Source organism: Paracoccus sp. NSM, from assembly GCF_052379855.1.
Lineage (GTDB): Bacteria > Pseudomonadota > Alphaproteobacteria > Rhodobacterales > Rhodobacteraceae > Paracoccus.
In genome coordinates this window covers 111,094-224,478 of sequence record NZ_JBQTCG010000005.1, presented here as the reverse complement: position 1 = coordinate 224,478, position 113,385 = coordinate 111,094, and the positions used below count along the sequence as shown (strand labels likewise).

General features: G+C 67.7%; 100 protein-coding genes, 1 tRNA gene, 1 other RNA gene and 1 pseudogene (2 of these 103 cut by a window edge). 37 read left to right on the top strand and 66 right to left on the bottom strand.

Going from position 1 to position 113,385, the window contains the following annotated elements; translation table 11 throughout:
- The 8 genes in view from ACTZWU_RS10790 to coaBC are tightly spaced (at most 60 nt apart) and all read right to left on the bottom strand, a layout consistent with a single transcriptional unit that may run on beyond the window.
- Nucleotides 1-956: the 5' portion of a cysteine desulfurase gene (locus ACTZWU_RS10790; protein WP_444737354.1), read on the bottom strand. Its footprint begins 256 nt before the window's first position; only the first 956 of its 1,212 coding nucleotides appear in the window; its start codon is at nt 954-956; the stop codon falls past the left edge of the window.
- The gene (locus ACTZWU_RS10785; protein ID WP_444737353.1) at nt 953-1,543 is read right to left on the bottom strand and encodes a Yip1 family protein; all 591 of its coding nucleotides are present in this window, start codon (nt 1,541-1,543) and stop codon (nt 953-955) included. Before ACTZWU_RS10785 ends, ACTZWU_RS10790 begins: the two co-directional genes overlap by 4 nt.
- Nucleotides 1,540-2,040, bottom strand: a complete 501-nt coding sequence (locus ACTZWU_RS10780) for a hypothetical protein (protein WP_444737352.1) — start codon at nt 2,038-2,040, stop codon at nt 1,540-1,542. The genes ACTZWU_RS10785 and ACTZWU_RS10780 overlap by 4 nt, the downstream gene beginning before the upstream one ends.
- Complete coding sequence (locus ACTZWU_RS10775) at nt 2,037-3,362, bottom strand: SufB/SufD family protein (RefSeq protein ID WP_444737351.1); 1,326 nt, start codon at nt 3,360-3,362, stop codon at nt 2,037-2,039. Before ACTZWU_RS10775 ends, ACTZWU_RS10780 begins: the two co-directional genes overlap by 4 nt.
- Nucleotides 3,362-4,117, bottom strand: coding sequence for a Fe-S cluster assembly ATPase SufC (gene sufC / locus ACTZWU_RS10770; RefSeq protein WP_444737350.1), 756 nt, complete (start codon nt 4,115-4,117; stop codon nt 3,362-3,364). Before sufC ends, ACTZWU_RS10775 begins: the two co-directional genes overlap by 1 nt.
- 60 nt (nt 4,118-4,177) lie before the next feature.
- Complete coding sequence (sufB, locus tag ACTZWU_RS10765; protein ID WP_444737349.1) at nt 4,178-5,698, bottom strand: Fe-S cluster assembly protein SufB; 1,521 nt, start codon at nt 5,696-5,698, stop codon at nt 4,178-4,180.
- Nucleotides 5,699-5,728: 30 nt separating this feature from the next.
- Nucleotides 5,729-6,769, bottom strand: a complete 1,041-nt coding sequence (locus tag ACTZWU_RS10760) for a cysteine desulfurase family protein (RefSeq protein WP_444737348.1) — start codon at nt 6,767-6,769, stop codon at nt 5,729-5,731.
- A complete protein-coding gene (gene coaBC, locus ACTZWU_RS10755; RefSeq protein ID WP_444737347.1) occupies nt 6,766-7,995 on the bottom strand; it encodes a bifunctional phosphopantothenoylcysteine decarboxylase/phosphopantothenate--cysteine ligase CoaBC in 1,230 nt (409 codons plus the stop codon). The genes ACTZWU_RS10760 and coaBC overlap by 4 nt, the downstream gene beginning before the upstream one ends.
- Nucleotides 7,996-8,131: 136 nt before the next feature.
- Between coaBC and ACTZWU_RS10750 the strand changes: the two genes are divergently transcribed.
- Both ACTZWU_RS10750 and ACTZWU_RS10745 read left to right on the top strand, forming a co-directional pair.
- Nucleotides 8,132-9,646: a YifB family Mg chelatase-like AAA ATPase gene (locus tag ACTZWU_RS10750; RefSeq protein ID WP_444737346.1), complete on the top strand. Its 1,515-nt coding sequence runs from the start codon at nt 8,132-8,134 to the stop codon at nt 9,644-9,646.
- 42 nt (nt 9,647-9,688) lie between these two features.
- Nucleotides 9,689-10,204, top strand: coding sequence for a GNAT family N-acetyltransferase (locus tag ACTZWU_RS10745; RefSeq protein ID WP_444737345.1), 516 nt, complete (start codon nt 9,689-9,691; stop codon nt 10,202-10,204).
- An 80-nt stretch (nt 10,205-10,284) separates the two neighbouring features.
- On the opposite strand, the gene ACTZWU_RS10740 is transcribed toward ACTZWU_RS10745, so the two are convergent.
- The 4 genes from ACTZWU_RS10740 to ACTZWU_RS10725 form a co-directional block, all read right to left on the bottom strand.
- Complete coding sequence (locus tag ACTZWU_RS10740; protein ID WP_119887522.1) at nt 10,285-10,491, bottom strand: cold-shock protein; 207 nt, start codon at nt 10,489-10,491, stop codon at nt 10,285-10,287.
- 174 nt (nt 10,492-10,665) lie between these two features.
- Nucleotides 10,666-11,781, bottom strand: a complete 1,116-nt coding sequence (locus ACTZWU_RS10735; RefSeq protein ID WP_444737344.1) for a glycosyltransferase family 8 protein — start codon at nt 11,779-11,781, stop codon at nt 10,666-10,668.
- 63 nt (nt 11,782-11,844) lie between these two features.
- Nucleotides 11,845-11,919 (bottom strand) — tRNA-Thr (locus ACTZWU_RS10730).
- Nucleotides 11,910-13,631 (bottom strand): ABC transporter permease, encoded by a 1,722-nt coding sequence (locus ACTZWU_RS10725; protein ID WP_444737343.1) that lies wholly within the window; start codon nt 13,629-13,631, stop codon nt 11,910-11,912. The genes ACTZWU_RS10730 and ACTZWU_RS10725 overlap by 10 nt, the downstream gene beginning before the upstream one ends.
- 112 nt (nt 13,632-13,743) lie before the next feature.
- Here ACTZWU_RS10725 and ACTZWU_RS10720 point away from each other — a divergent pair, with 112 nt between their 5' ends.
- Entirely contained in the window at nt 13,744-14,619 is an 876-nt protein-coding gene (locus ACTZWU_RS10720; RefSeq protein ID WP_444737342.1) for a hypothetical protein, read from the top strand.
- Nucleotides 14,620-14,676: 57 nt separating this feature from the next.
- Here ACTZWU_RS10720 and ACTZWU_RS10715 read toward each other — a convergent pair whose 3' ends face one another.
- Nucleotides 14,677-14,928, bottom strand: coding sequence for a DUF2312 domain-containing protein (locus tag ACTZWU_RS10715; protein ID WP_022706819.1), 252 nt, complete (start codon nt 14,926-14,928; stop codon nt 14,677-14,679).
- A gap of 105 nt (nt 14,929-15,033) precedes the next feature.
- On the opposite strand from ACTZWU_RS10715, the gene ACTZWU_RS10710 reads away from it, so the two are divergent.
- From ACTZWU_RS10710 to ACTZWU_RS10655, 12 genes are all read left to right on the top strand, one after another.
- Nucleotides 15,034-15,261, top strand: coding sequence for a hypothetical protein (locus ACTZWU_RS10710; RefSeq protein WP_444737341.1), 228 nt, complete (start codon nt 15,034-15,036; stop codon nt 15,259-15,261).
- A gap of 74 nt (nt 15,262-15,335) precedes the next feature.
- Entirely contained in the window at nt 15,336-15,758 is a 423-nt protein-coding gene (locus tag ACTZWU_RS10705) for a YeeE/YedE family protein (RefSeq protein WP_444737340.1), read from the top strand.
- 2 nt (nt 15,759-15,760) lie between these two features.
- Nucleotides 15,761-16,195: a DUF6691 family protein gene (locus ACTZWU_RS10700; RefSeq protein ID WP_444737368.1), complete on the top strand. Its 435-nt coding sequence runs from the start codon at nt 15,761-15,763 to the stop codon at nt 16,193-16,195.
- Nucleotides 16,192-16,641, top strand: a complete 450-nt coding sequence (gene dtd, locus ACTZWU_RS10695; protein WP_444737339.1) for a D-aminoacyl-tRNA deacylase — start codon at nt 16,192-16,194, stop codon at nt 16,639-16,641. Before ACTZWU_RS10700 ends, dtd begins: the two co-directional genes overlap by 4 nt.
- Before the next feature lie 235 nt (nt 16,642-16,876).
- Entirely contained in the window at nt 16,877-18,277 is a 1,401-nt protein-coding gene (locus ACTZWU_RS10690) for a DEAD/DEAH box helicase (protein WP_444737338.1), read from the top strand.
- 102 nt (nt 18,278-18,379) lie between these two features.
- Nucleotides 18,380-19,012, top strand: coding sequence for a thymidine kinase (locus tag ACTZWU_RS10685; RefSeq protein WP_444737337.1), 633 nt, complete (start codon nt 18,380-18,382; stop codon nt 19,010-19,012).
- Between the two features lie 39 nt (nt 19,013-19,051).
- Nucleotides 19,052-20,194: a D-alanyl-D-alanine carboxypeptidase family protein gene (locus tag ACTZWU_RS10680; RefSeq protein ID WP_444737336.1), complete on the top strand. Its 1,143-nt coding sequence runs from the start codon at nt 19,052-19,054 to the stop codon at nt 20,192-20,194.
- A complete protein-coding gene (gene tmk, locus ACTZWU_RS10675; RefSeq protein WP_444737335.1) occupies nt 20,194-20,790 on the top strand; it encodes a dTMP kinase in 597 nt (198 codons plus the stop codon). The genes ACTZWU_RS10680 and tmk overlap by 1 nt, the downstream gene beginning before the upstream one ends.
- The gene (locus ACTZWU_RS10670) at nt 20,787-21,890 is read left to right on the top strand and encodes a DNA polymerase III subunit delta' (protein ID WP_444737334.1); all 1,104 of its coding nucleotides are present in this window, start codon (nt 20,787-20,789) and stop codon (nt 21,888-21,890) included. Before tmk ends, ACTZWU_RS10670 begins: the two co-directional genes overlap by 4 nt.
- Before the next feature lie 14 nt (nt 21,891-21,904).
- A complete protein-coding gene (locus ACTZWU_RS10665) occupies nt 21,905-22,702 on the top strand; it encodes a TatD family hydrolase (RefSeq protein ID WP_444737333.1) in 798 nt (265 codons plus the stop codon).
- Nucleotides 22,699-23,526: an MBL fold metallo-hydrolase gene (locus ACTZWU_RS10660; RefSeq protein WP_444737332.1), complete on the top strand. Its 828-nt coding sequence runs from the start codon at nt 22,699-22,701 to the stop codon at nt 23,524-23,526. Before ACTZWU_RS10665 ends, ACTZWU_RS10660 begins: the two co-directional genes overlap by 4 nt.
- On the top strand, nt 23,523-24,467 hold the full coding sequence (locus tag ACTZWU_RS10655; protein WP_444737331.1) for an AEC family transporter: 945 nt from the start codon (nt 23,523-23,525) through the stop codon (nt 24,465-24,467). Before ACTZWU_RS10660 ends, ACTZWU_RS10655 begins: the two co-directional genes overlap by 4 nt.
- Before the next feature lie 7 nt (nt 24,468-24,474).
- Here the strand turns inward: ACTZWU_RS10655 and ACTZWU_RS10650 are convergent, their stop codons facing one another.
- The 12 genes and pseudogenes from ACTZWU_RS10650 to ACTZWU_RS10595 all read right to left on the bottom strand — a co-directional run bounded on the left by ACTZWU_RS10650 (nt 24,475) and on the right by ACTZWU_RS10595 (nt 40,198).
- Nucleotides 24,475-25,035, bottom strand: a complete 561-nt coding sequence (locus tag ACTZWU_RS10650) for a hemerythrin domain-containing protein (protein ID WP_444737330.1) — start codon at nt 25,033-25,035, stop codon at nt 24,475-24,477.
- Nucleotides 25,032-25,982, bottom strand: a complete 951-nt coding sequence (locus ACTZWU_RS10645) for an ABC transporter permease (protein WP_444737329.1) — start codon at nt 25,980-25,982, stop codon at nt 25,032-25,034. The genes ACTZWU_RS10650 and ACTZWU_RS10645 overlap by 4 nt, the downstream gene beginning before the upstream one ends.
- A gap of 3 nt (nt 25,983-25,985) precedes the next feature.
- Nucleotides 25,986-27,275, bottom strand: a complete 1,290-nt coding sequence (locus ACTZWU_RS10640; RefSeq protein ID WP_444737328.1) for an ABC transporter permease — start codon at nt 27,273-27,275, stop codon at nt 25,986-25,988.
- 73 nt (nt 27,276-27,348) lie between these two features.
- The gene (locus ACTZWU_RS10635; protein ID WP_444737327.1) at nt 27,349-28,428 is read right to left on the bottom strand and encodes an ABC transporter substrate-binding protein; all 1,080 of its coding nucleotides are present in this window, start codon (nt 28,426-28,428) and stop codon (nt 27,349-27,351) included.
- 85 nt (nt 28,429-28,513) lie between these two features.
- Entirely contained in the window at nt 28,514-29,617 is a 1,104-nt protein-coding gene (locus tag ACTZWU_RS10630) for an ABC transporter ATP-binding protein (protein WP_444737326.1), read from the bottom strand.
- Nucleotides 29,618-29,865: 248 nt separating this feature from the next.
- Nucleotides 29,866-31,578 (bottom strand): annotated as a pseudogene (locus ACTZWU_RS10625) (DEAD/DEAH box helicase); the annotation flags it as partial.
- 163 nt (nt 31,579-31,741) lie between these two features.
- The gene (locus tag ACTZWU_RS10620; RefSeq protein ID WP_444737325.1) at nt 31,742-34,033 is read right to left on the bottom strand and encodes an FdhF/YdeP family oxidoreductase; all 2,292 of its coding nucleotides are present in this window, start codon (nt 34,031-34,033) and stop codon (nt 31,742-31,744) included.
- A gap of 63 nt (nt 34,034-34,096) precedes the next feature.
- On the bottom strand, nt 34,097-36,289 hold the full coding sequence (locus ACTZWU_RS10615) for a glycoside hydrolase family 2 protein (RefSeq protein ID WP_444737324.1): 2,193 nt from the start codon (nt 36,287-36,289) through the stop codon (nt 34,097-34,099).
- A gap of 8 nt (nt 36,290-36,297) precedes the next feature.
- Nucleotides 36,298-37,446: a galactonate dehydratase gene (gene dgoD / locus ACTZWU_RS10610; RefSeq protein ID WP_444737323.1), complete on the bottom strand. Its 1,149-nt coding sequence runs from the start codon at nt 37,444-37,446 to the stop codon at nt 36,298-36,300.
- A 1-nt stretch (nt 37,447) separates the two neighbouring features.
- On the bottom strand, nt 37,448-38,350 hold the full coding sequence (locus tag ACTZWU_RS10605; RefSeq protein ID WP_444737322.1) for a Gfo/Idh/MocA family protein: 903 nt from the start codon (nt 38,348-38,350) through the stop codon (nt 37,448-37,450).
- On the bottom strand, nt 38,347-39,402 hold the full coding sequence (locus ACTZWU_RS10600; RefSeq protein ID WP_444737321.1) for an ABC transporter ATP-binding protein: 1,056 nt from the start codon (nt 39,400-39,402) through the stop codon (nt 38,347-38,349). Before ACTZWU_RS10600 ends, ACTZWU_RS10605 begins: the two co-directional genes overlap by 4 nt.
- A gap of 7 nt (nt 39,403-39,409) precedes the next feature.
- Nucleotides 39,410-40,198: an IclR family transcriptional regulator gene (locus ACTZWU_RS10595; protein WP_444737367.1), complete on the bottom strand. Its 789-nt coding sequence runs from the start codon at nt 40,196-40,198 to the stop codon at nt 39,410-39,412.
- A 105-nt stretch (nt 40,199-40,303) separates the two neighbouring features.
- Between ACTZWU_RS10595 and ACTZWU_RS10590 the strand changes: the two genes are divergently transcribed.
- The 7 genes from ACTZWU_RS10590 to ACTZWU_RS10560 all read left to right on the top strand — a co-directional run bounded on the left by ACTZWU_RS10590 (nt 40,304) and on the right by ACTZWU_RS10560 (nt 47,767).
- A complete protein-coding gene (locus tag ACTZWU_RS10590) occupies nt 40,304-41,545 on the top strand; it encodes an ABC transporter substrate-binding protein (RefSeq protein ID WP_444737320.1) in 1,242 nt (413 codons plus the stop codon).
- A 72-nt stretch (nt 41,546-41,617) separates the two neighbouring features.
- A complete protein-coding gene (locus ACTZWU_RS10585) occupies nt 41,618-42,535 on the top strand; it encodes a carbohydrate ABC transporter permease (RefSeq protein WP_444737319.1) in 918 nt (305 codons plus the stop codon).
- A gap of 4 nt (nt 42,536-42,539) precedes the next feature.
- Nucleotides 42,540-43,385 carry a carbohydrate ABC transporter permease gene (locus ACTZWU_RS10580; protein WP_444737318.1) on the top strand — a complete coding sequence of 282 codons (846 nt, stop codon included), beginning with the start codon at nt 42,540-42,542 and terminating at the stop codon, nt 43,383-43,385.
- Nucleotides 43,382-45,424, top strand: a complete 2,043-nt coding sequence (locus tag ACTZWU_RS10575; protein ID WP_444737317.1) for an alpha-galactosidase — start codon at nt 43,382-43,384, stop codon at nt 45,422-45,424. Before ACTZWU_RS10580 ends, ACTZWU_RS10575 begins: the two co-directional genes overlap by 4 nt.
- The gene (locus ACTZWU_RS10570; protein WP_444737316.1) at nt 45,421-46,308 is read left to right on the top strand and encodes a 2-dehydro-3-deoxygalactonokinase; all 888 of its coding nucleotides are present in this window, start codon (nt 45,421-45,423) and stop codon (nt 46,306-46,308) included. Before ACTZWU_RS10575 ends, ACTZWU_RS10570 begins: the two co-directional genes overlap by 4 nt.
- Complete coding sequence (locus tag ACTZWU_RS10565) at nt 46,305-46,925, top strand: 2-dehydro-3-deoxy-6-phosphogalactonate aldolase (protein ID WP_444737315.1); 621 nt, start codon at nt 46,305-46,307, stop codon at nt 46,923-46,925. Before ACTZWU_RS10570 ends, ACTZWU_RS10565 begins: the two co-directional genes overlap by 4 nt.
- Complete coding sequence (locus tag ACTZWU_RS10560) at nt 46,922-47,767, top strand: SMP-30/gluconolactonase/LRE family protein (protein WP_444737314.1); 846 nt, start codon at nt 46,922-46,924, stop codon at nt 47,765-47,767. The genes ACTZWU_RS10565 and ACTZWU_RS10560 overlap by 4 nt, the downstream gene beginning before the upstream one ends.
- A 116-nt stretch (nt 47,768-47,883) precedes the next feature.
- On the opposite strand, the gene ACTZWU_RS10555 is transcribed toward ACTZWU_RS10560, so the two are convergent.
- Complete coding sequence (locus ACTZWU_RS10555) at nt 47,884-48,114, bottom strand: SMc00767 family acetate metabolism repressor (protein WP_304615332.1); 231 nt, start codon at nt 48,112-48,114, stop codon at nt 47,884-47,886.
- Between the two features lie 78 nt (nt 48,115-48,192).
- The gene (locus tag ACTZWU_RS10550; RefSeq protein WP_444737313.1) at nt 48,193-49,812 is read right to left on the bottom strand and encodes an isocitrate lyase; all 1,620 of its coding nucleotides are present in this window, start codon (nt 49,810-49,812) and stop codon (nt 48,193-48,195) included.
- Nucleotides 49,813-50,126: 314 nt separating this feature from the next.
- Here ACTZWU_RS10550 and ACTZWU_RS10545 point away from each other — a divergent pair, with 314 nt between their 5' ends.
- Nucleotides 50,127-51,581 carry a helix-turn-helix domain-containing protein gene (locus tag ACTZWU_RS10545; protein ID WP_444737312.1) on the top strand — a complete coding sequence of 485 codons (1,455 nt, stop codon included), beginning with the start codon at nt 50,127-50,129 and terminating at the stop codon, nt 51,579-51,581.
- Here the strand turns inward: ACTZWU_RS10545 and ACTZWU_RS10540 are convergent.
- The 20 genes from ACTZWU_RS10540 to ehuR form a co-directional block, all read right to left on the bottom strand.
- Nucleotides 51,578-52,213: a phosphoribosylanthranilate isomerase gene (locus ACTZWU_RS10540; protein WP_444737311.1), complete on the bottom strand. Its 636-nt coding sequence runs from the start codon at nt 52,211-52,213 to the stop codon at nt 51,578-51,580. The two genes, ACTZWU_RS10545 and ACTZWU_RS10540, sit on opposite strands and share 4 nt — an antisense overlap.
- On the bottom strand, nt 52,213-52,611 hold the full coding sequence (locus ACTZWU_RS10535) for a LapA family protein (protein ID WP_444737310.1): 399 nt from the start codon (nt 52,609-52,611) through the stop codon (nt 52,213-52,215). Before ACTZWU_RS10535 ends, ACTZWU_RS10540 begins: the two co-directional genes overlap by 1 nt.
- A gap of 55 nt (nt 52,612-52,666) precedes the next feature.
- On the bottom strand, nt 52,667-52,951 hold the full coding sequence (gene ihfB / locus ACTZWU_RS10530) for an integration host factor subunit beta (protein ID WP_304615327.1): 285 nt from the start codon (nt 52,949-52,951) through the stop codon (nt 52,667-52,669).
- Nucleotides 52,952-53,147: 196 nt separating this feature from the next.
- The gene (gene rpsA, locus ACTZWU_RS10525) at nt 53,148-54,824 is read right to left on the bottom strand and encodes a 30S ribosomal protein S1 (RefSeq protein WP_444737309.1); all 1,677 of its coding nucleotides are present in this window, start codon (nt 54,822-54,824) and stop codon (nt 53,148-53,150) included.
- Nucleotides 54,825-55,019: 195 nt separating this feature from the next.
- Nucleotides 55,020-55,220, bottom strand: coding sequence for a formate dehydrogenase subunit delta (locus ACTZWU_RS10520; protein ID WP_444737308.1), 201 nt, complete (start codon nt 55,218-55,220; stop codon nt 55,020-55,022).
- Complete coding sequence (gene fdhD / locus ACTZWU_RS10515) at nt 55,210-56,073, bottom strand: formate dehydrogenase accessory sulfurtransferase FdhD (protein WP_444737366.1); 864 nt, start codon at nt 56,071-56,073, stop codon at nt 55,210-55,212. The genes ACTZWU_RS10520 and fdhD overlap by 11 nt, the downstream gene beginning before the upstream one ends.
- A gap of 10 nt (nt 56,074-56,083) precedes the next feature.
- The gene (gene fdhF / locus ACTZWU_RS10510; protein WP_444737307.1) at nt 56,084-59,038 is read right to left on the bottom strand and encodes a formate dehydrogenase subunit alpha; all 2,955 of its coding nucleotides are present in this window, start codon (nt 59,036-59,038) and stop codon (nt 56,084-56,086) included.
- Nucleotides 59,035-60,552, bottom strand: coding sequence for a formate dehydrogenase beta subunit (locus tag ACTZWU_RS10505; RefSeq protein ID WP_444737306.1), 1,518 nt, complete (start codon nt 60,550-60,552; stop codon nt 59,035-59,037). The genes fdhF and ACTZWU_RS10505 overlap by 4 nt, the downstream gene beginning before the upstream one ends.
- On the bottom strand, nt 60,549-61,031 hold the full coding sequence (locus ACTZWU_RS10500) for a formate dehydrogenase subunit gamma (RefSeq protein ID WP_444737305.1): 483 nt from the start codon (nt 61,029-61,031) through the stop codon (nt 60,549-60,551). The genes ACTZWU_RS10505 and ACTZWU_RS10500 overlap by 4 nt, the downstream gene beginning before the upstream one ends.
- 90 nt (nt 61,032-61,121) lie before the next feature.
- Nucleotides 61,122-61,994 (bottom strand): LysR family transcriptional regulator, encoded by an 873-nt coding sequence (locus ACTZWU_RS10495; RefSeq protein ID WP_444737304.1) that lies wholly within the window; start codon nt 61,992-61,994, stop codon nt 61,122-61,124.
- Between the two features lie 143 nt (nt 61,995-62,137).
- On the bottom strand, nt 62,138-63,124 hold the full coding sequence (doeB, locus tag ACTZWU_RS10490; protein WP_444737303.1) for a N(2)-acetyl-L-2,4-diaminobutanoate deacetylase DoeB: 987 nt from the start codon (nt 63,122-63,124) through the stop codon (nt 62,138-62,140).
- Nucleotides 63,121-64,317, bottom strand: coding sequence for an ectoine hydrolase DoeA (doeA, locus tag ACTZWU_RS10485; protein ID WP_444737302.1), 1,197 nt, complete (start codon nt 64,315-64,317; stop codon nt 63,121-63,123). Before doeA ends, doeB begins: the two co-directional genes overlap by 4 nt.
- Entirely contained in the window at nt 64,318-65,277 is a 960-nt protein-coding gene (locus ACTZWU_RS10480) for a cyclodeaminase (RefSeq protein WP_444737301.1), read from the bottom strand.
- On the bottom strand, nt 65,274-66,221 hold the full coding sequence (eutB, locus tag ACTZWU_RS10475) for a hydroxyectoine utilization dehydratase EutB (RefSeq protein ID WP_444737300.1): 948 nt from the start codon (nt 66,219-66,221) through the stop codon (nt 65,274-65,276). The genes ACTZWU_RS10480 and eutB overlap by 4 nt, the downstream gene beginning before the upstream one ends.
- Nucleotides 66,215-66,919 (bottom strand): maleate cis-trans isomerase family protein, encoded by a 705-nt coding sequence (locus ACTZWU_RS10470; RefSeq protein ID WP_444737299.1) that lies wholly within the window; start codon nt 66,917-66,919, stop codon nt 66,215-66,217. The genes eutB and ACTZWU_RS10470 overlap by 7 nt, the downstream gene beginning before the upstream one ends.
- Nucleotides 66,920-66,932: 13 nt before the next feature.
- The gene (locus ACTZWU_RS10465; protein ID WP_444737298.1) at nt 66,933-67,373 is read right to left on the bottom strand and encodes a universal stress protein; all 441 of its coding nucleotides are present in this window, start codon (nt 67,371-67,373) and stop codon (nt 66,933-66,935) included.
- Nucleotides 67,374-67,377: 4 nt separating this feature from the next.
- Nucleotides 67,378-68,661, bottom strand: a complete 1,284-nt coding sequence (locus tag ACTZWU_RS10460; protein WP_444737297.1) for a TRAP transporter large permease — start codon at nt 68,659-68,661, stop codon at nt 67,378-67,380.
- 3 nt (nt 68,662-68,664) lie between these two features.
- Entirely contained in the window at nt 68,665-69,327 is a 663-nt protein-coding gene (locus tag ACTZWU_RS10455) for a TRAP transporter small permease (protein WP_444737296.1), read from the bottom strand.
- Between the two features lie 66 nt (nt 69,328-69,393).
- Entirely contained in the window at nt 69,394-70,401 is a 1,008-nt protein-coding gene (locus tag ACTZWU_RS10450) for a TRAP transporter substrate-binding protein (protein WP_444737295.1), read from the bottom strand.
- A 199-nt stretch (nt 70,402-70,600) separates the two neighbouring features.
- Nucleotides 70,601-72,028 (bottom strand): MocR-like ectoine utilization transcription factor EhuR, encoded by a 1,428-nt coding sequence (ehuR, locus tag ACTZWU_RS10445; RefSeq protein WP_444737294.1) that lies wholly within the window; start codon nt 72,026-72,028, stop codon nt 70,601-70,603.
- Here ehuR and ACTZWU_RS10440 point away from each other — a divergent pair.
- From ACTZWU_RS10440 to ACTZWU_RS10430, 3 genes are all read left to right on the top strand, one after another.
- A complete protein-coding gene (locus ACTZWU_RS10440) occupies nt 72,027-72,512 on the top strand; it encodes an Lrp/AsnC family transcriptional regulator (protein WP_444737293.1) in 486 nt (161 codons plus the stop codon). The genes ehuR and ACTZWU_RS10440 overlap by 2 nt on opposite strands.
- A gap of 114 nt (nt 72,513-72,626) precedes the next feature.
- A complete protein-coding gene (locus ACTZWU_RS10435; RefSeq protein ID WP_444737292.1) occupies nt 72,627-74,084 on the top strand; it encodes an NAD-dependent succinate-semialdehyde dehydrogenase in 1,458 nt (485 codons plus the stop codon).
- Nucleotides 74,085-74,095: 11 nt separating this feature from the next.
- Nucleotides 74,096-75,466, top strand: coding sequence for an aspartate aminotransferase family protein (locus ACTZWU_RS10430; RefSeq protein WP_444737291.1), 1,371 nt, complete (start codon nt 74,096-74,098; stop codon nt 75,464-75,466).
- Between the two features lie 78 nt (nt 75,467-75,544).
- Here the strand turns inward: ACTZWU_RS10430 and ACTZWU_RS10425 are convergent, their stop codons facing one another.
- The 9 genes from ACTZWU_RS10425 to gatC all read right to left on the bottom strand — a co-directional run bounded on the left by ACTZWU_RS10425 (nt 75,545) and on the right by gatC (nt 82,480).
- Nucleotides 75,545-76,102, bottom strand: a complete 558-nt coding sequence (locus tag ACTZWU_RS10425) for a nucleotidyltransferase family protein (RefSeq protein WP_444737290.1) — start codon at nt 76,100-76,102, stop codon at nt 75,545-75,547.
- Nucleotides 76,095-78,374: a xanthine dehydrogenase family protein molybdopterin-binding subunit gene (locus tag ACTZWU_RS10420; protein ID WP_444737289.1), complete on the bottom strand. Its 2,280-nt coding sequence runs from the start codon at nt 78,372-78,374 to the stop codon at nt 76,095-76,097. The genes ACTZWU_RS10425 and ACTZWU_RS10420 overlap by 8 nt, the downstream gene beginning before the upstream one ends.
- Nucleotides 78,374-78,832 carry a (2Fe-2S)-binding protein gene (locus ACTZWU_RS10415; RefSeq protein ID WP_444737288.1) on the bottom strand — a complete coding sequence of 153 codons (459 nt, stop codon included), beginning with the start codon at nt 78,830-78,832 and terminating at the stop codon, nt 78,374-78,376. Before ACTZWU_RS10415 ends, ACTZWU_RS10420 begins: the two co-directional genes overlap by 1 nt.
- A 173-nt stretch (nt 78,833-79,005) precedes the next feature.
- Complete coding sequence (rpmG, locus tag ACTZWU_RS10410; protein ID WP_022707377.1) at nt 79,006-79,173, bottom strand: 50S ribosomal protein L33; 168 nt, start codon at nt 79,171-79,173, stop codon at nt 79,006-79,008.
- A gap of 152 nt (nt 79,174-79,325) precedes the next feature.
- Nucleotides 79,326-79,702, bottom strand: an RNA gene (rnpB, locus tag ACTZWU_RS10405) — RNase P RNA component class A.
- 49 nt (nt 79,703-79,751) lie between these two features.
- Nucleotides 79,752-80,477 (bottom strand): N-acetylmuramoyl-L-alanine amidase, encoded by a 726-nt coding sequence (locus tag ACTZWU_RS10400; protein WP_444737365.1) that lies wholly within the window; start codon nt 80,475-80,477, stop codon nt 79,752-79,754.
- Nucleotides 80,474-80,683 (bottom strand): hypothetical protein, encoded by a 210-nt coding sequence (locus ACTZWU_RS10395; protein ID WP_444737369.1) that lies wholly within the window; start codon nt 80,681-80,683, stop codon nt 80,474-80,476. The genes ACTZWU_RS10400 and ACTZWU_RS10395 overlap by 4 nt, the downstream gene beginning before the upstream one ends.
- Before the next feature lie 28 nt (nt 80,684-80,711).
- Nucleotides 80,712-82,196, bottom strand: a complete 1,485-nt coding sequence (gatA, locus tag ACTZWU_RS10390) for an Asp-tRNA(Asn)/Glu-tRNA(Gln) amidotransferase subunit GatA (protein ID WP_444737287.1) — start codon at nt 82,194-82,196, stop codon at nt 80,712-80,714.
- Complete coding sequence (gatC, locus tag ACTZWU_RS10385) at nt 82,193-82,480, bottom strand: Asp-tRNA(Asn)/Glu-tRNA(Gln) amidotransferase subunit GatC (RefSeq protein ID WP_304615303.1); 288 nt, start codon at nt 82,478-82,480, stop codon at nt 82,193-82,195. The genes gatA and gatC overlap by 4 nt, the downstream gene beginning before the upstream one ends.
- A 125-nt stretch (nt 82,481-82,605) precedes the next feature.
- Here gatC and ACTZWU_RS10380 point away from each other — a divergent pair, with 125 nt between their 5' ends.
- Nucleotides 82,606-83,256: a ceramidase domain-containing protein gene (locus tag ACTZWU_RS10380; protein WP_444737286.1), complete on the top strand. Its 651-nt coding sequence runs from the start codon at nt 82,606-82,608 to the stop codon at nt 83,254-83,256.
- An 8-nt stretch (nt 83,257-83,264) separates the two neighbouring features.
- Here ACTZWU_RS10380 and gshB read toward each other — a convergent pair whose 3' ends face one another.
- The 3 genes from gshB to rsmI all read right to left on the bottom strand — a co-directional run bounded on the left by gshB (nt 83,265) and on the right by rsmI (nt 85,630).
- Nucleotides 83,265-84,224: a glutathione synthase gene (gene gshB / locus ACTZWU_RS10375; protein WP_444737285.1), complete on the bottom strand. Its 960-nt coding sequence runs from the start codon at nt 84,222-84,224 to the stop codon at nt 83,265-83,267.
- Between the two features lie 67 nt (nt 84,225-84,291).
- Nucleotides 84,292-84,708 (bottom strand): YraN family protein, encoded by a 417-nt coding sequence (locus ACTZWU_RS10370; protein WP_444737284.1) that lies wholly within the window; start codon nt 84,706-84,708, stop codon nt 84,292-84,294.
- Complete coding sequence (rsmI, locus tag ACTZWU_RS10365; RefSeq protein ID WP_444737364.1) at nt 84,698-85,630, bottom strand: 16S rRNA (cytidine(1402)-2'-O)-methyltransferase; 933 nt, start codon at nt 85,628-85,630, stop codon at nt 84,698-84,700. Before rsmI ends, ACTZWU_RS10370 begins: the two co-directional genes overlap by 11 nt.
- Before the next feature lie 118 nt (nt 85,631-85,748).
- Here rsmI and ACTZWU_RS10360 point away from each other — a divergent pair, with 118 nt between their 5' ends.
- From ACTZWU_RS10360 to murJ, 3 genes are read left to right on the top strand one after another with little or no spacing between them, the layout of a single operon-like run.
- A complete protein-coding gene (locus ACTZWU_RS10360) occupies nt 85,749-86,957 on the top strand; it encodes a penicillin-binding protein activator (protein WP_444737283.1) in 1,209 nt (402 codons plus the stop codon).
- Nucleotides 86,958-86,979: 22 nt separating this feature from the next.
- Nucleotides 86,980-89,736 (top strand): [protein-PII] uridylyltransferase, encoded by a 2,757-nt coding sequence (locus ACTZWU_RS10355; RefSeq protein ID WP_444737282.1) that lies wholly within the window; start codon nt 86,980-86,982, stop codon nt 89,734-89,736.
- A 4-nt stretch (nt 89,737-89,740) separates the two neighbouring features.
- Entirely contained in the window at nt 89,741-91,264 is a 1,524-nt protein-coding gene (gene murJ, locus ACTZWU_RS10350) for a murein biosynthesis integral membrane protein MurJ (RefSeq protein ID WP_444737281.1), read from the top strand.
- Here the strand turns inward: murJ and ACTZWU_RS10345 are convergent.
- Entirely contained in the window at nt 91,261-91,968 is a 708-nt protein-coding gene (locus ACTZWU_RS10345) for a rhomboid family intramembrane serine protease (RefSeq protein ID WP_444737280.1), read from the bottom strand. The two genes, murJ and ACTZWU_RS10345, sit on opposite strands and share 4 nt — an antisense overlap.
- 76 nt (nt 91,969-92,044) lie before the next feature.
- Here ACTZWU_RS10345 and trpS point away from each other — a divergent pair, with 76 nt between their 5' ends.
- The 7 genes from trpS (at nt 92,045) to ACTZWU_RS10310 (ending at nt 106,731) form a co-directional block, all read left to right on the top strand.
- The gene (gene trpS, locus ACTZWU_RS10340) at nt 92,045-93,079 is read left to right on the top strand and encodes a tryptophan--tRNA ligase (protein ID WP_444737279.1); all 1,035 of its coding nucleotides are present in this window, start codon (nt 92,045-92,047) and stop codon (nt 93,077-93,079) included.
- A 452-nt stretch (nt 93,080-93,531) separates the two neighbouring features.
- On the top strand, nt 93,532-94,902 hold the full coding sequence (locus tag ACTZWU_RS10335; protein WP_444737278.1) for a Hint domain-containing protein: 1,371 nt from the start codon (nt 93,532-93,534) through the stop codon (nt 94,900-94,902).
- A gap of 379 nt (nt 94,903-95,281) precedes the next feature.
- Nucleotides 95,282-96,652, top strand: a complete 1,371-nt coding sequence (locus ACTZWU_RS10330) for a Hint domain-containing protein (RefSeq protein WP_444737277.1) — start codon at nt 95,282-95,284, stop codon at nt 96,650-96,652.
- Nucleotides 96,653-96,714: 62 nt separating this feature from the next.
- Entirely contained in the window at nt 96,715-97,233 is a 519-nt protein-coding gene (locus ACTZWU_RS10325; protein ID WP_444737276.1) for a hypothetical protein, read from the top strand.
- Nucleotides 97,234-97,280: 47 nt separating this feature from the next.
- On the top strand, nt 97,281-104,210 hold the full coding sequence (locus ACTZWU_RS10320; RefSeq protein ID WP_444737275.1) for an SDR family NAD(P)-dependent oxidoreductase: 6,930 nt from the start codon (nt 97,281-97,283) through the stop codon (nt 104,208-104,210).
- Nucleotides 104,207-105,460 carry a peptide deformylase gene (locus tag ACTZWU_RS10315; RefSeq protein WP_444737274.1) on the top strand — a complete coding sequence of 418 codons (1,254 nt, stop codon included), beginning with the start codon at nt 104,207-104,209 and terminating at the stop codon, nt 105,458-105,460. The genes ACTZWU_RS10320 and ACTZWU_RS10315 overlap by 4 nt, the downstream gene beginning before the upstream one ends.
- Complete coding sequence (locus tag ACTZWU_RS10310) at nt 105,457-106,731, top strand: glycosyltransferase (protein ID WP_444737273.1); 1,275 nt, start codon at nt 105,457-105,459, stop codon at nt 106,729-106,731. Before ACTZWU_RS10315 ends, ACTZWU_RS10310 begins: the two co-directional genes overlap by 4 nt.
- On the opposite strand, the gene ACTZWU_RS10305 is transcribed toward ACTZWU_RS10310, so the two are convergent.
- The 6 genes from ACTZWU_RS10305 to ACTZWU_RS10280 form a co-directional block, all read right to left on the bottom strand.
- Nucleotides 106,728-107,009 (bottom strand): DUF6525 family protein, encoded by a 282-nt coding sequence (locus ACTZWU_RS10305; RefSeq protein ID WP_444737272.1) that lies wholly within the window; start codon nt 107,007-107,009, stop codon nt 106,728-106,730. The genes ACTZWU_RS10310 and ACTZWU_RS10305 overlap by 4 nt on opposite strands.
- 98 nt (nt 107,010-107,107) lie before the next feature.
- A complete protein-coding gene (locus tag ACTZWU_RS10300; RefSeq protein WP_444737271.1) occupies nt 107,108-110,422 on the bottom strand; it encodes an error-prone DNA polymerase in 3,315 nt (1,104 codons plus the stop codon).
- Complete coding sequence (locus ACTZWU_RS10295; protein ID WP_444737270.1) at nt 110,419-111,804, bottom strand: Y-family DNA polymerase; 1,386 nt, start codon at nt 111,802-111,804, stop codon at nt 110,419-110,421. Before ACTZWU_RS10295 ends, ACTZWU_RS10300 begins: the two co-directional genes overlap by 4 nt.
- Before the next feature lie 7 nt (nt 111,805-111,811).
- The gene (locus ACTZWU_RS10290) at nt 111,812-112,411 is read right to left on the bottom strand and encodes an ImuA family protein (protein ID WP_444737363.1); all 600 of its coding nucleotides are present in this window, start codon (nt 112,409-112,411) and stop codon (nt 111,812-111,814) included.
- Nucleotides 112,412-112,486: 75 nt separating this feature from the next.
- On the bottom strand, nt 112,487-112,987 hold the full coding sequence (locus ACTZWU_RS10285; protein ID WP_444737269.1) for a PaaI family thioesterase: 501 nt from the start codon (nt 112,985-112,987) through the stop codon (nt 112,487-112,489).
- A gap of 1 nt (nt 112,988) precedes the next feature.
- Nucleotides 112,989-113,385 carry the 3' portion of a PaaI family thioesterase gene (locus ACTZWU_RS10280; protein ID WP_444737268.1) on the bottom strand. It continues 47 nt past the right edge of the window, so 397 of the gene's 444 nt are visible here — the last part of the coding sequence; its start codon lies off the right edge, out of view; it ends in the stop codon at nt 112,989-112,991.

Here is a 113,385-nt window from a genome sequence, read left to right as displayed (position 1 = left end):
AGCCAGTTCAGGCTGCGCAGCCGGTCGCGGGCATAGTCGCGCAGGGCGCGTTCATGGGCGGCGATGTTCTCCATCCCCAGATCCATCAGATATTCCAACGCGACGCCCAGACCGATCTGGTTGACGATGCCGGGCGTGCCCGCCTCGAAGCGCAGCGGGCCGTCATTATAGGTGACGGCGTCGCGGGCCACGGTGCGGATCATGTCGCCCCCGCCAAGGAAGGGGCGCATCTGGGCCTGACGCTCGCGCCGGACCCAGATCGCGCCGGACCCCGAGGGGCCGTAAAGCTTGTGGCCGGTGATGCAGTAGAAATCCGCGCCAAGCGTCGAAAGGTCCACCGGCAGATGGACCGAGGCCTGGCTGCCATCGACGACCAGCGCCAGGTCGGTCCCGGCCCGGATTCCCGCGATATCGACGACCGTGCCGGTGACGTTCGACATATGCGTGACGGCGATCATCTTCGTGCGGGGCGTGATGGCGGCCAGCACCTTTTCGGGCGGCAGGCTGCCATCGGCCTCGGGCTCGACCCAGTTCAGCACCACGCCCTGACGTTCGCGCAGGAAATGCCACGGCACGATATTGGCGTGATGCTCAAGCAACGAGATCAGGATCTCGTCGCCCGGCTGCAGGTTCGGCGCAGCCCAGCCATAGCTGACCATGTTCAGCGCCTCGGTCGAGCCCGAGGTAAAGATCACCTCATCCTCGTGGGGCGCGTTCAGGAAGCGCGCGATGATCGCGCGGACGCGTTCGTAATTGTCGGTCGCCAGGTTCGACAGGTAATGCAGGCCCCGGTGGACATTGGCGTATTCGCCCTCGTAGGCGCGGGTGATCGCGTCGATCACGCAGCGGGGCTTCTGCGCGCTGGCACCATTGTCCAGGTAGACTAGCGGGCGGCCATTGACCTGCCGCGACAGGATCGGGAAATCGGCGCGGACAGCATCGACATCAAAGCTCATTGCGGCATCTCCGGCAGGATTCCCAGGGCGACGGCAAAGAAGGACAGAACGAAGCCAAGCGCCAGAAGCGTGGCGAACATGACCAACAGGATCTTGGGCGCGCTGATGAAGCCGTGCAACGCCTTGGTGAATTGCACGGTCAGCCACAGGAACAGCGCGATGGACAGGATGCCGATGATCGCGGCAAAGGGCGGCAGAATCACCGACAGCACGACCTGCACGGCCTGGACCATCAGCAGGATCGCCTCGATCCAGACGGCCAGAAGCAGCGCATCCTCGAACCGGCCATGGCCACCGAACATGCGTCCGACAGAGGCCATCAGCGACGCGCCCACGACCACGGCGGCGAATTGCAGCCCCGCCAGGACCAGCGGCTGCTGACCGGCCAGAAGCCCGCCCTGAGTCTGCTCACCACCGCCATAGATCTGCATCGAGACCCAGGCCAGCAGCCCCGAGACCGACACCGCCAAAGCCAGCGCCATCCAGCGCACGGACATCGGCCAGCCCTGCGCCATCAGCCAATGGGCCGCCTGCTCCGGCTCTCGGAAAGTCAGCCGGATCAGGGCCTTGAAGTCGTCAGAACTCATCGATCACGCCTTGCCAGCGCCGAAATCCCGGCGCCCCAGATGAAGAAAAAGCCGAAACCTGCCACCACATCGGTGGTGGTAAGCGCCGGGCCCTCGCCGATGAAGCCGCCGACCAGCCCCCGCAGCAACATCGCCGGCGCCACCGCCAGCAACGCCCAGAACAATGCCAGCCGCGAGGCCTCGGGCGCAAGCCGCCAGGGCGTCGCGCGGCTGAACAGCGCAACCAGTCCCGCCACCGCATAGGCCAGAAGCGGCATCATGAACATCACGGCCATCAGCGCCCCGCCCATCCGCGCTTCGAAGGGGCGCGAGGGGTCAAGCGCGGCTGCACGGGCATGAATCGGCGCCTGCGCCAGCAGCATGAAGACCATCGCCAGCATCAGAACGACCAGCATTACGCGATCAGGCATGCCTTGCAGGCCCCGCACCACCCGGCGCGGCGCCCACCAGCTTTGCACCACGCGGCCCGCCATGCCCTGCCGGGCCGCAGGGCTCATGCGCGGCTGCGTCCGGTCAGCCATGCGTCGAGACGCTCGTTGATCTCGTCGCGCAGGCCCTCATCCTCGACCTCTTGCAGGGCATCGGCCAGGAAGGACAGGACCAGGAACACGATCGCCCGGTCATGCGGCACCCCGCGAGAGCGCAGGTAGAACAGCGCATCCTCGTCGATCGCGCCCGTGGTCGAGCCATGCGAGCATTTCACGTCGTCGGCATAGATCTCAAGCTCGGGCTTGGCCAGGAACTGGCTGGCCTCGTCCAGAAGAAGCGCCTGGCTGATCTGGTAGCCGTCGGTCTTCTGCGCGCCCGGCTTGACCAGGATCTTGCCCTGAAAGACGCCGGTGGCGCCGTTTTTCAGCACTTTCTTGAAGACCTGACGGCTTTCGCCGCGCAGCGCGCCATGGGTGACAAAGACCGTGTCGTCGTGATGGAACGGGCCTTCATCGCCATCGCCCAGAACGGCGGCGGCGACATGGGCCACCGCATCGTCGCCGACCATGTCGATGACCGATTCCTGCCGCATCGTGGTGCCGTTCACGGCCAGCGCAAAGCTTTTCAGCACGGCATCCGAAGCCACCCGTGCGAACAGGTGCGACAGCCCGACCTTGGCGTCATTGGCGCGCTTGGCGGTGATGTGGTGCAGCGTGGCGCCGGGCGCCAGATCGACCTCGAGAACACCGTTCGAGCGCGCGCCGACGCTGCCGGTCTCCAGCAGGGTCAACTCGGCTCCTTCCTCGACGCGCACGACATGGTGCCACATCGCATCGGCTTTATCCGAGGCCCGGCGGTGCAGCACATGGACAGGCTTTGCAGGCTTTCCCGTCACGCGGATCAGCAGCCCATCGCGGGCGGCGGCGGTGTTCAGCGCGGCAAAGGGGCGGCGCACAGGCGACTGGCCCGCAGCCTCCAGCGAGCCGAAGAGGCCCTCGGCCCATTCCGCGCCCGAGGGGTTGGCCAGCGTCGTGATCTCGATTCCGTCCAGCGCCAGATCGTCAGAGGCGGCGGCATCGAAGACGCCATCCACGAAAACCAGCGTCAGCTTGTCGCGCGAGGCGAAAAGCGGCGAATCCGGCCCATCCACACGCGCGACCGCGGCGGGTTCCGGCGCGTTGAACGGGCGCGGGTCGGTATAGCGCCAGTATTCGTCGCGCGGCCCCGGCAGGCCCATCGCGCGCAGCCGCGCCAGCGCATCGGCGCGCGCGGCGGCAAAGGCGCCCGTCGGCAGGTCCAGCGCGGCAAGGCGCTGGTCCAGCGCGTCAGGCGCCTTGGCGGTGCCGCTGACCTGCGGCACCTGCATGTCCTTGACGGCGATATCCGACATCAGCCCGCCTCCGCCAGCAGGTCGCCGTAACCGTTTTCCTCGACCTCGAGCGCCAGTTCCGGGCCGCCCGATTTCACGATGCGACCATTCGCCATGATATGCACCACGTCCGGCTGGATGTGGTTCAGCAGGCGCTGGTAATGGGTGATGACCAGAAAGCTGCGGCCCGCATCGCGCAGGGCGTTCACGCCTTCGCTGACCAGACGCATCGCATCCACGTCGAGACCCGAGTCGGTCTCGTCCATGATGCACATGCGCGGCTCCAGCATGGCCATCTGAAGGATCTCGTTGCGCTTTTTCTCGCCGCCCGAGAAGCCGACATTGACCGGACGCTTCAGCATTTCAGGGCTGATCTGCAACTCGGCGGCCTTGGCGCGCACGACCTTGAGGAACTCGCCCGACGACAGTTCGGCCTCGCCGCGCGCCTTGCGCTGCGCGTTCACGGCGGTCCGCAGAAAGGTCATATTGCCGACGCCGGGGATCTCGACCGGATACTGGAAGGCCAGGAACAGACCGGCGGCGGCGCGCTCCTCGGGCTCCATGTCCAGCAGGCTCTCGCCGTCCAGCATCGCCTCGCCCTCGGTCACCTCGTAGCCGTCGCGGCCCGAGAGGACATAGGACAGGGTGGACTTGCCCGAGCCATTCGGCCCCATGATCGCATGGACCTGACCGGCGGGAACCTCAAGCGTCAGCCCTTTCAGGATCTGCTTGTCCTCTTCCTCAAGTTTCACATGCAGGTTGTTGATTTTCAGCATCTTTTCCTCAAACGGCGAGGGCGCCACCAAGGGCGCCGAATTGGGTATGGGCACGGGCGGTCAGCCCACCGAACCTTCCAGCGAGATGGCGACGAGGCTCTGCGCCTCCATGGCGAATTCCATCGGCAGCGCCTGAAGCACTTCGCGGCAGAAACCGTTCACGACGAGCGCGACGGCCTCTTCCTCGTCCATCCCGCGCGAGCGGCAGTAGAACAGCTGGTCGTCATCGACCTTGCTGGTCGTCGCCTCATGCTCGACCCGGCTCGAGGTGTTCTTGACCTCGATATAGGGCACGGTATGGGCGCCGCATTTGTCGCCGATCAGCAGGCTGTCGCATTGGGTATAGTTGCGGCTGTTCGTGGCGCGCGGATGCATCGTCACCAGACCGCGATAGGTGTTCTGCGCCTGCCCCGCCGAAATCCCTTTGGAAACAATGCGAGAGCGGGTGTTCTTGCCAAGATGGATCATCTTGGTCCCGGTATCGGCCTGCTGGTGATTGTTCGCGATGGCGATAGAATAGAACTCGCCCTGCGATTCATTGCCGCGCAGGATGCAGGAGGGGTATTTCCAGGTGATCGCCGATCCGGTTTCCACCTGCGTCCACATCACCTTGGCGCGGTCGCCGCGGCAATCGGCGCGTTTGGTGACGAAGTTGTAGATGCCGCCCTTGCCCTCCTCGTCGCCGGGGAACCAGTTCTGGACGGTCGAATATTTCACCTCGGCATCTTCCAGCACGACGATTTCCACGACCGCCGCATGAAGCTGGTTCGTGTCGCGCTTGGGCGCGGTGCAGCCCTCGAGGTAGCTGACATAGCTGCCCTTGTCGGCAATGATCAGCGTGCGCTCGAACTGGCCGGTATTCTCGGCGTTGATGCGGAAATAGGTGGACAGCTCCATCGGGCAGCGCACGCCTTCGGGGATGTAGACGAAGCTGCCATCCGAAAAGACCGCGCTGTTCAGCGTGGCAAAGTAATTGTCGGTGACCGGAACGACGCTGCCCAGATATTTCTTCACCAGTTCCGGATGCTCGCGGATCGCCTCGCTGATGGAACAGAAGATGACGCCGGCCTTGGCCAGTTCGTCCTTGAAGGTTGTGCCGACGCTGACGCTGTCAAAGACCGCGTCCACGGCGACCTTGCGCCCTTCGACGGGGGCGGCCTCGGCGCCCTCGACGCCCGCCAGGATCATCTGCTCGCGCAGCGGGATGCCCAGTTTCTCGTAGGTGGCCAAGAGCTTGGGATCAACCTCGTCCAGCGACTTGGGCTTGACCTCCATGCTTTTCGGGCGGGCGTAGTAATACTGGTCCTGATAGTCGATCTCAGGGTAGTTCAGCATCGCCCAACGCGGCTCGGTCATGGTGAGCCAACGCCGATAGGCGGCCAGGCGCCATTCGGTCATCCATTCCGGTTCGTTGTTCTTTTCCGAGATCAGACGGACGATATCCTCGTTCACGCCCTTGGGGGCGTATTCCATCTCGATCTCGGTGTCCCAGCCGTATTTGTAGCTGCCCATGTTCTGCACGGTCTCGACCGTTTCACGGTCTACGCCCTCGCGCACGTCAAGATCGGTGGTTCCCGTCATCCTGTTTCCTTCCTGCGGCTGGCGCCTTGGCTAGCCATTCCTGTCGCGCCAGCGTGAATACGCGTTTTCCCAGGCATCCGCAAATCGGTTCATCTGATCCTCGTCCAAAGCCGGACTTATGGACAGACGGATGGCCGATTGCGATTGCTGATCGTCAAAGCCCATCGCCTGCAGGGTGCCGCTGGCCCGCACCTTGCCGGACGAACAGGCCGAGCCCGCCGAGATGGCAAAGCCCGCAAGATCCATCTGCATCACCTGCGTCTCACCCTTCCAGCGCGATGTAAGAAGGCAGGTCGTGTTCGGCAAGCGCCGCGCCGCCTTTCCGGCGATGGAAATTTCGGGAAAACGGTCGGTCAGACGCGCCTCCAGCCTGTCGCGGCGAGCGGCGACCTCGTCCCAGAGCCCCGCCTCCAGATCGGCCTGCGCGGCGCGGGCGGCGGCGGCGAAGCCCAGAATGCCGATCAGGTTCTCAGTCCCGGCGCGGCGGCCCTGTTCCTGACCGCCACCTTTCAGGATCGCTTCCAGATCGGTTCCCTTGCGGATCACCAGCGCGCCAATCCCCTTCGGGCCGCCCAGCTTGTGCGCGCTGACGAAGCCCGCCGTGAGGCCCAGCCAGTTGAAGGCCAGGGGGATCTTGCCGAAAGCCTGCGTCAGATCGCTGGCCGCAAGCCCGTCAGGCAGGCGCTGGATCACGCCGGTCTCGCTGTTGGCCATTTGCAGCGTGGCGCGCGCGGGGTCCGGCACGGTGACGATGCCGTCGTGATCGACGGGCAGGCAGGGGTCGCACCAGGCGCGCACCGCGTCATGTTCGACCGGCGCGCAGGCAAGGCCGCGCCCCGCCAGAATCAGCGCCGCCGCCTCGGTCGCGCCCGAGGTGAAGACCAGATCCGCCCCGTCCGCGCCAAGCGCCGAGGCGATGTCCTCCCGCGCGCGTTCCATCGCCATCTTGGCGGCGCGGCCCTCGGCATGGACGGATGAGGGGTTGCCCACCAGATCCATTGCCCGCAGCATCGCCTCGCGCGCCTCGGAGCGCAGGGGCGTGGTGGCGTTCCAGTCCAGATAGGCCCTCATGCCAGCGCATCCGCGATGCGGGCGGCAAGGCGCGCGGCGACGGCCTCCTTGGCCATGCGCGGCCAGTCCTCGGCCCCCTCGGCGGTGATCAGCGTCACGGCATTCTCGGCCCCGCCCATGATGCCGGTGGCGGGGCGCACGTCATTGGCGACGATCCAGTCGCAACCCTTGCGCGCGCGCTTGGCCGTCGCATGGGCGATCACGTCATCGGTCTCGGCGGCGAAGCCCACGACAAGGCGCGGGCGCTGCGGGGCCTGACTGATCCAGGCAAGGATATCCGGGTTCTCGGCCATCTCCAGCGCCGGGGGGCGGCCCGTGCCGTCCTTCTTCATCTTGCTGTCGCTGCCGTTCACGACCCGCCAATCCGCGACCGCCGCCGCCATCACGGCCGCATCGGCGGGCAGCGCGGCCTCGACCGCGTCGCGCATCTGCCGGGCGGTCTCGACGGCGATGACCTCGACGCCGGCCGGGGGCGCGACCTGCGCGGGGCCGGTGACAAAGCTCACCCGCGCGCCCAGATCGCGCAGCGCCGCCGCGATCGCCGCGCCCTGAGCGCCGGATGAGCGGTTGGCGATATAGCGCACCGGGTCGATCGGCTCATGCGTCGGCCCCGAGGTCACGACCACATGCCGCCCCGCCAGCGGGCCGCGCGGCACCTGTGCCTCGGGCAGAAGCCGCAGGGGCACGGGCGCCAGCGCCGCACGGATCGCGTCAAGGATCGCCTCGGGCTCGGCCATGCGGCCGGGGCCGTATTCGCCGCAGGCCATCTCGCCCTCGTCGGGGCCGACCAGCGCGATGCCGTCGCCGCGCAGCGTCGCCAGATTGCGCTGCGTCGCCGGGTGCTGCCACATGCGGACATTCATGGCGGGCGCGATCAGCACCGGCTTGTCGGTCGCCAGCAGCAACGTCGAGGCCAGATCATTGGCCAGCCCCGCCGCCATCTTGGCCATCAGATCGGCGGTGGCGGGCGCCACGACCACCAGATCGGCCCGGCGCGACAGCTGGATATGGCCGATCTCTGCCTCGGCGGCCATGTCGAACAGGGCCTGATGCACGGCTTCTCCGGCCAGCACCGACAGCGACAGGGGGGTGACGAACTCGGCCCCCGCGCCGGTCAGGACCGGCGTGACATGCGCGCCCTCGGCCCGGATCAGGCGGATCAGCGCCGGGATCTTGGTGGCGGAAATCCCGCCGCCCACGATCAGAAGTATGCGTTTTCCCAGCATGTCGCCCCCTTTGCCCGCCCGATGATCGCCGGCCCGCCACAGATAGCCCCGCCCGCCCCCGCCCGCAAGAAAGCCCGCCGTTAACCTGTCCTTAACGCCACGCCCGTTAACCATGCCCCAAAGGTCAGGAGCCCGCATGATCGCCATCGCCTATTCGGTCGCCTTCGAGGGGATAGAGCCCCGTCTGGTCGAGGTGCAATGCTCGATCACCGCCGGAATGCCGGGCTTCGCCATCGTGGGCCTGCCCGACAAGGCCGTCAGCGAGGCGCGCGAACGGGTGCGCGCGGCCTTTGGCGCGCTGGCCATCGCGCTGCCCAACAAGCGCGTGACCGTGAACCTGTCGCCCGCCGATCTGCCCAAGGAGGGCTCGCATTTCGACCTGCCCATCGCGCTGGCGGTGCTGGCGGCCCTCCAGATCATCCCGCAGGAGGAACTGGCCCGCTGCCTTGCGCTTGGCGAACTGGCGCTGGACGGGCGGCTGGTCGCGGTGACGGGCGCCCTGCCCGCCGCCCTTGCGGCCTCCGAAGATGACCGCTCGCTGATCTGCCCCCGCGCCTGCGGCCCCGAGGCCGCCTGGATCGAGGCCGTCACGGTCCTGGCCCCCGCCCATCTGCGCGAGGTGATCGACCACCTGACCGACCGCAGGCCCATACCCCCTGCCGCGCCGGGCCGCGTGATCGCCGAAGAGGACGGCCTCTGCCTGTCGCAGGTCAGGGGTCAGGAACGCGCCCGCCGCGCGCTGGAAATCGCGGCAGCGGGGCGGCATCACCTGATGATGATCGGCCCGCCCGGCGCGGGCAAGTCGATGCTGGCCAAGCGCCTGCCCGGCCTGATGCCGCCCCTGACCGCGCGCGAGGCGTTGGAGACCTCGATGATCCAGTCGCTGGCCGGCACCCTGCCCGAGGGGGGCATCTCGCGCCGCGCCCCCTTTCAGGAACCCCATCACACCGCATCGCAGGCCGCGATCATCGGCGGCGGACGCGGCGCCCGGCCCGGCCAGATCAGTCTTGCGCATAACGGCGTGCTGTTTCTGGACGAGATGCCCGAATTCCCGCGCCACGTCCTCGACACGCTGCGCCAGCCCATCGAGACGGGCGAGGTCGTCGTGGCCCGCGCCAATGCCCATATCCGCTATCCCTGCCGCTTCCTGCTGGTGGCGGCGGCCAATCCCTGCCGCTGCGGCCAGATGGCGGATGCGGCCCGCGCCTGCCCCCGCGCGCCTGCCTGCGGGGCGGATTACCTGTCGCGGATCTCGGGGCCGATGACGGACCGGTTCGACCTGAGGATCGAGGTGCCGCCCGTGGCGCTGGACGATCTGCAACGCCCCTCGGACGGCGAGACAAGCGCTACGGTCGCCGCCCGCGTGGCCGAGGCACGCGCCCTGCAGGACAGGCGCTACCGCGATCACCCCTCGGTGCGGGTCAATGCGGATGCGCCGCCCGACCTTCTGGACCTTGTCGCCGCACCCGACGCCGAGGGCCGCGCCCTGATCCAGCGTGCCGCCGACCGTCTGGGCCTGACCGCGCGCGGCTATCACCGCATCCTGCGCACCGCGCGCAGCATCGCCGATCTGGATGGCAGCGACCGCGTCCACAGCGCCTATCTGGCCGAGGCGATCAGCTACCGCCTGCCCTCGCTGCCAGGCGGCTGAAGACGGCTTGATCGCGGCGGGCATCGACCCGAGGATGGGCGCATGAGCCCGATCCCGACCCTAGGCACCGCCCGGACGATCCTGCGCCCCATGCGGGCCGGGGATTGGCCGGATTATCACCGGCTGATGCGGTCGGATCGTGCCGTCTTCATGGGCGGCCCCTTCGACCTGAAAACCGCTTGGGGCATGTTCTGCGCCGATCACGCGCAATGGGATCTGTTCGGCTGCGGGGCGCTGATGATCGAGGACCGCGCAAGCGGCCGCGTTCTGGGGCAGGTCGGCATCAATGACGGCCCGCTTTTCCCCGAACGCGAACTGGGCTGGTTCCTCTATCCCGAGGCCGAGGGCCGGGGCATCGCCTTCGAGGCCGCATCCGCCCTGCGGGATTGGGCCCGCGATGTCCTGCGATGCGCAACGCTTGTCAGCTATCTGGACCCGGCGAATATCCGCTCGGCGCGGCTGGCGGAACGACTGGGGGCCGTGCCCGACCCGCTGGCTGCACGGCCCGACCCGACGGATCTGGTCTATCGCCATTTCGGCCAGGCCACGCGCCCCTGACCGAAAACCCCGCGCAGACCGCGGAAACGAAAAAAGCCGCCCCGAGGGGCGGCCTTCTCCGTTTCCGAAACCGGAAGCGATCAGACGAACTGGACGTTCGTCGCCGATTCGCGGCCGTCGCGGCCACGCTCCAGCTCGTAGGTCACTTTCTGGCCGTCGGCCGGGGCCGAGAGGCCCGCGCGCTCAAGAGCCGAAATGTGCAGGAACACGTCCTGACGGCCGCCTTCCGGTTGGATGAAGCCGAAGCCTTTGGTGCTGTTGAACCATTTCACGGTGCCGTTGGCCATCGTGAGATCTCCTGTCTTGGTTGCCACCCACAGAATGCAGTGGCTTGGCCCAGTCATTTAGCAAAGCAGACTGAAGGCAGAAGCAGACAGGATGCAGAGAAGATAACGAAGCCTCATCAAACTAGGGTTTGAGGGGGGCGAATGCAAGGGCGCTTTGCAGATCGCGCAGGAATTCTATTGCCTGGTCGCGTCCTGCGCCACGAGACCCAGCCGGTCCAGCAATTTGCGGGTCGAGGCGTCCGCCAGGGGCGCGATGCGCCGATGGACCAGCGTCCTTTCGCTGAACGCCCACCAGCGGCGGTAATGCGGCAGGAAAGCGGCCCTCATCCGGTGCGTCTTGCCCAGAGGCAGGATTCCGTCCGGTCGGGCGGCGGCCTGGTCGCGGATCAGCTGTTCCTGCGCCGCATCGGGGCGAAAGGCAAAGGGCTTGGGCACATGGCCCGCGAAATGCACGATCGCGGGCTCGGCCTTGATCCGCCCCGCGCCCGGAAAGCCGAAGCGGAAATTGTAGCGGTCATGGGCGGGCGCGAAGGCGCTGCCGAAGGTCAGAGAGAAAAGCCCCTGATCCCCGAAGGACAGGCCCTGCTGCTGCGCCCAGGTCGCGGTCCTGACGTAATGGTCAAGATCGATCCCCTCGTCGCGGAACCTGCGCAGGTTCAGCACCATCGCGCCGCTGTTGATCAGCCCGAGCGAGACGCGGCGGATCACCTCGGGGTCGGTCCCCGCCTCAGAGGCTTCGCGCGCCGGGCCGATCGAGATCGGGGGCTGGGCGCGGGCCAGGAATTCATGGCAGGCCAGAACGTAGCGATCGCCCAGATCGTGGTTCAGGAAGGGGCGCAGATCATCCAGAACCATCGTGTCGAGCGCGTCGAGATAGATCACCCGGTCCAGATCGGCGGGCAGGTATTCATGCGCGACGAACCACAGGAAGCGCTCGCAATCGGGCTTGCCCCCAAGCGTCTTGAGCGCCACGAGCGCCTCGGTCCGCTCGACCCGGATCGGGCGCAGGCGGACATTGGGCAGCTTGTCGCAAAAGCGCGCCATGCGGTTCATGATCGGGTCGGCGACATCCAGGTGGAAGAACCAGAAATTGATCCTCTGCCCCGGATGGGCGTCCGACAGCGACCGGATCAGGATCTGCGTGATCCCCGAATTCTTGCCGCCGCAGGACGTCATGACATCCAGCACCTCGCCCCCGTTGGCGGCGCGGGCAAGCCGGTATCGGGCCACCCGGTCGGCCAAGGCAAGCCGCACCCTCGAGAGCGTTCGTCCGAAGGGAATGCGCGTCATGACTTGCCTGCCTGCTGGTCGGTTCGGTCAGGGCGCCGTTCGGGCAGTCCGCTGACAGGGGGCTGGTGCCGGCTGAGGGATTTGAACCCCCGACCCCCTGATTACAAATCAGACGCTCTACCACTGAGCTAAGCCGGCGCGGTTTCCGCGATAGCGTGCCTGCCGGGTTTCTGCAAGCCAAGGTTGGTGCGCGCCAGCAGGATCACCGCAAGAATGCCCACCATCATCACCAGCAGACCCGCAGGCGCGGCATTGCCCAGATCCTCGAGGCTGGCGCGTTCATGGGTGCGGGTGGCCAGGGTCTCGAAGTTGAAGGGCCGCAGCAGCAGCGTGGCGGGCAATTCCTTGACGCAATCGACAAAGACCAGCAGCAGCGCCGCCCCGACCGAGCCACGCATCAGCGGCAGGAACACGTCGCGCAAGACCCCCGCATGATTGCGGCCAAGCGAGCGCGCCGCCATCGGCAGCGAGGGCGGCACCCGCGTGAAGGCGGCGTCGATCGCGCCCTGCCCGATGGCGAAGAAGCGCACGATATAGGCCAGCACGATGGCCGCGCCGGTGCCGGTGATCAGCAGGCCCGGATCGGTGCCGGTCAGCGACAGGACGGCATCCGCGAAGCGGTGATCCAGCGCCGCCATCGGGATCAGGATGCCCACTGCCAGCACCGCGCCGGGCGCGGCATAGCCCACCGTCGTCACCGGCAGCAGCAGGCGCGGCAGGCGCCGCCCCGACAGTCGCACGCCATAGACCATGACCATGGCCAGCCCCACCGTCAGCAGTGCCGCGACCCCGCCCAGACTGACCGTGTTCCAGGCCGCGCGGGCAAGGCCGGGCGTCACCCAGCCCTGCGGATAGGCCACGGCATAGGTCAGGATCACGCCCACCGGCAGCACGAAGCCCAGAAGGAACGGAAACAGGCAGGCCGCCGTCGCGGCCCATGCCGCCACGCCCCGCAGGCGCTGCGGCGTGATCGGGCGCGGCTGGCGGGCGCTTTGGTGATAGCGGGCGCGGCGGCGGCCAAGACGCTCCCACAGACCCAGGATGATGACGATGGCCAGGATCACGCAAGCGATCTGGGCCGCGCCTCCGGCATTGCGCCGTTCCAGCCAGGTGGTGAAGATGCCGGTGTTCAGGGTCTGCACGCCGAAATAGCTGACCACGCCGTAATCGGCCACGGCCTCCATCATCGCGATGGCCGAACCTGCCACGATGGCCGGGCGCGCGAGCGGCAGGCCCACACGGCGAAAGAGCGCCCAAGGTCCGGTGCCAAGCGCGCGGGCAACCTCGTAGGCGCTGCCCGATTGTTCGTTCAGGGCGGCGCGGGTCAGCAGATAGACATAGGGGTAAAGCGCCGCGCCAAGGACGACGATCGCCGCCTCGATCGAGCGGATGCGGGGGAACCAGTAATCGCGCGCGCTTTCCCAACCGAACCAGCCGCGCAGCGCGGTCTGGACCGGCCCGGAATAATCGAGGAAATCGGCCAGTGCATAGGCGCCGATATAGGCCGGCACCGCCAGGGGCAGCAGCAGCAGCCATTGCAGCCAGCGCCGTCCGGGAAAGTGATACATGCAGACAAGCCACGCGGCCCCCGCCCCCATCGCCGCCGCCAGCGCGCCGGTGCCAAGCGTCAGGATCACCGTATTGGCGAAATAGCGCGGCATCACCGTGGACATCAGCTGCGGCCAGATGTTCCCGGTGGGATTGGCCGCCATCCAGACCACCGCCGCGACCGGGGCGAGGACCAGCGCCGCGATCAGCGCCGAGGCCAGCGACCAGCCGCGGCCACCGCCCTCTCTCAGCCCCTGCTCGCTGCCTTTGGCCGTCCCGGCCCCGATGCTGGATGTCGTCATGCGCCCGTCGTTAACGCAAAGCCGTTTGACTGTCCACGAAGGACGGCTAGATTGCACGGCGCCGCGCCCGGTCGGGCAGCGGGCCAACGACAAGACGGGACAGGACGGCATCATGCAGATCGCCTATCACATCGGGGTGCATTGCACCGACGGTGACCGGATGCTGAAGACCTTGCTGAACAACCGCAACTGGTTGCTGCGCGAGGGGACCGAAGTGATCACGCCGAACCGCCACCGCGCCGTTCTGGACGAGGCGCTCGAGGCGCTGCACGGCGGCACCGCCACGCCCGAGATGGAACAGATCATGCTGGACGCGCTGGTCGAAAGCGACAATCCGTCGCGACTGGTGATGTCCAGCGCCACCTTCATGGGGGCGCCGGGGCGGGTCTGCGGACAGGGCGGGCTTTATCCGCAGATGGGGGCGCGGATCTCGGCACTGCGCAAGCTGTTCCCCTCGGCGGAATGCGAATTCTTCGTGGCGATCCGCAACCCCGCCACGCTGCTGACCGAAGTGCTGCCGCATTTCGCAGGCGGCGGCTACCACGAGCTGGTACAGGGCTGTCGCCCCGAGGAACTGCGCTGGCGCGATCCGCTTCTGTCGCTGCTGCGGGCGGCCTCGGGCTGCCGCGTGGTGATCTGGTGCCACGAGGACGTGCCGCTGATCTGGCCCGAGCTGGTGCGCCTTCTGGGCCATATCCCGCAGGACGTGCCGCTATCGGGGGCGCTGGTCTACATGTACGACCTGCTGGGCGATGCGGGGATCGCGCGCCTGCGCGACGCCGTGGCCGGGCAAGAGAACCTGGACATCACGCGCCGCCGCGACATCTATGCCCGCGTGCTTGAGAAATACGCCCTGCCCGGCATGCTGGATCAGGCGATCGACCTGCCCGGCTGGACGCAAGAGGTCGTGGACGAGGTCACCGACCTCTACCGTGCCGACGCCGCCATGATCGCCGCGCAACCCGGCGTGGAATTCGTGCTGCCCTGACGGCCCGGGCGGACGCCCGTCGGACTAGGGGCGCGCCGCCGGGCGCGCCCTTGCGCGTCACGCCATCCCGAGCGCGCTCTTGTACATTTCCAGGATCGCCTCTTCCTCGGCGATGTCGTCGCGGTGGCGTTTGCGCAGGGCGACGATCTTCTTCATCACCTTGGTGTCGTAGCCGCGGGCCTTGGCCTCGGCCATGACCTCTTTCTGACGCTCGCTGATGTCCTTCTTCTCGGCTTCGAGCTGCTCGAATTGTTCGATGAACTGGCGCAATTCGTCGGCGGCGACGCCGTAAGCCTGATCGTCCTGCATGGCGGTCTTTCCCTTCTCGCGTTTTGCCCGACCTGTTAGGCCGTCTTGCCGCGCGGTGCAATCGCCGCTAGGGCAGGCATCGGAAAACTGCCGGGGAATGCTGTCATGGGCCTTTACGACTGGATCATCTGGGCGGGTGCCGCCCTGACCCTGCTGGGGCTTGTCGGGATCGTCTGGTGTATCCTGACCGTCACCCGCGCCCGCCGCGCCGGGGCCGATGACGAGGCGCTGCGCGCCCGCATGAAGACCGTGCTGGCGGTCAACATGGGGGCGCTGGCGGCATCCTGCATCGGGCTGATGGTCGTTGTCATCGCGATCATGCTCAAGCCCTGACGCGGACTTCGCGGTCTTGACATATTCTCGTTTCGGAATACATCTTCACCGAACCTTTACTGAGGAGCGTGCGGATGGAACCCGACTGGATCATGGGCCTGATCGGCGGATTGATGATCGGAGGCGCTGCGGCGCTGTATCTTCTGGGCAATGGCCGGATCATGGGGGCCAGCGGGCTTCTGGGCGGGCTGATCGACGGCACGGGCCGCGCGAACCGGGCCGAACGCGTGGTCTTTCTGGCGGCGCTGGTGCTGGTGCCGGCGCTGATGGTCGCGGCGGGTCTGGGCGCGGCCTCGGAACCGGTGGCGGGAACGGGGGTGCTGATCCTTGCGGGCCTGCTGGTCGGCTTCGGCACGCGACTGGGCAATGGCTGCACCTCGGGGCACGGGGTCTGCGGCATTTCGCGCCTGTCCTGGCGCGGCATCGCGGCCACGGCGGTCTATCTGGCGACGGGCGTTCTGGCCGTCATCATCGCACGCATGATCGGGTGGGCATGACCATGACACGATTGCTGATCGCCGCGCTTTCGGGCGGATTGTTCGGGGCCGGGCTGCTGGTCTCGGGGATGACGGACCCGGCCAAAGTCCGGGGATGGCTGGACATCTTCGGCGCATGGGACCCGACGCTGGCCTTCGTTCTGGGCGGCGCGGTGGTGCCGATGTTCTTCGTCTGGCGCCTTGCCGCGCGCAAGCCCGCCGCGCTGACCGGCGCGCCGATGCCCGCCCTGCCGCCGCAAAAGCTGGACGGCCGCCTGATCGCGGGCGCGGCCCTGTTCGGGCTTGGCTGGGGTCTGGCGGGTCTCTGCCCCGGCCCGGCCATCGCCTCGCTGGCGACCGGAGGGACGCCCGCGCTGACCTTCATGGCGGCGATGGTCGCGGGGATGGCTTTGTTCGGCCTGTGGAACAACCGCCAGCCGCGCGCGGCGCTGGCATGAGGCTGCTGCTGCAGCGCGTGACCGAGGCCTCGGTCTCGGTCGAGGGGCAGTTGGTCGGCCGGACCGGCCCCGGCCTTCTGGCGCTGGTCTGCGCGATGCAGGGCGATGACGAGGCCGTGGCCGAACGCATGGCCGCCCGCATGGCGAAACTGCGGATCTTCCGCGACGAGGCCGGGCGGATGAACCGCGCGATCACCGATATCGGCGGCGGCGTACTGGCGGTCAGCCAGTTCACGCTGGCCGCCGATACGCGCAGCGGCAACCGGCCCGGCTTTTCCTCGGCCGCCGCCCCCGAGGATGGCCGCCGCCTCTATGAGCATTTCGTCACCGCCCTGCGCCAGCTGGGCCTGCCGGTCGAGACCGGCATCTTCGGCGCCGAGATGCAGGTGTCGCTGATCAATGACGGGCCGGTGACGATCTGGCTGGACAGCGCCGAGCGCGCTTGACTTTCGCGCCGTTCTGCACCATCTGCAACCTGTCGCCCCCTGCTGCCGCGTGAGCAGCCACAGCCGGCCCCTTCGGCCTACCTGTCCCGGGCGCGACACCCATCCGTTTCCCATTCACGCGGGGAGGCAGCGGGCATACTCGTATTTCGCCCGCACCCCTGCAATAGGCCGCACCTGATGCGCGGCCCCTGCCTCGTGCGCCCGATACGGGGGGCGGCGGGGATGAAAGACGATCATGGAACAGAAGACCAATACCCGCCGCCGCCATCCGCGCGGCCCCAATGCCGCCCCCACCGCCCATGGCGGCCGCCGCGCCGTGCCGAATGTGCAATCGCCCGCACTGGCCGCGAACGAGGGGCGCCGCGCCCCCGCCCGTGACCCGCTGCCCACCGGTCCCTTTGCCGATATGGGCATCGACCACCGCATCAACGCCAATATCGCCGCAATGGGCCTGACCCAGCCGACCCCGATCCAGCGCGAGGGCATCCCCGCGGTCGTCGCGGGCCGCGACGTGCTGGGCCTGGCGCAGACCGGCACCGGCAAGACGGCGGCCTTCGGCCTGCCGATGCTGACGCGGCTGATCAAATACGGCAAGAAACCGGACCCGCGCACCTGCCGGGCGCTGATCCTTGCCCCCACCCGCGAACTGGCCACCCAGATCGCCACCAATATCGACGCCTATGCCGAAGGCACCCCGATCCGCAGCTTCCGCGTGGTCGGCGGCGCCTCGATCAACGTCCAGACCGAGCGGATGTCGCGCGGCGTGGATGTGCTGATCGCCACGCCGGGCCGCCTGATGGACCTGATCGAACGCCGCGCGGTCGATCTGTCGGCAACCACCTATCTGGTGCTGGACGAGGCCGACCAGATGCTGGACATCGGCTTCATCCACACGTTGCGCAAGATCGCCAAGATGCTGCCGCGCGAACGCCAGACGCTGCTGTTCTCGGCCACCATGCCCAAGCTGATGGAGGAACTGGCCGACACCTATCTGACCGATCCCGTCCGCGTCGCCGTGAACCCTCCGGGTCAGGCCGCCCGCAAGATCGAGCAGGGCGTCCACTTCACCGGTCAGGGCGACAAGGCGACGCTGCTGGCGGAATACCTGTCCAAGCATACGGGCGAATTGGCGATGGTCTTCGGCCGCACCAAGCATGGCTGCGAAAAGCTGGCCAAGCTGCTGGAGAAATGGGGCTTCCCCGTCGCCGCGATCCACGGCAACAAAAGCCAGGGCCAGCGCGAGCGCGCGCTGGAGGCCTTCCGCAAGGGCGAGACGCAGGTTCTGGTCGCCACCGACGTGGCGGCGCGGGGTCTGGACATTCCCGAGGTGGCGCATGTCTATAACTACGACCTGCCCAACGTCCCCGAGAACTATGTCCACCGCATCGGCCGCACCGCGCGGGCGGGTCGTGACGGCCGCGCCGTCGCCTTCTGCGCGCCCGCCGAGATGGGCGAATTGCGCGCCATCGAAAAGGCGATGAAGGCTGCCATCCCGGTCATCGGCGGCGAGCCCTGGGCCTATGCGGCGGCCCCCGCCGCCAAGGGTCCGCGCCCGCAATCGCGGGGCCGTGCGCCCATGGGCGGCGGCGCGAAACCCTCGCGCAAGCCCGCGGGCGGCGCCAAGCGTCGGGGCTGATCCCCACGCCAACGACACCGGAAAAGCCGCAGGCCCGCCCTGCGGCTTTTCTTCTGCCGCGCGGGGCCTTGAGGCGGCGACGGGGCGCGGCTATCTGGCGTCATGGCCAAGCTCTATTTCCACTATTCCACGATGAACGCGGGCAAGAGCACGATGCTGTTGCAGGCCGCGCATAATTACCGCGAACGCGGAATGGCGGTCCTGCTGTTGTCGGCGGCCTTCGACGACCGGGCGGGCGCGGGGCGCATCGCCAGCCGCATCGGCATCGCGGCAGAGTCGGTGGTCTTTTCCCAGCAGACTGACCTTTTCGACCTGATCGCGCGCACCGGCACGGGCTGCGCCTGCATCTTCGTCGATGAGGCGCAATTCCTGACCCACGAACAGGTCTGGCAACTTGCGCGCGTGGCCGATGATCTGGGCCAGCCGGTGATGTGCTACGGGCTGCGCGTCGATTTCCGGGGCGAGCTGTTCCCCGGCTCGGCCGCACTGCTGGCCCTGGCCGATGACATGCGCGAGGTCCGCACGATCTGTTATTGCGGGCGCAAGGCGACGATGGTCGTGCGGCAGGACGCGGCGGGCCGGGTCATCACCGAGGGCGCGCAGGTGCAGGTCGGCGGGAACGAGACCTATGTCTCGCTCTGCCGCCGCCACTGGCGCGAGGCGGTGGGCCAGCACCAGCCCGATCACAATAGCGCCCCGCAGGGTCTGGCCGCGTTGCGGGATGCCGGGGCATGATGTAACCATCGCGGCAAAGAAGTCAGAGGAACCTACCCCATGCGCGCATTCCTTCTGTGGTTCGCTGCCGCCCTGTCGCTTGCCGCGCCTGCGCGCGCCTTCGACACGACCGCGACCTCGGCCTGGGTCTATGATGTGACCAGCGGCACCGTGCTGATGGAGAAGAATGCCGACGTGGCGATCCCGCCCGCCTCGATGTCCAAGCTGATGACGCTCTACATGCTGTATGAGGCGCTGGAGGATGGCCGCGTGCAGATGGATACGCGCCTGCCGGTGTCCACTCGCGCGCGGCAGATGGGCGGCTCGACCATGTTCCTCAATGAACTGGACCGCCCGACGGTCGAGGAACTGATCAAGGGCATCATCGTGCTGTCGGGCAATGATGCCTGCGTCGTTGTGGCCGAGGGCCTTGCCGGGACCGAGGAAGCCTTTGCCCGCCAGATGACCGAACGCGGCCGCCAGATCGGGCTGACGCATTCGGTCTTCAAGAACTCGACCGGCTGGCCCGCCGAGGGCCACGTCATGTCGGCCGAGGATATGGGCCTTGTCGCGCTGCGGATCATCGAGAAGTTCCCGCAATATTACAGCGATTTCTCCCTGACCGAATTCCGCTTTGACGATCGCGCGCCCGCCAACCGCTACAACCGCAACCCGATCCTGCGTCAGGGCATCGGCGACGGCCTCAAGACCGGCCACACGCAAGAGGCCGGTTACGGTCTGGTGGGCTCGGCCGCGCAGGACGGGCGCCGGATCATCTTCGTCGTCTCGGGCCTGCAAACCGACCGCGCCCGCGCCGAGGAATCCGAGCGGATCGTGAACTGGGCCTTCCGTCAGTTCACCATGCAGACGCTGGTCCCCGCAGGCGAGACCGTGACCGAGGCACCCGTCTGGCTGGGCACCGCCAGCCGCGTCGGCCTGACGACCGAGAACGGCGTCAACGTGCTGATCCCCGCCGGCGCGCAGGATCAGGTCAAGGTCGAGATCGTCTATGACAGCCCCATCCCCGCGCCCATCGCCAAGGGCGACCCCGTGGGCCGTCTGGTCGTCACCATCCCCGGCGCGCGCGAGGCCGTGACGCCCCTGATCGCCACCGCCGACATCCCCGAGGCGGGCTTCATGGGCCGCATCAAGGGCGCCGTGATGCAGTTGGGGCAGCGCGCCATCGCCGCCACCGGCATCTGATGCTGGTCAGCTTCGAGGGCATTGACGGCTGCGGCAAGTCCACGCAGGCCCGCCTGCTGGCCGAGGCCCTGCGCGCCGAGGGCCGCGAGGTCGTGCTGACGCGCGAGCCCGGCGGCAGCCCCGGCGCCGAAGAGATCCGCCGCCTTCTGGTCGAGGGTGCGGGCGAACGCTGGTCGCCGGAAACGGAATGCCTGCTTTTCACCGCCGCCCGCCGCGATCACCTTGAACGCACGATCCGCCCCGCGCTGGACAGGGGCGCGACCGTCATCACCGACCGCTTCGCCGACAGCACCCGCGTCTATCAGGGCGCCGCGCGCGGCGATCTGCGCGCGATGGTGGACCGGCTGCACGCGCTGATGATCGGGCTTGAACCCGACCGCAGCTTTGTCATCGACATCGACCCGGCCACCGGCCTTGCGCGCGGCAATGCGCGCGGCGGCACCGAGGACCGGTTCGAAAGCCTCGGCCTCGCCTTTCAGGAACGCCTGGCGCAGGGCTTCCGCGCGCTGGCCGCCGAATATCCCGGCCGCGTTCGCCTGATCGACGGCAGCGGCACACCGGGCGATGTCGCCGCCCGCGTCCGGGCCGCGCTGTGAAGACCGCGCCCGAGGATATCCCCGAAGCCGATCGCGTGCCCGGCGCCCCCCATCCGCGCGAGGCGCGCCGCGTGCTGGGCCATGACGCGGCCTTGAGCGATTTCGTCTCGGCGGCGCGGGGCGGGCGGCTGCACCATGCCTGGCTGCTGACCGGTCCGCGCGGGGTCGGAAAGGCGACGTTGGCCTGGTCCATCGCCAAATGGGTCCTGTCGGGAATGGCGTCGGACGATCTGAGCGCGGACCCCGACACCCCCGAGACACGCCGCATCATGGCCATGTCCGAACCCCGACTGGCGCTGATCCGGCGCCCCTGGGACGACAAGGCCGGGCGCCTTTCGGCGCAGATCACCGTGGACGAGATCCGCCGCCTTCTGTCCTTCTTTCACATGAGCGCGGCCGAGGGCGGCTATCGCGTGGCGATCATCGACGCCGCCGACGACATGAACATCGCCGCCGCCAATGCCCTGCTGAAAGTGCTGGAGGAACCGCCCGCGCAGACGCTGATCCTTCTGGTGGCGCATCAGCCTGCGGGTCTCTTGCCGACGATCCGCTCGCGTTGCCGGACGCTGCGCCTGTCGCCTCTGGCGCCTCGACAGATGGGCGAAATCCTGTCGGATCTGGGGCTGCACGAGGATGCCGAACCGCTGGCCGCGCTGTCCGACGGCTCGGTCGGCGAGGCCTTGCGACTGGCCGGGCAGGATGGGCTGGACCGCTATCAGGCGCTGGTCGATCTGTTCGCGACCCTGCCCCGGCTGGATCGGCTGGCGGCGGCGGAATGGGCCAATGCGGCGGCGGGCCGGGCGGGCGCGGATGGCGATCCGTTCGATCTGGCGATCACGCTGCTGGACCGCTTTCTGGCGCGGCTGGCGCGGGCCGGGCTGATGGGCGCGCCGCTGGATCAGGCCGCGCGGGGCGAGGCCGCGCTGATGGCGCGGCTGTCGCCCGACGATCTGTCGGCCCGCCATTGGGCCGAGGCGCAGGCGCGTCTGTCGGCACGCGCCCGCGCCGGGCGGGCGGTCAATATTGACCCTGCCGCGCTGGTGATGGATATGGTGCTGGAACTGGCGCAATCGCCCCCCGCGCGCGCCGCGACAGCCTGACCGAAGGAAACCGGATGCGTGACGCAGCGCCCCCTGCCCTCGTGGACAGCCATTGCCATCTGGATTTCCCGGATTTCGATGGCGAACACGCGGCGCTGATCGAACGCGCCCGCGCGGCGGGCGTCACGCGCATGGTCACGATCTGCACCCGCCTGCGCAACGAACCCGCGATCCGCGCCCTGGCCGAGACGCATGAGGGCGTCTTTTACGCCGCAGGCACCCACCCGATGAGCGTGGCTGACGAGCCCATGGCCTCGGTCGATCAGCTTGTGGCGCTGGCCGCGCATCCGAAATTCGTGGGCATCGGGGAAACCGGGCTCGACTACCACTACACCGCCGAAAGCGCGGCGCTTCAGCAGGAAAGCCTGCGCACCCATATCGAGGCCGCGCGCCGCACCGGCCTGCCGCTGATCATCCATGCCCGCGATGCCGATGACGACATGGCCCGCATCCTGACCGAGGAACACCGCGCGGGCGCCTATGGCTGCGTGATGCATTGCTTCAGCTCATCCGCCGCCCTGGCGCGCGCGGCGCTGGATCTGGGCTTTTATCTGTCAATGTCGGGGATCGCGGCCTTTCCCCGGTCCTCTGACCTGCGCGAGATCTTCGCCGCAGCCCCCCTCGACCGCATCCTGATCGAGACCGACAGCCCCTATCTGGCGCCTCCGCCCCATCGCGGGCGGCGCAACGAACCCGCCTATGTCGCCCATACCGCGCGCGTGGGGGCCGAGTTGTTCGGGCTGGACCTTGCCGATTTCGCCGCCGCCAGCAGCGCGAATTTCGACCGCCTGTTCACCAAGGCCGCCGCATGACCGGCGATCTGCGCGTCACGATCCTGGGCTGCGGATCGTCGGGCGGCGTGCCGCGCCTTGGCAACCGTTGGGGCGTCTGCGACCCGGCCGAGCCGCGCAACCGGCGGCGCCGCTGCTCGATCCTGGTCGAACGCGACGGCGCGCAGGGCACGACCCGGGTGCTGATCGACAGCGGCCCCGATCTGGTGCCGCAGCTTCTGGATGCCGGGGTCGAGATGCTGGATGCGGTGGTCTATACCCATGCCCATGCCGACCATATCCACGGCATCGACGACCTGCGCCAGCTGGTCTACAACGCCCGCCGCATCCTGCCCGCCTGGGCCGATCACCAGACCGCCGAGGCGCTGCTGACCCGCTTTGGCTATGTGTTCGAAACCCCCGAGGGCAGCGAATACCCCCCCATCTGCACGCTGAACCCGATCGAGGGTCGCGTGACCATCGACGGCCCCGGCGGACCCGTGGGGCTGATCCCCTTCCGCGTCCAGCATGGCCGCACGACGGCGCTTGGCTTCCGCATCGGCGGGCTGGTCTATCTGCCCGATGTCTCGGCCATTCCCGACGCGGCCTGGCCCCTGATCGAGGGGGCCGAGACCTTCGTCATCGACGCGCTGCGCCCCGAACCCCATCCCAGCCACGCCCATCTGGCGCTGGCGCTGGACTGGATCACCCGCGCGGGCAGCCCGCGCGCGGTGCTGACGAACATGCATCTCGACATGGATTACGCGACCGTCGCGCGCGAGACGCCCGATCACGTGGTCCCGGCCCATGACATGATGCAGCTTGAGGCGACAGCCGCCCTGCCCGATCTGCCCGCCGCGCTGTGAGCGCGCTCTTCACGATCATCCTGCCGGTCTTTCTGGTCGTGGGCTTCGGCTATCTGGCCGCCTGGCGGGGCTGGTTCGGGGCCTCGACGGTCGATGGCGTCATGGCCTTCGCGCAGAATTTCGCGGTGCCGGCGCTGCTGTTCGCGTCCATCGCGCGGCTGGATCTGGGGTTCGAATTCCGCCCCGCCCTGCTGATCCCCTTCTATCTGGGGGCCTTCGCCAGCTTTGCGGCGGGCTGGGCGGGGGCGCGGTATCTGTTCTCGCGCCCGCCGATGGATTGCGTGGCGATCGGCTTTGTCTGCCTGTTCTCGAACACGCTGCTTCTGGGCGTGCCGATCACCGAACGCGCCTATGGCCCCGAGGCGCTGGCCGGGAACTGGGCGATCATCGCGCTGCATTCACCGCTGCTTTACACCTTCGGCATCACGGTGATGGAGTTCACCCGCGCGCGCGGATCGGGCCTGTCGGTCGGGCGCGTGGCGCTGAAGGCGCTGGCGGGGGTGCTGCGGACATCGCTGGTGATCGGGATTCTGGCCGGGTTCAGCATGAACCTGCTGATGCAGGCGGGGCTGGTCATGCCGCAGGGCTTCTGGGATGCGGTGGACATGCTGGCCCGCGCGGCCCTGCCCGCCGCCCTGTTCGGGCTGGGCGGCATCCTCTACCGATACCGGCCCGAAGGCGACATGGCGACCATCGCCATGTGCTGCGCCATCGCGCTGGTCCTGCATCCGGCGATCACCTATGGCGCGGCGCGGCTGGCGGGGCTGGATATGGCGGGGCTGCGTTCGGCGGTGCTGACCGCCTCGATGGCGCCGGGGGTCAATGCCTACCTTTTCGCCAATATCTACGGCTCGGCCCGCCGGGTCGCCGCGTCCAGCGTGCTGATGGCGACGGCCCTGTCGATCCTGACCGTCTGGGTCTGGCTGATGATCCTGCCCTGAACGGGGCTCAGATCGGCACGCCAAGCGCGCCCAGAGGTTCCTCGAGCGCGGTCTCCTCATAGCCGAAATGCGACCGGATCGCGCGGTCCAGCACCGCAAAACGCTGCGCGCAATCCTCGAACGCATCGGCCGAGGGCGCATCGCGCAGGGCGCGCGCGGCATCGTGCAGGTCCTCGATCAGGCGGTGGATCACCTCATGCTCGGCGCGCAGTCGCGCGATGACCGGCGCCAGAGGCGCGCCGCCGCGTTCGGCCAGCGCGGGGAACATCCAGCTTTCCTCGATATCGTGGTGGTTCTGCAACAGCGCGCAGTCGCGCCCACAGGCCGTGCCGAACAGGCGGAAATTGCGCGTCATCTGCATTCCGCACACGGCCTGAACCAGCGCGCCCGGCGCGGCCATCTCGGCCCGGATCGCGGCCAGGAGGCCCGCCACGCCGTCCAGTTCGGCCCGATACATGTCGTGGATAGCGGCCAGCCGGCGGCCATGCGCGCGCTCGGCCCTTGTTATGGATGGATAACGCGGCGGCGCGGGGCGCGCCTCTGCGTCATCCAGATCCTCGGGCGTCATTGCGGGGACAGGCCCCGGATGCGTTCCGATCGGCGGCGCAGCAATTCCACCGTGGTCAGCAGCGCGATCGAGAAGATCACCAGCAGCGTGGCCACGGCAAGGATGGCCGGGCTGATCTGCTCGCGTATGCCGTTCCACATCTGGCGCGGGATCGTCTGCTGCTCGGGTGCGGCGATGAACAAGACCGCCACGACCTCGTCAAACGAGGTGACAAAGGCGAACAGCGCCCCCGCGATCACGCCCGGCAGGATCAGCGGCATCGTCACCCGGAAGAACGTCACCCGCGGGCTGGCCCCAAGCGAGGCCGCCGCCCGGTTCAGCGACTGGTCGAACCCGACCAGCGTCGCCGTCACCGTGATGATGACGAACGGGATGCCAAGCGTCGCATGGGCCAGGATGACGCCCAGATAGGTGCCCGCCAGCCGCCCGCATTGCGGCTCAAGCCCGATCAGGGTCAACAGCTCGCAGGGGTTCGAGTAGAAGAAGAACATCCCCGTCGCGGTGATGATCAGCGGCACGATCATGGGCGATATCAGGATCGCCATGATCGCCCGCCGATAGGGCATTTCGGGGCGAGACAGGCCAAGGGCGGCCAGCGTGCCCAGAACGGTGGCGACCAGCGTGGCAAAGAAGCCGATGATGACCGAGTTCTTCGCCGCCTTGATCCAGTGCGCGTTGTTCCAGGCATCCGACCAGAAGGCCCAGCCCTCGGACTCGGGGTTGTCCATGCCGAAGGTCAGAAGGCTCTGATACCAGCGCAGGCTGAACCCCTCGGGGTCAAGCGAGCGCATGGCCGGGGTGAAGGTAAAGAACGGCTCGGCGTTGAAGGACAACGGGATGATCACCACGATCGGCGCGATCAGGAAGAAGAAGATCAGCCCGCAGATCACCAGATAGAGGTAATGCCAAGCCCGCTCCAGCGGCGAGGCGTAGGAAGGAAGCGCCATGGTTTACCCCAGTTTCAGGTTGTCGATGCCCACCAGCCGGTCATAGAGCCAGTAGAGGACCAGGACCGAGGCCAAGAGCAGCGCGGCCAGCGCCGCCGCCATCGACCAGTTCAGCGTCGAGGTCATGTGCATCGCGATCATGTTGGAAATCAGCTGCCCCGACGATCCGCCGACCAGCGCGGGCGTGATGTAGTAGCCCACCGCCAGGATGAAGACCAGAAGCGCCCCCGCCCCCAGCCCCGGCAGCGTCTGCGGGAAATAGATCCGGCGGAAGGCCGTCCAGCTGGTCGCGCCAAGCGATTTCGCCGCCCGGACATAGGACGGGTTGATCGTCCGCATCACCGAATAGAGCGGCAGCACCATGAAGGGCAGCAGGATATGGGTCATGGCGATGATCGTGCCGGTCTGGTTGTAGATCATCTGCAACCGCTGGTCATTGCCGATCACGCCCAGCCAGACCAGGACGTCGTTCACCACCCCCTGTTGTTGCAGCAGCACCATCCAGCTTGTCGTCCGCACCAGAAGCGAGGTCCAGAAAGGCAGCAGCACAAGGATCATCAGCAGGTTCGATTTCCGCATCGGCAGCGTGGCCAGAAGATGCGCGATCGGAAAGCCCAGCAGGAATGTCAGGCCGGTGATCACCAGCGACAGCCAGAAGGTGCGCGTGAACAGCATCACATAGACCTGCTGGCGTTCCTCGACCTGCTGGATGCGGCCATCCTCGTCGCGGGTGCGGTCAACGGCGGCAAGGTAGAAATTCGCGGTGTAGGGCTGGGATGCCTCGCGCATCACGGACCAGAGCATCGGGTTGTCCCAGCCCTCGTTGATCTCAAGCAGCGCCTCGCGATAGGGCGGTTCCAGCCCGCCGCGCAGCGAACGCCCGGTCGAGGTGAACAGCGACCGCGCCCCCGACAGGTCGTAATTGATCCGCGTGCCGATCATGCCGATCGTGCGGGCCTCGGCGGCGGCTTTCAGGTCGGTGGCCAGGGCGGCCCATGCGGCCTCGTCGGGATCGGTTCCGCGCTCGGTCGAGGCGAACCAGGCCGAGACCTCGGGCATGTTGCGCGAAAAGCCGTCATTGTAGAACGACCGTTGCAGCATCTGCCCGATCGGGATCACGAAGGTGAGGAGAATGAAGGCCAGCAGCGGCAGGACCAGCAGAAAGGCCCGACGGCGGGCGCGGCGCTGGCTGCGGGCCAGCGCGCGGGCCAGCGGCTTGCCATCGGCGGTGGTCAGCCGGGCCTCGCCCTCCGAGGTGGTGGCGTCATGCGGATCTAGGGCGATATTCGCCATGGCTGTTCCCGATTGTCGTGGTCCGGTCGTGGTGAAAAGCCGCGCCCGGCAAGGGCGCGGCTTCGGTCGCTGATCAGGACGAGGCCAGCCAGGCGTTGAAACGCTCGGTCAGTTCGGTGTCGTGATCGGCCCAGAATTCCGGGTTGTCCATCACGGCGTTCTCAAGCGCCTCGGGGCTGGTGGGCATGTGCGGCGCCATCTCGGTCACGCCATCCTGATAAAGACCGACCAGTTCGGCCGAGGACCGGCGCGCCGGGCCATAGGCGATGTATTTCGCCTGATCCGCCAGACGTTGCGTGTCGGTGGCGAATTTCAGGTATTGCAGCGCCGCATCCATGTTCGGGGCGTCCTTCGGGATCACGAACATGTCCATGTCCATGTATTGCCCGTCCCAGATCACCTCGAAGGGTTTGTTCTCGGCCACCATCGCGTCGAAGATGCGGCCGTTATAGACGGTGGTCATGGTGACTTCGCCATCGGCCAGAAGTTGCACGGGCTGGGCGCCGGCCTCCCACCAGACGACGTCGGACTTGATCGTGTCCAGCTTGGCGAATGCGCGCTCGACGCCCTCGTCGGTGCCCAGCACGTCATAGATGTCGGCCGCGGGGACGCCATCGGCGATCAGCGCCAGATAGAGCGTGCGCTTGGGGTTGCGCGGCAGGCCGCGCTTGCCGGGGAAGTCGGCGGTGTTGAAGAAATCGGCCGCCGACTGCGGCTGGGCGCCCTCGTCGAACTTGGTCGTGTCGAACGAGATGACCGTGCCCCAGACGATGTTTGCGACGGCGCAATCCAGCAGCGCCCCCTCGACAAAGTCATCGACGGCGGGGGTCCCGTCCGGCGCGGGCGGCAGGGCGGCGTGGTCGATCTCGATCAGGGCGCCCTCGTCGCACAGCCGGATCGCATCGGAAACCTCGACGTCGAAGACATCGGCGGTCACGTTGCCGGCCTCGACCTGCGCTTTCAGCGGCGTGGCCGGGTTGTCGGCGGCGATCATGTTCACGCGGATGCCGGTCTCGGCGGTGAAGGGCTTGTTATAGGCCTCGACCTGGCTCATCTCGTAGGCGCCGCCCCAGGAGACGACGTTCACTTCCTGCGCGGAAGCGGCGAAGGCCATGCCGGTCAGAGCGGTGGAGAGGATCAGAGTGGTTTTCACGTTTTGACTCCCAGTTGAAATGCCGCGGGCTTTGCCCGTCCTGTCATTGTCCGGGGCGCATCCAGCTCGCCCCGGAAAGGGTCGGTCAGACCGGGTCCAGCGCGCGGGCATCCTGGGGATGCCAGCCGATGCGGATGGTCTGGCCGGGATCGAGCCTTGTCTGGCCGATCGTGTTGCGCATCTTCATCACGAAGTTGTCGCTGCCCGCGACGGCCAGCCGGGCACGAAGGATGTCGCCCATATAGATGACCTCAAGAACCTTCGCCTCGATCGTGTGGGCGCCGGGGGGCATCATCTCGGGCTTGAACTCGACCCGTTCGGGCCGGATCGAGACCGTCGTGCGCTGGCCCCGCTCGCGGATGTTCACGGGCGTGGCGTCGATCACGCCGCCGCCATCCAGCCGCACCAGGGCCTTGTCGCCGTCCAGTTCCTCGATCACGCCGGGAAGGGCGTTGTTCTCGCCGATGAAGCTGGCGACAAAGCTGTTCTCGGGGCGTTCGTAAAGCGCGGCGGGCGGGGCAAGCTGCTGGATGCGGCCATCGTTGAAGACCGCGATCCGGTCGGACATGGTCAGCGCCTCGCCCTGATCATGGGTCACATAGACGACGGTGATTCCAAGTCTTTCGTGCAAGTGCTTGATTTCGAACTGCATATGTTCGCGCAACTGCTTGTCCAGCGCGCCGAGCGGTTCGTCCATCAGCACCAGCTCGGGATCAAAGACCAGCGCGCGGGCCAGTGCGATGCGCTGCTGCTGGCCGCCCGAAAGCTGCGCCGGGCGGCGATTGATGAAGGCACCCATCTGCACCATGTCCAGCGCCCGCTTGACCCGCGTCTCGCGCTCGGACTTGGCCATGCCGCGGACTTCCAGCGGAAAGGACAGGTTCTCGCCCACGGTCATGTGCGGAAACAGCGCGTAGTTCTGGAACACCATGCCGATGCCGCGCTTGTGGGGCGGCACCTGGTTGATCGGGCGTCCGGCCAGCCGGATCTCGCCATGGGTGGCGGTCTCGAAACCGGCAAGCATCATCAGGCAGGTCGTCTTGCCCGAGCCCGAGGGCCCCAGCATGGTCAGAAATTCGCCCTTGCCGATGGAAAGGTTCAGGTCTTTGACGACAAGTGTCTGGCCGTCATAGCTTTTTTGCACATGCTCAAAGGCGACGAATGCGTCGCCAAGGCGGTCGTCCAGCAAAAGCGCTCTCCCTGCGTTTATATGGTTATTCAGCGCCACGTCAGGTTAGACGCGGCTTTCGCAGGGTTGCAAGAATGTTTGCGACAATCTGGAAAATAAATACGCCTCCGACCCGTGATGGTCGGAGGCAGAATTTCCTGCGCATTTAGAGGGCAAAGCCTGTCTCAATCCGGACGGCGCGGCCCCTTGCGGTGCGGCTTGGCCGCGCGGGGCTTGGCCCATGCGGCGGCCTTGGCAGGCCCACGGGGCTTCGCATCGGCGCGCGGCTCGTCATGGCTGCGGGCCGCGCGAGGCTTGCCCTTGAAGGCGGGCTTGTCGAAGCTGCGCGGCGGACGGGGCGCGCGCGGGGCGCCGCCCGAGGGCGCGTCCAGATCCGGCGCGCCCTGCATCCGGCGCATGGTCAGTTCGTCGGTGATCTGCGATTCGGCGCCAAAGCGGTGCGCCTCGGATGCCGCGATCTGCACATAGCTGACATCGTGGCGGATGCGGATGGCGCCGATCGCCTCGCGGCCGATGCCGCCCGCGTCACAGATCTTGGGCAGCAGCCAGCGCGGCTCGGCGCGGCCGGTATGGCCGACCGACAGGCTGAACCAGACGGCATCCTCGAACCCGCCCAGATCGCGCGGCGCCTGGCTGCGCGGGGCACCCGGAACGGCGGCGTCGGACAATTCCTCGGGCGCCGGGCGCCCCTCGCGCCACAGCGCGACGAAAGCCTGCGCGACCTGCGCGGGGCCAAAACGCTCCAGCAGCGCCGAGGCCAGGGCCGCATTATCCTCGTCGCCGGTCTGGGTCAGCGAGGCGTGATCCATCAGGCGGCGGTCATCCTCGGCCCGGACCTCGTCGGCCGAGGGCGCACCGCCCCATTCGGCGGTGATACGGGCATTCTGCAGCAGGCGTTGGGCGCGCTTGTATTCGGCGGGCGGCACGATCAGCGCCGAGACGCCCTTGGCACCGGCCCGGCCGGTGCGGCCCGAACGGTGCAGCAGCGTTTCCGGGTTGGTGGGCAGATCGGCATGGATCACCAGTTCCAGCCCCGGCAGGTCGATCCCGCGCGCGGCCACGTCGGTGGCGATGCAGACCCGCGCGCGCCCGTCGCGCAGGGCCTGCAGCGCGTGGTTGCGTTCGGTCTGGCTGAGTTCGCCGGACATCGCCACGGCCTTGAAGCCGCGGTTCGACATGCGCGCCAGCAGGTGGCTGACATTCGCACGGGTCTTGCAGAAGATGATCGCCGTGCGCGCGTCATGCAGGCGCAACAGGTTGAAGATCGCGGGCTCGCGGTCGCGCGCAGCGACGGAATAGGCGCGATAGGCGATGTCGCCGTGCTGGCGCGCTTCGCCCATGGCGGCGATCCGCAGCGCGTCGCGCTGGAAATCGCAGGCCAGTTTCTCGATCGCGGGGGGCACGGTGGCCGAGAACATCAGCGTGCGACGTTCCGCCGGAGCGGCGGCCAGGATGAATTCCAGATCCTCGCGGAAGCCCAGATCCAGCATCTCGTCGGCCTCGTCCAGAACGGCGGCGCGCAGCGCGGTCAGGTCAAGGCTGCCGCGTTCGATATGGTCGCGCAGGCGGCCCGGCGTGCCGACGACGATCTGCGCGCCACGCGCCAGCGCGCGGCGTTCGTTGCGGTAATCCATGCCGCCGACGCAGGTGGCGATCTGCGCACCGGTCGAGGCATAGAGCCATTCCAGCTCGCGCGCGACCTGCAAGGCCAGTTCGCGGGTCGGCGCGATGGCCAGCGCCAGCGGCAATTCGCCCTCGGGCAGGCGGTCGCCGGTCAAAAGGTCCGCACCGATGGCGAGGCCAAAGGCCACCGTCTTGCCCGAGCCGGTCTGCGCCGAGACCAGCAGGTCGCGGCCTGCGACCTCGGGGGCCAGAACCGAGGTTTGAACGGCGGTCAGGCTGTCATAGCCCTTGCCCGCCAGCGCCGCCTGAAGCGGTGCGGGGATGTTGTGATCTGTCATGGTCTTCGCCAGAAAGGGGGTGCATTACCCGATGAGCGGCACCCCTTTTCCGTAGGGTCGGCCCGGCAACCTTGCACCGGGCGCCTCGAAGCTGCAGCGCCAAAGTCAGACCCAATAGAGAGGTCGGCGGGGAAAGTCCACCCCGCGCGCGCCTGCCCCTGCGTCAGGCCTCGATCCGGACCGGGATGCCCTTGTAGGCGGGCGTCCCCGAGGCCAGATCATGCCGGTCCAGCGGCGCCAGCACGTTCAGTTCCGGGTAATAACCCGCCACCGCCCCGCGCGGCAGGTCATATGGCACCACCCGCAGCCCTTGGACGCGGCGGTCCACCCCGTCATCGCTGTCGGTGACCAGCGCGACCAGATCGTCGGGCTTCAGCCCGGCCGCGACCATGTCTGCGGGCGCCATCATCACGACCATCCGCCCCTCGATCCCGCGCAGCCGGTCCGACATGCCGTAGATCGTGGTGTTGAACTGGTCATTCGAGCGCAGCGTGATCAGCCGGAAGGGCGCATCAACCCCGCGCGCAAGGCCGGTCGCGTCCAGTCCCGCGGGGATGGTGAACTGCGCCTTGCCGGTCTCGGTCTGCCAGTCGCGTTCGCGGGCGGGATTGCCGCGATAGAAGCCGCCGGGCTGGTTCATCCGCGCCTCGTAATTGCCGAATTCGTCGGGCCAGACGGCCTCGATCGCCTTGCGGATCAGCGCGTAATTGCCGCGCCATGCGCGCCAGGGCAGGCGCGGGTTCGGGTCCAGCACCGCATCGGCCAGAGTGGCGACGATGGCGGTCTCGGACCACAGATGCGGGCTGGCCGGGTCGCGCCGGCCGATCGAGCCGTAGATATGGCTGAAACTATCCTCGACCGAGACCTGCTGGCTGCCGCTGTCCTGCAGGTCGGTTTCGGCGCGCACCAGACAGGGCAGCAGCCAGGATTGCCGCCCCGGTGCCAGGTGCGTGCGGTTCAGCCGCGTCGCCACATGGACCGTCATCGGAATGTCGCGCCATGCGGCCATCACGCGGGGTTGGTCCGGCACAGCGCGCGCCAGATTGCCGCCAAGGCCGATATAGGCCTCGACCTCGCCTGCAAGCGCCGCCTGACAGAAGGCCAGCGTATTCCAGCCCACTTCCTCGGGTGGGTCGATGTCGAACAGCGCACGCAGCCGGTCATGGGGTGCCAGTTCGGGCTTTTCCGTGATGCCGACAGTGCGCTGGCCCTGCACGTTCGAATGGCCGCGCACCGGCGAGACCCCTGCCCCCTTGCGCCCGATATTGCCGCGCAGCAGCATCAGGTTCACCAGCGCGCCGATGGAATCCGATCCGTGGACATGCTGCGTCAGGCCCATGCCATAGATCCCCATCACGGCCTTGGCGCGGGCATAGACGCGGCCCGCCTCCTCCATCTGGGCGCGCGACAGGCCGCTGACCTCCTCAAGATCGGCCCAGGGGGTTGCCTCGACCCAGGCCATCCAGTCTTCAAGACCGTGACAATGTTCGCGCAGGAAGTCGTGGTCGAGGATGCCGCCCTCGTCACGCTCCATCGCCAGAACGTGCTTGGCCACGCCCGTCAGGGCCGCGATGTCGCCGCCGGGATGGGGCTGGAAATAGAGATCCGCAATCTGCGTCCGCCGCCCGATGGTCATCTGCACCGGGCGCTGCGGGTTGGTGAATTCCAGGAGCCCCTTTTCGCGCAAAGGGTTGAAGGCCACGATGGTGCAGCCGCGTTCGACGGCCTTTTGCAGCGGATGCAGGATGCGCGGGCTGTTCGTGCCGGGGTTCTGCCCGACATAGAAGATCGCGTCGCAATGCTCGAAATCCTCAAGCACGCAGGTGCCCACCGGCGAGCCGATCACCTGTTTCAGACCGACCGAGGTCGTCTCGTGGCACATGTTCGAACTGTCGGGCAGGTTCATATGGCCATAGGCCCGCGCGAACAGGCCGAACAGGAACGAGGGTTCCAGCGCCGCCTTGCCCGAGACATAAAAGCACGTCTTCTTCGGATCGACCGCGCGCAGATGGCCCGCAATGGCGGTGATCGCCTCGTCCCAGCTTGCCGCGACATAGCGGTCGCTTTCGGCGTCATAGCGCATCGGGTGGGTCAGGCGGCCCAGCATTTCCAGATCGTGGTCAGACCAGGTCGCAAGCTCGGTGACGCTGTGGCGCGCCATCACCTCGGGGGTGCAGGTTTCGGTGGTCAGATCCCAGATCGTGGCCTTGGCGCCGTTCTCGCAGAACTCGGCCGGATGGGGGTTCGGCGGCTTGGCCCAGGCGCAAGAGGAACACATGTATCCCCCCGGCTTGTTCTGCCGTGCCAGCGTGATGGCGACGCCCGGATCGGGATGGGCCGCGCGCCCGACCTGCGCCATGCCCCGCATCGAGCCCCAGCCGCCGACGGGTCCGTCATAGCCTGCGGGTTCGGGCAATCTGTCGTCGGTCCGGTCGTCGGTCCTGTCATGGGGCATTGGGGGCCTCTTGCGGTCGGGTTTCCGGCTCAACCGCAAGGGGCCGTCATTGTTCCTGCCGCGTCAGGCGGTGACGGTGATCGCCACCTCTGCATCGGGGAATTGCGGGTGTCGCGCGGTGACGCGGATCGTGCCCGGCTCGCCGGTCAGGCGCAGGATCATTCCGGCCCGGCCACCCTGCAGCGGGCGCAGGTCCGGGCCGATCAGCCGTGCAGGCCCCTCGACCGAGACCTGCACCACGCCGGGCAGAAAGGGCAGCCGGTTCCCCGCCTGATCCAGCGCGCGGATGATCACGCGCAGGTCGATATCGGCATCCGCCGGCAGCGCCTCGCGGTCGGGCGCGATCTGCAAGGTGGTGGGCAGCGGATCGGCCACATAATCGCGCACCGCAACCGGCTGGCCGTCCAGCCAGCCAGTGATGCGGCCCGGATGCCAGCTCATCCCCCAGAGGCCCAGTTCCGCGGCGCCGATATGGCGGTGGTCGATGATGATCGGCGGATGCGGCAGATGCGGGAACCGCTCGCGGTCGGGGCCGACGCGGCGGGTGACGCCCGCGCATTCGAACTCGACCCCGTCGCAATTGGTCAGGATGATCAGCGGCAGGACGCCGCCGATGTTGCGTTCGCCCCGCGCCCAGAAGGTCACGGGCTCCATCACGATGCCTTCCGAGGGCGGCTTCTGGCTGGCGTAAGCATGGGCCGCGAATTTCGGCTCTCGCCAGATGTCCATGACGCCGTGATGGCAGATGCGGTCGCCCGCGCCGAAATCCTTGTGCGTGTTGTAATCGAACATGCACCAGCCGATCGACCCCGCGATGCCCGCATCGCCATGGGCGGCGTTCAGCACCTCCAGGTGGCGGATCACATGCTCCATCTGGCGCAGTTCGGGATCGCCCGCCTTGGTCGGGAACATATGGCCGTTATATTCGGTGACCAGATAGGGGACGGGTTTCTTGATCCCCGTCACCTCGGCGGGCGTGCGCAGGGCGGTGCGGGGCCGGTTGATCAGCGGCAGCTCGGATTCGTCCAGGATGAAATCGTTCATCGTATAGACATCCTCCAGCATCTCGCTGTCGGTGATGTAGCGCACGCCGCCAGTCGCGCGCGTCGGGTCCAGTTCCCGCGCCAGCGCGTTGGTGCGGACATAGAAGTCGTGATTGTCCTGGCTTTCGTTGATCCTGACGCCCCAGATCACGATGCTGGGATGGTTCCAGTCGCGGGTGATCATGGCGCGGACGTTCTCCACGCTGCGGTCCTGCCACGCGCTGTCCCCGATATGCTGCCAGCCGGGGATCTCCTCAAAGACCAGGAGGCCGATCTCGTCGCATCGGTCCAGGAACCACTTGCTTTGGGGATAATGCGAGGTCCGCACGATGTTGCAGCCCAGATCATGGCGCAGGATCTCGGCGTCACGCTCCTGCGCGTGGCGGCCTGCCGCATAGCCCTGATGCGCCCAAGCCTGATGCCGGTTCAGCCCGCGCAGCTTCATCGGCTGGCCGTTCAGCAGAAAGCCCTGCGGCGTCCATTCCGCGGTGCGGAAGCCGAAGCGATGCGTGGTCACGTCGCCGCTGTCGGGCAGGGTCAGCTCGACCGTGTAAAGCTGCGGGTTTTCGGTGGACCACAGCGACAGGCCGGTCAGGCCCGACAGGGTCAGCTCACCCTCGCCTTCGGTGGCGGCAATCTCGCGGTCGCCGTCCAGCAGGCGGGCGCGGACCGGGCCGGGGGCGGTGACCGCGGGGCGGATCACGACCGTTTTCGTCTCCGACAGCGCGTCGGGCGTCAGGATGCGCGCATTGGTCAGGTGCCGTTCGGGCAGCACCATCAGCCAGACATCGCGATAGATGCCCGCATAGGTCAGATAGTCGATCTGCGCGCCGAAGGGCGGGATGGCGGGGTTTTCCGACCCGTCGATCCGCACCGTCACCCGATTGTCGCCGGGGCGCAGATGGTCGGTCAGATCGGCGACGAAGGGCGTATAGCCGTCGGGATGGGCCACGACCTGCACACCGTTCACCCAGACCACATTGTCGGCCATGGCCCCGTCGAACCGCAGCTGCACCCGGCGGCCCGCCCATGCCTCATCCCACGCGATCACGCGCTGATAGGTGAAGGCCCGCTGATAGCAGGTCTCGTCGAAATAGGTCAGCGGCAGATCGACCGCGTTATGCGGCAGCGTGACCGACGCGCCAGACAGCGGCGTGGCAGGGTCGGCGGCGCCTTCGGCAAAGATCCAGCCATGGTTCAGTTTCTGGGTCATCCGCATGTTCACCACTCCGCAAAGCTGCCGTCGGCATGGCGCCAGACGGGGTTGCGCCAGCGGTGCCCTTGGGCGGCCATCTGGCGGACCTTGTCCTCGTTCACCTCGATGCCCAGACCCGGTCCCTGCGGGATCGCGACGAAGCCGTCGTCATAGGCAAAGACCGACGGGTCGGTCAGATAGTCCAACAGGTCGCTGCCCTGGTTGTAATGGATGCCAAGCGACTGTTCCTGGATGAAGGCGTTGTAGCAGACCGCGTCCAGCTGCAGGTTGGCGGCCAGCGCAATGGGCCCAAGCGGGCAGTGCAGCGCCAGGGCCACGTCATGCGCCTCGGCCATGGCGGCGATGCGATAGGTCTCGGTGATGCCGCCCGCATGGCTGGGATCGGGCTGGATGATATCGACATAGCCGCCCTGAAGGACCCCTTTGAAATCCCACCGGGAATAGAGACGTTCCCCGAGCGCGATCGGGGTCGAACAATGGTTGGCGATCTCGCGCAGCGCCTCGGCATGTTCCGACAGGACGGGTTCCTCGATGAACATCAGGCGGAAGGGCTCCAGTTCACGCGCCAGAACCTTGGCCATCGGGCGATGCACCCGGCCGTGGAAATCGATGCCGATGCCGAAATCGGGGCCCATCTCCTCACGGATGGCCTGGACGCGCTCCAGGACCTGATCGACCTTGGCGTGGCTGTCAACGAACTGCATTTCCTCGGTGCCGTTCATCTTGACGGCGGTGAAGCCCCGGTCGCCGCAATCGCGCGCCATCCGCGCCGTATCGCCCGGACGGTCGCCGCCGATCCAGCTATAGACGCGGATGCGGTCGCGCTGCTGCCCGCCCAGCAGGGCATGGACCGGCACGCCCAGATCCTTGCCCTTGATGTCCCACAGCGCCTGATCGATTCCCGCGATGGCCGACATGTGGATGCCGCCGCCGCGATAGAAGCCCGCGCGATACATCACCGTCCAGTGGTCCTGGATCAGGCGCGGGTCGCGACCGATCAGGTAATCCGACAGCTCCTCGACGCAGGTGGCGACGGATGCGGCGCGGCCCTCCAGCACGGGTTCGCCCCAACCGCTGATGCCCTCATCCGTGCTGATCTTGACGAAGCACCAGCGGGGCGGAACGATGAAGGTCTCGATGGCGGTGATTTTCATATCAGTCCTCGAAAGCGGGGGCGGCGTGCTGGCGGCCCGTCAGGAAGGCATCGGCGACCAGACGCAGCGGCGCCAGATCGCAATCGCTGTCACCCGCCGCGACCAGATCGCGGAAGCGGGCATAGAGGCGGGCATATTCGCGGTTCTCTCCCACGGTCTGGATGCCCGGCGCGGTGAAGCGCGCGCCGCCTTCGGAAAGCGTGGCCGCGCCTGCATCGGTGTCGAAGGCGATCCGCCAGACCTCGTCCCCGGTCACGCGCCAGTCGAAATGGGCGGCGATGGGGTGGCCCGCCTCCAGCACCAGATCGGCAGCGATGGGGGTCTGGCGGTTCGCGGGAATGTGCAGGTCGGCATCGACCAGCCGCACGCCGGGGATCAGCGCGGTCAGGATCGACAGCGCGTTGATACCGGGGTCGAAAACGCCAAGGCCGCCGGGCTGCCAGATCCACTCCTGCCCCGGATGCCATTTGCGCACATCTTCGCACCAGTCGATGCGGACGGCACGGATGCGGGTCGTGGCCAGCCAGTCGCGGGCGGTATCGACCGCCGCCGCCTCGCGCGAGTGCCAGGTGGCGTGGATCGTGACGCCCTGCCGCGCGGCCTCGGCCTCAAGGACCGCCATTTCCGACAGGGTCGCGCCGGGGGGTTTCTCCAGCATCAGGTGGCGGCCTGCGCGCAGCACCGCCATGGCCTGATCGAACCGCCCCTGCGGCGGGGTGCACAGCGACACCGCGTCCACATCACCCAGCATCTGCGTCACGTCGCGGTGGTTGGCGACGCCCGGATGCGTGGCGTTGCGGCTGGCGATGGCGGTCAAGGTCAGGCCGTCCGTCGCGGCGATGGCGGGCAGGTGCTGGGCGCGCGCGATGGTGCCAAGGCCCACAAGTCCGATCCTCAGGCTCATCTCAGGCGCTGCCCGGTCTCGGCGTCGAAGAAAAAGGCGTTGGCCGGATCAAAGGTCAGACCGACGCTGCCGCCGCCCGCGGGGTCCAGTCGCTGCCCGGTTTGCACGATCAGCTTTTCGCCCGAGGGCGCGCGCAGATGGGCGAAGGTCGTGCCGCCCAGATTCTCGGCCAATTCCACCCGGAAGGGGCCGTCGCCCGACAGGTTCAGCGCGTCCGGGCGCAGGCCGATCTCGACCGCGCGGCCATCGGTCAGGGCCGGGCTTGTCGCAGGCAGGGCAACGGCGAAGGCCGGGGTCACGACCTGCCCGCCCTGCACGCGACCGGCCACGAAATTCATCGCCGGGCTGCCGATGAAGCCCGCGACAAAGCGGTTGTCGGGGTCGTCGTAAAGCTGCATCGGGCTGCCGACCTGCTCGATCCGGCCGGCGCGCAGCACGACGATCTTGTCGGCCATGGTCATCGCCTCGACCTGATCATGGGTGACATAGATCATCGTGGCCTTGATCTCGCGGTGCAGGCGCGCGATCTCGGCGCGCATCTCGACGCGCAATTCGGCATCGAGGTTCGACAGAGGCTCGTCGAACAGGAACACTTTGGGGCCGCGCACGATGGCGCGACCGATGGCCACGCGCTGACGCTGACCGCCCGACAGGGCGGCGGGCTTGCGATCCAGCAGCGGCTCCAGCTTGAGGATACGCGCGGCCTCGGTCACCTTGGCGGCGATCTCGGCCTTTGGGTGGCCGTTCATCTTCAGCCCGAAGCCCATGTTCTGCGCGACCGTCATGTGGGGATAAAGCGCATAGGTCTGGAACACCATCGCCACGCCCCGGTCGGCGGGTTCGGCATCGGTGACGTCCTGATCCTCGATCAGGATCTGGCCGCCGGTCGTTTCCTCAAGCCCCGCGATCATCCGCAAAAGTGTGGACTTGCCGCAGCCCGAAGGCCCGACGAACACGCAGAATTCGCCCTGTTCGATGGCAAGATCGACGCCGTGGATGACCCGGACGGGGCCGAATTCCTTGGTGACGCGGTTCAACTGGACGCCGGACATGGCAACCTCATGACTTGATTTCGGGAAAGCGCCACGCCTCGGCGGCGGCGGCAATGCGTGCAGCGGCGCCCGTCACCGGCCCGACCAACGCCAGAAGCTGGTCGCGGCTGGTGGCGGCGGTAGTCGTCGTGACCGAGATCGCGCCGAGGATGCGGCCCGACCCCGACAGGATCGGGGCGGCGATGCAGGCGATGCCGGTCTCGTGTTCCTCGTCGTCCAGCGCATAGCCGCGCTGGCGGATCACGGCCAATTCGGCGCGCAGGGCATCCGGCGTGGTCAGGGTGTTCGGCGTATGGGCGTGAAAGGATTGCCGGTCGATGGCGGCGGCCAGCCGGTCCTCGGGCAGGTGGGCCAGCATCGCCTTGCCGACGCCGGTGCAATAGGCCGGGCCCACCTTGCCCGATTGCGAGAACATTTCGACCGGCTGGCGGGCATTGCGCTTGTCCACGTAAAGGACCGCGCCATTGTCCAGCTGCGCCAGATGGACGGTCTGGCCAAGCGTCTCGGCCAGTTCGTCCAGCACCTCGCGCGCGATGGGCGCCAGCGAGGATTGCGCCCAGGCCGAATGGGCCAGCCGCACCAGCCGCATGCCGGGCGCATAGGTCTGCCGGTCCTCGTCGAAGGCCAGCATGTCCTGATGCGTCAGCGCCTGCAGAAAGCGATACAGCGTCGCCTTGGGCAGGCCCGCCACGGGCAGGATTTCGGCAAAGCGGACCGGGCGGCCAAAGCCCGCCACAAGGTCCAGAACGGCCAGCGTCCGCCCCACCGTCCCGTCAGACGCCTCGCGCCCCTGCATGGCCATGCCTCCTCATCCACCATGTTGACAGGCTAAGTGATTCGCCACATAGTTTCAATATTCAAAACTTGGTTTCATTATTTGGAACCAGCAAGGGAGGAGAGAATGGCACTTCACGGAAAGGCACTGGCGCTTGCGGCGCTGATGTGCAGCGCGGCGCCGGCCATGGCCGAGCAGCGCGTGCTGACCTTCAACAGCAACGCCTCGGACCCCGCGCCCCGCGCGATGTTCGAACAGCTTGCCGCCGATTTCATGGCCGAGAACCCCGACATCCGGGTCGAGATCAACACCTTCGATCACGAGGGCTACAAGACCGCGATCCGCAACTTCCTGACCGCCGATCCGCCCGATCTGATCACCTGGTTCGCGGGCAACCGCATGAAGCCCTTTGTCGATGCGGGGCAGTTGCTGGATGTCTCGGATGTCTGGGAAGAGAACGGGCTGAAAGACAGCCTGGGGTCCACGCTGTCCTCGATGACCTTCGACGACAAGCAATGGGGCGTGCCCTACACCTATTACCAGTGGGGCATCTACTACAACAAAGAGGCCTACGCGACCGCAGGCGTCGAGCCCGCGACCGACTGGGAAGGCTTCATCGCCAATTGCGCCGCCTTCAAGGAGGCCGGGATCGACTGCCTGACCACCGGGTCCAAGGCGCTGTGGCCGGTGGCGGGGATCTTCGATTACCTGTCGCTGCGCACCAATGGCTATGACTGGCACATGCAGCTGACGAACGGGGAAATCCCCTGGACGGATGACAGCGTGCGCGCGGTCTTTGCCGAATGGGCCAAGATCCTGCCCTACACGACCGCGAACCACGCCGCGATCGACTGGCAGGACGCGGTGGCCAATATCGTGCAGGGCCGCGCGGCGCATTACGTCATGGGCAATTTCGCGGTCGCGGCCTTCCGTGACGGCGGCATGACGGACGAGACGCTCGGCTTCATGTCCTTCCCCACGATCAACCCGGACATCCCGCGCGCCGAAGAGGCTCCGACCGATTCGATGCATATTCCGGCCGGCGCGAAGAACCCCGATGACGCCAAGCTGTTCCTGGCCTTCCTGGCGCGTGCCGACGTGCAGACCAAGATGAACGAGGCTCTGGGCCAGCTGCCCGTGAACGCCGAGGCCAGCGTGGGCGACGATCCGTTCCTGCAAGCGGGCTTCGAGATGCTGTCCACCGCCGAAGGCGGCATCGCGCAGTTCTTCGACCGCGACGCCCCCGCCGAGATGGCCAAGGCTGGGATGGAGGGCTTCCAGGAGTTCATGGTCCGCCCCGAGCGTCTGGACGCGATCCTCGACCGGCTGGAGCGTCAGCGCCAGCGCATCTACGCCGCCGCCCAGTAACGGCGGCACGCGGGGCGGGCGGCCTCCCTGCCCGCCCCGCCATCCCTTTCGACCCTGTCACCGGAGCGCGCCATGACCGCCCTGCCCGACACCCAGGCGCCGACCGCGCCGCGCAAGCGCTCTCGCAGGCGCTCTCTGACCCCCTGGCTGTTTCTGGCGCCGGGCATGGCGATGTTTGCGGTCTATGTCCTCATTCCCATCGTCCAGTCGGTCTGGGTCTCGTTCCATGACTGGGACGGGCTGGGCCAGATGCGCTGGATCGGCACCGCCAATTACAGCGAATTGTGGTGGGACGACGCTTTCTATACCAGCCTCAGGAACAACGTCATCTGGCTGGCGCTTTACATGCTGGCCGTGCCTCTGGGGCTGATGATCGCGCTGTTCCTGAACCAGACCGTGCGCGGCATCCGCATCTACAAGTCGCTGTTCTTCTTTCCCTTCGTCATCTCTCAGGTGGTCGTGGGTCTGATCTTTTCCTGGTTCTACGCGCCGGGCTTCGGGCTGTTCTACGCGCTGATCGAGTGGCTCACCGGCTCGGGCGTGGCGCTGCTGGCGGACGAGCGCTACGTGACCTACGGCATCATCGCGGCGGGCCTCTGGCCGCAGATCGCCTATTGCATGATCCTCTATCTGACCGGGCTGAACGCGGTGGCCCCCGACCAGATCGAGGCCGCACGGCTGGACGGTGCCAAGGGCTGGCGGATGCTGTGGCATGTGGTGCTGCCGCAGCTGCGCCCGGCGACCTTCATCGCGGTGGTGGTGACGGTGATCGGCGCGCTGCGCAGCTTCGATCTGGTCAGCATCATGACCTCGGGCGGGCCGTTCGGGTCGTCGCGGGTTCTGTCCTATTACATGTATGAACAGGCGCTGTCGGAATACGGCTACCGCATGGGTTACGGCGCCGCCATCGCGGTCGTGCTGTTCGGCATCATGATGATCTTCATCTCGGGCTTCATCTGGAAGATGTGGCGCGACGAGAAAGGGCTGTAACGCCATGTTCCCCCGCCCCATCCAGACCATGTCCCCCACGGCGCAGCGCCTCTATCGCGTGGCGCTGCCGGTGATGCTTGTCCTGTGGCTGCTGCCGCTTCTGGGCGTCGCCATGACCTCGATCCGGCCCTCGTCGGATCTGGCGCAGGGCAATTACTTCGGCATGCCCTCGCGGCTGGCCTTCGAGAATTACCTTGATGTGTTCCGCAACTCGCCCATCGCGCAATATCTGTGGAACAGCTTCCGCATCACGATTCCCGTGGTGATCGGCGCGGTGGCCCTGTCCTGCCTGACGGGCTTTGCGCTGGCGGTCTACAAGTTCCGCCTGTCGCTGGTCGTGTTCTTCATGTTCGTCGCGGGCAATTTCGTGCCGTTCCAGATCCTGATGGTGCCGGTGCGCGACCTGACGGTGAATCTGGGCCTCTACAACACAATCTCGGGGCTGGCGCTGTTCCACATCGCGTTCCAGACGGGGTTCTGTACGCTCTTCATGCGGAACTTCATCAAGGCCCTGCCGCGCGAGTTGATCGAGGCAGCCCGCGTCGAGGGCGTCACCGAATGGCAGATCTTCTGGCATATCGTCCTGCCGCTGGTCCGGCCCGCCATCGCCGCCCTGTCGGTGCTGGTCTTCACCTTCGTCTGGAACGATTACTTCTGGGCGATGGTTCTGACCCAGGGCGCGGGAACGCAGCCGATCACAGCGGGGCTGAACAGCCTGAACGGCCAATGGATCGCGGCCTGGCATCTGGTCAGCGCGGGTTCGATCCTGGCGGCCCTGCCCCCGGTGCTGATGTTCTTCCTGATGCAGCGCCATTTCATCGCCGGTCTGACGCTCGGAGCCGTGAAATGACCTTCTGGAGGATCGACACACCCGCGCAGACGCTGGTCCTTGGCACCGATGGCGGCATGGCGTCCTGCCATTACTGGGGTGCGCCCCTGCCTGCGGATGCAGACCTTGCCGCGCTGGTCGCGGCGGGGACGGGCGGGATCACCGGCGGCATGCTGGACGCGCTGCCGCCTTTGTCGCTGATCCCCGAGGCGCGGCGCAGCTTTCCCGGCCAGCCGGGGCTGGTCGCCTATCAGGACGGCGCGCCGCTTGAACCGGAATGGCGCTTCGAGGGCGCCGATCAAGGCGAGGCGCTGACGCTGCGCCACACCGCGCCCGGCCTGCGGCTGGAGATCACCGCCCGCGCGATGGATCACGGGCTGATCGCGCTGTCGGTGCGGCTGTCCTCGGACGCGGCGCTGACGCTGCACCATCTGGCGCTGGCCCTGCCCGTTCCGCCGCACCTGTCGCACCTGACCGAACTGGCCGGCCGCTGGACGCGCGAATTCCAGCCCGTCACCAGCGCGCTGGATCACGGCGCGCGGCTGCGCGATGCGCGCACCGGCCGGTCGGGCCACGAACACCCGCCGCATCTGTGGCTGACCGCGCCCGGCACGACCAACACCACCGGCGAGGCCGTGGCCCTGCATTACGGCTGGTCGGGCGGCCACCGGATGCTGGTCGAGACCCTGCCCGAGGGGCGCCGCCAGATCCAGCTTGGCCATTGCGCAGGCTCGGAACGCGCCCCCGGCACCGCGTTTGCGACCGCCGAGATCTGGCTGGCGCGCGGCGATCAGGGCCTCAACAGCATCTCGGTCCCCTTTCAGCGCGCGATCCGCGACCGCCTGCCCCCCGCGCGCCAGCCCCGCCCCGTCCATTACAACGGGTGGGAGGCGATCTATTTCCGCCACGATCCCGCCGAACTGGCCCAGATCGCCGAACGCGCCGCAGCCCTTGGCGCGGAACGCTTCGTGCTGGACGATGGCTGGTTCGGGCGACGCGACGACGACACGTCCTCGCTTGGCGATTGGGTGATCGACCCGCGCAAGCACCCGCAGGGCTTCGGGCCGCTGATCGACAAGGTCCACGCGCTTGGCATGCGCTTCGGCCTGTGGTTCGAGCCAGAGATGGTCAACGAAAACAGCGATCTCTGCCGCGCGCATCCCGATTGGGTGCTGGGACCGGCGGATCAGATCAGGGGCCGCAACCAGCTGCATCTGGACCTGTCGCGGCAGGATGTGGGCGATTATCTCTTCGACCGGATCAGCGCGATCCTGACGGCGTGGGACATCGACTACGTCAAATGGGACCATAACCGCCTGACGCCCTGGCCCGATGCGGCACAGACGCGGGGCGTCTATGCGCTGCTGGACCGGCTGCGCGCGGCGCATCCGGCGGTGGAATGGGAAAGCTGCGCCTCGGGCGGGGGGCGGATCGATGCGGGCATCCTGACGCGCTGCGCCCGCGTCTGGCTGTCCGACAGCAATGACGCGCTGGAGCGGCTGCGCATCCAGCACCACGCCGCCTGCCTGCTTCCCGCCTGCGCCACCGGCAGCCATGTCGGCCCGCGCGCGTGCCACACATCCGGGCGCATCCTGCCGATGACGCTGCGCGCCTGGACGGCGGCACAGCGCCATATGGGATTCGAGATGGACCCGCGCGAACTGACCGGGGACGAGGCGGCGACCCTGACCCGCGTCACCGCCTGGTGGAAGGCCAATCGCGGCTGGACGCAGGCGGGCGACATCTGGCGCCTCGACCGGCCAGACGGTGCGCTGGCCGAAATGCAGCTGGCTGCCGACGGATCGCGACTGGTGATCTTCGCCGCCCAGATCGAGACGCAGACCGCCCTGCAACCGCCCCCCCTGCGACTGACCGCTTTGGACCCCTCTGCCCGCTACAGGCTGCGGATGATCGAACGGCCCTGCGGGCATCCGGCCTCGGCCACGGCGATCACGCGAGGCGAGGTCGTGCTGGACGGTGCCAGCCTGATGGCACAGGGGCTTGCGCTGCCCCCCGCCTTCCCCCAGACCGTCGCCGTCATCGAAGGAGAGCGCCTGTGACCGATCAGAGGATGGACTGGATCGCGGCGGATTGGGGCACGACCAATCTGCGGCTCTGGGCGATGGCGGGGGACCGGGTCGTCGAAAGCCGCCAGTCGGATCAGGGCATGGCGGGTCTGGCGCCCGACGCCTTTGCCCCGGCCTTGGCCAAGGCCACGCAGGGCTGGCCCGAGGTGCCGGTCATCGCCTGCGGCATGGTCGGGTCGCGCCAGGGCTGGATCGAGGCGCCCTATGCGCCGGTTCCCTGCCCCGCCCGCCCGCGCGTGGTCCAGGCCCCGGGCGCAGGCCGTCCCGTCCATGTCATCTGCGGCGTCCGGCAGGACCAGCCCGCCGATGTGATGCGCGGCGAGGAAACCCAGATCGCGGGCCTGCTGGCCGTGCATCCCGATTTCGACGGTATCGCCTGCCTGCCCGGCACGCATAGCAAATGGGTCCGCATCTCGGCGGGGGAAATCTGCAATTTCAAGACCTTCCTGACGGGCGAGCTGTTCGGCCTGCTGTCCGGGCAATCGGTGCTGCGCCATTCGCTTGCGGGCGAGGGTTGCGATCCGGCAGTCTTTGCGGCCGCGGTCGATCAGGCCATGACGCGGCCAGCGCAGGGCTATGCGGGCCTCTTTCAGATCCGGGCCGAGACGCTCTTGGCGGGGCTGGACCCGTCCGTCGCGCGGGCGCGGCTGTCCGGCACGCTGATCGGCTGGGAACTGGCCGCCGCGAAACCCTGGTGGTTGGGCCATCAGGTCACGATCATCGGCGCGCCCGCGCTGTCGGCGCTTTACGCGCAGGCGCTTCAGGCACAGGGCGCGCCGGTCACGCAGGTCACGGCCGAAGATGCGACCCTCGCCGGTCTGAACGCCGCCCGCAAGGAATTGAAGGTCACGACATGAGCCGCCCCCTGATCGCCATTCTGCGCGGGATCACCCCGCCCGAGGCCCTGCCCGTCGCCGAGACACTGATCGAGGCCGGGATCACCCGGCTGGAAGTGCCGCTGAACTCTCCGGCGGCGATGGACAGCATCGCGGCCATGCTGGGCGCGTTTGGCGACCGCGCGATGATCGGCGCCGGGACCGTCCTGCGCGTCCCCGAGGTCGAGGCACTGGTCGCCATCGGCGCGCGGCTGGTCGTCTCGCCCAATTGCAACCCGGCCGTGATCGCGGCGACGGTGGCGGCGGGGATGGAAAGCTGGCCGGGCGTGATGACCCCGACCGAGGCCTTTGCCGCGCTGGATGCGGGGGCCACGGGGTTGAAGCTGTTTCCGGGCGAGCTGATCGGCCCTGCGGGTCTGCGCGCGATGCGCGCGGTTCTGCCGAAAGAGACTGCGCTGTTCGCGGTGGGTGGCGTCTCGGCGCAGAATATGGGCGAATGGTGGCAGGCGGGGGCTTCGGGCTTCGGCATCGGCTCGGCGCTCTACAAGCCCGGCGATGACTCGGCGGTGGTCGCGGCCAAGGCGCAGGCGCTGGTGCAGGCCTTCGACCGCGCCGCGGGCAAGGGAGTGATGGCATGATCTTCGACGAGACGACCTGCACCCTGGGCGAGGGCGCGCTGTGGCATTCGGATCGCGGCGCGCTGATCTGGTTCGACATCCTCGAAAAGCGGATGCACATGAAGGCACCGGGCGGCGCCTTGCAGGTCTGGGATTTCCCCGATCACGTCTCGGCGGCGGGGATCGTGGACCGCGACCGGCTGATCGTTGCCTCGTCGCGCGCGCTGATGCTGTTCGACCTGCGCGATGGCAGCCACCGCGATCTGGTGCCGCTGGAGGCCGACAACACGGTCACGCGCAGCAATGACGGGCGCGCCGATCCGCAGGGCGGGTTCTGGATCGGCACGATGGGGCTTGATGCCGAACCCGGCGCGGGCGCGATCTGGCGCTATTACCGGGGCGAACTGCGGCGCCTGTTCGGTGGCATCACGATCACCAACGCGATCTGTTTCTCGCCCGACGGGCGCAAGGCGCATTTCGCGGATACCGCCGAGGGCATCATCAACCGCGTGGCGCTGGACGATCAGGGCTGGCCGCTGAGCGAGCCGGTCCCCTTCATCGACCTGACAGCCGAAGGGCTGAACCCAGATGGCGCGGTGATCGACGCCGAAGGCTTTCTGTGGTCGGCACAATGGGGCGCGTCGCGCGTGGCCCGCTACGATACCGAGGGTCGTTTCATCGATGAGGTCACGTTCCCCGCAAGCCAGATCTCGTGCCCGGCCTTTGGCGGGGCGGATCTGCGGACGCTCTACGCGACCTCGGCGCGGGTCGATCTGGAAACGCCGCGCCGCGAGGATGGCATGACCTTCGCCGCCGATCTGGATGTCGCGGGCCAGCCCGAGCATCGCGTCATCATCGACTGAGCGCAGGCCGCCAACGAAAATCGCCCGGCCCCCGCTGCCCTTTTCGGGCGCATGGGGACCGGGCGCTGTCGCCTTGGCCGGGCGTCACCCGGCTGGTTACGCAGCCGGACACGGGATCACTTGTCCTGCGAGACGTCCCGGATGGTCGGAACGATCTGGTCGCCCCAGGCACCAGCGCCGTTGTGATGGCGCGAGACGCGGACCAGCTCGACCGAGATGCCCTCGGCGACGGCGCGCTGGACGGCTTCGTTCATGCGGTGGACGGCATCGGCGACTCGGTGGATCGCGCGGGTCTGGGCGTCGGTCTCGGGGCGTTCGATGCGCTGGAAGTCGGTGCTCTCGTTCATGATATCCTCCCTGATTGAACGATGGTTCTGGTCGTCCCCGGCCCGTCGCGCGGGCCGGGGCATTCGTTCAGCAGCCGATCACTCGGCGGCGAACTGGTTCATGGTGTTGGCGTGGCCGCCCGCCTTCAGGGCGCGCTCGCCTGCGACCATCTCCTTGAAGGTGTCGCCCAGGTCCGAGCCGACCTCGTGCTGGTGCTTGACCGCCGAGATGCCGCGACGGATCTCTTCGCGCTGCACGGTGGCGACATAGGCCAGCATCTTGTCCTCGCCGAAGTAACCGCGCGACAGCTCGTCCACCGATTTCGCGGTCAGGTGGAAGGTCGGCAGCGTGATCAGGTTGTGGAACACGCCCGCACGGGTCGAGATGTCGGTCTGGAAGCGGCGCAGACGGGCATCGGCCTCGCGGCCCAGGTCGGTCTGGTCGAAATCGGCCTTCATCAGCTCGTTCCCGGCCGGATAGTCGGTCTCGCTGATCTTGCCTTCGGCGATCCACTGGTCGCGGACCTGTTTGCGCAGGTTCAGCGTCCAGTTGAAGCTGGGCGAGTTGTTGTAGGTCAGCTTGGCGTTCGGGACGACCTTGCGGATGTCGTTCACCATGCCGGCGATCTCGTCCACGTTCGGGGTGTCGGTCTCGATCCACAGCAGATCGGCGCCGCCCTGGGTCAGCGAGGCGATGCAATCCTCGACCACGCGGTCACGGCCCGAACCATCCTGGAAGGGGAACAGCCCGTTGGGCAGGCGCGCCGGGCGCACGAACTGGCCGTTCTGGAACAGCGCAAGCTCGCCGTCCTTCATCGGGTTCGCGTCGGTGATCGGCTCGGTCTTGAGCCACTTGATGTATTCGGCGGCCAGATCGCCGGGCTGCTGGCTGACCGGAACCTTCTGGGTCAGGCCCGCGCCCAGGCTGTCGGTGCGGGCGACGATCACGCCCTCGTCCACGCCCAGTTCCTCGAAGGCCAGACGGCAGGCGCGCAGCTTTTCGATGAAGTCTTCCCGCGGGACCGTGACCTTGCCGTCCTGGTGGCCGCATTGTTTGGCGTCGGACACCTGGTTCTCGATCTGAAGGCAGCAGGCGCCGGCCTTGATCAGTTCCTTGGCCAGCAGATAGGTGGCGTGCTCGTTGCCGAAGCCCGCGTCGATATCCGCGATGATCGGAACGACATGGGTCTCGAAGTTGTCGATCGCCTCGATCGCGGCCTTCTCGGCGGCGGCGTCACCGGCGGCGCGGGCGGCTTTCAGGTCCTTGAACAGGTCGTTGATCGCGACCTCATCGGCCTGACGCAGCGAGGTGTAGATCTCCTGGATCAGGTCGGCGACAGCGGTCTTTTCATGCATCGACTGGTCCGGCAGGTGGCCCCAACGGTTGCGAAGACCCGCGACCATCCAGCCCGACAGATAGACATAGGCGCGCTTGGTGGTGCCGCGCAGGCGCTTGACCGACTTGATCATCTGCTGCGCGTGGAAGCCCGACCAGCAGCCAAGCGACTGCGTGGACAGCGACGGATCGGCGTCATAGGCCGCCATGTCCTCGCGCATGACCTTTGCCATGGCGCGGGCCACGTCCAGATGCGTGTCAAACGTGTTCTGCAGCTTCAGCTGGACGATATCGTCCACGGTGACGCCGCCGGGCGTCTGACCCGAGGGGTAACGGGCCTGCGCTTCGGCGCGCAGTTCGGCGTAGGTCTTGCGGTTTGCCATGTGATCCTCATTCAGGCAGATGTGACAGGGGGTTCGGCGCCCCGATGCGGGGGCCGTCCTGCCAGATGGTTGTTCATGCGAAGCGAGATGCCGCGCGGCGGCGGCTCAGATGACCACGCGTGGTGGCCTGTGGCAGGCTGTCGTCATCCGGTCCTCCTCTGGGCGTTTGCAGCGATCTGCGATTCCCTGATGTCAGATTAGTAATGTAACGCTGCAAATGCATTATCCGTTTGAAATTAACGGGTGCGTTTGTCAGTTTTGTCATATACTGACAGCCGCAAGTGTAGGTCTGTCACATGACGGAAGGACGGCTGATGGCGAAGCGCAGCGCGAAACTGATGATCGGGCGCAGGCTCAAGGTGCTGCGCAAGTCGCTTGGGCTGACGCAGGCGCAGCTGGCCGACCAGCTTGATGTCTCGGCCAGCTACATCACCCTGATCGAGGCCGACCAGAGACCCGCCTCGGCCAACCTGCTGCTGCGGCTGGCGCAGGTCTATGACATGAACATCTCGGAACTGGCGCCCGAGGTCGATGCCCAGCTGACCGCCGATTTCGAGGCCGCGCTGAAAGACCCCGCGATGGAGCTGTCCGGCCTGCCCCATTCCGAGATCGAGGCGGTGCTGCAAGCCTCGCCCCGGATCGCCGCCGGGATCGTCAGGATGCACGGCAAGCTGACCGAACAGCGGATGCGCGACCAGGTGGACGAGAACCCCTTTACCGACCGCGCCAAGGTCGAGGCCATAGGCCAGGTCAGCCGCCCCGACGAGCGCGTGCGCGACTGGCTGTACGAGACCGACAATTACGTCGATGTGGTGGACCGCGCCGCCGAAAGGCTGGCCGTGGACATGGCGCTGCACCGCGAGGAACCGCATCTGGCCCTGACCGAGCGCATGTCCCGCCACGGCATCCGCGTCCGCATCCTGCCCGCCGAGGTGATGGGCGGCGCGCTGCGCCGCTATGATCCGCACCGCAAGGAATTGATGCTGTCCGAGCTTCTGGCGCAGGCCAGCCGCCGCTTCCAGATCGGCGTGCTGATCGCGCGGCTGGAATACGAGGCGCTGATCGAGGATCAGATCGACGCGGCGGGCTTCAAGGATGCCGATACGCGCAGTCTGGCCCGGGTCAGTCTGGCGAACTACTTTTCCGCCGCGCTTCAGATGCCCTATGCCCGCTTTCTGGCCGCCTGCGAGCAGGAACGCTATGACGTCGAACTGATCAGCCACCGCTTCGGCGCCAGTTTCGAACAGACTGCGCACCGGATGGCGACGCTGCAACGCCCCGATGCGCGTGGCATTCCGTTCTTCTTCGTGCGGATCGACCGGGCGGGGAATGTCTCGAAACGCTTCAGCGCGGGGCGGTTTCCGTTCTCGCGCTTTGGCGGCACCTGCCCCTTGTGGAACATCCACGCCGCCTTCGAGGCGCCGGGACAGGTCCAGACCCAGATCATCCGCATGCCCGAGGGCGCCAGCTACTTCTCCATCGCGCGCACGGTCACGCGGGCGGGCGGCACGCACAGCACGCCCGCGCAGCGGTTGGCCATCGGGCTGGGCTGCGACGTGTCCTATGCCGCGCGGCTGGTCTATTCCGACCGGATCAATCTGGAACGGACCGGCCCGACCGATATCGGCCTGAACTGCTATCTCTGCGAGCGGCAGAATTGCGGATCGCGCGCGCAGCCGCCGATCAACCGGCGTCTGGCCATCAATGAACGCGAACGCAGCCTGGCGCTGTTCCGGTTCGAGGGCGAGGAACCGCCCCTGACCCGCTAGGCTGAGGCGGCGGCGACGAAATCGCGGATCAGCGCGGCATCCTTGACGCCCGGCGCCGATTCGACCCCCGAACTGACATCGACGACGGGCGCGCGGGTCAGGCGCACGGCCTCGGCGACATTGGCCGGGGTCAGCCCGCCCGCCAGCATCCAGGGCCGCAGCCAGCGCCGCCCCTGCAACAGCCGCCAGTCAAAGGACAGCCCGTTCCCGCCCGGCAGCGCCGCATCAGGCGCGGGCTTGGCATCGACCAGCAGCATATCAGCGACCAGCCCGTAATTGGTCAGCTGCGGCAGATCATCGGCCGAGGCGATGCCAACGGCCTTCATCACCGGCAGCCCGGTCAGCGCCCGCAGGGCGGCGACACGCTCGGGCGTCTCGTGGCCGTGAAGCTGGATGATGTCCAGCGGCGCCTCGGCCAAGGTCGCCTCGATCATGGCATCGTCCGGGTCAACGAACAGCCCCACCCGCGCAACGCCCACCGGCACATCCGCCGTCAGCGCGGCGGCTTGGGCGGGCGTCACCGCGCGGGGGGATTTCGGAAAGAAGACGAGGCCCAGATAGCGCGCCCCGGCCTGAACCGCCGCCGTCACATGCGCGGGCTGCGACAGGCCGCAGATCTTGACATCGGCCATCAGCGCGGCGCGGGCAGTTGCGCACCGGGCGTGGCGGCTGCGGGCGCGGGCGCGGGCGCGTCGAGGATCGCCAGAACGTCATCCTTGGGGGCGGCATGACGCTGGCGCAGATGGCCCAGTTCGGCCTCCAGCCGGTCGACCTGCGCCTGACGCTGGCGCGCCTCGCGGCGGATATGCGCCTCGCGCAGCCATTCCCAGACCAGCCCGGCCAGCATGCCAAGCGCGAAGGCGCCCAGGATCACCAGGAACAGCGGCAGTTGCAACGACCAGTCACCGCCAAGATATTGCCCGAAATTCGCGGGAAACAGCGACAGCGTGACCGCGCCGCGATTGGCAAGGGCCACCGCGACCAGCACAAGGGCAAGGGCCACGACAAACAGAAGTCGAAGATAGCGCATCCAGTTCTCCCACGGGCAGGCATCCGCCAGGGCGGACGCCCTGTATGTAAGCCTCTCAGGCCTCGCCGTTCAACCGGTCGCGCAGCAATTTGCCGGTCTTGAAGAAGGGAACGTGCTTTTCCTCGACCTCGACCGAATCGCCGGTGCGCGGGTTGCGGCCCGTGCGGGCATCGCGCTTCTTGACCGAGAAGGCTCCGAAACCGCGCAATTCGACCCGGTCGCCGCGTGCCATCGCATCGATGATCTCTTCGAAGACGGTGTTCACGATCCGCTCGACATCGCGGCGGAACAGATGCGGGTTTTCGTCGGCGATCTTCTGGATCAGCTCGGATCGGATCATGCTTGCCCCCTTGATGCGAAGATTGCGGCCTTCGCCGCTGGCCAAGATCAACGCGCGACAGAAGTCACTTGTTTCATAGCGTTGCCAGCTTTGGCGAAAGGGTGCAAGCGGCTTGCCCTGGTGGCGCGGGGCTTTCGGCAAGAAAAGGCCCGCCCTGCCATCTGGCGGGGCGGGCCGGATCGTCACGGCGAACCGATCAGTTGCGGTTCAGCGCGGCGCCCAGGATGTCGCCGAGCGAGGCGCCCGAATCCGAGCTGCCATACTGGTCGATCGCTTCCTTCTCTTCGGCGATCTCGCGGGCCTTGATCGACAGGCCCAGACGGCGGGTCTTGGTGTCGATGTTGGTCACGCGGGCATCGACCTTGTCGCCGACCTGGAAGCGCTCGGGGCGCTGGTCCTGACGGTCGCGGGCCAGATCGCTGCGGCGGATGAAGGACTTGACGCCGTTATACTCGACCTCGACGCCGCCTTCCTCGATCGCGGTGACCTCGACGGTCACGACCGAGCCACGCTTCACGCCGTCAACGGCTTCGGCCATGTGCTCGTTTTCCAGCGCCTTGATCGACAGGCTGATGCGCTCTTTCTCGACATCCACGTCCTGCACGACGGCCTTGACGACGTCGCCCTTGCGGAAGTCCTGGATCGCGTCCTCGCCGCGGGCATCCCACGAGATGTCCGACAGGTGAACCATGCCGTCGATATCGCCTTCGAGGCCGACGAACAGACCGAATTCGGTGATGTTCTTGACTTCGCCTTCGATGACGGTGCCCGAGGGATGCGTTTCCGCAAAGACTTCCCACGGGTTGCGCATGGTCTGCTTGAGGCCGAGCGACACGCGGCGCTTCGCCTCGTCGATTTCCAGAACCATCACGTCAACCTCTTGCGAGGTGGACACGATCTTGCCCGGATGGACGTTCTTCTTGGTCCAGCTCATTTCCGAGACGTGGACCAGACCCTCGACACCGGCTTCCAGTTCGACGAAGGCGCCGTAATCGGTGATGTTGGTCACGCGGCCCTGATGGACCGAGCCGATCGGGAACTTGTCGCCGACGGTATCCCACGGATCGGCCTGAAGCTGCTTCATGCCCAGGCTGATGCGGTGGCTGTCCTTGTTGATCTTGATGACCTGGACCTTGACGGTCTCGCCGATCGCCAGGATCTCGGACGGGTGGTTGACGCGGCGCCAGGCCATGTCGGTGACGTGCAGCAGGCCGTCAACACCACCCAGATCGACGAAGGCGCCGTATTCGGTGATGTTCTTGACGACGCCGTTGATCGCCTGGCCTTCGGACAGGTTGGCGATGACTTCGGCGCGCTGCTCGGCGCGGCTTTCCTCCAGGATGGCGCGGCGCGACACGACGATATTGCCGCGGCGGCGATCCATCTTGAGGATCTGGAAGGGCTGCTTCAGACCCATCAGCGGGCCGGCATCGCGCACGGGGCGCACGTCAACCTGCGAACCGGGCAGGAAGGCCACGGCACCGCCCAGATCGACGGTGAAGCCGCCCTTGACGCGACCGAAGATGGCGCCTTCGACGCGCTCTTCCTTCTCGTAGGCTTTTTCCAGACGGTCCCAGGCTTCCTCGCGGCGGGCCTTCTCGCGCGAGATGCTGGCCTCGCCACGGGCGTTCTCGACGCGGTCCAGATAGACCTCGACCTCGTCGCCGACCTTGATGCTGGGCTCTTCGCCGGGATTTGCGAATTCCTTCAGATCGACGCGGCCTTCCATCTTGTAGCCGACATCGATGATGGCCTGACCCGCCTCGATGGCGATGACGCGGCCTTTGACAACGCTGCCCTCATCGGGGGTGTCAATTTCGAGGCTTTCGTTCAGGAGGGCCTCGAATTCCTCCATGGTCGCTTTAGCGCACATGCGTATGCAGTATCCTTTATCACGGTTTTCCGGCCTGACGGTTGGCTCCGCCGGTCTTTATGGCGCCATCATGGCAACGACAAAGGGTCGGCGCAGAACGCCCGACCCGGTGAAAAGCGGCCTGTTATGGCCATGTCGCCTTGTGACTGGGCCTGCCTATAGGCCCCTTTGCGGCGAATTTCAACGCGAAAAGCGTCAGATCAGCGCCGCCGCCGCCCGGGCCGAGGGTTTCAGTCCCTCGCCCCCCGCCGCGACATGGGCGGCCAGACGGGCGCGCATGTCGGGTTCCCAGAAATCGCGCAGATGGGCTGCGATCTTCTCGGCGGCCTCTCCGGGCTGGGTGTCGAAGAAGGTGGCGATCTGGTTGGCCATGCGGACCAGCTTGTCAGGCGACATCGAAACCTCCGGCGATCCTGTCGGGACGGGTGAAAAGGTCAAAGCCCTCGCCACGGGCAAAGGCGGCAAGGGTGATGCCCGCGCCATCGGCCAGCCTGCGTGCATGGGCGGTAGGGGCCGAGACCGCGATCAGCACGGCGCAGCCCGCAATCGCGCATTTCTGCACCATTTCGACCGAGACGCGGCTGGTCAGCACAAAGGCGCCCTGCCCCGCATCGATCCCCTGCCGCGCCATCGCGCCGATCAGCTTGTCCAGCGCGTTGTGGCGCCCGACATCCTCGCGCGCAAGCACTACGCCCTGACCGGGCAGCAGAAAGCCCGCCGCATGGACCGAGCGCGTGATGTCGTGAAGCGGCTGCCAACGGCGCAGATCCTCGGTCGCGCGGGCGACCTGGGATGCGTCCAGCGCCGGGCCGACCGCACCCAGATCGGGCAGCGCGCGGGCCGCCTCGGCCAGGCTGTCGATCCCGCAGAGCCCGCAGCCCACCGGCCCCGCCATGAAGCGGCGCCGCGCGGCCAGCGCCTCGGCCCTGTCGCCGGCAAGCCACATCTGCGCCTCGATGCCCTGCGGGTGGTCCATGATCTCGAGCCGCTCGATCTGGTCGGGATGGGTCACAAGCCCCTCGGTCAGCGAGAAGCCCACCGCGAAATCGTGCAGATCGGCGGGGCTGGCCATCATCACCGCCTGCGTCGAGCCGCCATAGACCATCGCCACGGCCGTCTCTTCGGCCAGATCGCGCGTCACGGCGCGAAAGGCGCCCCGGGCGTGATGCAGGCCGCCCACACGCCGCACAGCCTGCGCCAGCGCCGGGGGCGGCGCGGGGCGGTCGGTCTGGGGCAGCGTGCGGGTCATCATGGCGTCCTCATTCGGCGGCGGGCAGGATGCGGCGCGCGCGCTCGGTCTCGGCGGCATAACGCTCCTGCCAGTCGGAAGGTCCGTTCGAGGGGCTGACCTGCACCGCCGTCACCTTGTATTCGGGGCAATTCGTCGCCCAGTCCGAGAAGTCGGTCGTGACCACATTGGCCTGCGTGGCCGGGTGGTGGAAGGTCGTATAGACCACCCCCGGCGACACGCGGTCGGTCAGCGTCACCCGCAGCGTCGTCTCGCCCGACCGGCTGGCAAGGCGCACCCAGGCGCCTTCGGTCACGCCGCGCGTCTCGGCGTCATGGGGGTGCATCTCCAGCAGGTCCTCGGGGTGCCAAACGGTGTTGTCGGTCCGCCGGGTCTGGGCGCCGACATTGTATTGCGACAGGATCCGCCCAGTCGTCAGCAGCAGCGGATAGCGCGGGCCGGTGCGTTCGTCGGTGGGGATGTATTCCGTGATCATGAAATGACCCCGCCCGCCCTGGAACCCTTCGATATGCATCAGGGGCGTGCCCTCGGGCGCGGCCTCGTTGCAGGGCCATTGCACGGAACCCAGCGTTTCCAGACGCTCGTAGCTGACACCTGCGAAGCTGGGGGTGGTGGCCGCGATCTCGTCCATGATCTGGCTTGGGTGGGTGTAATGCCAGAGCGGCCGCCCCTCGGCCTGCAGCATCGCATTGGCCAGCATCTGCGTGACCTGCCAATCCTCATAGCCGTTGCGAGGCGCCATCACGCGGCGCACCCGGTTGATGCGCCGCTCGGCATTGGTGAAGGTGCCGTCCTTTTCCAGGAAGGACGAGCCGGGCAGGAAGACATGCGCGTAATTCGCCGTCTCGTTCAGGAACAGGTCATGGACGATGACGCAATCCATCGCCTTGAGGCCCGCCGCGACATGCGCCGTGTCGGGGTCCGATTGCAGGATGTCCTCGCCCTGGCAATAGAGGCCGCGAAAACGCCCCTCGACCGCGGCATCCAGCATGTTGGGGATGCGCAGGCCCGGCTCGGGGTCGATCTCGACGCCCCATGCGGCCTCGAAGATCGCCCGCACGTCGGGCAGTTTCACATGGCGGTAGCCCGGCAGTTCATGCGGGAAAGACCCCATGTCGCAGGCGCCCTGCACGTTGTTCTGGCCGCGCAGCGGGTTCACGCCCACGCCCGGCCGCCCGATATTGCCGGTCAGCATGGCAAGGTTCGCAATCGCCATGACCGTGGTCGAGCCCTGCGAATGCTCGGTCACGCCCAGGCCGTAATAGATCGCGCCGTTGCCGCCCTTGGCGAAAAGCCGCGCGGCGGCCCGCAGATCGGCCGCGGGAACGCCGGTCAGCAGCGCAGTCGCCTCGGGGGCGTGGCGAGGGTCGCTGATGAATTCGGCGTAGTGCTGGAACTCGTCCCAGTCGCAGCGGGTGCGGATGAAATCCTCATCCATCAGCCCCTCGGTCACGATCACATGCGCCATGGCGCTGACCACGGCGACATTGGTGCCGGGGCGCAGGGGCAGGTGATGCGCGGCCTCGACATGCGCGCTGCGGACGATATCGGTGCGGCGCGGGTCCACGACGATCAGCTTCGCACCCTGACGCAGACGTTTCTTCAGGCGGCTGGCAAAGACCGGGTGCCCGTCGGTCGGGTTGGCGCCGATGATCAGCACCACGTCGCTTTGTTCGACGCTGTCGAAATCCTGCGTGCCGGCCGAGGTGCCGAAGGTCTTGCCCAGCCCGTAACCCGTGGGCGAATGGCAGACGCGGGCGCAGGTATCGGTGTTGTTGTTGCCGAAGACCGCGCGGGTCAGCTTCTGGACGAGGTAGGTCTCTTCGTTCGTGCAGCGGCTTGAGGTGATCACCCCGACAGACCGCCGCCCGTGCTGTTCCTGGATCGCGCGCATGCGGGTGGCGGCGAAGGTCAGCGCCTCGTCCCATTCGACCTCGCGCCAGGGGTCCTCGATCCGCTCGCGGATCATCGGACGCAAGATGCGGTCCTTGTGGGCGGCATAGCCATAGGCGAAGCGGCCCTTGACGCAGCTATGGCCGCGGTTCGCCTTGCCGTGCTTCCACGGGACCATGCGGACCAGCTGGTCGCCGTTCATCTCGGCCTTGAAGCTGCAACCGACCCCGCAATAGGCGCAGGTCGTGATGACCGACCGCGTGGGTGTGCCCAGTTCCGCCACGGATTTCTCTTGCAGGGTCGCGGTCGGGCAGGCCTGTACGCAGGCACCGCAGCTGACGCAATCGCTGGCCAGAAAATCATCCGCGCCTGCGCCCGCCTTGACGCGGCTGTCAAAGCCACGCCCCTCGATGGTCAGCGCGAATGTGCCCTGCACCTCTTCGCAGGCGCGCACGCAGCGAGAGCAGACGATGCACTTGCTGGGGTCATAGCTGAAGTAAGGGTTGCTGTCGTCCTTGGGGATGTATTGCGGATTGCCGGGGCCCGATTGCAGCTTGGCCTCGGACTGGCTGCGCGCGCCGATGCCCTTGGGGTCGAAATGGTTGGCGCCGGGCGTATAGCGGACGTCGCGCAGACCGACCTGCCCTGCCGCGTCCTGCAATTCGCAATCGCCGTTCGCCGCACAGGTCAGGCAGTCCAGCGGGTGGTCGCTGATATAAAGCTCCATCACGCCCCGGCGGATGCGGCGGACCTTTTCGGACTGGGTGCGCACGACCATGCCCTCGGCCACGGGCGTGGTGCAGGAGGCAGGCGTGCCGCGCCGCCCCTCGATCTCGACGACGCAGAGGCGGCACGAGCCGAAGGCTTCCAGATTGTCGCTGGCGCAGAGCTTCGGGACGCTGATCCCCGCCAGAAACGCGGCGCGCATGACCGAGGTGCCCTCGGGGACCGTCACCGCGACCCCGTCCACACTCAGCGTGACGGGCGCGCCGTGGCGGGCCGGGGTGCCGAGGTCGCGGTCGTCGGTGATGTCCTCGCCGGGGCGATGGGTGGGGATGATGAAATCCTTCATTCCGCTGCCTCTTTCTGGGTCGCGAAGTCATCGGGGAACTGCGTCAGCGCCGACATGACCGGATAGGGGGTGAAGCCGCCAAGCGCGCAGAGAGAGCCGTCCTTCATCGTCTCGCAAAGGTCGGTCAGCAGCGGGATGGCGCTGGCATCCCCGGCGGCGATCCGGTCGATGGTTTCCACGCCGCGCACCGCGCCGATCCGGCAGGGGGTGCATTTGCCGCAGGACTCAACAGCGCAGAACTCCATCGCGAAGCGCGCCATCGCCAGCATGTCGGCGCTGTCGTCGAAGACCACCAGACCCGCATGGCCGATGAGCCCGCCCGCCGCGTCGAAATCCTCGTAGCCAAGGGGTGTGTCGAACTTGGCGGGCGGCATATAGGCACCAAGGGGGCCGCCCACCTGAACCGCCTTGACCGGGCGCCCGGTCGCCGTGCCGCCCGCGATGTCATTGACCACCTCGCCCAGAGAGAGGCCAAAGGCGGTCTCGAACAGGCCGCCCCGCGCGACGTTTCCGGCGATCTGCAGGGTCACCGTGCCGCGCGACCGACCGAGGCCGAAATCGGCGTAGGCTTGCGCGCCCTTCTCGAAGATCACCGGCACCGTGGCCAGCGAGATCACGTTGTTCACCACCGTCGGCTTGCCCAGAAACCCCTCAAGCGCGGGCAGCGGCGGCTTGGCGCGGACCGTGCCGCGCTTGCCCTCGAGGCTGTTCAGAAGGCTGGTTTCCTCGCCGCAGACATAGGCGCCCGCGCCCTTGCGGATCTCCATGTCGAAGGCCCGGCCCGAACCCAGAACGTCAGGCCCCAGCAGGCCGTGGCGGCGGGCGATCCGGACCGCCTCGGACATGACGCGGATCGCGTCGGGGTATTCGCTGCGCAGATAGACATAGCCGCGCGTCGCGCCAACGCCGAGGCCCGCGATCACCATGCCCTCGATCAGGGTGAAGGGGTCGCCCTCCATGATCATGCGGTCGGCGAAGGTGCCGCTGTCGCCCTCATCGGCGTTGCAGATGATGTATTTCTGGTCGGCTGCTGCGTTCGCAACGGTCTGCCACTTGATGCCGGTCGGAAAGCCCGCGCCGCCGCGTCCGCGCAAGCCGCTGGCGGTGACTTCGGCCACGATCTCTGCGCTGTCCATCGCGATGGCGCGGCGCAGGCCCGAAAGACCGCCATGCGCCTGATAATCGTCAAGATCCAACGGGTCGATCACACCGCAGCGGGCAAAGGTCAGCCGGGTCTGGCGGGCGAAGAAGGGGATGTCCTGGACCGGGCCGTGACAAGGGAAGGTGCCGTCCAGCAGCGACGCCGCATCGCCCGGCGCGACGGGGCCGTAAGCCAGCCGCTGCCCGTCGCGTTCGATCTCGATCAGGGGTTCCAGCCAGATCATCCCGCGCGATCCATTGCGGATGATCTGCACATCCAGCCCGCGCGCCGCCGCTTCGCGGGACAGGGCCTGAGCGACCGCATCGGCGCCAAGCGCCTTGGCTGCGCTGTCCATGGGGACGAAGATCTTCATTGCCGCACCTCGCGGGTCAGCCGCTCGGCCGTGACCCGGCCGATCACGCGGTCGTCGATCATCGCGGCAGGCGCGCAGGCGCAGAGGCCGAGGCAATAGACAGGCTCGACCGTGACCGCGCCATCGGCGGTCGTGCCGTGCCAGTCCACGCCCAGCCGGGCCAGCGTCTCGGCCGCGACCCCTGCCCCGCCCATCGCCTGACAGGCCTCGGCCCGACAGATCTTGAGAACCTGCCGACCGGCGGGATGGTCGCGGAAATCGTGATAGAAACTGATCACGCCATGCACTTCTGCCCGGCCCAGATTGAGCAGCTCGGCCAGAACCGGCACGGCATGCGGGGGGACATGGCCGAACGTCTCCTGCAAGGCATGCAGCATCGGCAGAAGCGGGCCCTCCAGCCCGCAGAGGGGGGCCGCGATCTGCCGGATCTCTTCGGCAGAGGGTTGCGGTGCAGAGGAAGCTGGCATGGATTCGTGCATGGCTGGCCTTTCATCAGGCCTCTATTTGCGCTTGTGAGCGATGCGAAATCAATATCGACTTTCCGTCAGTCGATAGGGTTTTTCGATCGATCAGAGCCGCCGCGCCTCGGCCGTCAGCGCCGACAGGACCGGGGTCTGAGGCTCGCGCCATGGCGCGATCAGGCCGACCGCATGGCCCCCGCCCCCGGTCAGCGGCACCTGCGCCAGATCCTTGTCCTGGGCGAGGAAGTCCGCGATGCCCTGCGGCAGGATCGTGATCCAGCCGCCCTCCAGCACATGGGCGACGAGGATGACGGTCGAGTTGGATTCCACCCGCGCCTCGGCCGCGACGCCCGCCTGAGAAAGCATCCGGTCAAGGATGCGCCGGTTCTGCATGTCGGGCGACAGGAGGCAAAGCCGCTGCCCCTCGAGCGCGGACCAGGCCAGCGAGGGCTGGCCCGCCAGCGGATGGTCGTTGCGCGCAAGGACCACGTAGCGTTCATCGTAAAGCGGCACGCTGCTGACGCGGCCAAGGGGTTCGTTGTCGAGATAGGTGATCCCCGCATCCACATCGAGATCGTCCAGCATCTTGAGGATCTCGACGGAACTGCGCGACAGGATGGTGAAGCCGACATTCGGGTGCAGGGCGCCGAACCGGGCCGAAAGGCGCGCGGCCCAGGTCAGGGCCGTCGGGATGACCGCCAGCCGCAGCCGCCCCGACAGGCCGTGGCGGGTGGCGCGCATCTCGTCGCGCAATTGCCGGGCATCGCCCACGATGCGGCGCGCCCAGACCAGCGCGGCCTGACCTTCGGGCGTGAGACCGCCGTAACGCGAGCCGCGGAAGATCAAGAGGACACCGAGCGTTTCCTCGAGCTGCTTGATCCCGGCCGAGAGCGTCGGCTGGGTGATGCCAAGCGAGGCTGCGGCGCGGCCGAAATGGCCCTCCTTGGCGGTGGCGAGGAACATTTCCAGCTTGTCGATCATGGCGGCCCCTTTTGCCCATGAAGCGCGGGTGGGGCCTTGAGGTCAAGCGGGCGCGCGCGGGGATGGCGGCAGGGGGACTGTCTGCCCCCCTGCACCCCCCGAGGATATTTGCACCAAGGCAAAGCCAGGTGCCGGGTGCGGTGTCAGACCGGGACGGCCAGGACCGCGAGGCAGTCACCCATCTGCACGAGGCCCGGAAAGTGGCGCGCGGCGATCAGGCCGGGGCGCTGCGCGGTCACGGTCTCGGGTGTCCCGCCGGTGCGGTCGGCGGGCCAGATGCGGGCCAGGGGCTGGCCTTCGGACACTGTCTCGCCCAGATCCGCGAGCGGCTGGACGAGACCGTCGCGGGGGGCGAAGTGGAAGCAGGCATCGTCGGGCATGTCGAGCATCTGCGAGGGTTCGGGATGTTCGACCGCGCCCGCCAGGATGCCCGCATGGCGCAGCACGTTCAGCGCACCACGATGGGCGATGCGGCACGAGGCCGCCGTCGCCGTGCCGCCGCCGCCGAGTTCCGTCGTGACGAAGGTCTTGCCTTTGGCCTCGACCGCGGTGTCGAACATGCCGACCGCGTCGATTTCGCGCATCATCATCGAGAAAGGTGCCCCGAAGGCCCGCATCGCGGCCACGCAGGCCTCTTGCTGGGCGGCGTCATCGAGGTAATGCGCCGCCGCATAGGGCAGGAAATCCAGCGTCTTGCCGCCCGAATGGTAGTCCAGCACGATGTCTGCCATCGGGAGCAATACGCTGTCGAAGTAATGCGCGATCTTCTGCGTCACCGTGCCGTCGGGGCGGCCCGGAAAGCAGCGGTTCATGTTCACCTGATCGATCGGGCTGACCCGCGTCCCCGCCCGGAAGGCCGGGTAGTTCAGGAAGGGCGCGATGATCACGCGCCCCGAGACTTCGTGGGGTTGCAGCTCGGATGCGAGCTGCTGAAGGGCGACGGGGCCTTCGTATTCGTCGCCGTGATTGCCGCCGGTCAGCAGCGCCGTCGGGCCGTCGCCATGGGCGATGACCGTGATCGGGATCATCACGCTGCCCCAGGCGCTGTCATTGCGCGAATGGGGCAGCCGCAGGAAGCCGTGATGCTTGCCGGGACCGTCCAGCGGGATGGTGGGGGTTATCGGGCTCATGCCTTCACCAGCATCCGGCGGGGGATGTTGCAGAAAAGCTCGGGCTCGGCCTCGGTGATGACGATGGATTCCGTGGTCTCGTAGCCCCAGCCCTCCATCCAGAGGCCGGTCATGAAGTGGAAGGTCATGCCCGGTTTCAGCTCGGTCCGGTCGCCACGGCGCAGCGACATGGTGCGTTCGCCCCAGTCGGGCGGGTAGCTGAGGCCGATCGGATAGCCGGTGCGGTTGTCCTTGACGATGCCGTAGCGGTCCAGCACCGTAAAGAAGGCATTGGCGATGTCCTCGCAGGTATTGCCCGCGCGGGCGGCGGAAAGGCCGGCCTCCATCCCCTCCAGCACGGCCTTTTCGGCGTCGAGCATCTCTTGCGGCGGCGTGCCGAGGAAGATCGTGCGCGACAGAGGCACGTGATAGCGTTGGTAGCAGCCCGCGATCTCGAAGAAGGTGCCTTCGTCGCGCTTCATCGGCTGGTCATCCCAGGTCAGGTGCGGCGCCGCCGCGTCCGGCCCCGAGGGCAACAGCGGCACGATGGCCGGATAATCGCCACCATGCTGGGACCATTCGTCGAAGCGCAGGCCCGCGTCATAGATCTCGGCCACAAGATCGCATTTGCGCATCCCCACCTCGACCCGGTCGGCGATGCGGCGGTGCATCCGCTCGACGATGCGGGCGGCCTTGCGCATGTATTCCAGTTCCTTGGGCGTCTTGACCGCGCGCTGCCAATTGACCAGCCCCGTAGCATCCAGGATCTGCGCCTCGGGCAGGCCGTCGCAGAGGCGCTGATGGGCGCGGGCGGTATACCAGTAATTGTCCATCTCGACGCCGATGAAGCCGCGATGCCAGCCCCGGTCGGCCAGCTGCGCCCAGAGGTAATCCATCGGGTGCCGTTCGACCGATTGGACGTAATGGTCGGGATAGCCGATGATGTGATCGTCCGTCATCCAGACGGTGCGCAGCGCGCCCTGCGCGTCCTGTCCACGCCCGAACCAGATGGGCGCGCCGGTCGGGCCGACGATGACGCATTGATGGACATAGAAGGACCAGCCGTCATAGCCGGTCAGCCAGGCCATGTTCGACGGGTCGCTGACGATCAGAAGATCCAGCCCCAGCTTTTCCATGCTGGCGCGGGTCTTTTTCAGCCGCTGCTCGTATTCCTCGGTCGAGAAGCGGTAGGGGGTCCTTTGCAGTTCAGGCATTCAAGTGGCTTTCGAAAACGCGGCAAGCGCGTGGGTGGCTATGGCTGTGTCCTGCACGCCGGTACCCGTCAGATCGCAGATCGTGATCTGATCGGGATGGGTTCGGCCGGGGCGCTGCCCGGCGATGATCTGGCCCAGTTCGGGATGGTCCCGATCGGGCTGGCCCGCCGCGATGGCCGCACGCAACTCGCCCATCAGGCGGGTCTGCGACAGGCGGTCCGCGACATAGAGATCGGCGCGGGCGAGGCAGGCGGGGTCAAGTTCGGTCTTGCCCGGCTGGTCGCTGCCCATCGCGGTGACGTGCTGGCCGGGGCGCAGCCAGTCGGCCATCACGATGGGCTGAGTGGCGGGCGTGGTCGTGACGATGATGTCGGCGAAGGCTGCGGCCTCGGCGGGGTCGGCGGTCGCGTGGACCGTCAGTCCGGGGCGGGTCAGGCTGGCGGCCAGCGCCTGCGCGCGGGCCGGGTCGCGCGCCCAGATCATGGCCTCGGCGATAGGCCGGACAAGGGTCAGCGCCTGCAACTGCAACCGCGCCTGAAGCCCTGCGCCGAAGATCGCGGCGCGGGTCGCATCAGGGCGGGCCAGCCAGCGTGCGGCCACGCCTCCGGCGGCGGCGGTGCGCAGGTCTGTCAGGTAGCCATTGTCCAGCAGCACCGCGCGCACCCGGCCCGTCTCGCTGTCCAGGACCACCATCAGCCCCGAGGTCGAGGGCAGGCCACGCGCCGGATTGTCGAAGAAACCGGGTGAGATCTTGACCGCAAAGCCCTGAAAACCGGGGATATAGGCGGTCTTGACGTCTACTTCGCCATTCACGTCCGGCAGGTGCATGGACAGGATCGGGGGCATGACCACGCCCCCCTCGGCCAGCCGGGCAAAGGCGGATTCGATCAGGTCGATCAGGGGCGCGTCCAGCGTCAGGCGGGCGCGCAGGTCGGGTTCAGTGAGGATCAGCGGGGTCATGCGGCCCTCAGGATGTCGGCATGGGTGGCGGGGTCGATATTCGCGCCCGAGACGATCAGGACCAGCGGTCCGGGGCCGCGCAGCCGCCCCGCCAGAACCGCGCCCGCGCCTACGGCGGCGGCGCCCTCGACCACGTGCCCCTCGAGCGCAAGGTGGCGGATGCCGGCGGCGATCTCGTCCTCGGTCAGCAGGATCAGGTCGTCCATCAGGTCGCGCACCATCGGGAATGTCAGCCGGTTTTGCAGCCCGATCCCGCCGCCCAGACTATCGGCCAGCGTCGGCAATTCGCGCACCTCGACCGGCTGGCCCGCCGCAAGGCTGGCGGCCATCGCGGCGCCGCGTTCCATGCTGATGCCGATGATGCGGATATCGGGACGCATCGCCTTGGCTGCCGCCGCGACGCCCGCCAGCAGACCGCCGCCGGACAAGGGCACGGCGATCGCCGCCGCCTCGGGGATCTGCTCGATGATCTCGAGGCCAAGCGTGCCCTGCCCTGCGATCACGTCGGGATGATCGAAGGGCGGGATCAGGGCGAAGCCCTCATCGGCCTCAAGGCGCTGCGCTTCCAGAAAGGCCTCGTCCTGGCTGCCGCCGATGATGCGCGCCTCGGCGCCCAGATCGCGGATGGCGCGGACCTTGTTGTCAGGCACCAGCGAGGACATGCAGATCACCGCCCGCATCCCCCGCGCCCGCGCCGCATGGGCCAGAGCGCGCCCATGATTGCCGGTCGAAGCCGTGGTGACGCCCGCCACATCGCCCAGCCGCGCGACCGCGTTCGTGGCGCCGCGCAGTTTGAAGGCGCCGGTCGTCTGCTGGTGTTCCAGCTTCAGAAGAACCGGGACGCCCGCAGCCTGGGTCAGCCCCTCGGACCGGGCGACGGGGGTGCGGAGCACCTGCCCCTCGATGCGCCTTGCGGCGTCGCGGATCGCCTCCAGCCCTACCATGTGCGCGCTCCGAACAGGGTGCCGGGGCCGGTTGCGGGGATGCGGGCCTCGTCCAGCATGGCCCAGAACAGCGCCTGATTGGCGGTCAGGACGGGCTTGCCCAGCCGCGCCTCCAGCACATCGATCAGGTCCAGCGCGGGCAAGGCCGTGCAGGACAGGAACAGCGCCTGAGCATCCGGGTGGTCGCTGGCCTCGGCCATCTCGACGATCTCGGCGGCGCCCAGCATGGCCATGTCGCGGTCGTCTTCGTGACCCATCGAGGAACGGCGCAGCACCTCGATCCCCGAGGCCTGGAAATGATCGCCGACCAGATCGGTCGTCGCCGCCAGATAGGGCGTCATCAGCGCCACCCGGCTGACGCCAAGCACGCGAAAGCCGCGCAGCGCCGCGCCTGCGGGCGTGGTGACGGGCGCACGGTCGCCGGTGAGCGGCCCGATCCGGTCGCCCAGCACCGCCGAGGCCGAGGTGCAGCCGAACCCTATCCCCTTCAGCGCCACGCCCGGCACCAGCAGATCGACCGCCGCCCGCAGGCGCGGACCGGTGGCCAGCAGGTTCTCGCGCGTGGTCGGGTTGTCGAACGCGATGCGCGTCACATGCAGGCGTGTGCCCTGCGGCATCAGGCGCGCGGCGTCGCCCTCGATGGTCAGGTCAGTGGCAAGAGCCACCAGCCCGAACCGGTGAAGATCATCGTCCCACATCGGGATTTTCCTTTCAGACGACCATGACGGGACAGGGCGCCAGCCCCGTCACCTTGTGACTGACCGAGCCCAGCAGATAGCCCTCGGTCGCGCCAAGACCGCGCGAGCCCAGAACGATCAGGTCACATTTCTTCTCGCGCGCGACGGCGACGATGGTCCGGGCGGGCTGGCCCGCGCGGATGAACGCGCTGACCTCGGCCACGCCCGCGTCGCGGACAAGGCTTTTGGCGTAATCGGCCGCGTCGCGGGCATGGCTGCGCATCGCGTCGTCCAGATGCCCCGGCTCGGATGCGCCGCGCACCATCGACAGCGACGCTTCCAGCATCGAATGGTGGCGATAGACGGTCAGCACCACGACCCGCGCGCCGCAAAGCTTCGCCAGTTCCGCCGCCTTGACCAACGCGCGTTCCGCCCCGGTCGAGCCGTCATAGGGAATGAGGATCCGCTCGAACATGGGCTTACCTGAAGGCGAGGTCGCGCAGGAACAGCGCGATCTGGGGGAAGAAGATCAGCAGGACCGACACGGTCAGCAGGATCAGGATAAAGGGCGGCGTGCCCTTCACCACCTCGGCATAGGGGCGCTTGAAGACGGCGATGGCGGTGAAGATGTCGCAGCCGAAGGGCGGCGTGGCGCTGCCGATGGCGACCTGCAGGGTGATGATCGTGCCGACCAGCACCGGGTCCAGCCCGGTGGCCTGCACGACCGGCGCGAAGATCGGCACCAGGATCAGGATCACCACGATCGGATCGACGAACATGCAGCCGATGAAGAACGCGATCGAGATGGTGAACAGCACCCCGTAAGGCCCCATCCCGTCGATACCGATGCCGCCCAGCACCGCCTGCGGGATCTGCGCGAAGCTGATGATGTAGCTGAAGGCCGCCCCCGCACCGACCAGGATGAAAACGACCGCCGTGATAAGCCCGGTCGATTTCGCCGTCGCGTAAAGCTGTTTCGGCGTCATCTCCCGAAAGACGATCATCTCGAGGAACAGCGCGTAAAGGACGCAGGCCGCCGCCGCCTCGGTCGGAGAGAAGATGCCGCCATAGATGCCGCCGATGATGATGACCGGAAAGCCCAGGGGCCACAGCGCGCGGCGCACGGCGCGGCCACGTTCGCGCCATGTCGCGGGCGGCTCGGTCGGGACGTTGTGGCGGACGGCGTAGATATAGGCGTAGACCGAGAACAGCAGCAGGATCAGCAGGCCCGGCCCCAGCCCCGCGATGAACAGCTCGGAAATCGACGTGCCCGAGACGACGCCATAGATGATCATCCCGATCGAGGGCGGGATCAGGAATGCGATGTCGGATGCGTTGATGATCAGCGCCAGCGTGAACTTGTCGCTGTAGCCCGCCTTCAGCAGGCGCGGGCGCAGGGGGCCCCCGACCGCCACCACCGTGGCCTGGGTCGAGCCCGAGACCGCGCCGAACATCGTGCAGGCCCCCGCGGTCGAGATCGCAAGCCCCCCCTTGATATGGCCCAGAAAGGCCATGACCAGATCGATCAGCCGCCCCGCCGACTGGCCGCGCGTCATGATGTCGGCGGCCAGGATGAACATCGGCACCGCGATCAGGCTGGCGGGCTGGATGCCAGCAACGACCTGCTGAACCAGCGTGGGCATCTGCCCCAGACTGTCGAAGATGCCGACGAAGCCCACGATCGCGCCGATGATCAGCGGCACCATCATCGGAAAGCCGATCAGCAGCAGGACGACCATGGTTCCCAGAATGGCAATGGTCATGGTCTAGACCTCTTCCTCGCGGTTGTCGTCGTAACCTTCCAGCGTGCCGGTTGACAGCCAGATGGCAGGGTCAATGAGGTTCTTGATCGCGGTCAGCGCGTATTGCAGCCCGGTCAGGAAGAAGCCCAGAGGCACCCAGACCAGGATCCACCAGTTCGGAATGCGCAGGGCGGGCATGATCCGCCCCCGCGCCGCCTGCGTGGCGACATATTGATAGGCATACCAGGCCAAACCCAGCAGCAGCGCCGCCGTGATGGCCGAGATCAGCACCATCGCCAGCTTGCGCGCGCGAAAGGGCAGCATGTCGAAGAAGGCCGACATGCGGATATGGCGCCCATGCCGCGCTGCATAAGAGATGCCCGCGAAGGTGATCAGGATGATCAGCGCCTGATTGAGCTCTTCGGACCAGTAGAGCGACTGGCCGAAGACATAGCGCCCGACGACATTGGCGCAGGTATTGGCCGCCATCGCCAGAACGCCAAGCGCCAGCAGCACCGATTCCAGCCGCGCGATGCCCTGATCCAGCCAGCCAAGGGGTCCCGGCAGCCCGGACCGATAGGCGCTGTCGTCGATATCGTCGGCCCCGACCGACGGCATCTCGGCCCCTGCCTCGAGGGCGGGAAGGTCAGAGGGCCGCTCGGCCGGGTCAGGAAGGGGGTTCGACATGCGGGCGATTCCGGCGCGAGATCTGGGCACCGACCGGCCCCGGGCGGGGCCGGTCGGCAGGGTGGTTTACTCGGCCGCAGCCTCAAGGTCGGCCTTCATCTGGTCCAGCACCTCCTGGGCGCGCGGGCCGCCGATCTCGAGGAATGTCTCCTCGACGGTGCCGGCGGTCTCGCGGAAGGGGGCGCGCTGTTCCTCGGTCAGGGTGGTGATGGTGATCGAGGGCTTGGCCTCGCGGATCTTGTCCAGCGATTCCTCGGTCAGGCCCTGCTGGTATTCGATGATGTGATCGAAGGCCGCTTCGGTCGCGTTGCGGATCAGGGTCTGGTCCTCTTCGGACAGGCCGTCGAAGAAGTCCTTGTTGGCCATCAGCGCGGTGGTGAAGTTGTTGTGACCAAGCCGCGTGATGTGGTCGGTCACTTCATACATCCGCGTGGATTCGATGAAGAAGGCGGGGTTTTCCTGCCCGTCGATGATGCCGGTCTGAAGCCCGCCATAAACCTCGCCCCAGGGCAGCGGCGTGGGCGTCGCGCCGAAGGCCTGATAGCTTGAAACCAGCAGCGGGTTCGTCATCACGCGGACCTTCACGTCGTTCAGGTCGGCGGGGCTGGTGACGGGGCGGTCGGTGGTCAGCATCACCTCGCCCTCGGGATACATGGTCAGAAGCTCAAGCCCCTGATCGGCGTAAAGCTCGGGGAAGATGCGGTTGATCGTCTCGGATTCGCGGAAGAAACGGACCAGCTGATCCTCGTCCTCGGGCAGCAGGTAGGGGACGAAGAAGACCTGCGCCTCGGGGATCAGCGCGCCGGTGAAGCCGGGCGACTGGTTCACGAATTGCAGGATGCCGGCCTGCGTCTGTTCCAGGATGTTGTCGGATTCGCCAAGCGTGCCAAAGGGGAACAGCTGGACCTCGTGGTCCGAATTGGCCTCGATCTCTTCCTTGAACTTCTGGGCGAAGACGCCCTGCACCTCGTCGAGGGCTTCTTCGAAGGCATAGCGCCAGGTGTCGGCCATGGCGGTTCCGGCACCGATGATCAGCGCCGCGGCGCTGGCGGCGGTCAGGGTCTTGAAGGTCATGTCTTCTCCTGTTGGTGGGGGCTTGTTGCCGGTTCGCGGCCAGCCCTCGGGTTGCAGGATTCGGGGCTGAGATCGCCCGCTCCGGCTTGGGCAGAGAGTTCTGCGCAAGCTGAATTCAAGTCAATTTATATATTAAACCATGACAATTTTCCCGGACAGAGTCAAACCGACCCCGAATTGTCATGGAAAATGCCGCCGCTCAGCGGGGCAGGATTGCCGAAAGGATGCGCAAAGCCTGTTCCAGTTCGCGCATGCTGGCGCCGCCGATGGACAGGCGCAAAGCGGGTCGCGCGGGCAGCGTGGCAAAGCCCGCGCCGGGGGCCAGCGCGATCTGGTGGGAGAGCGCATGGGCCAGCGTCGCGGCCTCGTCCGCGTCTCCCGGCAGGGGCAGCCAGCGGTGCAGGCCATGCGGGAAGCCCTGCGCCTGCGTGCCGAGGATGCGCTGCGCCATGCGGTTGCGAGCGGCCAGTTCGGTGCGCTGCGCCTCGATCAGCGCGTCCGCCGTGCCGCCGGTGATCCAGTCCTGCGCGATCTCGGCCATCAGCGGCGTCGCCATCCAGGACATCGACAGATGCCGGTTCAGCGCGGGTTCGGCCAGGGTCTCGGGCATGGCCAGAAAACCCAGCCGCAGCCCCGGCGACAGGCATTTCGACAGGCCCGTGAAGTAGAAGCTGCGTTCGGGCGCGAAGCTGGACAGGGCCGCCGGGCGGCGCGGGGGCATCGGCCCGGTCGGGTCGCTTTCGAGAATCGCCAGCCCGGCCCGTGTGGCAGCCCGCGCCAGCGCCTCGCGGCGGTCGCGCTCGATGATCCGCGCCTGTGGCCCGCCCCCCGAGGGCAACAGGAACACCGCCTTCATCCGTCCGCCCGAAGCGCGTGCAGCGGCCTCCAGCGCGTCGGGATCCATGCCCGCGCCGTCATCGGGGATGCCGCGCAGCCGCAGATGCAGGTGCTTGGCGGCGGGTTTCAGCGTGTGGCAGGTCACGGCCTCGGTCGCGATGATGTCGCCGGGCTGCGCGACCGTCATCAGCGCGACGAACATCGCGGGCGTGGTGCCGTTGGTGATCAGGATGCGCTGCGCGGGCACGACCATGCCGCAGCGCGCCAGCCAGGACGCCGCCATGCCGCCGTAAAGCGACATGGTCTGGCGGGGGCGAAAGGACAGGATCGCCGGATCGGGCAGACGCCCGGCCACGCGCACCAGGCTTTCGGCCCATGCCGTGCGGATCTGCGGCAGCGCGACCGGCGTCATCATCGACAGGTCGATCGGCGGGCGGTCGGTGGGGGCGCGGAACCAGGGCACCTCGATCGTCTCGCGCGGGCCGGATTTCACGAAACTGCCCCGCCCCACCTCGCCCGAGATCAGGTCGGCGCGGATCAGTTCCTCGTAGGCGCGGCTGACGGTCTGGACCGACAGGCCAAGCTGCCAGGCCAGGTCGCGATGCGGCGGCAGGCGCTGACCGGGACGCAGGCTGCCCGAATCGATGGCGGCCGCAATCCCTTGGGCCAGGCTGCGATAGGCGGGGCGGGTGATGTCATCCTTGCGGAGCGGCCAATGCGTCATGCGCCAAGGATCGCGCCAAGCCGGGCGATTGACAAGCCGCGCGCCGCCGGAAAGAACCGGGGCCATGATCCCGCCCCGCGCCCTCCGCCTCGACGACCGCGACATCGCCATTCTGGCGGTGCTCTCGCGCGAGGGGCGCATCGCCAAGACCGAGCTTGCCGCGCGGGTGAACCTGTCGCCCACCCCCTGCTGGGACCGGATGCGGCGGCTGGAACAGGCCGGGCTGATCCGCGGCTACCGCGCCCAGATCGACCTTGCCGCCCTTGGCGCGCATGTGCAGGTCTTTGTCACCGTGGAACTGGACAGCCACCGCGCGGAAAGCTTCCAGATCTTCGAGCGCGTGATCGCCCGCACTGATGCCGTGACCGGCTGCTGGGCCATCGGCGGGGGCTTCGATTATCTGCTGCATGTGGTCGCGCGCGATGTGGCGGCCTTTCAGGACCTGATGGACGGGCTGCTGGAAAGCCGCGCCGGGCTGAGGCGCTATTTCAGCTATATCGTGACCAAGCCCGTCAAGGACCTGCCCCCCGCCACTGCGCTGCTGGGCTAGAGGAATCCTCTGCCCCGGCCCGAAGGGGCAGAGGATTCCTCTGCCGCGCGGGCGATCTTCAGGGAAATTTCCCCTGCCCCTACCCCCATCATGGCGCCGTAAAGGAGATTTGCCATGCTGGATCACCAGACAAGCCTGACCGAAAGCCTGACCGATCCCGCGCTGCTGCCCGGCGCGGGCGATTTCCCCGCCGAAGGGCGGCTGGCCGTGCGCGACCCCGCCACCGGCGCCGTCGTCGCGCAGGTCCGCATCAGCGATCAGGCCGGCGCTCGTGTCGCCGTCGATGCCGCGCAAGACGCCTTTGCCGGCTGGGCCGCGATGCTGCCCCAACACCGCGCCGCGATCCTGCATCGCTGGCACGCGCTGATTCTGGCCGCCCGCGAAGATCTGGCCCGGATCATGGTCGCCGAACAGGGCAAGCCCATCAGCGAGGCGCGGGGCGAGATCGACTATGCCGCCAGCTTCGTGCAGTTCTACGCCGAAGAGGCCTTGCGCCCGAATATCGAGGGCGTGACCAGCCACCTGCCCGATGCCGAGATGGAGCTGTGGCGCGAACCCGTGGGCGTGGCCGCACTGGTGACGCCCTGGAACTTCCCCTGCGCTATGATCACCCGCAAGGCCGCCGCCGCCCTTGGCGCGGGCTGCACCGTGGTCATCCACCCCTCGGCGGAAACGCCCCTGTCGGCGCTGGCGCTGGCGGTGCTGGCGCAGCGGGCGGGCTTTCCCGAGGGCGTGGTGAACACGGTAATCGGGGATGCGGCGACGATTGTCGGCGAATGGACCGCCGATCCGCGCGTCCGCGCTCTGTCTTTCACCGGCTCGACCGAGATCGGGCGGCTGCTTTACCGCCAATCCGCCGATACGGTGAAACGTCTGGTGCTGGAACTGGGCGGGCATGCCCCCTTCATCGTCTTTCAGGGCGCCGATCTGGACCGCGCCGTGGCCGAGGCGATCAAGGCCAAGTTCGCCACGACCGGGCAGGATTGCCTTGGCGCCAACCGCTTCTACATCCATCGGCCCATCTATGACGAGTTCTGCGCCCGCTTCACCGCCGCCGTCGAGGGCCTGCGCCTTGCACCGGGGATCGAGGATGCCGATCTGGGTCCGCTGATCCATGACCGTCAGATTGCCAAGCAGCAGGCCCATGTCGATGACGCGCTGGCCCACGGCGCGCGCCTGCTGACCGGGGGCGCTATCGCGTCGGAACTGGGTCCGCTGTTCTACAAGCCCACCGTGCTGGCCGATGTGCCCGACGAGGCCGCGATCATGCGCGAGGAAACCTTTGGCCCCGTCGCCGCCCTGACCCCCTTTGACTCCGAGGACGAGGTCATCGCGCGCGCCAATGCCAGCGAATACGGGCTGATCGCCTACCTGCACAGCCAGGACCCGCGCCGCATCTACCGCCTCAGCCGCGCGCTTCAATACGGCATGGTCGCCGTGAACCGCACCAAGGTGACGGGCGCGCCCATCCCCTTTGGCGGGATGAAGCAGTCGGGGCTGGGCCGCGAGGGCGCGCGCCAGGGCCTCGAGGCCTTTACCGAGATCAAATATGTCTGCCGTGACTGGGCATGAAAGGAATGACAATGCTGACGAATGACGAACTGGCCCGGTGGGACCGCGAGAACTTCATGCACCCTTCGACGCATCTGGCGCAATTCGCGCGCGGAGAAGCGCCGCAGCGCATCGTCACCGGGGGCGAGGGCTGCCACATCACCGACCGCGACGGCAACCGTCTGCTGGACGGTTTCGCGGGGCTCTACTGCGTGAATGTCGGCTATGGCCGCAAAGAGATCGCGGATGCGATTGCGAAACAGGCGCATGAGCTGGCCTATTACCACGCCTATGCAGGGCATGGGTCCGAGGCCTCGATCACGCTGTCCAAGATGGTCATGGACCGCGCGCCCGAGGGCATGGCGCGTGTCTATTTCGGGCTTGGCGGATCGGATGCGAACGAGACCAACGTCAAGCTGGTCTGGTATTACAACAACATCCTGAACCGCCCGCAGAAGAAGAAGATCATCAGCCGCTGGCGGGGCTATCACGGATCAGGGCTGGTCACGGGCAGCCTGACGGGGCTGGAGCTGTTCCACAAGAAGTTCGACCTGCCTCTGGCTCAGGTCATCCATACCGAGGCGCCCTATTACTTCCGCCGCCCCGACGCCGCCATGTCCGAGGCCGATTTCGTGAGCCATTGCGTCGAGCGCCTGGAGGCGCTGATCGAGGCCGAGGGCGCCGACACCATCGCCGCCTTCATCGGCGAGCCGATCCTTGGCACCGGGGGCATCGTCCCGCCCCCCGCCGGTTATTGGGCGGCGATCCAGAAGGTTCTGGCGCGCCATGACATCCTGCTGATCGCGGATGAGGTCGTGACCGGCTTCGGGCGCCTGGGGACCATGTTCGGCAGCGATCATTACGGCATGAAGCCCGACCTGATCACCTGCGCCAAGGGCCTGACCAGCGCCTATGCACCCCTGTCCGCGACCATCGTCGGCGAGCGGATGTGGAAGGTGCTGGAGCAGGGGACGGACGAGAACGGCGTCCTGGGCCATGGCTGGACCTATTCCGCCCATCCGATCGGCGCTGCGGCCGGGATCGCCAACCTGAACCTGATCGACGAGCTGGGGCTGGTCGGCAATGCGGGTCGCGTGGGTGCCTATCTGAACCGGCAGATGCAGGAAGCCCTGGGCGCCCATGCCCATGTGGGCGAGGTGCGCGGCGAGGGGATGCTCTGCGCGGTGGAACTGGTCGCGGATCGCGAGGCGCGGCGTTTCTTCGAGGCCTCCGAGGCCAAGGGCGCCAAGGTCGTCGCGGCGATGCTGAAACGCGGCGTGATCGCGCGGGCCATGCCGCAGGGCGACATTCTGGGCTTTGCGCCGCCCTTGTGCCTGACCGAGGCCGAGGCCGACCGGATCGTCGAGGTGACGGCCGAGGCGGTTGCCGAGGTGTTGGGCTGAATTGCGTCCCGCGACGGCCGGGGGGACTTCACGTCCCCCCGGACCCCCCTGTGGGATATTTTCGTGAAGAAGAAGGGTTCAGGGTGCGAGGTCCCCGGGGCTGTCGATATCGGCCAGGAGGTCGGGGGCCAAAATGAGCTGTCCCTCGGGGAGGTCCCGAAGGAGGCTGGCGGCGCCCCGGTCGCCTGTCAGCGCCGCGAGGCGCGGCAGGACGGCGCGGGGAAAGCAGGCGGGGGGCAGGATCGCCCGACCATTCGTCGAGGCGGCGGGGCGGTCGGGGGTTGTGCGGTCGATGATCGCCTGCAGGTGGGCCGGGGTGATCCCGGGCATGTCGCCGAGCGCGATCAGCAGTCGGTCTGGTTGACCCGCGGCGGCGAGGCCCGCGCGCAGGCTGGTGGAGTGCAGCGGCGCCGTGCCGGGCGGCAGAGTCACGATCCGGAAGCCCGCGAGGTGCGGGATCAGCGCGGGATTGGCGATGACCGCGATGCGCTGTGCGAGGCGTGTCGCCCTGAGCGCGGCCGCACCATGGGCGATCAGAGGCTGGCCGCGATGATGAGCGATGAGCTTATCCTCGGCGCCGAAGCGCCGCGAGGCGCCTGCGGCAAGCAGGAGCGCCGTCGTGCCGCCCTCATGCAAAGCGGATCTGGTCGGCGAAGGGCATCTGCCGCAGGCGCTGGCCGGTCGCCGCGCGGATCGCATTGGCGAGCGCCGCCGCGGCGGGCGGCAGGCCCGGTTCGCCCAACCCCCGCACGGGGCCGTTTTCCAGAAGCCGCGTCGTCACGCGCGGGCATTGCGGCAAGCGCATCCCGTCATGGTCGTAGAAATTCTGCTGTTCCGGGCGGTGGTCGGCATAGGTGATCTGGCAGTTCATCGCATGGCCCAGCCCGAAGAGCATCCCGCCAGAAAGCTGCGCCTGGGCATTGACCGGGTCCAGCACGGTGCCGATATCGGCCACCGCCCAGGCTTCGGTGATGCGCAGGCCATCGGGCGTGTCCTCGACCTCGATCACCTCGGCGCATGGGACGCCGAAGCTGAGGCAGAAGGCGACGCCCCTGCCCCGGCCCGGACCGGGCTGACGGCCGCGCCAGTCGCACAGGCGCCGCGCCTCGTCGATGACCGCGCGCGACACATCGTCGTTGCAGGCGCGCAGGAGGCCCTCGAACGGGTCGATCCCGGCGGCCTCGAACATCTCGTCCATGAAGCTGCCGAGATAGAAGCCCGTGCTTGACGCGCCCACCGAGCGCCAGCTGCTGACGGGGGCCAGATCCGGGGCGCGCTTGCCCGTCACGCGGAAATGCGGGATGGCGAAGGGCTGGTCCCAGGCGCCCGCCACGATGCTGATATCGGGGCCGGGCGGGTTCATCCAGACGCGCCCGAACCAGGACGACATGACCGAGGGCGAGGCGATGGTCAGGTCCAGCGCCTCGATCCCGGCCTCGCCCATGCGGCCGCGCGCGCGGGCGATCTGGGCGGGGCGCGGGCGGGACTGGGCAAAGTCCTCCTCGCGCGTCCAGGTCATCTTGACGGGGCGGCCGGGCACCGATTGCGCCACGCGCACCGCCTGAAGGATGAAGTCCAGTTCCAGCCTGCGCCCGAAACTGCCGCCGATCATCGGGTTTTCCAGCCGGATCGCGGACTCGGGCAGGCCGGTCAGCCGCGCGGTCTGGGTGACGACGAAATCGGGGATCTGCGTGCCCGCCCAGATATGGCAGGCCTCGTCCGTCACAAGGACGGTCGCGTTCAGCGGCTCCATCGGCGCATGGGCCAGGAAGGGCACGCGGTATTCCGCCGCGATCACGGCGCCTTCCGCGCCAAGCGCGGCCTCGACATCGCCGTCATCGCGGTTGCGGCTGTCATGGCCGGATTCGTCGAGCGAGCGCGTCAAAGCATCCCAGATCGCGGCGCTGTCGGCGGGGCGGTCGGGCGGGCCGGTCAGGTCAAGCAGCAGCGCATCGGCGGCGCGAAAGGCGTGCCAGGTGGTTTCGGCCAGAACGGCCACGCCGCCCTCGATCGCGGTGACGGAATGGACGCCCGGCATGGCGCGTGCCGCATTGTCGTCGATCAGGCGCGCCTGACCGCCCTCGGGCGCGGCGCGGACGGTCGCGTAAAGCATGTCGGGCAGGCGCAGGTCGATGCCGAATTCCTGCGTGCCGGTGGATTTCGCGACGATGTCGCCGCGCAGCATCGGCTTGCCCAGATGCCGCCATTGCGCCGGATCGCGCAGGACGATCGTGGTCACGGGCTCGATCCGGGCCGCGTCGGGGGCCAGTTCGGTATAGGGGATGCGGCGTCCGTCGGGCAGGACGACATGGCCTTCCTCGGTCCGCAGGGCGACGCGGTCGAGGCCCTCGCGCAGGGCGGCGGCCTCTTTCAGGGTCTCGCGGGCGACGGCACCGGCCTCGCGCAGCTTGCGGAACCCGTCGGGCACGGTCGAGCTGCCGCCGGTCATCTGCAGGCCCAGAAGCCGGGCCGGAATATCCGAGGCCGCGCGGGCATTGCGCGCCAGCCAGCCCTCATCGGTCGGCAGAAAGGGCAGGTTCTCGGCCAGAAGGGCGCGGTTGTAATAGGCGGGGCTGACCGGACCGGGCGCGATCCGGGCCGAGGCCGGGTCGATGTCCAGTTCCTCGGCGATCAGGGCGGCCTGGATCCAGCGGCTGCCCTGCCCCTTGTCGGCGCGGGGCGCGATCAGGGTGATCCCCCCGGCGTCGATCACGACATAGGGGGTCAGGGCGACGGTCTCGGCGTCACCCGCAAAGGGATCGGGCAAGGGCCGCGTGTAGCGCCAGGCGCCGAAGGCTACGCCGCCCGCCACCGCGACCGAGCCGATCAGCAGGCTGCGCCGGGCGATGCGGCCCGCCCGCGCAAGACCGCCCCGGCGGGGCTGGCCGGGGGAAAAGCCGCGCGCCATCAGGTGGCCCCCAGCCGCAGGGCCGCACTGCGGATCGCGGCGCGGATGCGGGGATAGGTGGCGCAGCGGCAGAGATTGCCCTGCATCGCGGTGTCGATATCCTCGTCCGAGGGGTCGGGGTTCTGCGCCAGAAGCGCCGCCGCCGCCATGATCTGCCCAGATTGGCAATAGCCGCATTGCGCGACCTGCTGTTCGATCCACGCGGCCTGGACGGGATGAGGGGATGCGGGCGTTCCCAGACCCTCGATCGTGGTGATCTCGCCCTCGACATCGCCGATCAGGGTCTGGCAGGCCAGCACCGCCTGCCCGTCCACATGCACCATGCAGGCCCCGCAGGCCGCGACGCCGCAGCCGTATTTCGTGCCGGTCAGGCCCAGAACATCACGCAGCGCCCAGAGCAGGGGCATGTCTGGGTCGGCCTCGATCCGGGTCGTCCGTCCGTTGATCCTGAGTTCCATGCGCGAAAGCTAGGCTGCGTGCGCTTCTGCCGCAAGACTTGCGTTGGGTCACGGCGCGGGGTCGGCGGGCCGCCGCCCCCAAGGTCGCAACGGCGTCATGCGAAAGGGCCGCGATCCTTGCGGATGCGGCCCTGATGCGCCCGGCCCTTAAAGAACCGGCAGGCAGGCAGATCTTACTTGATCTTGCCTTCCTTGTATTCCACGTGCTGACGGACGACCGGATCGTATTTGCGGACGGTCATCTTTTCGGTCATGGTGCGGGCGTTCTTCTTGGTGACGTAGAAGTGCCCGGTGCCGGCGGTCGAGTTCAGCCGGATCTTGATGGTGGTCGGCTTCGCCATGTTTATCGCTCCTGCTTCGGGGCAATCGCGCGCCGCAAACCCCGTGAATTCCGTATGGAAGCCGCCTTTTATCCGCCAAGGCGGCGAAGTCAACCGCGAATCCGGGCTTTTCGGCAGGGCGGGTCAGAAAGCCCGGGAAACGTTCGGCATTCATGTGCGGAGGGCCTGTAAGCCGGATCCTGTCCACCGCGTTCTGCGGCTGGATGGCCATTCATCTGGTCCGCCCGTTGCCGGACGGATCTAGCTGCCTACCCGGATCTGCTGGGGCAAGGCGGCCCTGCGGGTTGCCCCGCGCGCGATCCCTATTCGGCATTGCTCCCGGTGGGGCTTGCCATGCGGGCGCTGTTGCCAGCCCCCCGGTGGGCTCTTACCCCACCGTTTCACCCTTACCCATCCGGGGATGGGCGGTCTGTTCTCTGTGGCGCTTTCCCTGGGGTTGCCCCCGCCGGGCGTTACCCGGCACCGTTGCCTCGTGGAGTCCGGACTTTCCTCGACAGGACAGGCCTGCCGCGGCCATCCGGCCCCCCGCACGCGGCGGGATATGGCGCAGGCCGCCGGGCGGGTCAAGGGCGCAGGCGTCAGGCCCGCGCAGAGGGGTCGGAGGGGGCGCTGCCCCCGTCGCGCTGGCGCGCGACTCCCCCGGGATATTTGGATGAAGAAGAAGCGGCGAGGCGGGCTGCCAGCTGCCGGTCGCCGCGGGATTCGGGGCCCGTAGCCCAGGGGCTGTGGCGCAGGCGGAAGGCCGCAAGGCGGATCGCGGCCTCGGCCTGCGGGTAGCCGAGGCGGTCGAGGCTGGGGCCGAGGGGCGGATCGGGGTCCTCGGGCTGGGGCCGGGCAAAGGTGGCAAGGCCCTGGCGGGCCAGCGATTCCCAGTCGAAACGCGGGCCGGGATCGGTCTTGCGGCCCGGTGCGAGGTCGGAATGGGCGATCACGGCTTCGGGTCGGATCTGCCAACGGGCCATGATCTGCGCCAGCAGCGTTTCGAGCGCCTTCATCTGGGTGGATGTGAAGGGGCAGTCTCCGGGATTGACGATCTCGATTCCGATGCTGCGGGAATTCACGTCGTCACGGCCGTGCCACGTCCCCTGCCCGGCATGCCAGGCGCGGCGCGTCTCGCAGACCAGCTGTTCGGTCCGGCCGTTCTCGTCGATCAGCCAATGAGCGCTGACCTCGGCCGCAGGATCGCAGAGCCGTGCGCGGGCCGAGGCCGCATCCGTCATGCCCGTATAGTGCAGGACGACCAGTTCGGGGCGCTGGCCGCGACGGTCGCCGTGATTCGGACTGGGCCAGTCCCGCCCGGTCAGGGCTTGGTCGCCTGCAACTGGGGCGCGTGGACCGGCCGCGCCAGCGGGATCACGGCGGGGGTCTGCGCGCCTGTGGTCAGGGCAGCCTCCCGCTCGGTGCGATACTGCCCGTAGGGACTGGCCGAGGCCGGATAATTCGGGTTCCAGCCCGCATGTTCGCTGCATCCGGCCAAGGCCAGGATCGTCATCATCACGAAAGCGCGCATCGCTTCTCCTGTCCTTGATCGGGGCAGCCTACCACCAGCGATCGGCCTTGGCCACAAAGCCCGCCGCGCGTTCCAGCACCTGCGCCTGGTTCAGCAGGTCGCCCTCTTCGAAGGGCCGCCCGAAGAGTTGCAGACCAAGCGGCAGGCCCTGCGCGTCCTGACCCACCGGCACCGCGATGCCCGGCAGGCCCGCGAGGTTCAGCGTCACGGTGAAGACGTCGTTGAGATACATCTGCACCGGATCGCCCTTGTCCACCGAGCCGAGCGGGAAGGCCGCCGAAGGCGTCGCAGGCGCCAGGATCGAGTCGATCCCCGATGCGAAGGCCTGGTCGAAATCGCGCTTGATCAGCGCGCGCACCCGGCGGGCGCGGTTGTAATAGGCGTCGTAGAAGCCCGCCGACAGCACATAGGTGCCGATCATGATGCGGCGCTGCACTTCGGGGCCAAAGCCCTCGGCCCGGGTCTTTTCATACATCTCGATGATGCCGTCGCCCTGGCCCAGCCTGGCGCGGTGGCCGTAGCGGACGCCGTCATAACGGGCGAGGTTCGACGAAGCCTCGGCCGGGGCGATCACGTAATAGGCGGGCAGCGCGTATCTCGTGTGCGGCAGGCTGATATCGACGATCTCGGCGCCTGCGTCGCGCAGCATCTCGGCGCCCTGGCGCCAGAGGGCGTCGATGGCGTCGGGCATGCCGTCCACGCGATATTCACGCGGGATGCCGATGCGCTTGCCGCGGATGTCGCCGGTCAGGGCGGCCTCGAAATCAGGGACGGGCAGATCGGCGCAGGTGCTGTCCTGCGGATCGGCCGAGGCCATCGCGCCCAGCATGATCGCAGCGTCGCGCACGGTGCGCGTCATCGGCCCGGCCTGGTCCAGGCTGGACGCATAGGCGATCACGCCCCACCGGCTGACGCGGCCATAGGTCGGCTTCAGCCCGACCGTGCCGGTGAAAGCCGCAGGCTGGCGGATCGAGCCGCCCGTATCGGTGCCGGTCGCGCCAAGGCAGAGATCCGCCGCGACGGCTGCCGCCGAGCCGCCCGAGCTGCCGCCCGGCGTCAGCTGCGCCCCGTCAGGGCCGCGCCAGGGGTTCACGGCGGGACCGTAGCAGCTGGATTCGTTGGTCGAGCCCATCGCGAACTCGTCCTGGTTCAGCTTGCCCAGCATGACCGCACCCGCATCCCACAGGTTCCGCGTGACGGTCGATTCGTATTCCGGCGTAAAGCCCTCAAGGATGCGGCTGCCCGCCTGGCTGGGCACGCCCTTGACGCAGAAGACGTCCTTGACGCCGACCGGGATGCCGGTCATCGGCGCGGCATTACCCGCCTTGATGCGCTGATCGGCGGCACGGGCCATGTCGCGGGCCATGTCGGGGGTGTGGTGGACAAAGGCGTTCAGCGCGCCCGCGCCGTCGATGGCGGTCAGGCAGGCCTCGGTCAGTTCCATCGAGGTCAGGTCGCCCTTGCGCAGCGCGTCGCGCGCGTCGGCAATAGTCAGGCTGTTCGGATTCGTCATTCCACCACCTTCGGCACGGCAAAGAAGCCCTCGCGCGCGTCGGGCGCGTTCGACAGGATCCGGTCGGCCATGCCGCCAGAGGTCACCTGATCCTCGCGCCGTTTCAGACGCATGGGCGTGACGCCGGTCATCGGCTCGACGCCCTCGACATCGACTTCGTTCAGCTGTTCCATGAAATGCAGGATGCTGCCAAGTTCGCGCGCCAGCGCCGGCAGGGCGGCATCATCGACCGCGATGCGCGCCAGATGCGCGACCTTGCGGGCCTGATCCTCGGTGATCGACATGACGTTTCCTTTCGTTGGCGCGGGTCTACTATCCCGCCGGGCCTGCCGCAAGCGGGGCCATGCCCGAGATTGCGGCCCGGCCATGCGATGGCTAGGGTGCAAAGGCAACCGAACAGGAGCCCCCGATGAACTGGCTTGCGCCCGTCGATGCCTATTGCGAACGGACCGGCCCCGATTACTGGTCCGAGCCGATCAACGCGCTGACGAACCTCGCCTTCATGATCGCGGCGATCCTCGTCTGGAGACGCCTTTCGGGGCCGGGCATGACGACAGGGCGGGTGCTGGCGGCCAACCTGTTCATCATCGGGATCGGGTCGTGGCTGTTTCACACCCATGCGAACCAGCTGACCGGGCTGATGGATGTGCTGCCCATCGTGGCTTTCATCCTGATCTACGTCTTCGCGGCGACACGCGATTATTTCGGGCTGCGCACGTGGCAGGCAGGTCTGGTGACGGCAGGGTTCATTCCCTATGCGGCGCTGACGGTGCCGCTGTTTCAGATGGTACCGGGGCTCGGATCATCGGCGGCCTATGCGCCGGTGCCGCTGCTGATCCTGATCTATGCGGCGCTGTTGCGCAACAGACTGCCCGACACGGCGCGCGGGCTGGCGATCGGTGCGGGCATCCTGATCGCCTCGCTGACCTTCCGAACGCTGGACGAGCCAAGTTGCGCCCTGCTGCCCTTCGGCACGCATTTCATGTGGCACATCCTGAACGCGGTGATGCTAGGCTGGATGATCGAGGTCTGGCGGCGCTTTATGCTGAAGGGGCGTTAAGGGCGCCCTCAGCCTGCCGCGCGCCTTGCGTCGATGCGCCGCTCGATGGCCTGCCAGATGGCCTCGGCGGCGTTGATGCCGTCGAACCGCTCAAGCTCCTGGATGCCTGTGGGCGAGGTCACGTTGATCTCGGTGAGCCAGCCGTCGATCACGTCGATCCCGGTGAAGATCAAGCCCTTCTCCCGCAGAACCGGCCCGAGGCGGGCGCAGATCTCGCGCTCGCGGTCAGTCAGGCCGACTTTCTCGGCGCGTCCGCCGACATGCATGTTCGACCGCGCCTCGCCGGCCTGCGGCACGCGGTTGATCGCGCCGACGACTTCGCCATCCACCAGGATGATGCGCTTGTCGCCAAGCGTGACGGCGGGCAGGAATTTCTGCGCGATGACAGGCTCGCGGTTGATGCCCGAGAACATCTCGACCAGCGAGGACAGGTTCGGGTCGTCGGGTCGCAGATGGAACACACCCGCACCGCCATTGCCATAGAGCGGCTTCACCACGATATCGCCGTGGCGTTGGCGAAAGGCGCGGATCGCCTCCAGGTCGCGGGCGATCAGCGTCGGCGGGGTCAGGTCGGGAAAGTCGAGGACCATCAGCTTTTCGGGCGAGTTCCTGACCCAGAACGGATCGTTCACCACCAGCGTCGTCGCCGCGATCCGGTCCAGAAGATGCGTCGAGGTCACATAGGCCATGTCGAAGGGCGGATCCTGCCGCAGCCAGACGACATCGGCCTCGGCCAGATCAAGCTGTTGCCATTCGCCGAACGCGACGTGATCGCCCTGCTGCCGGCGCAGTGTGACAGGCCGGCCGCGCGCGATGACGCGCCCTTCGTCGTAACGTAGCTGATCGACGGTGTAGTGAAACAGCCTGTGGCCGCGTTCCTGCGCCTCGATGCCGATGCGGAATGTGCTGTCTGCGGTGATCGAGACATTCTCGACCGGGTCCATCTGCAAGGCGACAAACAGGCTCATCTCGGCCCCCTTTTCAATCACGGGGGTTCTTGTCGCCCGTCGAATGCCACAAGACAAGCCCGCCGCTTCAGTTTTCTCCAAACGCGTTCAGCATAAGGTCGACGCGTCCGGTCCGGTCGACCAAGGCAAGGTCGAAGCGCATCGAAGAGAGCCCGTCATAGCCAGCCCGATCACAATACTCCAAGGCCGCCTGACAGATCCGGCGCATCTGCGCACGCTGCAGACGCTCGGCGGCGATGGCATGGGTGGCCGCGCTCTTGACCTCGACAAAAACGATATCGTCGCCGTCCTGGAAGATCAGGTCGATCTCGCCGGATAGGCCGCGCCAACGGCTGGCAAGCAGCGTTGCGCCCCGCGACAGGTAAAGACGCTGAACGGCATCCTCGGCCATAAGACCGGACAGGGCCGCGACACGACCACGTTCGCGGCGGACCCGGGGAACCGGCTGGGCTTCGATCCGGCCGACGAAATTCTCAAGTCCCATCCGTTTCTCCTGTCTCGGGCCGGTCCGCCCGCCCGTCCTGATCGCGCCCCAAATCCAGCGCGCGCTGGTAAAGCTCACGTCGTGGCAGCCCGAATTCCTCGGCCGCCTGTTTCGCGGCGTCCTTGACCGACAGGCGCGCCATCAGGTCGCGCAGCCGGGTATCCACCTGCTCTGCCCCCGGCGCAGGCGGTGCCGCCCGATCCAGAAGCACGACAATCTCGCCCTTCAGGGACGCCATCCGCGGATCAGCCGCCAGTTCGGCGGCGCTTCCCCGGATGATTTCCTCGAATTTCTTCGTCAGTTCCCGCGCAACCACTGTATTTCGATTCGGGTCAATCTCGCAGAGATCACCCAACATTCGGTTAATGCGCCTTGGGCTTTCGAAGAAGATCAGCGTGGCGTCGGTCCAGATCCATTGTTCCAGCCAGGCGCGGCGGGCGGCCTCGGTCGGGGGCGGAAAGCCCAGAAAGAGGAACCGGTCGCTTGGCAGGCCAGAGAGGCTGAGCGCCGCAAGTGCGGCCGAGGGGCCGGGCAGCGCATGGACCCGGTGGCCCGCCTGCGCGGCATCCAGCGCCAGACGATAACCTGGGTCGGCGACAAGGGGCGTGCCCGCATCCGACGCATAGGCGATGCTGGCCCCTTCGGCCAGTGCGGCCAGCAGAGCGGGTCGCGCGCGCTCGCCATTATGGTCGTGATAGGACAGGACCCTGCGCCCCCGCAGCGGGACGCCGTGGATGTCCATCAGGTGCCGCAGCGTCCGCGTATCCTCGGCGGCCAGAAGATCAGCCGAATTCAGCACATCCAGCGCCCGCAGCGTGATGTCGCGCGCCGCCCCGATCGGCGTCGCCACCAGATAGAGGCCGGGATCCAGCCGCGCGGCTTCGATATGGGCGGCAAGGCGGGCGGGGCGGTTTTGGTCCATGCGGTCGGTCGGTTCGGTCATGGGGTTTTCCTTCTTGCGGCGGGCCGATTGCCAAGGCTGGGCCAAGCGCCTAGTTTGCCGCAAAGCCGTTCATGCGCGATCAACAGGGGACTTTCACATGTTTGCATCCGCGACAAGCGGGACCACAAGCGGTCTTCGCAGCCTTTTCATCCGGGGCGCCGCCATCATCTCGGGCCTGTTTCTTGCGGCATGCGAGCCCGTGGGCGGGCTGGGTCAGGCCAGCGGCCCCGAGACCGGGCAGGTGATCACCGCAGGCGAACCCGTGCGCGTCGCGCTGCTGGTTCCGGGGGGCTCTGGCTCGGCCGATCTGGACTGGCTGGCGCGCAGCCTGCGCAATTCGGGACGGATGGCGGCGGCCGACGCGCAAGGCGCGGCGATCGACCTGCGCGTCTATGACAGCGGCACCACCCCCGACACCGCCGTGGCCCAGGCCAATGCAGCGGCCGATGCGGGCGCGCAGATCATCCTTGGCCCGCTTTTCGCGGAATCCGCCAATGCGGTCGGGCGCGCCATGCTGCCGCGCAACATCAATGTGCTGTCCTTCTCGAACAACACGCAGGTCGCGGGGGGCAATGTCTTCATCCTGGGCAACAGCTTCGAGAATGTGGCCGACCGGCTGGTCTCGCACGGGCTGTCGCAGGGCAAGCGCAACGTGCTGCTGGTGGCCGAGGACGACGTGGCGGGCCAGTTGGGCGCCCGCGCCATCGAACAGGCCATCGCCCGCAAGGGCGCGCGGCTTGCGGGGCGGATCGATCATCCGGTCTCGGTCACGGGGATCGACGGCGCCGCGCCGGGCATCGTCTCGGCCGCCCGCTCGGGGCAGGTGGACGCGATCTTCATGACGGCCAACAACCAGGCCGTGCTGCCCTATCTGACGGAAAGCCTGGCGCAGGCGGGCGTCAGCTCGCAGGCCACGCAGCTCATGGGCCTGACGCGGTGGGACCAACCCGCCGACCGCCTGTCCATGCCGCAACTGGCCGAGGGCTGGTTCGCCATTCCCGATCCCTCGCTCATGGCGCAGTTCGAGGCCCGCTATCGCCAGGCCCATGGCGAGGCCCCTCATCCGCTGGCCTTCCTGGCCTATGACGGCACCGCGGCCATCGCCTCGCTGGCGCGGTCGGGGCGGCGCAATGCGCTGACGACGACCGGTCTGACGCAGCGGTCGGGCTTTTCCGGCGTGGGCGGGCTGTTCCGGCTGAACCGCGACGGCACGGCAGAACGCGGGCTTGCGGTCGCCACGATCCGCAACGGGCAGCTTGTGGTGATCGACCCGGCGCCGCGCAATGCGCGCGGGCTGGGGTCGTGACACCGCGCAGGGCCCGCCCCGCATGAACGTCACCCCGCAGGCCGCGCCGGACGCGCTGCCCGATCCGCTGGACCTGCGCGCCGCGCTCGACGCGGCGCTGGAGGGCCAGAGCGAACCGCGCCGGATCCGCGCCCTGAGCGTCGCACTGATCGCCGAGGCGCGCGCCGGCGCCCTGGCCGGGATCGAGGCGGATTTCGCCCGCAACCCCCGCGCCGCCCGCGAGATGGTGCGCGCCATCGCCTCGGTCACCGACAGCACGGTCATCGCCGTGCATCATGTGGCGACGGAATGGCTGCATCCGCTGAACGCGTCCTCGGATACCGAGCGGCTGGCGGTGCTGGCGGTGGGCGGATACGGCCGGGCCGAGATGGCGCCCGCATCCGATGTGGATCTGCTGTTCCTGACGCCCTGGAAGATCACCGCCTGGGCCGAAAGCGTCGTCGAATCGATGCTCTACATGATGTGGGACCTAAAGCTGAAGATCGGCCATTCGATCCGCAGCATCGACGATTGCCTGCGTCTGGGCGAGGCGGACATGACGATCCGCACCTCGCTGGTGGAAAAGCGGCTGGTCACGGGCCATGCGCCGCTGGCGCTGACGCTGCGCGACCGGCTGTGGTCGGAATTGTTCGAGCGCACCATCCCCGAATTCATCGAGGCCAAGCTGGACGAACGCGCCTCGCGCCATGCGCGGCAGGGCGGGCAGCGCTATGTGCTGGAACCCAATGTCAAAGAGGGTAAGGGCGGCCTGCGCGACCTTCAGACCCTCTACTGGATCGCGAAATACATCCACCGCGTTGACCGGGCGGTCGAGCTGGTCGATCTGGGCGTCTTCACCCGCGACGAGCATCTGGCCTTCTGGCAGGCTGAGGATTTCCTCTGGGCCGTGCGCAGCCACCTGCACCTGATCGCGGGGCGGCCGGTCGATGTCCTGTCCTTCGACATGCAGGTCGAGGTCGCGCGCCGCATGGGCTATGCCGACGGCCCGGCAAGGCGCGCGGTCGAGTTCTTCATGCAGGATTACTTCCGCCACGCCACCCGCGTGGGCGAGTTGACCCGGGTCTTCCTGACCGAGCTTGAGACGCGCCATGTGCGGACCGCGCCGATCCTCGGGCGGCTGTTCCGGCGCAGGCGCAAGATGCGGGCGGGGTTTGCTGACCAGCAGGGGCGGCTGTCCTACGACAACGAGGCGCAATTCCTTGCCGATCCGCTGAACATCCTGCGCCTGTTCGAAGAGGCCTTGCGCACCGGCATCCTGATCCATCCCGACGCGATGCGGCTGGTGGCGGCGAACCTGCACCTGATCGACGAAAAGGTGCAATCCGACCCCGAGGCCACGCGCATCTTCATGGACCTGCTGCTCAAGCACGGCAATCCCGAACGCGCGCTGCGGCGGATGAACGAACTGGGCGTGCTGGCCGCCTTCATCCCGGAATTCGAGCCGGTCGTGGCGATGATGCAGTTCAACCATTATCACCACTACACGGTGGACGAGCATTCGATCCAGTGCGTCGCGGCGCTGGCGGCGATCGAACGGGGCGAACACCCCTCGGACCTGCCGCTGTCCTCCGAGATCATGCAGGCGGGCGGCATCAACCGCCGCGTCCTCTATCTGGCGACGCTGCTGCACGATATCGGCAAGGGCCGGCCCGAGGATCACTCGATCCTGGGCGCGCGGATCGCCCGGCGGATCGCGGCGCGGTTCGGTTTCGCGCAGGATGACGTGGATACGGTCGAATGGCTGGTGCGCCATCACCTGCTGATGTCGGACGTGGCGCAGAAACGCGACATCGCGGACCCGCGCACCCTGCGCGACTTCGCCAAGGCCGTGAAGACGCGCAAGCGGCTGGACCTGCTGCTGGTCCTGACGGTCTGCGACATCCGCGGCGTCGGCCCCGGCACCTGGAACAACTGGAAGGCCGCGCTCTTGCGCAAGCTGCATCAGGAAACCGCTGCCGCACTGGAAAACGGGCTGGAGGAGCTGAACCGCGACCGCCGCCAGGCCGAGGCCAAGCGCAGCCTGCGCCATATGCTGGTCGCCAAGGGCTGGGATGCGCGCGACATCCGGGCCGAGCTGGGGCGCCATTACGACAGCTACTGGCCGGGCCTGACCACACGCACGCAGGCCAGCTTTGCCCAGATGCTGCACCAGATCACCCCCGAGGAGATCCGCATCGAGATGCGCGCCGATCCCGACCGGGACGCGACGCAGGCGGCCTTTGTTCTGGCCGACCATCCAGGGATCTTCTCGCGGCTGGCGGGCGCGCTGACGCTGATGGGCGCGAACGTGGTCGATGCGCGCACCTACACGACGCGCGACGGCTATGCGACGGCGGTCTTCTGGGTGCAGGATGCCGAAGGCCACCCCTTTGCCGAGGATCGGCTGCCCCGCCTGCGCCAGACCATCCTGCGCACCCTTGCCGGGGAAATCGTCGCCCGCGAGGCTTTCGCCACCCGCGACAAGCCGAAAAAGCGCAACCGCGAGTTCCGCTTTCCGACGCATATCACCTTCGACAACGAGGGCAGCGACATCTACACGATCATCGAGGTCGATACCCGCGACCGTCCCGGCCTGCTTTACGACCTGACCCGGACGCTGGCGGCGAACCACATCCAGATCGTCAGCGCGGTCATCGCCACATTCGGCGCGCAGGTGGTGGACAGTTTCTACGTCAAGGACATGTTCGGGCTGAAGCTGCACAGCGCCGCCAAGCGCGACGGGCTGGAAAAGAAGCTGCGCGCGGCCATTGCCGACGGGGCCAAACGGGCAGAGGCATAAGACCATGAGAACCGGACTGGTGCGCGGCTTCCTCGCCGTGGGAAGCTGGACCTTCCTGTCGCGGCTGACGGGCTTTGCCCGCGACATTCTGATGGCGCGCTGGCTGGGCAGCGGCGCGGTCTCTGACGCGTTCTTCGTGGCGCTGGCTTTGCCCAACATGTTCCGCCGCTTTTTCGCCGAAGGGGCCTTCAACACGGCCTTCGTGCCGATGTTCTCGAAGAAGCTGGGTGACCGAGAGGAGGCCGAGGGCTTCGCGCGTGACGCCTTCAACGGGCTGTTCTTCTGCACGCTGGTCCTGACCGCCATTGGCATGATCGCGATGCCGGGGCTTGTCTGGCTGATGGCGGCAGGGTTTCAGGGCGATGCGCGTTTCGATCTGGCGGTCGAATACGGGCGGATCATGTTCCCCTATATTCTGCTGATCTCGCTTGCGGCGATGATCTCGGGGGTGCTGAACGCCAATGGCCGCTTTACCGCAGCCGCCGCCGCGCCGGTGCTGCTGAACCTGCTGTTCCTGGCCGCAATGGCGCTGGCGCGGGTGATGGGCTGGGATATCGGCCTGACGCTGGCCTGGGCCACGCCCCTGACCGGCATCGCGCAGCTCGGCCTTGTCTGGTGGGATGCGCGCCGGCACGGCTGGCGCTTTGCACCCCGCCTGCCCCGCCTGACGCCCGAGATGCGACGGCTGGTCCGCGTGGCCATGCCCGCCATTCTTGCGGGGGGCGTGGTGCAGATCAACCTGCTGGTGGGCCGTCAGGTCGCCTCGCGCTACGAGGGCGCGATCTCGTGGCTAAACTATTCCGACCGGCTTTACCAACTGCCGCTTGGCATCGTCGGCGCGGCGGTGGCGGTGGTGCTGCTGCCCGAACTGGCGCGGCGGCTCGAGGCAGGCGACGCGGCGGGCGGGCAATCGGCCTTTAACCGCGCGACCGAGTTCGGCCTGTTCCTGACCCTGCCCGCCGCCTTTGCCATCGCGGTGATCGCCGAGCCGATGGTCAGCACGCTTTACGAACGCGGCGCGTTCACCGCATTCGACACGCAGCAGACGGCGGCAGCGCTGCTGGTCTATGCGCTTGGCCTGCCGGCCTTCGTGCTGCAAAAGATCCTGCAACCGCTTTACTTCGCGCGCGAGGATACGCGCACGCCCTTCCGATATGCAGTCCATTCGATGATCGTGAACGCGGTCGTGGCCTTCGGGCTGATGCCGGTGATCGGCTTTCTGGCGGCGGCCCTGGCCACGACGCTGGCGGCCTGGGTCATGGCGGCGCAGCTCTGGTGGGGCAGCCGCAGGATGGGCGAGGCGGTGCGCGTCGATCCCCGCCTGCGCCGCGCCCTGCCCCGGCTTCTGGCCTGTTCGGCGCTGATGGCGCTGGCGCTTTGGGGCATGCGCGAGGGGCTGGCCGACTGGCCGCGCATCCCCGCGCTGGCGATCATGGTCTTCGGGGGCGCGGCGCTTTACTTCGCGCTGGCCTTCGTGATCGGCGGCTACCGGCCGTCCGAGCTGAAAGCCGCCCTGAAACGCGGTTAACGCTGGCGGATCTGCGCCAGCGCGCGTTTCAGTCCGCCATCGACCAGCAGGAAGGACAGCAGGAAACCGACGCCGAAGCCCGCGATTTCCGCGATCCAGCCGTGACCCTGCGCGCCATAGACCAGCCCGAAGACCAGCTGGAACAGCAGCAGCATCCCGATCAGCAGGAAGGCCCGCATCCGGTTCGCATTCTCGGCCGCAAGCCGCGTCCACAGCAGGAAGGTGAAGGCGCCGACCAGCCCGTAAACCGCCGGATAGCCTCCGATCAGAGGCGCGTTGCGCGCACCGATCATGGGCAGGATCGCCGCATGGATCAGCGCGCCGCCGATGGCCGAGCCGAAGAACAGCGCCAGCACCGCCCAGGGGCGGAAGTTCTGCGCGACCATGTTGCCAAGCGCCAGCGTGAAGACCACCACGAACAGCGCATGCGTCAACGAGCCATGCACGAAGCTGAAGCTGAGCGCGCGGTAAAGCTGCCCGGTATCGACGACGCCCAGTTCCCACATACGCTGCGCCAGTTCTGGCCGAAATGCTGCGTATCCGATGCTGTTCAACCGCAGCCCCACCCCCTGCGCGCCACCGATCACGCCCCAGGCACCAAGGGCAAAGACCGCCTCCAGCGCGACGATGGGCAGAGCCAGAAGCCAGATCACCGGCGGCAGCGGGTTCAGAGGCGATTGCGTCAGCATCGAGGGGTCGCGCATTGGGGCTCCTTGCCGGTTGCGAACGGGTCGGGCAACCGCTAAGCCACGGGGCAGAAAATTCCAAGGCAGGCCGCTCATGTCCGACCCGATCAACGCATCCTTCCGCCCGCGCATCTTTTCGGGCATCCAGCCCTCGGGCGGGCTGACGCTTGGCAATTACCTCGGCGCGCTCAAACGCTTTGCCGCCCTGCAGGGCGGCGAGGCCGAGACGATCTATTGCATCGTCGATCTGCACGCGATCACCGTCTGGCAGGACCCGGACACCCTGCGCGCCCGCATCCGCGAGGCGGCGGCGGCCTTCATGGCGGCGGGCGTGGACCCGGCGCAGTCAATCCTGTTCAACCAGTCCCAGGTCAGCGCCCATGCCGAGATGGCCTGGCTGTTCAACACGGTGGCCCGCGTCGGCTGGATGTACCGGATGACGCAGTTCAAGGACAAGGCCGGCAAGAATGCCGAGAATGTCAGCCTGGGCCTTCTGGCCTATCCGGCGCTGATGGCGGCCGACATCCTGACCTATCAGGCGACCGCCGTGCCGGTGGGCGAGGATCAGAAGCAGCATCTGGAACTGACCCGCGACATCGCGGCCAAGTTCAACCATGATTACAAGGTGAACCACTTCCCCATCACCGAACCCCTGATCGAGGGCGTGGCCACCCGCGTCATGTCCCTGCGCGACGGGTCGAAGAAGATGTCGAAATCCGACCCCTCGGATGCCAGCCGCATCAACCTGACGGATGACGCCGACACGATCGCGCAGAAGATCCGCAAGGCCCGCACCGATGCCGACCCCCTGCCCGGCCAGATGGACGGCCTCAAGGACCGCCCCGAAGCGCGCAACCTGGTCAATATCTATGCCGCCCTGTCCGACGAGACGCCCGATCAGGTCCTCGCGCGGTTCGAGGGTCAGGGCTTCGGCGCCTTCAAGCCCGCCCTGGCCGAGATCGCAGTCGAGACCCTGTCGCCCATCACCCGCCGGATGAGCGAATACATGGCCGATCCCGCCCAGATCGACCGCATCCTGGCCGACGGCGCGAACCGCGCGGACGCCATCGCGCGCCCGATCCTGGACCGGACCAAAGAGATCATGGGCCTGCTGGCCACCCGCGCCTGACCCCCCGAAGGATCACCCGCCGATGCGGGACCGAATGCCGGGGCCACCTTGCCCCGGCATTCGCATATCCGCACGAGAGATCGGTAACGGCCTCTCTCGGATTCGGCCTGATTCTGGTTAATGCAGGGCCCTTGGCTTGTATCGGCATCGCAGAGCGACGGCCGATACGGCAAGCCGGCGGACGAAAACGGCCTTGATGCAGATGTGTTTAGATCATTCGCACGGCAATTTACGCATTTTCCCTGTCTGGCATACCGAAACCCGGCCGGAACGCGACGCGATAAATGATTTTTTCTTTCGTTATCAGTTAACTGTCAGGGAAACCCATCCACTCGCAAGGCTTTACATCCTTTTAGCAGTTTAATTACCCATTCGTTGACGAAAAGGCATCCGGACGGCCATCTCGACCCCAAGCGATCTAGGATTTATGTCAGTGTAAACAGGGGACTGCCATGAGCAACAACGACATCACCGTCGCAAACACCAGCACAGTTGTGCAGGGCGTCACCGTCAGCAACGCAACGGCGGCGGATGGCACACCCCTCCGCGACGACACAATCACGATCACGCGGACCGGCACGAATGCCGGAACCAACACGTTCAGCGGCAACAACCGCTTTGTCGGCATCAACCTCGGCGCTGGGAACGACACGCTCATCGGCGAGGACATGATCTGGCGCCGCGCTGGCGACCCGACTGTCGCATTCGACAACATCTCGATGCAAGGCGGCAACGACTCGGTCAGCCTGTTCCGCAGCGCCTTCACCGACATCAACATGGGTGACGGCAACGACACCCTCATCATGGAACTGTCGGCAGGTCGCAACGTCACGATGGGCTCGGGCGACGACTCGGTCCGTCTGGGCGGCGATTCCACCGCGACGCTGAGCGATGCGGAACTGGCGCAGAAATCCGGCGCGCCGCAGATGGTCATCGACGGTGGCACCGGCATCGACACGCTGAACCTTCAGGGCGATTGGACCGTCACGCTGTCTTCTGGCAATGTCGTCATCGACGCGAACAACAACGGCGTCGTCGATGCCGGCGACATCACGACCAGCGTGTTCAACAGCACGAACGCCGATCAGATCATCCGCTTCCCGTCCGTCCTGAGCGGCACGGTCGACTTCGGCACGATCACGCTGTCGAACGGCAACACGCTGCCTTCGCGCGTCACCTTCGCCAATTTCGAGGCGATCAACGCGGTCTGCTTCACCGCCGGAACCCTGATCGAGACCGCCCGCGGCACCCTCAAGATCGAGGACCTGCGCGAAGGCGATCTGGTCCAGACCCGCAACGGCATGAAAGCCCTGCGCTGGATCGGCAAGCGCCGCCTGGACGCCGTGGACCTGCGCGCCAACCCCAAGCTGCTGCCGGTCATCGTGCCCGCAGGCGCCTTCGGCAACGGCCTGCCCAAGCGCGACATCAGCTTCTCGCCGCAGCACCGGTTGCTGATCCGCTCGGCCATCGCGGAACGCATGTTCGGCTCGGCCGAGGTTCTGGTGCCGGTCAAGCAGCTGGTCGGCTATGCGGGCATCGACACCCAGGGCGACGCGCAGAACGTCACCTATTTCCACCTGATGTTCGACAAGCACGAGATCGTCAGCGTCGAGGGGATCGAGGCCGAAAGCCTGTATCCCGGCAAGCAGGCCCTGTCCTTCCTGTCCGACGACCAGCTGACCGAGCTGCGGTCGATCTTCCCCGAGTTCGACGCGATCTGCGAGGCCGACACGCTGGAGACCGCCGTGCCCTTCCTCAAGGGTCGCGAAGCACGGTCGCTGGCCGCCCGCCACGCAAAGAACGACCGCCCGTTCTACGGCTGAGCGGCTTTTTACCCAGCTTTCCTGATTCTAGTTAACGCGGGTCCCATCTTTCGGGGCCCGCGCCACCTTGCGTGGTGATCCCCGAAAGCGATGCCTTGAAAACGGGCAAGTTGTAATCGCTCTGTAAAAGATTTACAGCGCATTTTGCAACCTATGCGTGCTTACTTCTCCAAAGCAGCCCCTGATATCAACCTTTGCATGATGCGTGCACGGGATTTGTCCTTCATTTTCATCAACAAACGGACACGACACATCCGTTTGAGTGCCTCCCTATCCTTTCTGGCAGATTCATTAACTATTCGTTGACAGAGGCCCATCCTCGCGGCTATTTCGCTATCAATCGATGTAAATTTTACCCGAGTGTAAATGGGAACCCGCCATGAGCAACAACAACGTCACCGCCCTTGATAGCAGCACCGTCGCGCAGGGCGTCACGGTCAGCAACGCCACGGCGGCGGATGGCACGCCCCTCCGCAACGACACAATCACGATCACACGGACCGGCACGAATGCCGGAACCAACACGTTCAGCGGCAACAACCGCTATGTCGGCATCGACCTTGGCGCCGGGAACGACACGCTCATCGGCGAGGACATGATCTGGCGCCGCGATGGCAGCCCGACTGTCGCATTCGACGACATCTTGATGGAGGGCGGCAACGACTCTGTCAGCCTGTTCCGCAGCGCCTTCACCGACATCAACATGGGTGCCGGCAACGACACCCTCATCATGGAATTGTCGGCGGGCCGCAACGTCACGATGGGCTCGGGCGACGACTCGGTCCGTCTGGGCGGCGATTCCACCGCGACGCTGAGCGATGCGGAACTGGCGCAGAAATCCGGCGCGCCGCAGATGACGATCGATGGCGGCACCGGCTCCGACACGCTGAACCTTCAGGGCGACTGGACCGTCACGCTGACCTCGAACGTCACCATCGACGTCAATAATAACGGCACTTTCGAGCCCGGCGTCGATATTGTCACCAACGTGTTCAACAACACGAATGCCAATGACATCATCGGGCTGCCGGCTGTTCTGACCGGCACGGTCAGCTTCGGCACAATCACATTGGATAACGGCAGCACGCTGCCTTCGCGCGTCACCTTCGCCAATTTCGAGGCGATCAACGCGGTCTGCTTCACCGCCGGAACCCTGATCGAGACCGCCCGCGGCACCCTCAAGATCGAGGACCTGCGCGAAGGCGATCTGGTCCAGACCCGCAACGGCATGAAAGCCCTGCGCTGGATCGGCAAGCGCCGCCTGGACGCCGTGGACCTGCGCGCCAACCCCAAGCTGCTGCCGGTCATCGTGCCCGCAGGCGCCTTCGGCAACGGCCTGCCCAAGCGCGACATCAGCTTCTCGCCGCAGCACCGGGTGCTGATCCGCTCGGCCATCGCGGAACGCATGTTCGGTTCGGCCGAGGTGCTGGTGCCGGTCAAGCAGCTGGTCGGCTATGCGGGCATCGACACCCAGGGCGACGCGCAGAACGTCACCTATTTCCACCTGATGTTCGACAAGCACGAGATCGTCAGCGTCGAGGGGATCGAGGCCGAAAGCCTCTATCCGGGCAAGCAGGCCCTGTCCTTCCTGTCGGATGACCAGCTGACCGAGCTGCGGTCGATCTTCCCCGAGTTCGACGCGATCTGCGAGGCCGACACGCTGGAGACCGCCGTGCCCTTCCTCAAGGGTCGCGAAGCACGGTCGCTGGCCGCCCGCCACGCAAAGAACGACCGCCCGTTCTATTCGTAAGCATTAGTCGTCAACTTTATCGAATGGCCCACTTTGCTCGATCAGGCAAAGTGGGCTAACACATGAATATGACAAGCGAACCCAAAATCTCTGAGTCGGAAGCCCGCAAGCTGCAGATCCTGTTCGGCAAGGATGTGGCCGAGCTGGACAAGCTGCTTCCTTTGGCGCGTCAGATGCACAAGGAAAGCATTTTTTCCGACATGCCGTTCGACCTGCCGCAACTGGAAAAGGTCGTGAACGACCTCAAGGGCGAAACCGGCTATCACGGCGCGGTCTATGTCGAATATGACGGTGAGCCTGTCGCCTTCGCCTATTTCAACTTCTGTCCGATGATGGGCAGCCGCAAGACCTGGATTACGGTCATGCACACGATCTATATCCGCAGCGATATCCGCTCGACCCCGCTTGGCGGCTATATCTGGGACCGGATCATGATGGCCGTGCGCGCTTGGTCGGCGCCGCGCGGATCCAAGGGTCTGATGTTCAACGTCGTCTCGGGCATCGCCATCGAGGAAACCGACATGGTCCTGCGGGCAAACGGGGCCACCCATCTGGGCGGCAATTACTTCATGCGGCTCTGACAGGGCGCCGGTTTTCCCGAAGTTATCGTTTCGAAAGTGCCTGATCCATGACCCAGACCCGCGTCGAAACGAGCGCAACAGACAGCGATGCCCCGATCATCACCGGCCTGTCCTGTCGCCTGCCCTCGGCGCGCGGAAACGACGCGGTCTGGGATGCGCTGGCGCAGGGACGCTGCACGGTCACATCGCTGCGCAGCCTGACCTTTGATCCCGCGCAATATCTGGACCCCCACCAGAACCGCCGCGGCAAGACCTATACGCTGGCCGCCGGTCAGGTGGACGGGCTTTTCGATTTCGACGCCAGCTTCTTCGGGATCAGCCCGCGCGAGGCGGTCCATATCGACCCCCAGCAGCGCATGATGCTTGTCGCCGTCTGGGAGGCGATCGAGGATGCGGGTCTCTCGCCCGCCGATCTGGCCGGGGACCGCACCGGCGTGTTCGTGGGATCGTCCATCGTCGAGAACATTTCGCTTTACTACGCCGATACGGCACGGTCGGGGTCCAGCTTCTCGCTTGGCAACACGCTGTGCATCATCGCCAACCGCGTGTCGGCCTTCTTCGATTTCGGCGGGCCGAGCTATGCGATGGACGCGGCCTGCGCCTCGTCGCTTTATGCACTGCATCAGGCGTCCGAGGCGATCCGGACGGGCCAGGTCGATACCGCCATCGTCGGCGGGGTCCATGCGCTTCTGTCGCCCGGCGGGTTTGTCGGCTTCTCGCAGGCGCGCATGCTGTCGCCGACGGGTCTTTGCCGGGCCTTCGACGCCTCGGCCGACGGCTATGTCCGGTCCGAGGCCTGCGTGGCGCTGGTCCTGCAAAGCCCCCGCACCGCCGAGGCGATGATGGCGCGCAAGCGCGCGCGGCTTCTGGCGACGGGGGCCAATACGGACGGCGCGGCCTCGCAGCTGACGGTGCCGTCGTCGCTGCGCCAGGAACAGCTGATGGATGCGGTCCTGACCCGCAGCGACCGCGACCCGGACGATCTGGCCTTCTACGAGGCGCATGGCACCGGCACCCAGGTCGGCGACCCCGTCGAGGCGCAGTCCATCGGCCGCTCGATGGGTATGCTGCGGACGAACCCGCTGCTGATCGGCTCGGCCAAGACGAATTTCGGCCATGCCGAGCCTGCCGCGGGGCTGATCGGCACGGCCAAGGTCCTGCTGACCATGCAGCATCGCGCCCTGCCCGCCTCGCTGCATTTCAAAGAGCCGAACCCGAATATCGACTTCGAGGCGCTCAATCTCGAGGTGAACACCGCGCTGCGCCCGCTGGCCGAAGATGGTCCGCTGCTGGCGGGGGTGAACGCTTTCGGCTTCGGCGGCACGAACGTCTCGGCCATGCTGGAAAGCTGCGATCCCGCGCCGCGCCGCCTGCATCCGGGCGCCGCCATCGACGGCCCGCGCCGCTGGCTGATGCTGTCGGCCGGCTCCGAGACCTCGCTGCGCCGGCTGGCCGCCGATTGGGCCGATGCGCTCGAGGACGCCGATCCGGCCCTGCGCGCCGAGATGGCGGCGGCCGTCGCAGCCCGCGCCTCGCTGGCGCATCGGCTGGCCTTGCCGCTGGACGATCAGACCCCCGCGCGCCTGCGCGTGATCGCGCAAGGCATCCCGGACGAGGCGCCCGAGGGCGTGATGCTGGGTCAGTCCGCGCTGGTCCGCGCCCGCACCGTCCTGGCCTTTCCCGGCAACGGCGCGCAGGTGCCGGGCATGGGCGTGGCGCAGTATCGCGACGATCCGGTCTTCCGCGCGGCCTTCGACGATGTGGCGCGGGCGATGCAGGCGCAGGGCGTCGATGATCTGGTCGGCCTGATGCATGCCGAGGATCTGGGCGACCGGCTGGGCAGCCCGTTGGTCGCGCAGCCGCTGCTGTTCGGCTATCAGGTCGCGCTGGCACATAGCCTGATCGGGGCCGGGCTGCGCATGGACGCGGTGGTCGGCCATTCCGTGGGCGAGATCGCGGCCCTGCACATGGCGGGCTGCTTCGATCTGGACGCGGCGGCGCGGATCATCGTCACCCGCTCGCGCGCCTTCGAGCAGTTGCGCGGCAAGGGCGGCATGGCCGTCGTCGCGGCAACCGCCGCCGATGTCGAGCGCGCGATCCAGGGCCTGTCCGAGCCCGATCTGGCCATCGCCGCCATCAACAGCCCTCGTTCCGTCACCGTGGCCGGGCCGACCTCGGCATTGACGCGGCTGTCGCGGGTGACGGTCGCGGGCAAGCGCCTGCCGATGGTGCGCCTGAAGATCGAGATCCCCTATCACTCGCCTCAGGTCGAGGCGCTGCGAGAGCAGTTCGAACGCGACCTTCAGGGCCTGACCCTGACCGCCCCGCGCGTGACGGTCGGCGGCGCGGCCCTTGGCCGGGTTTTGGCGCCACGCGATTGCTCGCTGGACTATTTGTGGCGCAATGCCCGCGATACGGTCCGCTTTTCGGAAACGCTGCAGGCGCTCAGCGCGGACGGCCCCTGTCAGGTGATCGAACTGGCACCGACGCCGGTCATCCAGGGCAATGTGCGCGATATCGCCCGCTATGGCGGCGCGGCGCTGGATCATGTCCTGCCGGTCGAACTGGCCGCGGAGGGCGGGTCCCGCGACGCCGTGATCGCCCGCGCCTGGAGCCGGGGCGTCGCCATCGACGGCGCGCGCCTTGCCGGGAATCGCAGCGGTCCGGCACCAACGCTGCCGCATTATCCGTGGGACGAGGCCGAATACCGCACCCCCCTGTCGCCCGACGGGCTGGATGCCTGGGGCGAGGAAAGCCGCCGCAATCTGGTCGGCCGTCGCGCCGACCGCGACAGCGCGGTCTGGATGACCGACATGACCCCGACCCGGCCCTCCTGGATCGCGGATCACAAGGTCGGCGGCAATATCGTCCTTGCGGGCGCGCTGCTGGCCGAAATGGCGCTGAGCGCCGCGACCGAGCTTTGGCCCGACAGCGCGGTCGAGCTGCGCCATTTCGACATCCTCGCCCCGACCCTGATCGAGGGCGAGGGCGTGCGCCTGCGGACCATGATCGACGAGACCAGCGGTGCGGTGACGCTGCAACAGCGCCCGCGTCTGACCGACAGCGCCTGGACGCTGGTGGCCCGCGGCGTGCTGCGGCGCCTCTCGGGCGAGGTTGCGGCGCCTGCCCGCGCGCGGGCGGGGGCGGAACTGCCGGTCGATGACCTCTATGATTTCCTGACGGCGCGGGGGCTGGAATACGGCCCGGCCTTCCGGCGCATGGCAGGCGCGCGGGCGATCCGGCGCGATGCGGTGCGTCTGTCCCTTGCCCCCGCCGTCACGGGCGAGCGTTTCGCGCTGGACCCGACGGCTCTGGACGCGGCTTTCCACGGGATCGCCGCCATCGCCCGCACGCTGATCGAGGGCAAGGCGGGCGCCGATCACGCCGATATCGCCGATGCGCTGCGCGAGGGCGCGATCCTTCTGCCCACGCGGATGGGGCGGCTGCGGCTGCTGGCGCCGGAAGGCATGCCCGCTCAGGCGGTGCTGCGGGTGACGCGCCTGCGCCGCCGCTCGGTTCTGGTCGATATCCTGCTTGAGGATGAGGCGGGCAGACCCATCGCCCTGCTGGACGAGGGCGAATTCACGCTGGTCCGGCTGGACGCCGCAACGCGGATCGCGCCGACGCAGATCGCCAATCACCGCATCCGCCTGCGTCTGCCCGGCGCACCCGTTCGCCTGCCCAAGGGCTGGGCGCGGCCTGCCACGGCGCTTGCGCGGATCGGCGCCGAGGACGCGCCCCTGGACAGCCCCCTGCGTCAGGCGCTGGCCGCGCTGCATGCCGCGCCCGAGGGCGACCGCGACGCGCTGGCCGCCGTGCTGCACCTCTGCCCCGATCTGGCGGACGATCTGCGTGCGCGGGCCCTGGCCCGGTCCGGGACCGACCCGCGCGACACCGCGCTTTACGGGTTGGGTCAGCGGCTGCTTTCGGCCGAGGCCGGGCGCATCATCGACCTTCTGGCCGCGCGCTGGCCATCGGATCAGCGGCTTTCGGTGATGGTGACGGGCCTGCCCGATCCGGGCCTTCTGCGTCGATTGCGGGGCCGGTCCGATCTGGACGGGCTGACGCTCTGGGCGCCCGATCCCGAGACGCGCGGCCTGATCGCGCAGGTCCTGCCCCCCGATCTGGCCGCCCTGCTGGTCGAGGAAGCCCGGCCCGGCAGCGCCGATCTGGTCCTGTCCCTTGGCGGGCCTGCCCCCCTGGAGGCACTGGCCGAGGGCGGTCTGGCCATCGCGCTGGACCTGCCCGACCTGTCACCCGCAGAACCGACGCCCCTGCGCACCGGCTGGCTGAATGGCGGCCCGCTGCCCTTGCGGCTGGCGCTGACGCATGGTCCGGCGATCCCCGCGCCCGAGACCGCGCCCGTCACGCCGCTGCTGCTTGAGCCGCGGCCCGAGGGGCTGCCCGCCGATCTGGCCGCACTGCTGCCCGACCCGGCCGAGGCGCCCGGCAAGCCCTCGCACCGGCTGCTGGTGCATGTGCACAAGGCGGGCGACAGCGTGCCCGAGGCGCTGACCGCGATGCTGATGCGGCTCAAGGTGCAGGCGCCGCAGGACAAGGCGCCGCTGATCGTGCTGGCGCTGGATGCCGATGGCGATGCCAGTTTCGGCCCGCTTGCGGCGGGTCTATGTTCTGCGGTGCGGACGGCCTCGAACGAATATGGCGACCGCGCGCTGCGGCTGATCACGCTGGCCCATGACGCGCAGCGCCCTTCCTCGCTGGAGCCTCTGCTGCGCCTGTCCGACGCAGAACCGGTGATCCACGCCACCGCCACGAGCCTTTGCGGCGAGCGTGTGCGCCGGCTCTCGGACGTGCCCACGCCCGGCCCCGCCTTGGCCCTGCGGCAGCGCGATGCCGGGCGGCTCGAGACGCTGGACTGGCGCTCGGCGCCGCGTCCGCGCCCCGGACAGGGCGAGGTCGAGGTCGAAGTTCTGGCCACCGGCCTCAACTTCCGCGACGTGATGTCGGCGCGCGGGCTTCTGTCGGAACGCATCCTCGATGCCGGGGCCTCGGGCGCCGGGATGGGGATGGAATGCGCGGGTATCGTGCGGCGGCGCGGCAAGGGGACCAGCCTGCCCGAGGGCGCGCTGGTCATGGGTTTCGCGCGTTCGGCCTTTGCCTCGCATGTGATCCTGCCCGAGGATGCGCTATCGCCCTTGCCGCCCGGTGTCGCGCCCGAGGCCGCGGCGGGCCTGCCGGTGGCCTTCGTCACCGCATGGGAGGCTTTGTGCAACCTGGCCCGCCTTGCGCCGGGCGAGACGGTGCTGATCCATGGCGGCGCGGGCGGCGTCGGTCTGGCCGCGATCCAGATCGCGCGCGACCGGGGCGCGCGGGTGCTGGCCACGGCGGGGACGCCGGAAAAGCGTGATCTGGCGCGCGCTTATGGTGCGGATCAGGTTTTCAACAGCCGCGACCTGTCCTTTGTCGATGACGTGATGGCGGCGACGGGCGGGCGCGGCGTCGATCTGGTGCTGAACAGCCTCTATGGCGAGGCGATGCAGCGTTCGGTCGAATGTCTGGCCCCGTTCGGGCGCTTCGTCGAACTGGGCAAACGCGATTATCTTGAGGGCTCGCAGCTGGATCTGCGTCCCTTCGCGCGCAACCTGACCTATCACGGCATGGATCTGGACCAGCGCCTTGCCGCCGATCCCGACCGCGTGGCCCGGACCATGCACGAGATCACGGCGGCCTTTGCCGAGGGACGGTTGCGGCCGATCCCGGTGACGGTCTTTGGCGCCTCCGAGGTCGAAGAGGCATTCCGCCACATGCTGGCCGCGCGCCATACCGGCAAGATCGTCATTCGCCCGCCGCAGCCGGGCCGCACGGGACGCGCTGCACCGCTTCGCGATCACTGGGTCATTCTGGGCGGCACAGGCGGCGTCGGGCTGGCGCTGGCGCGCTGGCTTCTGGACCGTGGGGCGACGCATGTGCATCTGCTGTCGCGCTCGGGCGATCTGGGCCTTGGGCTGGGCGCGATCGGGCGTTGGGCGCGGGCCGAGCCCCGGCTGAGCCTGCACGCCGTCGATGGCACCGACCGCGCGGCGATGGAGGCATTCCTCGCCGAACGCGCGCAGGCCGGGCATCGCATCGGCGGCGTGATCCACGGTGCGATGGTGCTGCGCGACCGGCTGTTCAACGATCTGGACAGGGTCGAGGCGCGACAGGTCATCGACGCCAAGCTGGCCGTCGCCCAGACGCTGGCCGATCTGCTGCGCGCGGGCCGCCTGTCGCCCGATCATGTGCTGTTCCTGTCCTCGATCGCGGCGCATCTGGGCAATCCGGGGCAGGCAGCCTACAGCGCCGGGAATGCCGCGATGGAGGCCCTGTCGGCGCAGCTGCGCGCCGAGGGGCATCCGACGCTGGCCATCGGTCTGGGCGCGATCCGCGACACGGGCTATCTGACCCGCAACGCCGCCGTCGCCGCGCAATTGTCCAAGATGGACGGCGTGGGCTTCCTGCGGATCAGCGAGGTGATCGCGGAACTGGACCGGGCGCTGGCCACCGGCACGGATCGCGGCCATTGCCTTGCGCCGGTCAACTGGGCGCGGCTGGCGCCGATGCTGCCCGCGCTGCAGACGGCGGTCTTCAGGTCGCTGGTCCCTGCATCGGCTTTGAACACCCGCCCTTCGGGCGAGATGGTCGAGACGCTGAAGCGGCTGGAATGGCCCGCAGCCCTGGCCATGGTCGAGAACGAGCTGCGCACGATCCTGTCGGGCATCATGCGGATGTCGCCCGACCAGTTCGACCCGAACCGGCCCTTCAAGCGCTATGGCCTCGATTCGCTGATGGCGCTGGAATTGCGGATGGAGGTCGAAAGGCGGCTTGGCACTCCGATCACGACCTTCTCGCTGAACGAGGACATGACCGCCGCCCGCCTTGCGGCCGTCATGGTCGAGCGGATCAAGTCCGATGACGCTGGCGACGGCGCTGCGGACGGTGCCGCCGAGACCGCGAATGATGACGGGAGCCCCGCGTGACGCAGATCCAGCAGCTTGCCTTTGACGACCCCCGCCTGAGGCTGCGGGTCGGTGCCGCCAGCACCGGGGATGCGCTGACGCGCTCGGCCATGCTGATCCTCGATGATATGCTGGATGCGCATCGCGAAAAGGTCCTGTCGGCCCCCTCGGTCGGGATTCCAGTCAGGCTTTTGTCGATCAAGCGGGCGGACCGGGTGCAGCATCTGCTGAACCCCCGGCTGACCACCGCCGGAGAGATCCGCATGAACCGGGGCGAGCATCACCCCCAGACCGGCCCGCTGCGGCGCAATGTCTGGCGTGCCCGCAAGATCACGCTGACGGGGCAGGACCTGTCGGGCCGCGACCAAATCATCGCGCTGGACGGCGATCTGGCCATTCAGGCGCAACAGGGTCTGGACCTGTTCGACAAGCCGAGGCCCTTCGACTGGATCACCGGGTCGCACATGATCTGGCTTCGCAGCGACAAGCCCGAGGTCAAGGCGCGTTTCGCCAACATGCAGGCCGCGTTCTTCGCCGCCCCCGATCGCGGCGATCCCAAGGCGGCATCGGTCCCGATCCGCGCCCTGGGCAGCGACCGGGTCGAGTTCCTCGACGATGCCATGCGCCCGGCGGGCGTGCTTGATGCGCTGCATCCTCTGCAGCCCGTCGCGCCCGACGATCAGGCGCTGCTGGCGGCGATCATCGCCATGACCACGCTGCGCAGCGCGCTGTGGCTGTCGCCGATGGCGGCACCGGTGATCGTGTCGCTGCTGTCGCTGGTGGCGCGGGCGCGGGTTCGGCATGCGGCGCGGGACTGGCCGCGCAATGCCTTTGGCCTGATGGGGCTTGTCCCCTCGGTGACCGAGGCCGCGACGGATCAGGACGGCATGCCGCTGGATCTGTCGGAACGCCATGACATCGTGGTGCTGGCCTCGGATCATGCGGCGCTTGGCGGGACCGACCGGATCGCGAACCTGCGCCGTCTGGGCAAGGCCCTGAACGGGCATGGCGGCGCGCTGTTCATCACCGCGCCGGACCCGGACGCAGAGCTGATGCGTGCGATGTCGGTCGTCTTTCCCGCGGTGGCCACGCTGCCCCATGAGGGCGGCGTGATCCTGATCGGGGTGCATTCGCGCCCGGCGCTTGACAATGCCACGGCCCGCGTCCTTGCCATCGCCGGCCAGCACGAGATCGACGGTATCACCCGCCATCTGGCCGCGCTGAGCGTCAGCGCGCCGACGGGCCAGGATCAGGACGGGTCGGCGACATGACCGCCCTGCCCCCGAACGACGACGCGCCGCCCGTTCCGGCGATCGCTTCGGAAGGGGCCGCCCCCAAGGCCCTGTTCCTGCATCGCGGCGGTTTCGGCCAGTTCGAGTTTCTGGGCAAGTGGCTGGCCGATCAGGGCTGGCACGTCACCTTTGCCATGGCGGGGGACGGGCCGGACCGACAGGACGGGAACGTCCATATCCGCCATTTCCGCCCCCGCAACCTTGGCCTGCCGCGGCACGATTTCCGGCATCCGCTGGATTACGCGGCCGTCAATTGCCTTGGCGGGGCGGAATTGATGGACCGGATGCTGCATGACGAGGGCTATCACCCCGACATCGTCATGGCGCATGTCGGCTGGGGCGTCGGCCTGTCGGTCAAGCAGATCTGGCCGCGCTGCCGTTACATCGCCTATCACGAATGGTATTACGGCGACTGGAACTGGGACAAGCAGCGCGCCGAACTGCCTGCCGATTTCACCAAGATGGTCGGCGACCGGATGCGCAATCTGGTGATCGGCGGCGAGTTCGATCTGGCCGACGACAATTGGTGCCCGACCCGCTTTCAGGCCAGCCGCTTTCCGCCCAAGCTGCGGGCGCAGGTGCGGGTCATCTCGGACGGGGTGGATTGCGAGAAGCACAGCCCCGACCCCGAAGCGCGGATCGATTTCGACTGGGTGCGCCTGCCCAGGGGGCGCAAGGTGCTGACCTATGCCACCCGCGGGATGGAGCCTCTGCGCGGCTTTCCGCAATTCCTGCGCGGGTTGGAGCGTCTGCAGCGACAGCGCGACGATTTCGACACGGTGATCCTGGCCAATGAAAGCGTCTCTTATGGCCAGCAGCTTCCGCCGGGCGACAGCTGGTGGCTGCGGATGGTGGCCGAACTGGAACTGGACCACAGCCGCATCCATGTAAACTCGATGCGCCCGCGCGCGGAATATGTGAAGGTCCTGCAGGCCTCGCACGCGCATGTCTATTTCACCGAACCCTTCGTGACCTCGTGGTCTTTGTCCGAGGCGCTGGCGATCGGGGCGCTGATCATCGGTTCCAACACCGCGCCCGTGACCGAGATGGTCGAGGACATGGAGAACGGCATCATCGTGGACATGGACGACCCCGACGAGATCGCCGAGATGATCGCCTGGGCCTTCGACAATCCGGACGAGGCCGCCGCCCTGCGGCAAGAGGCGCGCCGCCGCATCCTTGACCAGCATGAGGCCGGAAAGGTCTTTCAGCAGAAACGCGACCTGCTGACGGCGATGATCGGGCGCTAGGTCTCGGCCAGGTTGGGGTGGTCGGCGCCCCAGATCCGGGCGATGTCGCGCGACAGCATCCGCGCCTCGGCCCGGTCCAGCGCTGCCAGCGCGCGTTCGGCGTCGCCCTGATGGCGCGACAGGGCGCGCGCCCAGGTCTTGCGCACCGATCGCGGGCTCCAAGGCAGGCGGGCCTGGGACAGCCAGCGCCTGAGGGGCAGCGGCAAGGCATCGTAATCGCGCATCGGATCGGCATGGCGGCGCGCCCGCAGGGAGGTCCTGACATTGCGTCGGCTCATCGTGCGGGCCTCTGGCGGGGCATGGTTCGGGTCATGGCGGATTCGCGTAATGTTATCTTGTATCAATTACGCCGCCGCCGATCCCGAGGCAAGCCCTGCTAGTGAAAGTCGCGGCTGGGAAACAGGATGCGTGCCTGATCGCGGGGATGGCGGACCGAGGCCGGTGCGCGCGGGCGTGGCGCGTCATCGGCCTGTGGCGCGGTCTCGCCCACCTGACCGCCAAGGGGATGGCCCAGCCGGGACAGGCGGTCGGACAGGTCCTCGACCTGTGCGGCGATGACGTGGATCACGCTCGCCTCTTTCTGAACCCGCCCGGTGACGCGCAGAAGCCGCCCCGTCATCACGGCGCGGCGGAACCGGTCGTGGATGGCGGGCCAGACGACGATGTTGGACACGCCCGTCTCGTCCTCAAGCGTCAGGAAGATCACCCCCGAGGCCGTGCCAGGCCGCTGCCGGGTGATGACCAGACCGCAGACACTCACCCAGCCCGACGCCGCCGCCAGACCGGAATGCGGGGTCAGGCCCGGCAGGTCGGGACGCAGCAGCTCCATCGGGTGGGCGCGCAATGTCAGCCGGGTGGACAGGTAATCCTCGACGACCTCTTCGCCCAGATGCATGGCGGGCAGGGTCACGGGGGGCTCGGCCAGCCCCTCTCCGTCCAGCGGGTCCGAGAACAGCGGCAGCGCCTGCGGCGCGCTGATCGCCTTGACCGACCACAAGGCGTCGCGCCGCGACAGGCCCATGCCCGCGAAGGCATCGGCCTCGGCCAGCCGCGTCAGGACCGGGGGCGCCAGCCCGGCCCGCAGCCACAGGCTTTCGGGATCGGGATAGCCATTGCCGCGCGCCGACAGGATGCGACTGGCATCGGGCTGGCGGAAGCCCTTGATCTGCCGGAACCCCAGCCGCAGCGCCCAGGCGCCGTCGGCGCGGCGTTCCAGCCCGTTATCCCAGTGCGAGCGGTTCACGCAGATCGGCCGGATCTCGACCCCGTGTTCGCGGGCGTCGCGGATGATCTGGGCGGGGGCGTAGAACCCCATCGGCTGGCTGTTCAGAAGCGCGCAGGCAAAGATCGCCGGGTGGTGGCATTTCAGCCATGACGACACATAGGTCAGCATGGCAAAGGCCGCCGCATGGCTTTCGGGAAAGCCGTAATCGGCAAAGCCCTCGATCTGGGAAAAGCATTGTTCCGCGATCTCGGGGCTGTAGCCGTTCTCCAGCATCCCCTGCACGAAACGCGCCTTGTGCAGGCCGATCGTGCCCATGCGCCGGAACGAGGCCAGCGAGCGGCGCAGGCGGTCGGCCTCTTCAGGGGTGTAGCCCGCGCCCACCACCGCGATCTGCAGCGCCTGTTCCTGAAACAGCGGCACGCCAAGCGTCTTGCGGGTGATCGCTTCCAGTGCGGGGCCGAAGGGTTCGGGGCGTTCCAGACCCTGACGGCGGCGGATATAGGGCTTGACCATGCCGCCCTGAATCGGGCCGGGGCGCACGATGGCGACCTCGATCACCAGATCGTAGAAGGTCGCGGGCTTCATCCGGGGCAGAAAGTTCATCTGAGCGCGGCTTTCGACCTGAAACACCCCCACCGCATCGGCCCTTTGCAGCATCGCATAGGTGGGCTTGTCCTCTTGCGGGATGGTGGCCAGTGTCAGGGCCTGCCCTTCGTGGCTGTCCAGCAGGTCCAGCGCCTTGCGGATGCAGGTCAACATACCAAGCGACAGCACATCGACCTTGAGGATACGCAGCGCGTCGATGTCGTCCTTGTCCCATTCGATGAAGCTGCGCCCCTCCATCGCGGCATTGCCGATCGGGCAGACCTCGTCCAGCCGGCCGCGGGTGATGACGAAACCGCCGACATGCTGGCCCAGATGGCGGGGAAAGCCGATGATCTCGCGGATCAGCGCCATGGTCTGGGCCAGCCGCCTTTCGGTCGGGTCCAACCCGATCTCGCGCAGCCGGTCGGGCGCGGTGCCGCCATTCGAGATGCCCCAGACCTGCCCCGCCAGCGCCGAGGTGATGTCGGCGCCCAGCCCCATCGCCTTGCCCACCTCGCGGATCGCCGCGCGCGAGCGGAAATGGATCACCGTCGCGCAAAGGCCCGCCCTTTCGCGGCCATAGCGGTCATAGATCCACTGGATCACCTCTTCGCGGCGTTCATGTTCGAAATCGACATCGATATCGGGCGGCTCGTTGCGGTGGCGCGAGACGAAGCGTTCAAAGACCATGCCGATCATGTCGGGGCTGACATCGGTGATGCCAAGCGCCCAGCAGATGATCGAATTCGCCGCCGAGCCGCGCCCCTGACACAGGATCCCCCGCCCCCGCGCGAAGGCCACGATGTCATGGACGGTCAGGAAATAGGGCGCATAGCCCAGATCGGCCACGACCGACAATTCCTTGTCCATCAGCGCCTGATAGCGGGGCGGCACGCCTTCGGGGCAGCGCCGGGCCAGCCCCTCGCGGGTCAGGCGGGCCAGCCTGTCCTGCGGGGCCTCGGTGCCGGTGGATTCGTCGGGGTAGTCATGGGCCAGTTCCGACAGGTCGAAGGCGACCATGTCCGCGATCTCGACGCTGCGGCGCAGGGCGGCGGGGTGGTCGCGGAACAGACGCGCCATGTCCGCCGCACCCTTGAGGCGGCGTTCGGCATTGGGCAGGGCATGGGTGCCGATGCGGTCGATGGTCAGGCCCTTGCGGATGCAGGTCAGCACATCCGCCAGAGGCCGCCGCGCCGCGCGGTGCATCAGCACGTCGCCCAGGGCCACCATCGGCGCCGCTGTCCGATGCGCCATCGCCGCGCAAATGCGGAACCAGTCCTGATCCGTGCCGTCATAGCGCGGCACGGCGCCGGTGAAGACATGGCCCGGAAAGCGCCGTCGCATACCCGCGATCAGCGCCTCGGCGGGCGGGGTCGCGCCCGGCTGCGGCAGGGCGATCAGCGCCATGCCCTGCCCTGCCGCCTCAAGATCGGCCAGATCCAGCAGGCATTCGCCCTTGTCCGCGCGCCGCTTGCCCAGGGACAGCAGCCGCGACAGGCGCTGATAGGCCGCAAGATCCAGAGGCAGCGCGACCCAGTCCAGCGGGCTGTCGCGCAGCACGATCCGCGCGCCCACCAGCAGGCGCGGCAGGCGCAGGACCGGGCCGGGCGTCAGCGCGCCCTCGGCCACGACCTGCCGGGACGAGGCATCCACCTGCCGGGCCGAACGGATCGGGACGCCCTGATCGGCGGCCTGTTCGCGCAGGTTGCGCAGCGCGGTCCAGGCGCGCACCACGCCCGCCAGCGAATTGCGGTCGGTGATGGCGATGGCGTGCAGGCCCAGTTCGGCGGCGCGCAGGACCAGTTCCTCGGGATGCGAGGCGCCGGTCAGAAAGGTGAAGTTCGAGGTGACGCAAAGCTCGGCGTAATCGGGGGCAGTCACAGGAATTCCCCCTGTACGAACCAGCCCGGTCTTTGCGGTGTGTGGAACATCCACAGGCGGCGGCCCTGCCGGGTCTCGACCTTCCAGTAATCGCGCAGGCCGCGGCCCAGATCGTCCTCGGCCCACCATTCGGGCGCGATGCGTTCGGGGCCGCTGGCCCGCGCCGTCACCAGCGCCATGCCGCGCCAGCGGAACCGGGCGGGCGGGGTGCTGCCGCGCGCGGTGACGGGTTCGGGCGGAAACAGCGTCAGCGGGCGGTCAGGGCGGATCGGGGCGGGGTCTGGCGCGGGCGCAGGACCGGATGCGGCGGGGACAAGCGCAAAGCTCTTTTCCGGGATGTGGCTGTCCATGGGACGAAAGCGGCGGATATTGTCCAGCCCGATCCGGCTGCCGATCCGCGTCAGAAGCGCATCCAGCCGGTCCGCCCCCGCCGCGCTGGAGCCGATCTGGAGGGGGGCCAGAGGCTCGACCCGCACTGCCTCGAGCCGCATCTGGTCGATGCCGAAACCGGCATCCACGCCCTCGACAGGGCGGGCGAACAGCGGCAGGATGCGGGCCGGATCGCGCATCGGCGCGGCCAGACGCAAGGGCAGTTCGCAACCCGCCCTGTCCACCCGGCGCAGGCCCAGAACCAGCGCCCGCGCGCCCAGATCGCGCGCCCGCAGCAGCGCGCAAAGCCGCTCCAGCAGCCGTTCCAGCCCGGCCATCACATCCGCGACCAGCCCGATCGGTTCCGGCAGGGTCAGCCGCACGGCAAGAGGCGCGGGCGGGGCCTGACCCGAGACCGGGTCCGGCAAATGGCCCAGTGCGCGGTCCAGCGGGTCCAGCACCGCGCGGCCAAAGCGGCGCGCAAGGGGCGCGCGGGGGGTGGCGGCCAGATCGCCGATACGGCGCAGGCCAAGCCTTTGTAGCCCCGTCACCTGATCCGAGGGCAGGCGCAGCGCCGCCACCGGCAGGGGCGCCAGCGCCTGCGCCGCCTGCCCCGGCGCCGCGATCCCCGGCGCAAAGCGCGCCAGCGCCCAGGCCGCACCCCGCGTATCGGCCAGCCCAGTGCGCAGGCTCAGCCCCGCCTGTGCGGCGCGGGCCTGCATGTCGGCCAGCATCGCGGCCTCGCCCCCCGCAAGCCCCGCCGATCCGGTGATGTCCAGAACCAGCCCGTCATCGCCGTCAAAGCCGACCCAGGGACAATAGCGCATCGACCAGCGTTGCAGCGCGACCAGCAGGCGGCGGTCGGCGGCCAGATCGGCATCGCGCAGGATCAGGTCGGGGCAATAGGCGCGCGCCTCGGGCAGGGTCATGCCGGGGCGCAGACCGGCGGTCTCGGCCTCGGCGTTCAGAGCATACAGGCGTTGGGCGTTGTTCTGGCGCAGGATCAGCGCCATCGGCCCGTCAATCGGGCAAGTCCGGGCCACCCGGTCGCAGGGAAGCCGGGGAAACCACATCGAGACGATGCGCCTGCCAGTTCCAGCGGACATGCCATGCTCCGGGTGTTCCTGATTTGTTCTTTTTAAGCTCCCACAGCATCAAAGTCGAGTCCTCTGCCGAAAAGACCGGCGCGCAATGCCAGCGCGTCTGCGCCGCGTTCGAGCCCATGTCCTGCGGCGTCAGGCAGAGGCCCGTCGTGCCGCCCGCCTGCGCGGCCAGTTGCAGCCGCCGCCCCTCGCGCAGGTTCAGGGGGCGGGTGGTCTGGATCAGCACGAATGGCAGGCTGCCATCCGTCAGCGCCTCTTCTGCGACGGCCAGCGTGTCGGTTTCCTGCGTGGTTTCCGCGATCAGCAGGCGTTCGGGGGCGATCAGCGCGGCCAGACCCTGCGGAAAGGCGATGGCGGGGTTCCAGCCGGGGCGCACCCACAGCATCGCGGCGCCCTCGCCCGTGGCGCCGCGATGGCACTGGATCAGCGCAAAGGCGGCAGCGGCCGGCCCCGTGACCTCATGCACCCGGCCCGCGCGCAGGGGGAACAGATCGGCGGGCAAGGACGGGGTCGGCATCATCGGGGCAGGCTTTCGGTGGGTGGTCCGCCCTTTCCAGAAAGGGCAGTGCGGCGGCGATTGCAAGGGGCCGGGTCAGCCCTGCGGCATCAGGAAATGGCCCGTCGCCTGCGCCATCAGCCGCGAGCGGTTGTCCTGCCAGGCCTCGACATGCACCGAGGCATAGCGCCGCCCCGACCGCACCACCCGCGCCCGTGCATAGGCGTCGCGCGGCAGGCCCGAGCGCAGGTAATCCACGGTGAAATCAATCGTCTTGGGCAGGCGCGGCAGGCTGTCGGGAACGGCGGCATCGGGGGCGATGCGGCCCGATTCCAGATCCTCCCACATGGCGGCCCAGGCCAGCTCGATGATCGCCGTGACCTCAAGGAAAGCCGCGGTCACGCCTCCGTGGATGGCGGGCAGCATCGGGTTGCCGATCAGCTTGTCGTCAAAGGGCAGGATCGCGGTCAACTCGTCCCCGCGCCGGTCGAACTGGATGCCCAACCACGTCATGTAGGGCACCCCCGAGACCAGCGCGCGCAAGGCGCTGTCACGACGGGACTTGATCTGGTGCAGCGGTTCGTTCCTGTCGGCCATCTCAACGCTCCGCGGTAAAGGCGCCGGTGGCGGTGGCCACGGGATTGCCCTCGTCATCGTCCAGCGCGACGGCGCGCACGAAGGCCACGCTGCGCGTCATGTGATAGCACTCTGCCCGCGCGGTGATCCGCTGGCCGGGCCTGGCCGCGCGCATGTAGTCGATGCGCAGGTCGATCGTCGCGGTCGGGCGCGGCCGTTCGGGATGGGCCATCACCGCCGCCCCGCAGCAGGTGTCCATCAGCGCCGAGACGACGCCGCCATGCACGACCCCGGTGCGCGGGTCGCCGACCAGATGTTCGGCCCAAGGCATCGAGATCTGAGCCTTGCCCGCCCCGATCCGGTCCACCCGCATCCCCAGGGCGCGGGCATGGGGGATGGCCTCGATGAATTGCTGCGCG

Excerpts from the sequence above, each read along its gene's own strand:
- ACTZWU_RS10785 (WP_444737353.1), bottom strand. The coding sequence starts at position 1,543 with ATGAGTTCTGACGACTTCAAGGCCCTGATCCGGCTGACTTTCCGAGAG.
- ACTZWU_RS10780 (WP_444737352.1), bottom strand. The coding sequence starts at position 2,040 with ATGAGCCCTGCGGCCCGGCAGGGCATGGCGGGCCGCGTGGTGCAAAGC.
- ACTZWU_RS10775 (WP_444737351.1), bottom strand. The coding sequence starts at position 3,362 with ATGTCGGATATCGCCGTCAAGGACATGCAGGTGCCGCAGGTCAGCGGC.
- sufC (WP_444737350.1), bottom strand. The coding sequence starts at position 4,117 with ATGCTGAAAATCAACAACCTGCATGTGAAACTTGAGGAAGAGGACAAG.
- sufB (WP_444737349.1), bottom strand. The coding sequence starts at position 5,698 with ATGACGGGAACCACCGATCTTGACGTGCGCGAGGGCGTAGACCGTGAA.
- ACTZWU_RS10760 (WP_444737348.1), bottom strand. The coding sequence starts at position 6,769 with ATGAGGGCCTATCTGGACTGGAACGCCACCACGCCCCTGCGCTCCGAG.
- coaBC (WP_444737347.1), bottom strand. The coding sequence starts at position 7,995 with ATGCTGGGAAAACGCATACTTCTGATCGTGGGCGGCGGGATTTCCGCC.
- ACTZWU_RS10750 (WP_444737346.1), top strand. The coding sequence starts at position 8,132 with ATGATCGCCATCGCCTATTCGGTCGCCTTCGAGGGGATAGAGCCCCGT.
- ACTZWU_RS10745 (WP_444737345.1), top strand. The coding sequence starts at position 9,689 with ATGAGCCCGATCCCGACCCTAGGCACCGCCCGGACGATCCTGCGCCCC.
- ACTZWU_RS10740 (WP_119887522.1), bottom strand. The coding sequence starts at position 10,491 with ATGGCCAACGGCACCGTGAAATGGTTCAACAGCACCAAAGGCTTCGGC.
- ACTZWU_RS10735 (WP_444737344.1), bottom strand. The coding sequence starts at position 11,781 with ATGACGCGCATTCCCTTCGGACGAACGCTCTCGAGGGTGCGGCTTGCC.
- ACTZWU_RS10725 (WP_444737343.1), bottom strand. The coding sequence starts at position 13,631 with ATGACGACATCCAGCATCGGGGCCGGGACGGCCAAAGGCAGCGAGCAG.
- ACTZWU_RS10720 (WP_444737342.1), top strand. The coding sequence starts at position 13,744 with ATGCAGATCGCCTATCACATCGGGGTGCATTGCACCGACGGTGACCGG.
- ACTZWU_RS10715 (WP_022706819.1), bottom strand. The coding sequence starts at position 14,928 with ATGCAGGACGATCAGGCTTACGGCGTCGCCGCCGACGAATTGCGCCAG.
- ACTZWU_RS10710 (WP_444737341.1), top strand. The coding sequence starts at position 15,034 with ATGGGCCTTTACGACTGGATCATCTGGGCGGGTGCCGCCCTGACCCTG.
- ACTZWU_RS10705 (WP_444737340.1), top strand. The coding sequence starts at position 15,336 with ATGGAACCCGACTGGATCATGGGCCTGATCGGCGGATTGATGATCGGA.
- ACTZWU_RS10700 (WP_444737368.1), top strand. The coding sequence starts at position 15,761 with ATGACACGATTGCTGATCGCCGCGCTTTCGGGCGGATTGTTCGGGGCC.
- dtd (WP_444737339.1), top strand. The coding sequence starts at position 16,192 with ATGAGGCTGCTGCTGCAGCGCGTGACCGAGGCCTCGGTCTCGGTCGAG.
- ACTZWU_RS10690 (WP_444737338.1), top strand. The coding sequence starts at position 16,877 with ATGGAACAGAAGACCAATACCCGCCGCCGCCATCCGCGCGGCCCCAAT.
- ACTZWU_RS10685 (WP_444737337.1), top strand. The coding sequence starts at position 18,380 with ATGGCCAAGCTCTATTTCCACTATTCCACGATGAACGCGGGCAAGAGC.
- ACTZWU_RS10680 (WP_444737336.1), top strand. The coding sequence starts at position 19,052 with ATGCGCGCATTCCTTCTGTGGTTCGCTGCCGCCCTGTCGCTTGCCGCG.
- tmk (WP_444737335.1), top strand. The coding sequence starts at position 20,194 with ATGCTGGTCAGCTTCGAGGGCATTGACGGCTGCGGCAAGTCCACGCAG.
- ACTZWU_RS10665 (WP_444737333.1), top strand. The coding sequence starts at position 21,905 with ATGCGTGACGCAGCGCCCCCTGCCCTCGTGGACAGCCATTGCCATCTG.
- ACTZWU_RS10660 (WP_444737332.1), top strand. The coding sequence starts at position 22,699 with ATGACCGGCGATCTGCGCGTCACGATCCTGGGCTGCGGATCGTCGGGC.
- ACTZWU_RS10650 (WP_444737330.1), bottom strand. The coding sequence starts at position 25,035 with ATGACGCCCGAGGATCTGGATGACGCAGAGGCGCGCCCCGCGCCGCCG.
- ACTZWU_RS10645 (WP_444737329.1), bottom strand. The coding sequence starts at position 25,982 with ATGGCGCTTCCTTCCTACGCCTCGCCGCTGGAGCGGGCTTGGCATTAC.
- ACTZWU_RS10640 (WP_444737328.1), bottom strand. The coding sequence starts at position 27,275 with ATGGCGAATATCGCCCTAGATCCGCATGACGCCACCACCTCGGAGGGC.
- ACTZWU_RS10620 (WP_444737325.1), bottom strand. The coding sequence starts at position 34,033 with ATGCCCCATGACAGGACCGACGACCGGACCGACGACAGATTGCCCGAA.
- ACTZWU_RS10615 (WP_444737324.1), bottom strand. The coding sequence starts at position 36,289 with ATGACCCAGAAACTGAACCATGGCTGGATCTTTGCCGAAGGCGCCGCC.
- dgoD (WP_444737323.1), bottom strand. The coding sequence starts at position 37,446 with ATGAAAATCACCGCCATCGAGACCTTCATCGTTCCGCCCCGCTGGTGC.
- ACTZWU_RS10605 (WP_444737322.1), bottom strand. The coding sequence starts at position 38,350 with ATGAGCCTGAGGATCGGACTTGTGGGCCTTGGCACCATCGCGCGCGCC.
- ACTZWU_RS10600 (WP_444737321.1), bottom strand. The coding sequence starts at position 39,402 with ATGTCCGGCGTCCAGTTGAACCGCGTCACCAAGGAATTCGGCCCCGTC.
- ACTZWU_RS10595 (WP_444737367.1), bottom strand. The coding sequence starts at position 40,198 with ATGCAGGGGCGCGAGGCGTCTGACGGGACGGTGGGGCGGACGCTGGCC.
- ACTZWU_RS10590 (WP_444737320.1), top strand. The coding sequence starts at position 40,304 with ATGGCACTTCACGGAAAGGCACTGGCGCTTGCGGCGCTGATGTGCAGC.
- ACTZWU_RS10585 (WP_444737319.1), top strand. The coding sequence starts at position 41,618 with ATGACCGCCCTGCCCGACACCCAGGCGCCGACCGCGCCGCGCAAGCGC.
- ACTZWU_RS10580 (WP_444737318.1), top strand. The coding sequence starts at position 42,540 with ATGTTCCCCCGCCCCATCCAGACCATGTCCCCCACGGCGCAGCGCCTC.
- ACTZWU_RS10575 (WP_444737317.1), top strand. The coding sequence starts at position 43,382 with ATGACCTTCTGGAGGATCGACACACCCGCGCAGACGCTGGTCCTTGGC.
- ACTZWU_RS10565 (WP_444737315.1), top strand. The coding sequence starts at position 46,305 with ATGAGCCGCCCCCTGATCGCCATTCTGCGCGGGATCACCCCGCCCGAG.
- ACTZWU_RS10560 (WP_444737314.1), top strand. The coding sequence starts at position 46,922 with ATGATCTTCGACGAGACGACCTGCACCCTGGGCGAGGGCGCGCTGTGG.
- ACTZWU_RS10555 (WP_304615332.1), bottom strand. The coding sequence starts at position 48,114 with ATGAACGAGAGCACCGACTTCCAGCGCATCGAACGCCCCGAGACCGAC.
- ACTZWU_RS10550 (WP_444737313.1), bottom strand. The coding sequence starts at position 49,812 with ATGGCAAACCGCAAGACCTACGCCGAACTGCGCGCCGAAGCGCAGGCC.
- ACTZWU_RS10545 (WP_444737312.1), top strand. The coding sequence starts at position 50,127 with ATGGCGAAGCGCAGCGCGAAACTGATGATCGGGCGCAGGCTCAAGGTG.
- ACTZWU_RS10540 (WP_444737311.1), bottom strand. The coding sequence starts at position 52,213 with ATGGCCGATGTCAAGATCTGCGGCCTGTCGCAGCCCGCGCATGTGACG.
- ACTZWU_RS10535 (WP_444737310.1), bottom strand. The coding sequence starts at position 52,611 with ATGCGCTATCTTCGACTTCTGTTTGTCGTGGCCCTTGCCCTTGTGCTG.
- ihfB (WP_304615327.1), bottom strand. The coding sequence starts at position 52,951 with ATGATCCGATCCGAGCTGATCCAGAAGATCGCCGACGAAAACCCGCAT.
- rpsA (WP_444737309.1), bottom strand. The coding sequence starts at position 54,824 with ATGTGCGCTAAAGCGACCATGGAGGAATTCGAGGCCCTCCTGAACGAA.
- ACTZWU_RS10520 (WP_444737308.1), bottom strand. The coding sequence starts at position 55,220 with ATGTCGCCTGACAAGCTGGTCCGCATGGCCAACCAGATCGCCACCTTC.
- fdhD (WP_444737366.1), bottom strand. The coding sequence starts at position 56,073 with ATGACCCGCACGCTGCCCCAGACCGACCGCCCCGCGCCGCCCCCGGCG.
- fdhF (WP_444737307.1), bottom strand. The coding sequence starts at position 59,038 with ATGAAGGATTTCATCATCCCCACCCATCGCCCCGGCGAGGACATCACC.
- ACTZWU_RS10505 (WP_444737306.1), bottom strand. The coding sequence starts at position 60,552 with ATGAAGATCTTCGTCCCCATGGACAGCGCAGCCAAGGCGCTTGGCGCC.
- ACTZWU_RS10500 (WP_444737305.1), bottom strand. The coding sequence starts at position 61,031 with ATGCACGAATCCATGCCAGCTTCCTCTGCACCGCAACCCTCTGCCGAA.
- ACTZWU_RS10495 (WP_444737304.1), bottom strand. The coding sequence starts at position 61,994 with ATGATCGACAAGCTGGAAATGTTCCTCGCCACCGCCAAGGAGGGCCAT.
- doeB (WP_444737303.1), bottom strand. The coding sequence starts at position 63,124 with ATGAGCCCGATAACCCCCACCATCCCGCTGGACGGTCCCGGCAAGCAT.
- doeA (WP_444737302.1), bottom strand. The coding sequence starts at position 64,317 with ATGCCTGAACTGCAAAGGACCCCCTACCGCTTCTCGACCGAGGAATAC.
- ACTZWU_RS10480 (WP_444737301.1), bottom strand. The coding sequence starts at position 65,277 with ATGACCCCGCTGATCCTCACTGAACCCGACCTGCGCGCCCGCCTGACG.
- eutB (WP_444737300.1), bottom strand. The coding sequence starts at position 66,221 with ATGGTAGGGCTGGAGGCGATCCGCGACGCCGCAAGGCGCATCGAGGGG.
- ACTZWU_RS10470 (WP_444737299.1), bottom strand. The coding sequence starts at position 66,919 with ATGTGGGACGATGATCTTCACCGGTTCGGGCTGGTGGCTCTTGCCACT.
- ACTZWU_RS10465 (WP_444737298.1), bottom strand. The coding sequence starts at position 67,373 with ATGTTCGAGCGGATCCTCATTCCCTATGACGGCTCGACCGGGGCGGAA.
- ACTZWU_RS10460 (WP_444737297.1), bottom strand. The coding sequence starts at position 68,661 with ATGACCATTGCCATTCTGGGAACCATGGTCGTCCTGCTGCTGATCGGC.
- ACTZWU_RS10455 (WP_444737296.1), bottom strand. The coding sequence starts at position 69,327 with ATGTCGAACCCCCTTCCTGACCCGGCCGAGCGGCCCTCTGACCTTCCC.
- ACTZWU_RS10450 (WP_444737295.1), bottom strand. The coding sequence starts at position 70,401 with ATGACCTTCAAGACCCTGACCGCCGCCAGCGCCGCGGCGCTGATCATC.
- ACTZWU_RS10440 (WP_444737293.1), top strand. The coding sequence starts at position 72,027 with ATGATCCCGCCCCGCGCCCTCCGCCTCGACGACCGCGACATCGCCATT.
- ehuR (WP_444737294.1), bottom strand. The coding sequence starts at position 72,028 with ATGGCCCCGGTTCTTTCCGGCGGCGCGCGGCTTGTCAATCGCCCGGCT.
- ACTZWU_RS10435 (WP_444737292.1), top strand. The coding sequence starts at position 72,627 with ATGCTGGATCACCAGACAAGCCTGACCGAAAGCCTGACCGATCCCGCG.
- ACTZWU_RS10430 (WP_444737291.1), top strand. The coding sequence starts at position 74,096 with ATGCTGACGAATGACGAACTGGCCCGGTGGGACCGCGAGAACTTCATG.
- ACTZWU_RS10420 (WP_444737289.1), bottom strand. The coding sequence starts at position 78,374 with ATGGCGCGCGGCTTTTCCCCCGGCCAGCCCCGCCGGGGCGGTCTTGCG.
- ACTZWU_RS10415 (WP_444737288.1), bottom strand. The coding sequence starts at position 78,832 with ATGGAACTCAGGATCAACGGACGGACGACCCGGATCGAGGCCGACCCA.
- rpmG (WP_022707377.1), bottom strand. The coding sequence starts at position 79,173 with ATGGCGAAGCCGACCACCATCAAGATCCGGCTGAACTCGACCGCCGGC.
- ACTZWU_RS10395 (WP_444737369.1), bottom strand. The coding sequence starts at position 80,683 with ATGCGCGCTTTCGTGATGATGACGATCCTGGCCTTGGCCGGATGCAGC.
- gatA (WP_444737287.1), bottom strand. The coding sequence starts at position 82,196 with ATGACGAATCCGAACAGCCTGACTATTGCCGACGCGCGCGACGCGCTG.
- gatC (WP_304615303.1), bottom strand. The coding sequence starts at position 82,480 with ATGTCGATCACCGAGGATCAGGCCCGCAAGGTCGCGCATCTGGCGCGC.
- ACTZWU_RS10380 (WP_444737286.1), top strand. The coding sequence starts at position 82,606 with ATGAACTGGCTTGCGCCCGTCGATGCCTATTGCGAACGGACCGGCCCC.
- gshB (WP_444737285.1), bottom strand. The coding sequence starts at position 84,224 with ATGAGCCTGTTTGTCGCCTTGCAGATGGACCCGGTCGAGAATGTCTCG.
- ACTZWU_RS10370 (WP_444737284.1), bottom strand. The coding sequence starts at position 84,708 with ATGGGACTTGAGAATTTCGTCGGCCGGATCGAAGCCCAGCCGGTTCCC.
- rsmI (WP_444737364.1), bottom strand. The coding sequence starts at position 85,630 with ATGGACCAAAACCGCCCCGCCCGCCTTGCCGCCCATATCGAAGCCGCG.
- ACTZWU_RS10360 (WP_444737283.1), top strand. The coding sequence starts at position 85,749 with ATGTTTGCATCCGCGACAAGCGGGACCACAAGCGGTCTTCGCAGCCTT.
- ACTZWU_RS10355 (WP_444737282.1), top strand. The coding sequence starts at position 86,980 with ATGAACGTCACCCCGCAGGCCGCGCCGGACGCGCTGCCCGATCCGCTG.
- murJ (WP_444737281.1), top strand. The coding sequence starts at position 89,741 with ATGAGAACCGGACTGGTGCGCGGCTTCCTCGCCGTGGGAAGCTGGACC.
- ACTZWU_RS10345 (WP_444737280.1), bottom strand. The coding sequence starts at position 91,968 with ATGCGCGACCCCTCGATGCTGACGCAATCGCCTCTGAACCCGCTGCCG.
- trpS (WP_444737279.1), top strand. The coding sequence starts at position 92,045 with ATGTCCGACCCGATCAACGCATCCTTCCGCCCGCGCATCTTTTCGGGC.
- ACTZWU_RS10335 (WP_444737278.1), top strand. The coding sequence starts at position 93,532 with ATGAGCAACAACGACATCACCGTCGCAAACACCAGCACAGTTGTGCAG.
- ACTZWU_RS10330 (WP_444737277.1), top strand. The coding sequence starts at position 95,282 with ATGAGCAACAACAACGTCACCGCCCTTGATAGCAGCACCGTCGCGCAG.
- ACTZWU_RS10325 (WP_444737276.1), top strand. The coding sequence starts at position 96,715 with ATGAATATGACAAGCGAACCCAAAATCTCTGAGTCGGAAGCCCGCAAG.
- ACTZWU_RS10320 (WP_444737275.1), top strand. The coding sequence starts at position 97,281 with ATGACCCAGACCCGCGTCGAAACGAGCGCAACAGACAGCGATGCCCCG.
- ACTZWU_RS10310 (WP_444737273.1), top strand. The coding sequence starts at position 105,457 with ATGACCGCCCTGCCCCCGAACGACGACGCGCCGCCCGTTCCGGCGATC.
- ACTZWU_RS10305 (WP_444737272.1), bottom strand. The coding sequence starts at position 107,009 with ATGAGCCGACGCAATGTCAGGACCTCCCTGCGGGCGCGCCGCCATGCC.
- ACTZWU_RS10295 (WP_444737270.1), bottom strand. The coding sequence starts at position 111,804 with ATGGCGCTGATCCTGCGCCAGAACAACGCCCAACGCCTGTATGCTCTG.
- ACTZWU_RS10290 (WP_444737363.1), bottom strand. The coding sequence starts at position 112,411 with ATGCCGACCCCGTCCTTGCCCGCCGATCTGTTCCCCCTGCGCGCGGGC.
- ACTZWU_RS10285 (WP_444737269.1), bottom strand. The coding sequence starts at position 112,987 with ATGGCCGACAGGAACGAACCGCTGCACCAGATCAAGTCCCGTCGTGAC.